Source organism: Acinetobacter sp. 16 (assembly GCF_033439925.1).
GTDB classification, from domain to species: domain Bacteria; phylum Pseudomonadota; class Gammaproteobacteria; order Pseudomonadales; family Moraxellaceae; genus Acinetobacter; species Acinetobacter junii.
In genome coordinates this window covers 863,858-979,200 of the sequence record NZ_CP137746.1, presented here as the reverse complement: position 1 = coordinate 979,200, position 115,343 = coordinate 863,858, and the positions used below count along the sequence as shown (strand labels likewise).

Below are 115,343 nucleotides of genomic sequence, written 5' to 3'. Positions count from 1 at the left end.
GCAATCATCTGATACATCAAACAGGCAAGACTCTCCTTGCCTGTTTTTTATTTTATGCAACAATAATTTCTGACATTTTGCTCGGCAAAATATTTCACTTTCTACCTGAATGGTTAAATGCACATGGCGATTCCACAACATACGATTGATCAGATTTTAGATCGAACCGACATTGTCGATTTGATTGGTCAACGTGTGAAGTTAAAAAAGACTGGGCGTACCTATTCTGGCTGTTGTCCCTTCCATCAAGAAAAGTCCCCCTCATTCCACGTTTACCGTGATAAACAGTACTATCACTGCTTCGGTTGTCAGGCAAATGGCAATGCTATTCGTTTTTTAATGGATATTGATGGTCGTAACTTTGTTGATGTAATGAAGGAACTATCTGATAAAACAGGTATCGATTTACCCAAGGATAACCAAGATAATAAAAAACTATCCTACAAACGTAGTTCTCAGACTATTACAAAAACAGCACCAACTGTAGCACAAGAGCCCCATACAACTCCGCCTACTGCTGTTGATGACTATACCGATGGGCACTTTGTAGATATGGATCGTTTCATAGATGATCCCTTTGCGCAGTTTGATCCGTCTTTCTCATTTGAAGAAAATGTACAAGAAGGCAATTTATATGACCTTCTTGAAAATGTTGCTCAATTTTATGAGCGTCAGCTACCTAATAGTCAAAAAGCTCAGAATTATTTTAAGCAGCGCGGCTTGTCACCACAAACCATTCAATTTTGGCGTTTAGGTTACGCGCCCGAAGACTGGCAGCATTTAGAAAAAGCTTTCCCTCAAGATATTGAAGGCTTAAAGCAACTTGGCTTAATTCGATCTAGTGATAGTGGACGTGATTTTGATTTGTTACGCGAACGTGTGATCTTCCCGATCCGTGATCACAAAGGACGTGTGGTCGGTTTTGGTGGTCGTGCATTAAATGATGAAATTAAACCCAAATACATCAACTCACCTGATTCAGAAGTTTTTCACAAGAACCAATTACTTTATGGTTTATATGAGGGCCGTAAACTTAAAGCCAATGATTGGTTGATGGTTGAAGGTTATATGGATGTCATCGCCTTGCAGCAATATGGCATTAATGGTGCTGTCGCCACTCTTGGAACAGCAAGTAATGCAGATCACTTAACCACATTATTTAAGCAAAATTCGCGAATCACAATCGCTTTCGATGGTGATACTGCAGGTCAAAAAGCAGCACGTCGTACATTAGAAATCGCATTACCACTTCTTAATGATGGGCGTGAATTAAAGTTTTTTGTATTACCCAATGAGCATGATCCTGACTCTTTGATTCGTCGAGAAGGTTTAGAAAACTTCCAAAGGCTATTGCAACAATCACCACTGTTGTCTGACTTCGTATTTGCCCATTTAACAGGGCAACATGATGTCAGCACACCTGAAGGTAAAAGTTTAGTCATGGGAGAACTACGAGAATTAACGGAGTTATTACCCAAACATGGTTCTTTCCGTTATTTGCTCACCCAATCTTTCCGTGAAAAACTTGGCTTGGGTAAACGCTTTACCCCACAAATTAGTCATGATGCTTCGCTTTCTTTTAATATCCAAACCAAAGATGAAGATTTTGCGATCGCTATTTTGATGCATCACCCCTATCTTTATATCCATTTTGAAGAATTACGTGCGGTGATTGATCAAACAGAATTGTTAGCCAAGATTTTAGCCGTACTAAATATCGTGTTTGATGATCTACCTGATGATCAAGAGTTAGCTACTTATTATGTACTCGGTGCATGTAGCAATTTTAGCCATGAGATTGCTGATATTATGCAACGCACCAATATTCAATCATTAACTCAGGCACCTGAAATTGCAGATAAATTAGCAAAGGAATATGCTCTAGGTTTACAGGAAAAATATTTAAGATTAAAACTTAAATCACCAATTACACTGATTGAATCACGCAACTTACGTCAGCAATTGAATGAATTAACTAAGCAAATTAGCTTACGCTTACTATCCTAATTTTTTATTGTTTTGGCTTGCGTTCATGCTCAAATACTTCATGAAGATGCTGCTGTAGCCATTCAAAATAATCAGGACTCTCAGCTTTAGCCGCCTCACGCAATAAAATGGAGGTCGGATGCATCAATTTTTGCGTCAAACGATGAGCAAACTCTTGCAGAACTTGCTCAGGCGGATGTCCATGTTGTAATGCATCCATGGCATGTTCTAATTCAATTTGACTCATTTCTTCGCTATGTTGGCGGTAGGCTTGTATCGTTCCGCCCGCCTCTTTAACTTTTTGCTGAGTAATCAATTGTGTCGCTAATTGATTTACCATCACTTCTGCTTCAACAGCAGCTTGACGACGCTGTGCAAGATTCTCATCTATCACACTTTGTAAATCATCTACGCCATATAAATAAACGTTATCTAGTGACTCAACTTTTGGATCAATATCACGTGGAACTGCTAAATCCACCATCAACATTTGTTGATAACGCCGTTTCTTCAATGCTGATTTAACATCTGCATATCCGATCACTTGATGCAAACTTCCTGTACAACTTGAAACTACATCTGCGCGATATAAATTTTGTGCTAACTCATTGAAAGGAATAATTTCAACATCGACTTGATGGGCAATTTCTTGAGCAAGAAGATCTACTCGTTCACGACTGCGATTACAAATTAACATTTTTGCCACGCCCATTTCAGCGAGGTGCTTGGCAACCAAAGTATTCATTTCACCCGCAGCAACAATCATTATCGTTATTTTTTCTGGGTGGCTAAATACTTGTGATGCTAGTTGCGCAACGGCATAACCCATTGATACGGCATGGCTACCGACTGATGTTTCTGAGCGTACACGCTTTGCTGCGTAGAAAGCATATTCAAAAACACTATTCAATTCTGGGGATACTGTTTCAGCATCTTTTGATAAGGCCAGAGCACTTTTTACCTGTCCTAAAATTTGTGGTTCGCCTAACATCAGCGAATCCAAACCACTGGCAACACGCATTAAATGTGTAACAGCTTGAGCGTTTTCGTAACGATAAACATGATGAGTTAATTGTTTTACATCAATATTATTCACTTGGGCGAGCCAGTTTAAGACGCTATCCGCGTCTTCTGTCATGGCATAAACTTCTGTGCGGTTGCATGTAGACACAACCACCATATCTTTCAATGAAGGATGTTGACGTTGCTCCTGCAATAGCGCAGCTAACCGCTCTGCATTGAAAGCGATTTGCTCACGTAATTCAACAGAAGCTGTTTGATGGTTGACACCCAATGCAAAGAAAGACATATCAGATCATCATTTCGCTAAATTTATGTTATTGTGCAACATCGGTGTCATAAAAAGCATTACTTTGGATCAATAAAAATTGCGTCAGCTATATCGCCGTAATAAGTTTAGCGGCAAGACGATTCGACGGTATTCTACCACAATCTTGTTGTTAGGTAGCATGAGCTCTTATGTCTCTGCACAAGCAATACACGATATGTATGCTGACAAAAGTTTTGAGAATGCACTACAACAGAGCATGATTGCTGAATTTTCCCTTGCTTATGATAATATTGCAACCGCATTACACAATTACACCGTTCTTGCCATTCGTAGTAACTCTACAACTATTAAGCAACGCGCATTAGATGTTGCTCTTGAATACAATGATCTACAAGCGGCATTAAATATTGCAACGCACTGGGTTGAACAAGAGCCTAAAGATGTTCCAGCATTATTTTACTTATCACATATTGCATTAAAAACGCATGAATATGAACTTGCGGCAAAAACCTTAGATAAAATTCTTAATATTGATCCTACTTCTGATCTAGAACAAATTTTGGCTGGAATTGCACCTGAGAATGCTCAAGATCGCGAAATCTTATTGAATGCTTTACGTGCCAGCACAGAAAAAGACAATCCTTCGATATTGGCTTTGATCGCAGGTCTAGAAGCGCAAGATGGTTTGTATGAGCAAGCGCTTAAGAATATTAACCGTGCATTGCGTAAACGGTCTAAGTCGACTAGTTTTATTTTAATGAAAGCCAACCTGCTGATGGCTTTACAAGATGACGAAGCAACCCAAAAATGGTTTGCTAAAGCTAGCCGCAAGAATAAAGAAAATCTCGATATTCGTTTAGCGGAAGCACGTTATTACATTCAGATCAATGATCAGCAAACAGCATTAGAAAAACTTGAAGATGTTATAAAAGATCATCCAAATGCTGAAGAAGCACTGTTCATTGCGGGCTTAACCAGTATTGATCTAAAGCAATATGAAAAAGCAGAACAGTACTTAGTCGATTTGCGTAATTCAAGCAAATATCAAAATGAAGCCTATTACTACTTAGCCATCAATGCTCAACGCAAACAGCATTATGAAACAGCAAAGGCATATTATCGATTAGTAGACGGCAGTTTATATATCGTGTCTAGACGCAATATGATTGCTATTTTTGAAAAACAAGAACAATTGAATGATGCACTACGCTTCTTAACCCAAGAGCGTGTGAATTATCCTCAACATGCAAGTTTCTTATATCAAGCGCAAGCTGATATTTTAAAGAAAATGAATAATAAAAAAGCGGCTTTAGCATTACTGGATGAAGCAATAAAGAATTTGCCAGATGATCCTGAACTCATTTATGCAGAAGTACTATTACTTGATCCTTTCACTGATCGAGATAAATTAGATAAGACTCTGAAACAATTATTGGCAATTGAGCCAAACAGCCCAACCTATCTTAATGCATACGCCTATACCCTTGCTTTACAAAATCGTCGCTTAAAAGAGGCACGAAAGTATGCGGAACTCGCACTAGAATTTGCACCAGAACAAGCTTCAATTTTAGATACACTAGGTTATATCGCATTTTTACAAAATGATTTTGATACCGCAGTCAAAGTCCTTGGGCAAGCGTATGAAATTAGTCAGAATGTAAATATTGGAATTCGATATGCCAAAGCATTGTATATGCAAGGTGCTCTCACTCAATTCAGTGATGTGTTACATCAATTAAAACAAAAACATGTAAATGCCCCACAATTACAACAACTTGATGGCTTAATCTTACCTGTCACAGTAAAAAAGAGTTAAATTCATGCGCTCATTGTCAAAACTATGCATTGCGATTTGTAGTTCAAGTGTTTTATTCCTTAGTGGTTGTCAAAGCTTAACTCAACCCCAAAAACCAATCGTGACACCGCAAGTTCAAGATGAAAATAATTTTAACTTACAAGGCAAAATTGGGGTTCGTACACCGCAGCAATCTGGCAGTGCATTCTTTACATGGGCACAGCAACAAGATGAATTTGATATTGAATTAACTGGAATCCTAGGTGTTGGAAAAACACACATTCAAGGTAAACCTGGTGAAGTCACACTAAATAGTGCAAAAACTGGACTTATTTCAGCGACCACACCTGAAGAATTACTTGAAAAAGCTACAGGATGGCAAGCACCAATTATGCACTTGACGTATTGGGTACAAGCCAAACCTGCGACTCAAAATGCGCAAATCATAAAAGATGAAAATAATAGATTGAAGCAACTCATTGAAGATGGTTGGACAGTTAATTTTAGTTATAACGACGCACAAATGCTGCCAAATAAATTATTACTTAAACAACCACTTGCGGAAGATAAAGAAAACCGTATTACAATGGTGATTCAAAATCGATAATTGATTAAATTAATCTATGATTAGAGTACCTTCACCTGCAAAATTAAATTTATTTCTGCATATTACTGGTCGTCGAGCGAACGGTTACCATGAATTACAGACGATTTTTCAATTAATTGACCTATATGATTGGATGACTTTTGAAAATTTGTCTGAAGAAATAATACAGATTGAAGGTATTGCTGAAGTTCAACTTGAACAAAATCTCATCTATCGTGCAGCACAATTATTACACCCACATGCAAAAAAACCGTGTGGACTAAAAATTTTGATAGAGAAAAATATTCCTATGGGTGCTGGTCTTGGTGGTGGATCATCCAATGCCGCAACCACACTGATTGTGCTCAATCAACTTTGGGAATGCGGCTTAAATGAAACACAGTTGGCTGAATATGGTGTGCAACTTGGTGCAGATGTTCCTGTCTTCATTTATGGTCGAAATTCATGGGCAGAAGGCATAGGTGAACATTTATCATTCATAGACTTAGATCAAAAACAATTCATTATTTTAAAACCTGATTGTTTTATCAGCACTCAATTGTTATTTTCACAAAAAACATTGACAAGAGACTCTAATATCACTAAATTTTGCGCCTATCAGTTAGAACCTTCTAGCTTTGGAAATAACTTCGAACCTCTGGCTCGACAGTTGTACCCTGAAGTTGAAGAAGCGATGCAATATTTAGATCAATTTGGTCTAGCAAAGCTTACAGGTACAGGTGCTTGTGTTTTTACTGAAGTAACCAGTGAAATGGATACAAAGAAGATTTTGCAAAACGCACCTTGTAAAGCTTACTTGGTCAACAGTTTAGCAGAATCACCTTTAAGACATTTCAAAGTTACACGTTAGGGGCGTCGCCAAGTGGTAAGGCAGCGGGTTTTGATCTCGCCATCCGTTGGTTCGAATCCAGCCGCCCCTGCCAATTTTCACCTGTAGATGTATGTAATAGGGGCGTCGCCAAGTGGTAAGGCAGCGGGTTTTGATCTCGCCATCCGTTGGTTCGAATCCAGCCGCCCCTGCCATTACATATCATCAAATTTAGGGGCGTCGCCAAGTGGTAAGGCAGCGGGTTTTGATCTCGCCATCCGTTGGTTCGAATCCAGCCGCCCCTGCCATATCTTTAGACAGACTTGTTTTATATTGATACCTGTTCAATCATATTGACATTATCATGCAAAACGATTAAAGTTCTGCCGCATTAGGGGCGTCGCCAAGTGGTAAGGCAGCGGGTTTTGATCTCGCCATCCGTTGGTTCGAATCCAGCCGCCCCTGCCATCCAAATTCATTATAAGCCAACCGCCAAGGGTGCTTCATGCCCAATCTTGTCGTTTTTAGTGGAAGTGCTCATCCACAGTTCGCCCAAAAAGTCGTAAGCCATTTACATATTCCACTCGGTGCTGCTTCTGTAAGCAAGTTTTCTGATGGTGAAATTTCAGTTGAAATTACTGAAAATGTTCGTGGTAAAGACGTTTTTATCGTTCAATCTACTTGCGCACCAACCAATGATAACCTTATGGAAATCTTGGTAATGGCAGATGCTTTGCGTCGTGCAAGTGCTGGTCGTATTACTGCAGTTATTCCATATTTTGGCTATGCTCGCCAAGATCGTCGTCCACGTTCAGCACGTGTACCGATTACGGCTAAAGTTGTAGCAGATATGTTGACAACTGTTGGGATCGACCGTGTGGTAATGATCGACTTACACGCAGACCAAATTCAAGGTTTCTTTGATATTCCTGTTGACAACATCTACGGAACGCCAGCGTTATTGGCAGACCTACGTCAACAACAACATGACAACCTTATGGTGGTTTCACCTGACGTTGGTGGTGTTGTTCGTGCACGTGCTGTTGCAAAACAATTAGGTGATATTGATTTAGCTATCATCGATAAACGTCGTCAAAAAGCAAATGAATCACAAGTGATGCATTTGATTGGTGACGTAAAAGATCGTGACTGTGTCATTGTTGATGACATGGTAGATACAGCAGGTACGCTTTGCAAAGCTGCCGATGCACTTAAACAATTTGGTGCTCGCCGTGTTATTGCTTATGCAACTCACCCTGTTTTATCTGGCAAAGCAATTGATAATCTTCGTAATTCTGTTATTGATGAACTTGTTGTTACCGACACGATTCCTCTTTCTGATGAAGCTTTGAACTTAGGTAAAATTCGCCAAGTATCTGTAGCTAGCATGGTTGCTGAAACAATTCGTCGTATTAACAACGAAGAATCTATTAGCGCTATGTTCGATAGTTATCTATAATAGCCCAGCTTTTTTCTTAAACCCTAGCTTAGCTAGGGTTTTTCTATCACTAAACTGGTCGCAAGTTTAGTTTCATAATCTCAATGAGGATATGCCCATGGCAAACTTCGTATTAAACGCTCAAGCACGTGAAGCTGCACTACAAGGGAAAGGTGCGAGCCGCCGCCTTCGTCATGCTTCACAAATTCCAGCAATCATCTACGGTGGTAGCGCTGAGCCTGTAACAATCACTTTAGAACTTCGTGAAATCGTTAAAGCTTTAGAAAGCAACGAATTCTTCGAAGAAGTGATCGAAATCAAGATCGGTGATAAAGTTGAAAACGTTAAAATCCAAGCGTTACAACGTCACCCAGCTAAAAACACTCCTATGCACGCTGACTTCAAACGCGCATAAGTGTTAAAGGCGTAAATTAGTGTCAAATATTTCGCTAATTGTTGGTTTGGGCAATCCTGGTAAGGAATATGCCCAAACCCGCCATAATGCAGGCTTTTGGTTCGTTGAACAACTTGCTGATCGTTATGGTATCTCTTTAAAAGCAGAACCAAAGTTTCATGGGTTCACTGGTCGTGGTCAAATTGAAGGTCATGACGTACGCTTACTCTTACCAACAACATTTATGAACCGTTCAGGTCAAAGTGTTGTGCCATTTGCCAAATTTTATCAAGTCACACCAGAAGCGATCTTAATCGCCCATGATGAACTGGATATGGATCCTGGCATAATTCGTTTAAAAACAGGTGGCGGACACGGTGGACATAATGGTCTTCGTGATATTGTTCCGCATATCGGCCCTAACTTCCATCGTTTACGTATCGGAATTGGACATCCTGGTTCCAAAGAACGTGTTTCTGGTCATGTGCTTGGCAAAGCTCCTAGCAGTGAACAAGATTTAATGGATGCAGCAATTGATCATGCGCTTTCAAAAGTGAAAATGCTTGTTGATGGACAAGTTTCACAAGCGATGAATCAAATTAATGCTTACAAACCCGCTTAAACTTAAACTGAATTGTTGAACAATCACGCTTGCCATATTGTGTTTTTAAGCGCAAAATGCGCATCAAACCGCCTACACCCTGCGGAAACGTGACAAGTCAACCATAAGATATTCATCTTAGGTCTTACTCAGGAGACGCTAGCCATGCTATCTCGTTTATTAAAATGTAAAATTCACCGTGCAGTTGTGACACATGCAGAACTTCATTACGAAGGTTCTTGTGCAATTGATGGTGTATTAATGGACTTAGCAGGGATTCGTGAATACGAAGAAATCCACGTATGGAACGTAACTAACGGTAAACGCTTTACAACTTACGCAATTCGCGGTGAAGATGATTCAGGCATTATCTCTGTGAACGGTGGTGCTGCTCATCAAGCTGATGTTGGTGATTTAGTCATTATTGCTACATTTGGTGATTTTACTGAAGTAGAAGCTGATCTTCATAAGCCACGCTTAGTATATGCAAATCCAGACAACACTGTAAATCATACAGCGAACTGCATTCCGGTACAGATTGCTTAATACAAAACACAAGATTCCCAAAAAAGCCAGTCATCATGTACTGGCTTTTTTTATGGGTATATTTTCTGATATGTCCAAATCAATACAAAAATGCGTCAAACTATTGATAGGTTTTACTGAACCTCACTTGCGAAATATTGTTCAGATTCATTAAATAAATAGACAATAAAGATAAATTGAATGAAAGCATATGGATATTATAAAAACGCTCAGCAAAGTAAAATTATTCCAAGAATTAGAACCTGAATCTTTAATAGATCTAGCTCAGTTCTGTTCTGTAAAGCATTTACAAACAGGTCATCAACTCTATGATTTAGATGATCTCCCTCTTCATGTTTATATTATTGCTCATGGACGAGTCAAATTAACAACAAGAACCAATTTATCTACTTACCTAGGTCGTCACGAAATCGTTGGTGAAATGGGTGTTATTTCCAACCAACCTCATCATGGTCGTATAATCGCAACTTGAGATACTTGTCTTATAGAGATTCCCCAACAGCAGTTTACTGCGTTTCTACAAAAACACCCTCAAGTTTTATTTACTGTATCTCAAATGATCATTGCCCGTTCTCAGCCTGAATTGCAGCATATTCACGCAATGAGCCATAGCAGGACACTTTCAATTATCCCAATCTCAATGCAAATTCCAGCAATTCATCTTGCAGAACAATTGACTGAACATTTAAAACGTTGGCCCAATGTAAGAGTCGTAACTGCAGCACATGTCGATGCCTTATTTGGAGAGGGATTTAGTCAAACAAAATTAGACTACAGTTCAGAAGATCTAAAGTTAAGACAATGGCTAGCTATTCTTGAAGAAAAGCATTGTTATGTATTATATGCTGCAGATCGACCTGATGATGAATGGGCAAAGCGCTGTCTGCACCAAGCAGACCGAATCTTAATTTTAGCGGAAGCAAATCAATCTCCGATTCACAGCCCCTTAGTTGATGTCTTAAATCAATATGATTGGCAAAATCCAATTGAACTGGTGTTGTTACGCTCTGAAGGTGATCCCTCACCTTACACTCTGCAATGGAAGAAACTATATTGCGCTCAAGCACATTATTTTATTCACCCGTGGTCCGAAACAGATATTCGTGCGATCGCAAGACAAATTACTAGTCAAGGCTTAGGGCTCGTTTTAGGCGGGGGGCGGTGCACGTGGCTTTGCTCATATTGGGATGATACGAGCATTAGAGCAACTGCATATCCCAATTGATATTGTTGGCGGAACCAGCATGGGAGCCTTCATTTCTGCTTTAGTCGCTTGTGGCTTCGATAGTGTAGAAATGAAACATATTGCATATGAAACATTTGTTGCTCGAAATTACCTCAATGACTACATCATGCCTAAAGTTTCATTGATTCGTGGGCAACGCTTTCATGCACGTTTGCAGGCTATTTTTGGGCATCGTCGAATTGAAGAATTGAAACAAACCTTCTACTGTATTTCTACCAATCTTTCTACAGGTGAAGCAGTTATTCATGATCAAGGTGAACTTGCGACTTGGGTAGGAACCAGCATGAGTGTTCCTGGCGTTGCTCCACCTGTGGCGTGGCATGAAAATTTATTATGCGATGGAGGTGTGATTAGGGTGTGTTGACACTTTTAGCTTAAAAAAATAGCGAAGTAGTAAAATCAAATCGCCAAACCCAATTTTACTATTCGCTATGCCTCGTACCATGCTGACAGATCAACACTGGCAAAAGTTGAAAACTATTTTGCGTAATTTATCTATTCATCACAACTCAAATTTACGTAATTTTATTGAAGCTATTCTCTATAGAATTAGAACAGGCTGTCCGTGGCGAGATATTCCTTCCTATTTCGGTCAATCAAACTCTATTTTCAAACGTTTTAATCGTTGGTCAAGCAGCGGTAAGTTGCTTAGATTATTCAAATTATTAGCATCATGCCCCGATATGGAGTGGATTTTTATTGATGGCTCTCACGTACGTGCTCATCAACATTCTGCCGGTATAGCGAATCAATCCATTTCTAAAAGTGTAGGAGGAAACTCCTCAAAAATACATTTGATTGTTGATTCACATGGCAATCCTATTGATTTCATGATTACCGATGGCACTACACATGACATCAAAGTTGCACCTGATTTAATAGCAACATTAGATTTAAAAGAGACAGAAGTGGTATGCGCAGATAAAGGCTATGATTCAGAACCACTGCGTGAGCAGATCAGAAAAACAGGAACAAAAGCGAATATACCAAAGAAAATAAATAGCCAATCGAACAATGATCATATGGACTGGTATTTATATAAAATCAGGCATTTAGTTGAAAATATGTTTTGTAGATTAAAACAACTTAGAGGGATAGCTACTCGATATGACAAGCTCAAAAGAAATTATCAAAGTGCTGTTGCCTTAGCCTGTATATTTTTATGGCTACCTTTATAGGTTTAATTATGAACAGTAAATGTCAACAGCCCCTAATAATTTACCTACTGATGTTATGCAAAATTTGGAACGTGGTGCGATTATTGCCAGTAACGTAAGTTCACATGATGACATTCGTGTTCCAGGCATTGGATTGAATGAACCTGATCAAAGCGCCTTATTGAACTGGAATAAAATTATTAAAGATAAATTATTAAGAGCTCCACGTCTTGCAGAAATCTTAATGCGTACAGCGACACTTGCTAGTGACACAATGATTCAAGCAGCAGCAATAGAGCGCGCTAATTTACATATACGCATGCCCATAGATGGGATTGGAATGTTTGACTGGCATCGGCTTGATGAATTGGTTGAACGTGGGTATGAGCATGCATTAGAAACCTTGGTTCCTATCCGAGATACGCTCCCCTCTGCCTGATTATCACTGCTCAGTGATCGAATTCAATCCAATACCATATTGATCTAATAAATGATCTAGATATTGATAGGTTTCTTCATCGAGCTGCTGCATGTAGCCATTCAAAATGCTCTGACATAGCTTTTGCTTTGCAATTGGCATACGGCGAATAATGTCAAAAGTGACATCCCATTGTGATCTTAATAAAGATGCATAAGCGATATGATGCAAGACCTCCTCATCAATCTGAGATATTGCCTCAGCCACAGCTTCTCTCGCTTCATCTTGCATAAACCTAACAACTACAAGTATATCAGTCCATAAATTACACTGATCTGCTGCGGCTACGATACTTTGAATAATTTCAACCTGTCTCAAGGCTGGTAAATTGGCTACAAAATTCTGTGCGTGATTCGACAAACAAGCGACCACAGGCAGCATATCTTCCCATAGCTCATCTTCCTGAGTAGCTTGAATGATCGCATTAATTACACCTTCTCCTTGCTGAACAGCCAAATCTCCCAGCTCTTGTTTCAAGCTATAACCAATATGCGTCATAAGTGCCAAGAGTTTTGGCCATATGAGGCGTTGAGAAGAATCACAAATAATTAATAAGGTTTTTTGTATCCGCTCTTTCGGCAAGACATGCACTAAATGATCAATACGTTCTCTTGATTCAATATAAAAGACGATTTCGAGTAAATCGCTCTCCTTTTCAATCATTTCGGCGATATCTCGAAAAACATCGTCCGCCAACATGCCAACAAAACGTCCCATCGTCACAAAATCACGTTGCTCAAGTAAAATACGAGCGATATCTTTTATTTGATGCGTCGTTAACAACATCAATAATTCTCTGGCTAAACGAGGGTCAAGATAAACTGCAATATCGGCAAGCATTTTGGGTGTTAAATGTTTAGCGATTTGATATAAATTTTCTGTAGAAAGATGCGATGCAATTTGAGCAACAATCAATGGCGATAAAAAGCGTTTTACGATAAATACGTTTAACCAACTTGGTAACCAATTTACCCATACAGCAAGAGAGCGAAATCTGTTTTTTTGTTGATCTTGTAATTGTTCTATTATTCCAAAGCGAAACTGACGTAGGCTCTCTGGAGCCAAAGGTTTTAAAAAATTGAGCTGTGTTTGTGAAACACCAAAAATATGCGCCAGCTTTATAATTTCAGCTTCAACAGCTAATCTTGTCATGACCAGCCCCTATTGTTGATAGTTTTTAAATAAAGGTCTTAGAAAAAAATGGAACTTTAAAGAGGCTTTGATTAATTTTTCTATTCTCTTGTTCGATCGTTTGTTTTAATTGCTGATTCAACCAAGCCAAATCTTGCTGCGAGACTAAACTAAAATCTTTTAAGCTCATCACAGGTCGGTGAAGTTGCTGAGCCAAGTTTTCCAACTCGATATTATTCTTAATATCCATTTTATTGATCTCCATTTTTATTGTTCTATGTTTGGAGTGTATGCGTAATTCAAAAAGAATACTAGCACTTAGAATTATTGAAAAATGTGAATGATTTCTTACTTAATCTTCTGGTTTAAATAGAACGGTTCATTCTATAAAAAACTATTTTCAGAATATAGAAAGTCGATATAATCAAATCACATCGCTTCAGGGCGGGGTGAAATTCCCCACCGGTGGTAAGTTAGGCTTTGCTCAAAGACCTAATCAGCCCACGAGCCTGTATATTTTTATATACAAGCAGATTTGGTGAAAAACCAAAGCCGACGGTATAGTCCGGATGAAAGAAGACGAAATCACCGAAACTCACTTTGGTTTGTTTTGGTGTCCGCTTATTTTGCATCAGTCCTGAAATGTTCAACCGTAACCCAATTACGCGAGCGTTTCATATGTCTAGTTTAATTCAACCTGAACTTTTCTTTTCAGCACTCTCACCAGCTGAACTTCGTATTCAACAAGCTTTAGATGATATCCGCCAAGGCAAACCTGTATTGGTCATGGACGATTTTGATCGGGAAAATGAAGCTGATCTTATTATTGCTGCTGAAACATTAACCGTCGAAACAATGGCACAAATGATTCGTGATGGTTCTGGTATTGTGTGTTTATGTTTGACTGAACAATTAGCTGACCATTTAGAGCTCCCACCTATGGTCATAGATAACTCTAGCCAATTCAAAACTGCGTTTACCGTCACGATTGAGGCAGCACAAGGCGTTACGACAGGTGTATCAGCAAAAGATCGTGTAACAACGGTTTTAGCTGCAACCAAAGATGGTGCTGTTGCAAGTGATCTTCATCGTCCAGGTCATGTATTCCCCTTACGTGCTCGTGATGGCGGTGTACTAACCCGTCGAGGTCATACCGAGGGGACAATTGATTTAGCTCGTTTGGCAGGCTTAAAACCTGCAGGTGTGCTATGTGAGCTAACCAACCCAGATGGTTCTATGGCATCAGGTATTCAAGTGTTAGCGTATGCGCAAACACATGGCTTGACAGTGATTAGCATAGAAGAACTCGTCCAATACCGTTTAAAGCATAATCTTTAATACAAAAAAGCCTCGATTCATCGAGGCTTTTTATTAGGATACTTTGCGCTGTTGATTTAATTGCTCGATACATTCAATCAGCTCATTAAACTGATTGATTTGCGTGATCGGCTGCGCTTGAGCCAGTTCTTCTGGTGTTCCATAGCCATAACTGACCGCAATGGTATCAATTCCATGAGCACGTGCACCAACAATATCATATTGACGATCACCGACCATTACACAGTGCTGTGCATTCAACTGTTCTTGCTCAAGAATATAAGCAATTAAATCTGCTTTGTTGGTACGTTCGCCAGTCAACTCACTACCATGTATTTCTGTGAAATATTGATCCAACTCGAAATGCACCAAAATTTGTTTCGCATAGACTGTTGGCTTAGCTGTTGCTAAAAATAATTGATAATCTTGTTGTTTTAGTTTGCAGAGTGTCTCAGCAACATTTGGATAGACTTGATTTTCAAATAATCCGATCACTGCAAAACGTTCACGATAGGCTGCAAGTGCTTGCTCAGCCAACTCAACACTTTGGGAGTTTAACAATCTCGCCAAGGAACCTTTTAATGGTGGTCCAATCGTCCAATCCAAATCTACTTCATCAGCTATTGGACAACCAAGTTTCTCTAGTGCAAAACGAATTGAACGATAAATACCTTCTTTGGGATCAGTTAAAGTCCCATCTAAATCAATTAAAATATTTCTGATCGTCATTCGTTCAATCTCTTAAAGCCTTACAACACAGTATCGAGAGTTTCTCAAAACTCCCCTATACTAGCCTAAATGAGAACATAAAAGGAAATTGCAGTGCGTCCAACCGTACTTTGTTTTTCAGGTTTAGACCCATCGGGTGGTGCAGGTCTACAAGCAGATATAGAAGCCATAGGACAAAGCGGTGCACATGCAGCAATTGCTTGTACGGCTTTGACAATACAGAACTCACAACAAGTATTTGGTTTTGAAGCAAGTTCAAAAGAATTGCTGTTAGCTCAAGCAAATGCTGTGGTTGGAGACTTACCTATCAAATGTGTAAAATCTGGCATGTTGGGCACTACCGATAATATTGCTGCATTAGCTGAATTTTTAAGAGCACATGATGATTATCAATATGTACTTGATCCTGTTTTAGTCGCAAACAGTGGTGGCTCTCTAGGTGATCAAGCAACATTAGTAAAGGCATTTGTTGAGCTAATTCCTCTCGCGACTGTGATTACCCCCAATACAGTTGAATTGAGAGCTTTAACTGGTGTGGATGATATTGAACTCGCTACTCAGAAATTATTTGAAATGGGTGCAAAAGCAGTTTTAGTTAAAGGTGGACATGAAGATACTCCTGATCATATTCGCAATGTACTTTATGCTGACGGCAAAATGATTGCTGAAAGCCATTGCCCTCGTTTAGACGGACAATATCATGGTTCTGGCTGTTCTTTGGCAAGCTTTATTGCAGGTCGTTTAGCTTTGGGAGATTCCCTTAAAATTGCAGTGCAACATGCTGAAACGTGGTTATTTGGTGTATTAAAACAAGCTGAGACACCTGTACCCAATGGGCAAAAGATTCCAAAGCGGTTTTAAGACTTAAATAATAATGAATAGAAATACATATATTTCTATTCATTTATTCAACATGATCTAACGACAATTCACACCATTATTCAAATCAAATACCTCACCACTTAAACAATTTGGAGCTGCTTGCGCCAGCCAAAAAACGGTATCTGCAATTTCTTGTGTTTGGCAAAACTGTTGATTCAAGGTGGCTTCTTTTAACCGCTTTTGTCTCTCAACAGGAATCTTTTGCATCATCTGTGTTTCAACAGGGCCGGGCGCAATACTAAAAGTTTGGATATTATGCTGGGCATGACTACGAGCTATACTACGCATCCCATTAATTAGCCCCGCTTTTGAGATACCATACCAAATATCAGGATGACCAATTTGTCCAGCAATAGATGCCATACTAATAATTCGTCCAGATTTTTGTTTTTTAAAAATATTCTCCGCCACATCAATACTCAACTGCATCGTATGAATCAGATTTACATACATAATCTTTTGTATTTCTTCCCACGTATATGAAGCTGCTGTAAGTGTATTCATATAGCCTGCATTATTAATCAGCACATCAAACTGCCCAATCTGCTGAATCACCTTCTCAATTTGATCATATTGCAACATATCCGCTTGCCAATGATGCAAATGAAGATGTGAATATTGTGGAGTATGTCGAGAAATATTATGCACCTCATAATTCTCATCTAGAAATTTTTGGGCAATCGCTTGCCCTATTCCTTGACTTGCTCCAGTAATCAATACTTTTTTCATGCCTAACCTATTATTCATCTAATTCAATAAAACGAGGCAATTGTTGAAAACGTGTTAACCAAGCCTGAACATATGGATATGGGTCTAATTCTATTTTTCCTTGATGCGCTAAAGCGATGTAAGGATAACAAGCAATATCTGCAATCGTGGCTGATTCACCAACCAACCAATTTCTTGTTTTCAAATGTTGATTTACAATTGCTAATGATACATGTGACATTGCAGTCGCATTTTCGATATCAATATTTGGTTTTTTAATCAGATGAAATGCTCGTGCTGCCGATAAAGTAGAAGCAATTCTTTGATTGGCAAAAAATAACCACTCTAAAACATGCGTCATTGCAATTGTTTCTTGAGGAAACCAAAGCTGATGAGCATCATATGTTCTAGCGAGATAGCACAAGATTGCTTGAGAATCATGGATATGCCTCCCCTGATCTTCTAGCACAGGGATCTGCCCTAAAGGATTCAGTTTTAAAAAATGCTCTGTCTTTTGCTCTTGGTCAGCTAAATTTATAGAGACTTTTTCGTAGTCTAAATTCAAAAATGAAAGTAATAATCTGATTTTGTAACAATTTCCTGAGATTACAGTATTATAAAGTTTCATTGTCATCTTCTTTTGTGGTTATATAACTTCAATGTACCGAACGATCGGTACAAAATCAAGTGGTATGAGTAGTTTTTATGGATAAACCGACTTTAATTCGATCTTTATTAAGTATTTTCAGAGAATATGGTTATGAAGGCGCTTCTTTATCCAAAATTTCTGAACGGACAGGTTTAGGTAAAGCCAGTTTGTATCATCACTTTCCAAATGGAAAACAACAAATGGCACAAGATGTTTTGAGCTATTTAGAACAATGGCGCGAAGATCATATTTTTATTCACCTACAAAGCAATGCATCACCTATTGAACGTTTAGAAGCTCTAACCTATTCATTAAAACAAGTTTATGAAAATGGCCATGTAGCGTGTATTTTGGCAGTTTTAACCTTAAGTGAAGCGCACCAAACCTTTTTGCCTCAAATTCAACCCGTATTTACAAGACTGATTGAAAGTATCTCTGTCGTTTTACAAGATGCGGGAATATCAGAAGAACAAGCTTTCGAGCGGGCACAAGATACTGTGATACGTATTCAAGGATCTTTAATCCTATCTAGAGCATTACAAAGTCCAAAACCCTTTTTACAATTAATGGATAAACTTCCTAAACAATTATTATCTTAAGATTATTTACCACCATTACTTGCATTTAAGCTTAAAGTTGTTTTGACATTTTTTAATTGATTATGTGGTTGTAAATTAACAACTTCAATCACATAAAGATCTTGAGATAAAGGAATCCAGCCAATACTTCTGTAACTTTTATTTTTACCATCATGTCCTGTTGAGCATAAAGACTGAAATTGCTGATTAAAAACAATTTCATGATTTTTTGATTTTCTTACAAGAACTTGTAAGGTTATTGGTTGACCTAATTCTTTTCTCTTCTCTACAGGAATGTTGTTATATTTTATAGTCCCATCACAATATTGGTTAAAAGTATTTCCAACAACAAGATCATCAACTCGCTTTTGTGCTGATTCAAATTCAAGAGTTAGGCTTAAGTGGTAAGACTTTGGTACATTTACCTTAAATTCAGTAGTTGCTAATGCGCCAGTATGAGTTAAATCAATCGGCAGATTTGAAAACAATGGAGGAAATACACAAAGACCTGTCATCCACATTGCCACACTTAAAACGGGCTTTTGACATAAAGCATAAGTAAATGAATTCATTTTTTAATGTTTTAGTAATTTCAATTTTATAGATTTTATCTTTTATTTTGAAATAAAAAAGGCGCAATACGCGCCTCCTCTGTCACATTACAATTTATTCAGGTATACGTAAAACTTGTCCGGGAAAAATATCATCCGCATTTTTGAGTAATGGTCTATTCGCTTCAAAAATTTTATTGTACTGGTTTGGATCACCATAATATTCTTTAGAAATCTTAGATAAATTATCACCTGATTTTACGGTATAGAATTTACTTTCTGGTTCAGGCACCTCAACCGTCATCTGATCATCGACCTGAGCAACGTGATCAATATTACCAACGGCAAGAACTATCTTTTCTTTATCTGCTTGGCTTTTGACTCGCCCTTTAATAATGGCTGTATCGGTATTTCCATTATAGGTTACTGATAAACCATCAACACCAAGACCTAAACTTTTAATCAAACCTAATAATTTATTGGCAATTTCTTGAGCTGAAGGCTCAACAGGTGTGGCTGGAGCAGGCTGAGGTTCTGCTGGTGCTGTATTTTTTTTACCAATGCCTTTAACAAAATCAAAAATACCCATTTTTTATTTCCTCTGTAATTATTGATTAAGCATAGTCAAAACAGACTTACAATTAGTTATACAGAAAAAATAAAGCATGCGAGTTTCAATTTAACGAGGTCTTGTAAATATATGTATATGCAGTAAAACTGATTTTAAGCTTTCACATTTATATATTTTTTAAATATAAAAAGCCACCTTACGGCGGCTTTCAATTCGTTCAAAACTTGAAGCAATTTAAGCATTTTCTCCCACAATATTGGTCATATAATCAATTGCAGATTGAACGGTAATAATTTTCTCAGCCTCTTCATAAGGAATTTGAGTACCAAATTCTCCCTCAAAAGCCATAATGAGCTCAACTACAGCCAATGAATCAGCGCCTAAATCATCTGTAAAGGATGCATTTGGTAAAACATCTTCTTCATTTACACGAAGTTGCTCAATAATGATCTCTTTAATACGGTTTGCTATATTCATAAAATTCCCTTTTGTTGTTATGGTTTAATAAATTATTTTAAATAGCATAAATTTTATACACTCAAATAAATTATTTTCATATTTATAGTTTATTTTTTCTTGTAAAAATATTTATATATCTATTTAAATCAAGAAGTTCCACATATAAAAAACTAACTTTCGATGACTTTTCAATCATGTAAATGATTAAACTTTATTAGTCACATAATCAACCAGTGATTGAAATGTATCTATTTTTTCCATATCTTCATCTTGTACTTCAAAACCAAATTCCGCCTCAATCGCCCTACTAAGATCTAAGGTGTCTTGACTATCAAAATGTAAATCTTCAACCAAACGAGTGCTGGGTCTCATCTCTACAAGACCAAACTTCTCCTTAATTACTGTCTTAAGGCGATCTTCTATTGTTTTTTCAGAATTCATAGAATTTTCCTTATATTTTAATTTTTAATATAACTGTATTACTCTCTGTAATTAATAAATTCATGAAACATCATCTTTCGATAAACTAAAAGTATGATGGAATTTACATATCGCCTCCTACATTCATCTCAATATAATTAATAGCATCACGCACTGTAAGAAGTTTCTCTGCATCTTCATCTGGAATTTCAATTCCAAATTCTTCTTCAAAAGCCATAATTAGTTCAACTACAGCCAATGAATCAGCGCCTAAATCATCTGTAAAGGATGCATTTGGTAAAACATCTTCTTCATTTACACGAAGTTGCTCAATAATGATCTCTTTAATACGGTTTGCTATATTCATAAAATTCCCTTTTGTTGTTATGGTTTAATAAATTATTTTAAATAGCATAAATTTTATACACTCAAATAAATTATTTTCATATTTATAGTTTATTTTTTTTGTAAGATATTTTTACATCTATTCATATGAAAAGTTGAACATATAAAAAAGCCACCGAAAAAGGTGGCTTTTAATCATGTGATATGATTAACCAAGTTTTTTGGTTACATAATCAATTGCAGATTGAACAGTCGTGATTTCATTAGAATCTTCGTCTGGAATGGTGATGTCAAAATCATTTTCAAAAGACATTACAAGTTCAACCAGATCCAAAGAGTCAGCACCTAAATCATCCATGAAAGATGCTTCATTCTTGATCTCTTCAGCACGCATACCTAATTGTTCAGCTACAGCTTGTTTGATGCGTTGTTCGATATCGCTCACAGGAATTCTCCTCATTGCTTGTGGCGTTTTGATTTGCCACTAGTTTAATTGAATATAAAAACTTTTAAAAGTTTATACATCGCCACTTAGGCCATGTATAGACCACCATTTACGTGTAAAACTGTACCAGTAATGTAACTAGCTTTATCGCTTGCAAGGAAACTCACTGCATGCGCAATATCTTGAGGCTCACCTAGACGATTTAAAGCTACTTGATCACTCATTTTTTTACGAACATCTTCGCTTAACTGATCAGTCATTTCAGTCGCGATGAATCCAGGTGCAACACTATTTACAGTAATCTGACGGCTGCCCATCTCTTTAGCTAAACTACGACTGAATGCTTCAATCCCTGCTTTTGCTGCTGAATAGTTGGCTTGGCCTGGATTTGCAAAATGTGCAACCACTGAACTAATGTTAATAATTCGACCAAAACGTGCTTTAGTCATACCTTTTAAAACACGCTTCGAGAGACGGTAAACAGCTTTGAGATGAATATTGAGAATATCGTCCCAATCATCTTCAGACATACGAAGTAACAAATTATCTTTCGTAATCCCAGCATTGTTCACTAGAACTAAGACAGAACCGTATTTTTGCTCGATATCTGTTACCAGTGCATCAATCGCTTCACCATTTCGAACGTCAAGTACAGCACCCGCACCGTTCTCAGCAAAGCTTTCTGTCAGTTTTTGCGCGCCTGATTCAGAAGTCGCGGTGCCAACTACAAAAAAACCGTCTTGAATGAGCTGCTGTGCAATTGCTGCGCCAATGCCTCGGCTAGCTCCTGTCACTAACGCAACTTTTCGTTGTTGTGTCATGCAATTTTTCCTTCTGCCACTAATACTGCGTTTAGGGCATCTTCCATACGTGCTTTGCTATCAATCGCAAATGCTTTATCTATGTTCGGTAATCGCTTCGCAAGATTACTCAGTACAGTCCCAGGTCCACATTCGACCACATACTGAATACCTTGATCTTGCAGATATTGCATGGTACGAGTCCATTGCACTGACTCATATAACTGAGCCGTTAATGCCTGACGCAATTGAGCAACATCTGTCGCAATTTCCGCGTTGACATTTTGTATTACAGGAAGGCGTGGTAGCTCAATGGCAGTTTGTTCCAAAGCTTCAGCAAACTGTTCTGCTGCTGGCTTCATTAATGAGCAATGTGAAGGCACAGATACTGGTAGCGCAATAGCTTTGCCTGATTGCTCCTTTGCAGCAGCGATAACCTGTTGGACTAAAGTCGCAGTTCCTGCAATCACAACTTGACCTTGCGCATTGTAATTGGCAGCTTCAACCGAACCCTCGCCATTTGCTGTCGCAGCTTGGCAAAGCTCAACCACTTTCTGATCATCAAGACCTAGAATTGCAGCCATAGCACCTGTTCCTTGAGGAACTGCATTTTGCATGAGTTTCCCACGCAAATTCACTAGTTTTACAGCATCTCCCAATGTCATCGCTTCCGCAGCAACTAAAGCACTGTATTCACCTAGAGAGTGTCCTGCCAAGTATTTTGGTACTACACCGCCTAACTCCAACCATACGCGCCATAACGCGATACTAGCGGTTAATAAAACAGGTTGTGTATTTTCAGTTTGATCTAAACCTTCTCCGCTTTGCGCGATATGCCATAAATCAAAACCTAGTGCATTTGATGCTTCATCAAAGGTTTCTTTGACCACACCAAACTGCTCAGCGAGTTCAGCCAGCATACCTACTTTTTGCGAGCCTTGACCTGGGAATACAAATGCGGTTTTTGTTGCTTGAGCTGCCTGCTCAAGTCGTTTAGTCGACATATAAAAATCCTTAAAATGGTCTATTGCCAGTTTCATCATTTCTCATGATTCTACATGAGAATAGCAGCAGACTTTTTCTCGATGCGGAAATTTAACATTGATTAAATCGTTTTATAATTGCGAAAAACAACAAAAAAGGGAGCTTTCGCTCCCATTTTTTCTATACTTTAAGCTAACGCTTAATGCATATGATTCAATTATTCAGCATCAGCTGCTTTAGCGAATAATTGACGACCACGGTAAATACCGTCTTTAGTCACGTGGTGACGACGATGAGTTTCACCAGTAGTTTGGTCTACAGATAATGCATTCTCGGTTAAAGCGTCATGTGAACGGCGCATGTCACGGCGAGAGCGACTTTTACGGTTTTGCTGAACGGCCATGATGGCTCCTTACAAAGATCGAAAAAATGGATCAGAACAAATTCAGTTGTCTTAACTCAACATGATAACACAAATTGTGTTATGAGTTAAGTTTGCCTTTCAAACTTGCCAAAACATCAAACGGATTATCCCGCTTTTCTTCGACAACGTCCTGAACGGCAGGTTGATGTTTATGCTCACAAACACCATGTTTGGGAGACAAAGGCATCAACAATAACAATTCATCTTCTAGCAATGCGAATAAATCAATCGAAGCAGGTGTATCAATACTCCCTTTTTTCGACGATTCACTTTCACCTAAAACGATGAAATCAGCATCCTCATCCAATCGCTCTATCAGTGACTCATCACCAATTAAAGCTAGATGAAATTCTGAGACTAATTCAATTTCAACAGATCCCAAACAACGTTGGCATTCCCTTGGAACTTTAGTATCAATATGTCCATCTAACCATACAATACGATGATAGGCATCCATTGATAGCTTACAGTCTATGTTGATCAATTGATCATCAATTGAACTAACAGCTTCTCGAGCAATACGAGCAAAGCGAGACAATGGCAGTGTTCCTGACCATGTATAGCCCTGTTCAGCCCATTTAAATGGCTCGATTTGGCTTGGAAAAGTATTTGCTGACATAATTAAGGCGGCAATTCTACAAATTCATCGGTACTCTGTCAAAGATTAAGATACAATTTTGCACTTCTTTAGACAGAACTCGTGGTAACACAGCAATGTATCTGTTGCAGCCGCAACTTGAAGTAACAACTTCATCACTTGTTAGCCCCCATTCAATCACTGCTCCTATGTTAACACCAGATCAAGTGCAACGCTCATCTTGGCAAACGTTAACAACAGAACCAGAACAGGTTGATTGGCTTATTTTACACTTTAATCACTGTTTTTCCCACCATAATGTCACATTAGTTAAAGGTGATTTTGAACCAGAATATTTCCCAGCGACAGATCAGCTACCTGCACGAATCCAATTTGCTCATGGTTTTTTTAATAGTGCCTTACATGAAATTAGTCATTGGACGATTTCAGGGGAACAACGTAGAAAGCTACCTGATCTAGGTTATTGGTATGCACCGGATGGTCGAAATGCGGAACAGCAAGCGCTTTTTGAACAAGTAGAAATCAAACCCCAAGCGATTGAATGGTTATTTGCAACTGCATTTGGTCGAAAGTTTCGTGTCTCTTTAGATAACTTAACTGGCGAAGGTGGTGATGGTGCTTTATTTAAAGACAATGTTTTTAATCAAGTAAAACGTTTTTTTTCAGGTGAGTCTAAATTACCTCGTGATGCTACACACTTCATTTATTACATCTGCTTGTGTACGCGTAATGGACGAGCATTACAACTTGATGAATTTAAACGTGAATCGCTTGATTGATTGACAAAATTATCACATCTGAGACTTGCATCCGCCCCTTAACACGTTTCATACTTAATTCAGCCATAAAGATCAGGGAGTTATAATAATGTTGCACTTACATATTCATCCTGAAAATCCACAGGCACGTTTAATCACTCAAGCTGTAGATCGTATACGTGCAGGTGATGTGGTTGTTTATCCAACTGATGCTGCTTATGCAATTGGTTGCCAAATTGGAAATAAAAATGCGATGGAGCGAATTGCACAGATTCGCGGTCTAGGTCCAAAACATCAATATGCGATTATGTGTTGTGATCTATCAGATATTGCAACCTATGCAAAAGTTGATAATGCAATGTATCGACTGCTTAAAAATAATACGCCTGCTGTAACTACCTTTATTTTGCCTGCAACCAGCGAAGTTCCAAAACGTTTGATGCATCCTAAGAAAAAAACCATTGGTTTGCGTATTCCTAGCAATCCTATCGCACAAGCGTTGCTAAAAGAGCTCGGCGAACCACTACTCACAAGCACCCTGATTCTTCCTGATCAAACAGAACCACTAGATGATCCTTATGATATTGAAAATCAACTCGGCAAACGCATAGATGTATTTATTGATGGTGGTTTCGGTACATTATCCACCACTAGTATCGTGGATTTATCTGGAGAAAACCCAGAGATCGTACGTCGTGGTGTTGGAGATGTGAGTGCTTTTGAATAATAAAGATATAGCAAATGCATCTATTTCAAATGTTAGTGAACATTTATGATTATGCTGATGACCAGACAATCTATGTCATTGAACCTTGGCTTTTAGAACATATCTATCACCCTTGAAGTCAAAGAACCCAAAGAAGGACTTATACAAATTAAACATGACAATAAGGTTTTGAATATTTTTTAGAAGTTAAGATTGTAAAAGACATATTTGAAGATTTAGAGAATCTAAACTTGTGTATTCGATCTCAATGTCAATCAATTATCGAATACGCAATTTATGATGCTTAATGTCTAAATTGAATCACATAAAATCTGATAGCCGCTTTTTCTGTACACCTTGCTCATCAAAATTTCCTGGACTTAACCATTGTTGATAAGCTAGCTTTAAATCTGACCACTCTTCATCAATAATTGAAAACCACGCCGTATTACGATTTCTTCCTTTCACAATTCGATCTTGTCTAAATAAACCTTCATATTGAAACCCGAAACGCAATGCGGCTGCTTTAGAAGGTTGATTACAATCATCACATTTCCACTCAATGCGTAGAAATCTTTGCTTAAAACATTGTTGTAATAATAGAAAAATAGTTTCAGTAGCAGCCCTCGATTTTTTCATTTTATGGGAGAAATAAACATTACCGATTTCTATAGCACCGTAGTCAAGTCTAGGATTAAGCAAAGCAATCCATCCACAGATTTCACCTTCAATTTCAATTAGAAAATGTGTTGAGCCTTTAAAATTAAATGTATTTTTTAAGGACTCCGTAAGTACAGTTAAATTTAATGGTGCGGCATACGGCAAATAGGTCCAACAACTTTCATCTGGCTCTGTTGCAACACAGTTCCAAATTTGGGAAAAAACTCGATTTGAAACTTCAGAATTGATATCAATTAAATTGACATAATTCCCCTCAATATTTCCACGCACTAGTTCACAAGGCTTAAAGTGCTCAACTGAAAAACTGGTGAGCTGTCCAAATTTGTTTTCTTGTGTTTCTTGATATCTGTACATAAAAAAATGCCAATTTTTTATAATGCGAAGACAATTTAACCATAAAATTCATCTATGGACTGCATACGATGCCATAAGCATAGAAAATACCCTGAGAAACTTAAGGTTTTTGTAAGTGAGCAATTTATTAAATTAGGTAATTCGATTAGAATAGATGAACTTGTTGTGACATGTGAATTTGCATGTGTCCGCACTTTCTCTTTCATGCTTTTGAAAATTCGCGTGGCTTATAACGGTAATGAATCAAATCCTTTCTTCTACATTGGAGACTTCTCCTTCCATTCGTGTGCTTGACGAATGGCAAGAAGCTATACCTGAAGATTTGTATATTCCCCCTGCTGCATTTGAAATTTTACTTGAGCAATTTGAGGGTCCTCTAGATTTCCTCATCTATTTAATCCAGAAAAATGGATTTGATCTTTTACAATTGGATATTTCCCCAATCGCTACCCAATATCTGTCTTATATGGATAGCATGAAATCGCTCAATATCGAACTCACCGCAGACTATATGGTGATGGCTGCATTACTCGCCGATTTGAAATCTCGTTTGTTACTTCCAAAACCTGTTGCTGTAGATCAATTTGAAAAAGATCCAAAACAAGAACTTATTGATCGACTTGAAACGTATTTAAGAATCAAACAAGCGGCTGAAAAATTAGGGCAAATGCCAATTTTTGAGCGAGATACTTTTAGTACAAACGTAAGCATAGGTCATATTGCCCCGATTTATGAAGGTTATGATGTAGATGCATTACGTGATGCTTTGTTTTGCGTATTCAATCGTCCTGAACCCGTTAAACATGTTGTTGCACAAGAACCTGTATTGTTAGAAGAGCGAATCGCCTTCATCGAAAGTCAACTTGCAACTGGTTTGAGCTTGAGTTTTATTGAGCTGTTAAATCCCAAACAAGGTCGTATGGGAATGGTTGTAACATTTATGGCTGTTCTAGAACTCACAAGACAACAAAAAATTAAAATTATTCATTCTGGTATCGAGGCTCCATTAACTATTCAAGGAGTATCAGCATGAGTTTAGAACAATTCGATTCGCATGAAGGCATGTCTCTTGAAGATATCCATCATGATGTTTTGTTGCAAATTGAGGCTATTTTATTTGCCAGTGACTCCCCAGTTTCACTAGCACGACTAAAAGAAGCATTTCAAAACCAATATAATAAGCAACAATTACGTACTTTTCTGCAACAGCTTGCAATGTTGCAGCATGGTCGATCTATTGAATTAATTGAAACTGCACAGGGCTTTCGTTTTCAAGTCCGTGCAAAATATCGAAATATTATCGCGCAAGTTTGGCCTGAACGTCCGACGAAACTTTCTCCTTCTTTACTCGAAACGGTTGCAGTGATTGCTTATCATCAACCTGTAACACGTGCTGATATCGAACAAATTCGTGGTGTTTCAAACAATAGCCAGAACTTGAGAACGCTTTTTGACTGGAACTGGATTAAAGAATCTGGTTTTAGAGATTTACCTGGAAGACCCGCGTTGTTAGTTACAACGCCTCAATTTTTAAATGCTTTTGGTTTAGCTTCGCTAGGTCAATTGCCTCCCCTACAGAACGCCAAGGAAGCATTCATGGCTCTCGATGCACATGCGCCGAAGTCTTGAGAAGGTGAACTGTTGAACATTATGTCTAAGGTTGTGCTGTCATGAGTGAAAAATTACAAAAGGTTCTGGCGAGAGTGGGGTTAGGCTCACGTCGTTATATGGAAGAAGTTATTGCTGCTGGTCGTGTCAGCATCAATGGTAAAATCGCCCAAGTAGGTGAGCGTATTGAACCGACTGATGAACTCCGTATCGATGGTCGTAAAGTACAATTCCAGATTGAAGACGAAATACGTCGTCGTGTATTGATTTACTACAAGCCTGAAGGTGAGATTTGCTCACGCAACGATCCTGAAAAACGCCCTACGGTATTTGATCACTTACCCCAAATCGCCAATGATCGTTGGGTAATGGTGGGTCGACTTGATATCAACAGTACTGGTTTATTGATTTTTACAAATGATGGCGAGCTTGCTAACCGCTTAATGCACCCTTCAAATGAAGTAGAACGTGAATATGCTGTTCGTGTTATGGGTGAAGTCACTCCGCAAATCCGTAACAATATGCTCAAGGGCGTTGAACTTGAAGATGGTCCTGCTAAGTTTGAATCTTTCTCTGAAATTGGTGGCGATGGGATTAACCGTTGGTATCAAGTTGTTGTGAAAGAAGGACGTAACCGTGAAGTACGTCGTATCTTTGAATCACAAGGTTTAAAAGTAAGTCGTCTACTCCGTACTCGTTACGGTACAGTGATTTTGCCACGTGAATTACGCACAGGTCGCTGGATGGAACTCGATAAAGCTGATATCGATAACTTAGCGAAATCAGTTGAATTAAAACCTCGTCAAGGTACAGGCTTATTCGGTATGGCAAAACGTCGTACTGAACGTATGAGTGAAAAACCAATGGCGGCGCGTCGTGGAGGTTATTTACGTCAACAACGTCGTGATGATGAACAACCAGAGCAACAACAACGCCCAAATGCCAATAATAACAGCAACAGTGGACGTAAAACTATTGGCCTGAATAAAGGTTTTAAAAAGTTCTAATTGCTCAGCAATGTAAATAAAAAAAACGCTCAAATTTGAGCGTTTTTTTATTGGACTTAGATATGAAAATCAAAAACTAGCTAGGCAATACCTTGTGGAATTGCTTTTAACAATTTTTGGGTATATTCATGTTGAGGATTCAAATAGAGCTCATCTGAATTTGCAATTTCAACCACTTCCCCATGATTCATGACCATTACTTGATCTGAAATATATTTCACCACAGATAAATCATGCGAAATAAAAATATAACTCAAACCAAACTCATCCTGTAAATCCTGAAGCAAGTTTAATACCTGAGCCTGTACAGACACATCAAGCGCTGAAACTGACTCATCACAGATCAAAATCTCAGGTTTTAAAGTTAAGCAACGTGCAATCGCAATCCGTTGACGCTGTCCTCCCGAAAACTCATGTGGATAACGATCATATGCTTCAACAGGTAGGCTAACACGCTCCAAAAGCTCTAATGCAATTTTTTTACGCTCTTGATCATTTTGACCAATCCCATGAATACGCATCGGTTCAAGTAAAATCTGCCCAATGGTAAAACGAGGATTTAATGATGCGTAAGGGTTTTGGAAAATGATCTGAATTTTACGTTGATAGAGGGCAAATTCCTTCTCTGACATTGCAAGAATATCTTTACCATCTATAAAGGCCTGACCACCAGTTGCTTCATGCAATCGCATAAGTAACAAACCAATTGTCGTTTTCCCAGATCCAGACTCACCCACCAAACCCAATGTTTTGCCCTTAGCCAGTTTAAAGGAAACACCTTTCACCGCCTGAAACTCATCACGTCCCCATAAACCTTTACGACTATAAAATGATTTTTTGAGATTTTGTACATCTAAGATAATCGGCTCGTCACCTGTTAAGCCACGACTACGTTCTTGCAGATTAAACGTTGACAGATTAATAGCTTCGATAAGCTGACCATTTTCTTGTTTCATAAAGTCACTGGTCACAGGTAAACGATATGGGCGTGAAGATAGTTGTGGACGACAATGCAACAATGCTCGCGTATAGACATCATTCGGTTGTTCTAAAACTTGTTGAGCATCTCCACTTTCACGAATTTCACCATGACGCATTACAATCACTTCATCGGCAATTTCACCGACCAATGCCAAATCATGGGTAATAAACAACATTGACATTTCACGACGCTGACGCAAAGACTCCAACAAATCAATAATTTGTTTTTGAATAGTGACATCCAGTGCAGTAGTCGGCTCATCCGCAATCAGTAGTTTCGGTTCACATGCGATCGCCATCGCAATCATCACACGTTGTTGTTGTCCACCAGATAATTGACTTGGATAAGCATCGATCTTAGTGTCGGGAGATGGAATACCGACTTCTTTCAATAATTCTAAAACACGTGCACGAGCTTGTTTACGCCCCATCCCCAAGTGAATACGCAAAACCTCTGCAATTTGATCACCGACGGTGAATACAGGATTTAATGATGACATTGGCTCTTGGAAAATCATCGCAATATCTTTTCCACAAATATTACGTAGCTCTGCAACAGATAGATTAAGTAAGTCTTTATCTTCAAAACGGATTTGGCTCTGTTCTGAAATTTGGCTTTGTCCTTTCGGCAACAATCCCATAACCGCCAATGAAGTGACTGATTTACCACTTCCCGACTCTCCAACTAAGGCAACTGTTTTATTCTTTGGGATACTAAACGAAATCCCTTTAACAGTTTTAATCCATTGTTTGCTCTCGGATTTAAAACTCACCTCAAGATTTTCAACTTTTAATAACGGTGATTCATTTATTGTTGTCATCTCATCTCACTCCGCTATTTCAGTTTTGGATCCAATGCATCACGTAATGCATCAGTAAACATAGAAAATGCTGTCACTAACACCGCCATCGCAATCGATGCGGCAGCCAATTGCCACCATTTCCCTAAAATCAATTCGGTTTGCGCCTCATTCAACATACTGCCCCATGACACAACACCGACAGGAACACCAAAGCCGAGGAAGCTTAAGATCACTTCTGACTTGATAAACGCTACCACTAGAATTGAAATCTGAACCAACGCGATATGACTCACGTTCGGAAAAATATGCACAAACATACGGCGGAAATGGCTGACTCCAATTGCTTTGGCAGCAAGTACATATTCACGAGATTTATGCTTCATATATTCAGCACGAATCAAACGGAACACTCCTGTCCAGCCTGTTAAACCTAGAATTAATACAATCGAAAGAATACCTTTCTGCTGCAAAACTGCTGCAACAGCCAAAACCAATAATAGATAAGGTATTGAAGTAAAGATGTTATAGAACCAATTGAGCACATCATCTACCCAACCACCAAAATATCCCGCGATTGCACCAAGAAATGTCCCAATTACAACAGCTAAAAGTGCTGATAGTAATCCTACAAGAATCGAAGTTTCTGCGCCTTTAATCGTTTTAAGGAGAACATCTTGCCCCCATTTATCTGCACCGAATGCCAAAGTTGATTTCAGCTCTTGCTTTTGATCAAGTAACTCGCCTCCAAGTTGCTGATTGATTGCTTGCATATCCGATGCCAATGGATCGGTTACACCGTAGTAATCAATGGCTGCATAGCCTGAGGTTTGTTGTGCTGTTTGAGTATTTAATTCACGTAAAATATCTTTTAAAGGATCGACTGGATTTTCAGGTAGAACTTCCACTTGCTTGGCGACTGGACTCAGAGGCGAATCTTCAGTATCAGCGCCCATAAAGGTTGGCGGCGCGTAACTGACTGCGACTTCTTTGTTCCAATCCGAGGCGATTACGCCTGTAACAGATAGTAGCAGCACAATGAAATAGGCGAATACGATGAATAAGGATGCCATAGCAATACGATCAGCTTTTAATCGTTGTACTGCCAAACGCCATAATCCTGAAGATGCGGTGTTAGTCTGAACTTGCGCTTTTCGTTTTGATAATACACTCAGCATAGTTCACCTACTTCAACTCTACACGCGGATCGATCAATTTATATATCAGATCAGCAATTAAGTTAAAAAACATGGTTGCAGCGGCAACGTATACCGTAATCGCTTTAATCACAGGAAAATCACTTCGTTCAACGGCAATAATGACTTCTCGACCGATCCCTGGAATACCAAAAAAGCGTTCGATCAAAAAGGCACCAATTAACAAAGCAGGTAAAGTTGCCATCACATCCGTCACAATCGGAATCGAAGCATTACGTAAAACATGCACGCCATAGACACGTCGTTCACTCACCCCTTTAGCGCGTGCCGTGCGCACATAGTCCTGATTCACCTCATCTAAAATAAAGCTACGATACAGTCTTAAAGTCGGGGCGATACTTACCACCAACATGATAAGAACAGGTAATAATGCATATTTGAATAGATTTTCACTGAAGCTATCACTCCAGCCTTGAACTGGAAACCAACCAAGTTGATAAGCAAAGAAGTATTGAAAAATAATGATATAAACTAAAATACTAATCGACATTCCAATCGTGCAAAGCATCATTACCATACGATCAGTCAAACTTCCTCGCACTGAGGCAACAGCCAACGCCAAAATGATCGAAATAACGGTTTGTAAAATCGTCAATGGAATCAAAATCGTCAATGATGGCCCTAAACGCGTGCTTATAATTTGCGAGACCGATTCACCTGTACTCCAACTCACACCATAATCGAAGCTTATAATTTGCTTGATAAAGATCCAAAGTTGAACGTAATAAGGCTGATCGACACCTAACTGTTGTCGGATATTTTCTATTTGCTCAGGATTCGACATTTTTCCTGCCAAGATATATGCAGGATCTCCCCCCACCCAATTGAATAAGAAAAAAATCAGCAGCACGACCCCGAGCATCGTTGGGATCATCTGCCATATACGGCGTATGATATATGCCAGCATAAAGATGCTCCCTTATTTCACTCGTTGACCTGTAATTTCATCAAAAAATGCTTTGTTGTTCGGTTTACGTCCGAGGAAATCTTCGACCAACTTTTCTGCTGGTTTTTGGCTACCTTGAGATAAAATTGTTTGTCGATAATGCTGACCAACTTTTGGATTATTTAAGTTATCGCCAAATGCCGACAACATATCCAAAGCCATAACCTCAGACCACATATATCCGTAATAACCTACTTGATAACCATTCATGATGTGATTGAACTGTCCAGGGAACTCAGTTGTTGGTACGTACCCAAGTGCTGTAGCATTTTCCATTTTCTTCCAAACATCCAATGGCTGTACCTTCAAAGCATCCGTTCCATGCAATGCCATATCATACTGGGCGTATAAAGTCTGACGTGCATAATGCAAACCACGACCGTAACTATGTACAGCAGCTAGCTTTTTAATTAATGCTTCATCAACTCGTGGGCAGGCAGGTTGGCAATAATCTGCAAGTTTAGAAAGTGTCTCTTTTCGTCTTGCCCATTCTTCATACATCTGAGAAGGTGCTTCTACAAAATCTCGCTCAACGGTAGTGCCCGTTTGTGATGAATATCGAGTGTTGGAAAGGATGCCATGTAAAGCATGTCCAAACTCATGTACAAAAGTTTCTAACTCATCACTGGTCAATCCTTGACGGTTAAAGTTAGTCACTAAAGCTGAAATAGGTTTACGATCAGTTAATGTACTTCGCCCATAAACACTCCACACAGCAGCATGACCATATTTCCCTTCACGTGGGAATTTGTCCATGTATAGTCCGCCCAGCAATTTTCCAGTTTTGGTATCCGTTACATCGTAATATTCAACTTCATCTTGCCAAGCAGGCACTTTTACAGGTTTAAACTCGATACCATATAAGTTAGATGAAATCGCAAATAACCAATCTTGTGCTGCTTGAGTTGGAAAATATTCACGCAGTTTTTCTTGATCTACTTGATATTTAGCTTTGCGTAACTTTTCACTCCAGTACGCTTCACTCCATCGTTCGATTTTGGCTTGCTCAAGTGGAATATTTAATGTTTGAGCTTTAAATGCTTGTAAGGTTTGTACTTCTTTTTGTTCTAAAGGCGAAACTGTTGCATGAATATCTGCCAGAAATGTATTCACTGCCTCAGGTGTTTTTGCCATGCGTTTTTGTAAAACCCATTCAGCATAACTTGATTTTCCAAACAGTTTTGCAAGTTCATATCTCAAATCGACAGCTTGTTTTAATAAATTCAGATTCTTTTCACCACCACGGCGTGTAAATGCGACTTGATAACGCTTTCGTGCTTCGTCATTTTCTGCAAGCTCCATAAATGGACGATATTCTGGATATTCAAATCCTAGTAAATAATTTCCTTTTTCATTTTTCTTTACAGCATCAATATAGCTTTGTGGTAAACCTTTTAACTCAGCAGCAGTAAATTCTAGCTTCTGCTTATTATCACGAACGTTCCGACTATATTCCTGCTCTATTTTAGTGAGTTGATCCAATATTTCTTTTAAACGCTGCTGTTTATCAACAGGGAGTTGTATCCCTTTTTCTTCAAAATCTTTCAAGATATCAGCTTGAAACTTTTGATCGATAGGATCAGTAGATTTAATTTTTTTAAATTGTTGATAAAGCTTTGAGTTTTGCAAAATTTCAGTTTGAAACTGACTAATTTTAACCTCACAATCTTCTGCAGCTTTACGAACTGCTTCATCAGGATCTACGTTGCTATACAAACCGATTGGACCGTAAAAATCCTCAAAAGAAGCAAGAATCGCATCCCATTTTGCCAATATTGGAGCGGCTGGCGTATCTTGAGCGAGTTGAAGAGCTTCTAAGGACGTAAGCTGTTTTTTAACATCGTTAATTTTGGCGTCACATAATGCTGGAATATCTTTTGACTGAAATAACGGTAAGGTTTGTCGAGTCAAGGTTTCTGCCGATGAAAATTGATTAACTCCCATCGTGAGTAGGCAAAAGGTGGTGAGTTTTAAATTGTAATGTTTCATTGTTACTCCAGTTCTTTAAATTTTATTTCTTCATATCAATATCGATGTACATCCACTCCGCAGGAAGTATTGGATGCTTTTTAAAACCAATCACTCGAGGCTGCGCCAGAATATTTCGGTAACGAGCACCGATCACTTGTACAGGCATATAAACCTCTAAAATACGTGACATTTTTCTGTATATGGCATCGCGCTCTGGACCTGGCACCATGTTTTGAGTTTGTTCATAAAGACGATCAAATTCAGGAATTTTGATACAACCATTGTTCGTTACATTGATATTTTTGCCATAAAACAACTGCATAAAATTATCGGCATCAGGATAATCTGCGATCCAAGCTGAAGCTTTGAACATGGTTTTACATTGCTTTTCCAACTTCAAGGCTTCTGAAAATGGGAGAGATTGTGTGGTCATCTGTATCTTGAGACCATCAAGGATTTTCTTCCAGAATTCAGCTTGTTGTTGACTACGTAAACTACTACCACTAACAGTCATCTCTATGACCAAAGGCTTACCATTTGGCAAGGTTCTCCAACCATTTGTACCAACTTTGTACTGATAACGATCTAATAATAGATTGGCTGCTTTGACTGAATAAGGAATACTTGATCTGTAATTTGGGTCATAACCAACAACACCTTCTGGGATTGGTGCTTGTAATTTTTTAGCATCACCTTTTTGCAAGATATTGATGTAGTTATCTGCAGAAAATGCCATCGCAATCGCACGGCGTAATGCTATTTTTTCTTTGCTTAATCCCCCAACAACAGGGTTTTGCATGTTCCAATAATGATAGTCAAGTGATGGATCAACGATGCGAGATAATTGCACACCTTTTTTCACCAATTCAGGTTTTAACTTACCATTTTGTAAAGCCTGTACAGTCAATTCACCATCAAGTTGAAATAAGTCAATCTCATCTTTACTGAATGACAACCAGCGAGATTGCCCTTCTTCCATCACTTGAATGTCAATCAGACCAATCTGAGGCATTTTTTTGCCTTGCATCGCTTTTACAATTTTCTGGTCTTCAGGGGAACTCGCTTTAAAGTTCCATACAAAACTACGAAAGTCAGGATTGGCTTTTAAAATAATTCTTGAACCTGGCGTCCAGCGAGACAGCATATACGGTCCTGTACCCACAGGATGACCCATCGCAAACCCAGCTTTGTTTCTATATTTTTCGATCACTTCTCTTGCCACAGCACCTGCTGGTTGATGTGCAAGTAACATTGGAAAGTTTTGATCTGGTCGAGTTAGACGGATAACCAATGTGTATCGGTCTGGCGTTTGTAATCCCACAATCGGTTGGTCGTAATTGAATTTGCCATTCTTTTGCGCTTGCTTCTGTAACGCATCCATTCCAACAATACGTCCATCCAGTAACCAACTGTTTGGTGAATGTAGATTCGGATCCAAGAGTCGTTTAAAGGTATACGCATAGTCAAAAGACGTGAGTTCACGTTTTTTTCCTTTAAAAGCAGGATCATTGGCAAAATAAATCCCTTTTTGCAAACGGATGGTATACGTCAAACCATCTGCACTAATCTCAGGTAATGCGACTGCCGTGCGAGGGACTAACTTTGCTGGTGAGGCTAAATAATCATATGTATATAAAGTCTCGAAAATCGAACCATTTACATGTGCAGAATACAAATCATGCACACCTGCAGGATCAAAACCAGTTTCAGCGACTGGAAAGACATAACGCAATACTTTATTTGGATCAGCTGGACTTTTAGCAAATGTCAAAGTGGCTGTAGAACTCGCTATAAGCCCAACACAAAGCGCCAAACTGTAGGATTTCAATGAAAGTTTATAATTTTGCTTCATCTTGAACTCAACACTTATTTTTGTCGTGGTGAAGCAATATCTAAATATTGCCAGTTACTGTTCATAATTGGATGGGCTTTAAAACCTTGAACGTGGGATTGGATCACCCAATTTCGAATACGGGTATCTTGTAAAATTAGAGGATTGTCAGCTTCAATTTGACGACTCATTTTTTCGTAATATGGCATGCGCTTTTCTGGAGGCTGTTGCATCGCTTGTTTATACAAACCATCATAGGCTGAAGAGCTATAGCACGACTGATTACCTCTGCCTACATTCGGTCCATATAATAGTTGCGTGAAATTTTCTCCTTCAGGATAGTCTGCATGCCAAGCTCCACCCCAAATCATATATTCACATTGCGTCGCTGCTTTTAAGTTATCCGCGAAGTTACTTACTCTGAAATCTGCGCGAATGCCGATCGCATCTAAATTCTTTTTCCACAACTCCGAATACATCACTGAGGATGAGCCACTTTCAGTATTTATTTTTAGAACAAGTGCTTTGCCATTTGGCAGATTTCGATAACCATCAGCACCTTTTTTATAACCAAAATGATCTAACAGTTTATTAGCCAAACTCGGGTTATAGCCAATACTACTTCGATATTTTGGATTGTGCCCATTTACCCCCGCGGGTACCAACATTTCAGCTTTAACAGCCTGTCCTTTTCTTAATATCCGAATATATTCATCAACATTAAATGACATCGCAATTGCGCGTCTTAATGCAATTTTGTCCAAATTGTTCCCACCTATGATTGGATCACGCATATTCAGCATGGTATAGGTGATCTCAGCCTCCTTGTTAGGATAAAGTCGAATCCCCTTTTGTCGCATCGCAGGCTTAAGTTGATTATTTTGGTCTAAAACTTTAGGAATGGAACTCGAGGTGAGCTTATCGAAATCGAGTTGTTTTGATTGAAAAGCCAGCCAACGTGACTGCTCTTCTTCAATAATACTGATATTTACTTTACCAATTTGAGGCATTTTTTTGCCTGTCATTTCTTTAACTAACTGGTTATCCCAAGCAGTTCCTGTCGATTTAAAATTCCAAACAAAACCTCGATAATCTGGGTTAGCTACTAGTTCTATTTTACTGCGGGGCACATACTTACTCAGCATGTAAGGTCCTGTACCTACGGGATGCATTCCCAATCGATCTTTATAATAATCAACTACTTCACGAGCAGTAGCACCAAACGTACTATAAGCTAGAATATAGGGGAAGTTATAATCAGGTTGAGTCAAGGTAAATTGAAGTGTGTATCGATCTAAGGCTTTTACCCCCTCAATCTTGGCATCATAATTGAAGCGACCTGTTTGTTTCGCTTGCTCAACTAAAGCATTTGCACCCACAATTTTCTGGTCGATAAATGCATATGAAGAAGAATGATTTTTAGGATCTAAAATACGTTTGACCGAATACACATAGTTTTCTGCAATTAACTCTCTACGCTGACCTTTAAATGCTGGATCAGCAGTAAAATAAATACCTGGTTTTATTTTAAATATATAAACTTTCCCATTTTCTTTGATCACGGGCATGCTTTGTGCCGTAGCTGGAACCAACTTGACAGGATTAGCTAGATAATCGTATTGCAGCAATCTCTCAAAAATAACATCGGCTACATTACCGCTATAAAAATTAAAAGTTTTGACCATATCAAAACCATCGTCAGGTGCTTCAAATGCGATTCGAAGCACCTTATCCGCTTGCGCTGGAGTTTTAGCGTTTCCCAAAGGAGCAAATACAATAACGGTTGAGAACAAAGCGACCGTAAAAAATTTAGACTTCAATTCAATGCTCACATTATCGTTTTTTAATAAATACTAGACTTTCGAATAGCATTCAACCACACATCGATCTCACCTGCCTGACTTAATCCAATGATCTTGTTCACAAAAATGAATGGTTTGTGATATTTTTACCAATCATAAAAATAATTCAGATGTAAAACCGACATCAAGACCCAAAATTACAGTGCTAATTTCATGCCACTTTTCAAACAAATTTAAAATAGAAAAATTAGACTCCCGTCTATTCACCCCTCCAATCAATATTTATTCATCCTAATTAAAAGTAACTTTATGCAAAATCTCATTTTTTCATAATATTCTTAACAATTAAAATAAGAGACTATAAATACATGTTTTAAAATATATAAAATTAAAATGCACCAAATAAATGCACATATAAATTAGCATGTTTCATTTTAATACCATGTATAAAACCTAGAAAACTGTAAAAAAATGCCAATAAAAAATATTTTTATAAATTCATAATTTTTTAATAAATAGTAAAAATATGAAAAGCTTATTCAATAAAACTAAAACGCTTTTACACAATTTACTCTAGATTAAACCTGATCCAAAAAATGTATTTGGCACATGTCTTGCTAAAACGCTCTTGTTCAGTCTTTAAGAGTGACAATCCACTAGGGGTTATAAATTTAATGAAAAAAACTAATTTCGTTCAATCAAATGCTATGCCAAAAGCGAGCAAAACCGTACTCAAACTCAGTACCCTGAGTCTCAGTATGTTGTGTTTAACAATGACCCATGCAGCTGAAAATGAGTCGACCACGGAGGATAAACCCGCCAAAGTCGTCAAAGTTGCCGTTACAGGATCATCGATTAAAGGCGTTGCTGCACAGAGTGCATCTCCGATCACGGTGATTAGAGCAGATGACCTTGTAAAGCAAGGTGTTACAACAGTCGAAGAAGCTTTAACCAAGGTTAGTGCCAATCAAGCAGGGTTTTCTACAGCTCAAAATGTAGGTGCAAGTAATACTGAGGGTTCTTCTGCGAATCTTCGAGCATTAGGTACGGATAAAACATTAATCTTATTAAATGGTCGACGTTTAGCATACAGTCCATTTAGCACCTCAACCACAAACCTAAATATTATTCCAATGGCAATGGTTGATCGTATTGAGATTTTACGTGATGGTGCTTCGGCAATTTATGGTGCGGATGCAATTGCTGGGGTAATCAACTTTATCACCAAGAAGTCTTTTGAAGGTTTAAATATTAGTGCTGGCTTTATTCAACCAGAACAAAGTGGTGGTGATAAACAAGACATTTCAATTTTCGGGGGTTATGGTGATCTTGATGAACAAGGCTTTAATCTTATGGGGGTTATTGACTATCGTCGTTCAAATGACATTATGGCGAAAGACCGTAAAATTAGCCGACGCGGTGGTTTAATACCGGAACTTGGTATTGATGGAACTTCTGCAAATGGTTTCCCAGCAAATTTTCGTGATCCCGTTACAGGAGCTCTTGGTAATCCTTATGGCGATCTAAACTGTAATAATGCACCTAATACTATCGCTGATGGTGGGCTCTGCTATCTCAACACACAAGCATTGATCGGAATTGTGCCCAAAACAGAAACAATATCTGCTTTAGGACGAGGTACGTTCAAATTAAATGATAATTTCAATGCCATCGCTGAATATGTTTACTCACGAAATGAAGTGACTACATCAATCGCACCTGATGTTTACAGCCGCTCCGTTACTCTTCCTTCTACAAGCCCATACTATCCTGGTAATGGCATAACTCCTGCTGTCGCTGGTTTAAGTGGTGAACCCCTAGAACTCTATTTAAGATCACAAGCTGGAAACCGTATATCGAATCCAGTGAATGAATCACATCGGGCGTTAATCTCTTTAGAGGGTGAAGCTTACGGTTGGGATATCAATACAGGTTTATCTTATGCACGTAGCGAAGCGACAGACGGTTTTGCTGGAGGGTATTTAAACAAAAGTAAACTCCAAGATGCTTTAAACAATGGAACCATTAATCCTTTTGGCCCTAGTGAAAATCAAGAGCTTTGGAAGTCTTTTGAAGTAAAAGGCGATACTAACACTGGTACGCTCACAGCCACCACATTTGACTTTACTATTAGTCGTCCAATTTACACGTTACCTGCTGGTGACGTAGGCTTTGCTTTGGGAGGTAGTTTTAGTAAACAGGACTGGAAAGCCAATGTGAACTCAGAAATTGTAAGCCAAGTTCCTGGTAGCGGTATTGATCCTAGTAAACCTGAAAGTAAAGGTAAGAGAGATATCACCGCAGCTTTTGCAGAGTTACATGTTCCAATTACCAAAACCTTAGAGGCACAACTCGCTGCTCGTTATGATGACTATAGTGATTTTGGTGATACATTTAATCCTAAAATCGCTTTCCGCTGGGAACCAATTAAACAATTAATGTTCCGTACCTCATACAGTACTGGTTTCCGAGCGCCAAGCTTATATGACATCAATGCCCCTCAAAGTAAAACTTATACGGGTGCTCGCTACGATGACCCTGTGCTATGTCCAAATGGTAAAGCTATATCACCAGAATACCAAACTGAATGTAATACCCAATTCTATCGTACACAAGGTGGTACAAAAGACTTACAACCTGAAGAATCAACCTCAATTACAGCAGGTTTTGTTGTAGAACCGATCAAAAATTTAGTGTTCTCTGCTGATTATTACAACATCAAAATTGATGGGCTAATTAACAGCATCGGTGAAGCAATGATTTTCGGTGATCCTGAAAAATATGCAGATCGCTTCATTCGAGGGGCTGATGGTCGATTGGAATATATCAACAGCGCACTAACAAATATGGGTGGAGTTAAAACTGAAGGTATTGATTTAGCGCTAAATTATCTTTCACCGATGACTTCTACTGGGCGTTTTGGCTTCGGCATTGATGGCACATATGTTATCAAATACGACCGTCAAGAAGAGAAAGGTGGTGCATGGGAAGGTTATGTTGGTAAATACGATGATCCAGCAATCTTACGTTGGAAACATGTTGCCAATCTTAACTGGAGCTACGAAAACTGGAAAATGGTCTTCGAGCAAGAGTTCTACCGTGGCTATAAAGATCAAAACCAAATTGGTGATGAGAAATATGATAATCACCGCGTAAGTGACTATACCCTGTACAACGTTTCAGGAACGTATAAAGGCTTTAAAAATCTAGAATTGACTGCTGGTATCAAAAATCTATTTGATGCTGAACCTTCTGCTTCGAATGTGCTCGATAACTTCCAATATGGTTATGACCCTCGCTATAGCGACGTAACGGGACGTGCATATTTCCTCAGAGGCACTTATAAATTCTAAAACTCTAACCACTGCAAGATGTTCCTTTTTGTCTTGTAGTGGTTCAACGTAATCCTGATGTCTATATAAGATAAAAATTGCTATCAAGATTTTCAATCTAGCCTAAATACTTTTATATAACTCAGCGATTACATTTTCAGGAGCAATTATGGGCATACCCTTTGCTGAAAGTGAAAATCAATCTGCCAAACGTCTCGTCGGACTTGGTCTAGTTTTATTTTTACATCTTGTGATCGCCTATATTTTAGTAACAAGTTTAACCACTGATTTTACTAAACCAGTCGAGAAGCCTGTAGAACTTCAGATTATTCAAGATATTGAACCGCCACCACCTCCTCCTCCACCCAAACCTGAGGAAAAACCACCTGAACTACCTAAAATGGTTGAGAAAGTGGCAAAAATGCCTGATCCGCCTAAGCAGGTGGAGAAAGTAACGCCTATTGCAAAACCAACACCTACACAACCAACCAAAACTTCAGTGGCAACACCTGCACCTGTCACAGCGGCTTCTCCAATTCCTAGCCCTGTTGCTGCTCCAGTTGCAGCTGCTGCTCCCCCAGCACCTGCAAAACCAGCTGGAATTTCACGAGGCGTTTCCGAAGGTGAAGCAGGTTGTAAAGAGCCTGGTTATCCACGTGAACAGGAAATGGCTGGTGAAGAAGGTACTGTGCGTATGCGTTTACTTGTGGATAGCTCGGGCAAAGTAATCGATGCAAAAGTCAAAAAATCGAGTGGTGTACGTGAGTTAGATAAAGCCGCGACCAAAGCTTATAGCTTATGTAGCTTCACACCAGCGATGAAAGACGGTGTACCTCAACAAGATTGGTATGAAATCGAATACACATTCAAGATTTCTTAATGAATATAGAAGTGAATTAAACAATTTTTGGAGAATTTAAAATGAATAAAACTGTAAAAAAAATCTCTCGATTTGCTGCGATTGGTCTTATCTCAACCAGCACCCTGCTTCCAATTAGTTCTGTTTGGGCTGAAGAAACCACGCAACCCACAGCTATAACTACGGTCGCGACTGATGCAACAACACAATCATCACCAACACCACCACCTCTTCCTGCGACTGAAGAAAAAGTGCATAACCCTTATGGCTTAGAAGCTTTATGGCGTGAGGGTGATCTCGTTGCAAAAACAACCTTATTCATCCTTGTTTTAATGTCAATTGGTACGTGGTACATCATCCTTTCAAAACTATTTCAACAAAGCAAAATCAAACGCCATGGTACTGAAGCTGAACGTAACTTTTGGGAAGCAGATACATTAAATAGCGCAAAAGAAAGCTTAGACCCTAGCAGCACGTATCGCTACATCGCTGAAAAAGGTATTCACTCAACCAAACATCATGATGGCACCTTATTAGAACGCATTGATTTCAACACATGGGTAACGATTTCGATTCAACGTGCTATTGATAAAGTACAAAGCCATTTAGGTAACGGCTTGGCATTCCTTGCAACAGTGGGTTCAACTGCACCTTTCGTTGGCTTATTTGGAACAGTTTGGGGAATTTATCACGCATTGACTGCGATCGGCATTTCAGGACAAGCATCTATTGATAAAGTTGCTGGGCCTGTGGGTGAAGCATTAATCATGACCGCAATTGGCTTAGCTGTCGCTGTACCTGCAGTACTTGGTTATAACTGGCTGACTCGTCGCAATAAAGCTGTCATGGACAATGTCCGTTCATTTGGCTCTGACTTACATGCAGTTTTACTCAGTGGCGAATTACGCAACAATCCTGTCAATCGTGATTCTAAATAAGGAATACGATTATGGGCATGATGATAAATTCAGATCAAAGTGATGATGATGTGATCGGCACCATCAACACCACTCCGCTTGTGGACATCATGCTGGTGCTTTTGATTATCTTTTTAATCACTGTTCCAGTGGTCACACATACAGTTCCTGTAAAGTTACCTGAAGAAAAGAACACACCTTACGCCACAACCCCTCAAAATATTCAACTTTCAGTCAACAAAACTGGCGATATTTTTTGGAATGAACAATACGTTGCAAATAAAGAAACTTTACTTGCGCGTTTACAAGTTGAGGCACAAAAGCGCCCGCAACCTGAAGTTCATATTCGTGGTGATCAATTGACACACTACGCTGCAATTGATCAGGTAATTAGCACCACCCAACAAGCGGGTATTGGCAAAATCGCATTTGTCACTACTCCACCTAGTTCACCTTAGTCAGACGATAAGGAGTTAGTCATGGGTATGAATGTCGGACCAAAAAGTGGCGAAGATGATGTGATGCTCGATGTCAACATGACACCTTTAATTGATGTCATGCTGGTGTTATTGATTATGTTCATCATCACAATTCCAATCCCAAACAATGCCATTAATATCAATTTACCTAATGGCGCACCACCGCCACCAACCGATCAGAAACCACCTGAAACCATCAACTTAAGAGTAGATGCACAAGGTCGTATTTTCTGGAACGATCAAGCTGTTGCTGATCGCCAAGCATTGAAGGTTTTGTTTGAATCTGTTGCGCAAAAAGCTGATCAGGATCAGATCAAGTTTAAACCTGATCCTCAAGCTGAATATAAAAATATTGCTATGGTGATGGCACTCGCTCAGCAAAGCAAAGTCACTAAAATAGGAATCGTGAGTAATAACTAAATAATAAAAACAAAAAATTAATCAGATAACTACAATTTTACTCCTGCGCTAACAAGTTCGCTTGTTAGCTTTTTTTATTTTATTTCATTAATCACAATTGGAATCAGTTTACTGCTCACCTTATAGCCTTGTGGTTTGTTATTACATGCATCTCCGGTTACTGTCGTTCGAATCACATAAGGCGAATACGGCATCACGTTTAAATAACCCGTATTATCTGATCCAGTACGACAATCTTCTGCATTAAGTTTTTCGTCATAGCGACCAGCATTAGAAGACTCTTGCACTTCAGTAATCAACTTGGCATTCCATTGGCTCAAATAAACTAAACTTTTAGTAGCTTCAACAGTTCCTTGCCCCGAACCAGCACTTTCGATTTCAACCAGTTCGATCGATTTACCTTTATACATCGTTGGATGAACTTTAAATGTATTCGATTGACCACCAAACTCTTTTAAAATTTTTGCTTGTTTGAGCTTTGGACGGGTCAGCACATAACCTGCCCAAAAGTTACGCCCTGCATTTTCAAAACTAACAGCAGACAAATAAGCTTCTTCGCCTGAAATTAATTTTAATTTTTCCGTATGATCAATCTGAATGGCTTGCTGAGGATTCGCATTTGAATCTTGTAAATTAGTAATCCAATTAATGATAGTTTTATCTGTTGGTACAGCAGCATAGGATGCTGAGACTGGAATCAAAAATCCAAATAAAATGGATAGAACTAATTTATTTTTCTTGTTCATTTTAAACCTTACTTTTTACAATCAAAAATCTCACATGAAATATGATACTCGGAAATGTCATCCACAACCTGCGTGAATTTTGCAATATATTGTTTCTGCGAAATAATAAAAACAAGAACAGAAAGAGAACAGGTTTTGTGGATGACAATGCCTTTGCCTACTTTGGGCGAAACCAAAGTAGGGCGAACTGCAAGTTTATCCCTAACTTTAGATTGAACTCGGCGAGACTCCGTTAAGAGCAACTATTTTGATTCTCATTAAAATTTAAGTTAATTAAACTTTTCCAAATCAATCCATTGAGCATCAGGAAAATGCTTTGCCAAATAAGCTTTTAAATAATCCGCTGTATCTTTAGAAATAAGTGGATCTTTCGATTCATCTTTTAAGTTATATACCAAAGCATGCAAATTCAAATCACGCTGCTTTAATGCCTCTAAACTCAATAAAGTATGATTGATACTGCCCAAACGTCCTGAAGTCACTAAAATCACAGGAAATTGATGTTGAGCAATATAATCAATGGTCAACAACTCTGTGGTTAAAGGCACCATCAATCCACCAGCACCTTCTAATAGCACCACATCAAAACGCTGAGCAAGCTCTTTAGTTGCAGCTTCGATCTTGGCAAAATCTAAATCACGCCCATCCAAACGCGTGGCTAAATGTGGCGAAGCTGGATAAGTAAAAATTTCAGGCATAGTCAATTTTTCATGATCTTCCTGAAACCAACCACTCCCCATAATTTCACGATGTTTTTCAATGTCTTCAGACACATCGACATTGCCAGTTTGTACCAACTTCTGGGTGATAACACGCTGCCCTTGTTCGGTCCAAAGTTTGGCAAGATAACCTGTGGCATAAGTTTTCCCAATTTCTGTATCAATACCACTGACAAAATAAATTGCTGCACTCATGCTTTTCTCCGCGCAATCACGTAAATCGGATGATAAGTTAGGCGAAAACCTTGCTCATCATGAAACTGTTGATAATCAGAATAAAACTGCTGTAAAGATTGCTTGGTCCAACGATGTGACTTTGCTGTTGCAGTCACCCCCGTCGCTTTTAGATGATGCAGCACTAATTTAGGATCATCAAAATATAGATTTTTTTGTTCTTCTTGTATAAACACAATCTCAAAGCCATTTTCTTCAAGTTTCTGTTTCAACACTTCACTAGAACAATAATTTAAACCTTGCCCAGTCAGCTTTTTGATTTCGATTAAATTGTTTTCACCAAATGTAGAGAAACCCAAATAGCCTTTCGTTTTTAAAGCATCATGAATTCGTTGTAATAACGCAGGTAGATCAGTCATCCATTGCAAAGCTGAACTCGAAATCACCGCATCCAATTCTGATGGTAATTCAAGCTGCTCAATATCTCCGATCAACCAAGCTATATTTTGAATCGTTGAAAAATGCTGATCTACATCCTCATAAAGATCATTTAAAAATAATTGATCAAACTGAAAATGAGTCTGAAATAAATGCGTTAAATTACCCGACCCACAACCGATCTCAAGTACAGAATCAAAAGTCTTTGGACAATATGATTTCAGATATTCAAATAACTGTGCACTGATCTGCTTTTGCACTACAGCATGCTCAACGTAACTTTGCCCTGCTTTGGCAAAACGTTGAGCGACTAAAGCTTTATCAACACTCACAAACATTCCACCAATTTTTCTAATTCAGCTTTTTGAACCATAGACGTTAATGAGATACGTAAACGTGAACTATTTTGCGGTACTGTTGGCGGTCGCACAGGCATGGCGTAAAAACCTTGTTGCTGAACATAACGTGCTTTTTCAATCGCTGCATTACTTTCGCCGACAATAATTGGAATAATATGGCTACTTGATGGACTTAAAAAACCTTTTGCAATCACCGCCTGCTGTAAAAAATGACTGATCTCAGCCAAGTGCTGACGCTGCTGCTGCATATTTAATACTTTATTAAAGATAAAATCAGACCATGCCATCGAGATTGGTGGTAATGCTGTGCTGAAAATCAAGGGACGCATTTTATTAATCAGATAATCACGGATGATAGGATCACAAATAATATAACCGCCAATTGAAGCAATCGCTTTGCCAAAAGTCCCAACAAGGAAATCAATCTGATGCAATACACCATATTGCTCAGCACAACCTAGTCCTTGCCCACCTCTCACACCTATGGCGTGAGCTTCATCAACATACAACATGGCTTTGGAAAAACGTTGCTTTAACTGCGCCAGTGCCGCTAAATCCGTTTCATCACCATCCATACTAAAAATACTTTCAGTCACCACAATAATGCGTTCAACTTGTTCATCTTGATGATACTTTTGCAATAACTGTTCCAAATGCTGCAAATCATTATGACGATAACGCACATATTGAGCATTCGATAGACGAATACCATCAATCATACTGGCATGAACCAATTTATCCGCCAAAATCACGGTTTTAGTATCAGCTAATGCAGGCAAAATACCGATATTCATGTGATAGCCACTATTGAAAAGTAAGGCAGCACGACCAAAAGCTTTGCTTAGGCTATTTTCAAATTGCTCGTACTCTGCAAAATTACCAGTCAATAAACGCGAAGAAGAAGAACTAAAGAGCGCTCGTTCAATTTTCAGCGTATCAAGAAATTCTTCTCTTAAATTTAAGTCAGCGGCCAAGCCTAAATAATCATTGGATGCCAGATTCAACATGGTTCGATCTTGAATGGTGATCCATTTTCCCTGCTGTTGATTTGCAGTAAATTGGCGGAAATTACCTTGCTGTTTGAACTGGTCAAGCTGCTCGGCATAATGATCAAGCAAGGACATTGGCATTTGCTCCTTGCATATTTTTTACCACTTCACTCATCTGTACTAATAAGTAATTTAGCTCATCATCGGTGATCACATACGGCGGCATCACGTAGACCAATTTTCCAAATGGTCGCACCCAAATACCATGTTCAACAAACTGCTGCTGTAAGCTTTTCATGTCAACACTAGAGGTTAATTCAACCACTCCAATCGCACCTAATACACGTACATCTGCTACATGATCAAGTTCTGCTAAATCACTTAATTGCTCAACAAGGATCTTTTCAATACGTTGAATATTGCTCTGCCAATCTTGTTCAACTAATAATTGAGTACTTCTTAGAGCAACAGCACAAGCTAAAGGATTTGCCATAAAAGTTGGACCATGCATGAACACGCCCGCTTCGCCACGACTAATGGTTTCAGCAACTTGTTTAGTCGTTAATGTTGCAGATAATGTCATATAGCCTCCAGTCAAACCTTTACCGATACACATGATATCTGGTTCAACTTGTGCATGCTCCCAAGCAAACATTTTGCCTGTACGCCCAAAACCTGTTGCGATCTCATCAAAGATCAACAACAAATTGTATTGCTGACATAATTCTTTGGCTTGGCGCAAATACTCAGGATGATAAAAACGCATCCCTCCCGCACCTTGCACAATTGGCTCAATAATGAGTGCAGCAATACTGTGATGATGCAGTTCGATCTGGTGTTTGAGCTCTTGAATATCTTGTGGATTCCACACACCATCAAAGCGACTTTGAGGCGCGGGTACAAAGATTCGATTCGGTAAACTTGAGCCAAAAATCTGATGCATTCCCGTAACAGGATCACACACAGACATCGCATTCCAAGTATCACCATGATAGCCAGAACGTGTAGTAATAAAATTGGTTTTCTCAGGTTGATTCAACGCAGCCCAATATTGCACTGCCATTTTTAAAGCCACTTCAACTGAAACTGAACCTGAGTCAGCATAGAAAATTTTATCTAAACTCGGAGGCGTAATTTTTAATAAGAGTTTACCCAATTCAATTGCAGGTTCATGCGTCAAACCACCAAACATGATATGCGCCATGTTTTGCAATTGATCAGTAATGGCTTTATTGAGTTCAGGGTGGTTATAACCGTGAATCGCACACCACCATGACGACATGCCATCAACCAGAGTTCGACCATCCTCTAGTTCGATGGTTGCACTATAAGCACGTTTCACTTTAAAAGTTGGCAGTGGATTTAACATCGAGGTATATGGATGCCATATATGTTCTAAATCAAATAAATCGGTCATCCATACTTCCTCATTGGTTAGATAAATATTGCTTTTAGGGGAGAGCTGCCTTGTGCTCATTTATTCTGGTATTAGCCTTCGGCTGGACCTACTTTTCTTTCGGGAAAAGTAGGCAAAACCATTTGTCATCCACAAAACCTGTTCACTTCTGGTGTCCATCCAAGAGTATCAACTCATCCATATTCATCACTTTTACTATCACCACGCAGGTTGTGGATGACGCTATCGAGTATCAATTTGTGGGAAAACTCTTATAAAAGAATTTGCAAACATCTTAAACTTGTCAAAATCTAAAATATATTGCGAGAACTTTCATTTCAAGCAAGATTGAACGTTGAGTAAATAAAATCTTCAATTACTTGCATAGTCTGCTCCACCATAAAACATGGAAAACCATGAGAAGCATCATCAATAGAAACAACAGATAGATTTTTTGCAGCTAAATTCTGGATATTTTGAACAACTTGGTAAGGAACCAAAGCATCATGCTCAGCAAATACATGCAACTGTCTGCCTTGATAATTTTCATACAAACCAACCAAATTTAATTGCCCCAACAACTGCAACCCATCCCTAAGCAATGCAATAGCTTGTGGACGAATCAATTTCTGCATAGCTACGAAATCTTTCTTTGCAGAACTTGCACCCTGACACACCAATAAACCAAACCGTTTTAGCGTGGTAATGGCATCCTGTTCGAATGACTGTTTAAACTGAATAAAAGTTTCAACTGGCATGGCTGTCGTCCAATTAGTTTGAGCAACAAAACATGGATTCGATGCTAGAGTGATTAACAGCTTCTGTTCATCATATTGCAGTTGAATTTGGTTGACTAATAGTGTTGCCAGTTGCCCCCCCAACGACCATCCCACAATGACATCAAATTTCACTGCAAGTTGGACATGCTGTTGCAAAACTTCATTATCGAGAGCATTAAAAATATTCATCCGCTCAACGAGATACCCCTTTTGTTCTAAAGCATCATGTAAAGGTTTTAATAATTCGGCACCACCACCCCAGCCAGTGATGAGTAAAATCTTTTGCTTCACCTTATGACCCAGATATGCAAACTTTAAAAATTATAACCTGTTTTTCTAATCATAATTTTCCAAATCAACCAATAATGTCGCAGGAATTATCCGTTCCCAATTTTGTTTGAACTGCTTATGAACTTTATCAATTTCAAAAGAACTATTTCGTGCAACTTGCTGAGCATGACCAATGTCATGCGACCGTATATATGCAATTAAATAATTATTCCCATCCAATTCTAAATGAAACCAAGATTCTATTGTTACACCCTCGGGTTGTAAGGTCTGAATAGCTTCATCTTTTCGTTGTTCAATTTCTATTTTCCAAGCATCGACATTTGCCAGCGTGTCTTGCTTTAATTTAATTAACACTGCACCTACGTCCATTCTATTTTCCTTTTACCTTATTTAAATTCAACGATATAAAACAATCAAAAGCCCTGAAAAGAATTTACTCACGCATCAAATTTTTAAATTTGCTAAATTAAGTATCTATCACACTTTGAGATCAAAATGATGAATACGATAAAGTCCAAAGTTCTTATCGTTTGTAGCACACTTATGTTGCTCGGATCAGCGAGTTCAAGCTTTGCTCAAACCTCTATTTTCTCTAAACAAAATACCGCTCAAAAAGAATGGGTTGGACAGTCTGCACCAGATTTCAAACTGCAAGATCAAAGTGGGAAATGGCATACGTTAAGCCAATACAAAGGCAAATGGATTGTGCTTTATTTTTATCCAAAAGACGATACAGCTGGTTGTACCCAAGAAGCCAATCAATTTAAATCGCTCTATCCTCAGTTTTTAAAATCTAATGCTGTGGTACTCGGTGTGAGCTTGGACGATGTCGCGTCACATCAGAAATTCTCAAAAAAACTCGGACTTCCTTTCCCAATTTTGGCTGATGATAAAGGCGACCTTGCTGGAAAATTTGGCATTGTTCGAAATCTAGGTATTACCAAAATTGCTAAGCGAGAGAGTTTTTTAATTAATCCTCAAGGTGCCGTCATGTATCATTATACGAGTGTGAATACACAGACACATGCCGATCAAGTGTTGAAGGATTTAAAAAACTTACAGAAAAAATAGAATAGCAAATCAAAAAACTCAGCATATGCTGAGTTTTTTTAATTCACAAATCTTAGATTTGCGATTGAATATAATTCTGTAAACCAATCAATTCGATCAAACGTAGTTGCTTTTCTAACCAATAAGTATGATCTTCTTCTGTGTCAGAAAGCTGCTGACGCAACATATCACGGCTAATAAAATCGCCTTTTTCTTCGCAGAGTTTAATTCCTGTCGCCAATTTTTCACGTACATGATATTCAAGTGCTAAATCGGCTTTTAAACAACTTACCACATCAGTACCCACATTAATGTCTTCACGGTTCATGTTTGGTTGTGCACCTAAAAACAGAACACGGCGAATAATGGCATCTGCATGTGAGGCTTCTTCTTGCATTTCATGATCAATGCGTTCATAAATTTTGCTCAAGCCCCAATCTTCATACATTCTTGAATGAATTAAATATTGATCACGAGCAGCCAACTCACCGCCAATGAGCATATTTAAATAGTCGATGACTTCTGGATTGCCACGCATAATACTTACTCCTTTCGAATACAAGTATTATGAGCAACTTATAAGACATTTGCAAAAAATTAATTGTGTAAGTTTATGATTTTTATAAAATTAAAATGAGAAACATACGCATTTACAGTTCTAATTCGCATAATTTGTTTAGATAAAATAAGCTCTTGCGGATTTATTGCCCCATTCGAAGCGGTAAAGTTACATCATTTTGTATTATTTGATTTTTGTAACGATTAACAATACTTCTTATTTGAAAGCGGAATTGATCAAAAAAACATTAAAAATGACTGGTCAGCTGTTGTTTGTTTGAGCAAAATTCGTTAAACAACTTCAATCACAAAAATCATTAGGAAAAAAAATGGATAAAAGTAAAGCAATTCTAGTCACGGGTGCGACGGGTTATATTGCAGGCTGGATTATAGAACGCTTACTCAATCAAGGTTATAAAATTCACGCAACCGTTCGAGACCCCTCAAAAAAAGATAAGATTCAACATCTCTATGACCTCGCTGAAAAATCATCAGGTGAAATTCATTTTTTTAAAGCAGACTTACTTGAAGCACATTCATTTGATGAAGCTATGAAAGGCTGTGAGGTTGTCATTCACACTGCGTCCCCTTTCGTAGTGACCAATTACAAAGATGCCGTTAAAGACATTATTGAACCTGCTGTGAAAGGGACTGAGAATGTACTAGACAGTGTAAACCGCACTGATTCAGTAAAACGAGTTGTTGTGACCTCAAGTATTGCATCAACCTACGGTGATGCAATTGAGATTCAAAATACTGCTCATAATGAATTTGATGAGAGCCACTGGAATAATAGCAGCAGTGAAACTCACCAACCATATCCATATTCAAAAGTGGCTGCCGAACGTAAAGCATGGGAAATGGCGGAACAACAGGATCGCTGGAGCCTTGTTTGTATCAATCCTGCTCTTGTTATGGGTCCATCACTCACTGATGCGAGTCAATCAGGCAGTATTGAAGTATTACAACAGTTTGGTAATGGCACAACCTTATTTGGTGTCCCACCAATGTGGAATGGAATCGTGGATGTCCGTGATGTTGCCGATGCCCATGTCGCTGCGGCATTAAATCCACAAGCACATGGTCGTTATATCATTTGTGGTGGCACATTAAGCTTGCTAGAGATGGGCAAAGCACTTACACAAAAATTTGGTTATAAATATCCTTTTCCACACTTTACTGTACCTAAAGCAGCATTCTCATTGGTCGCACCAATATTTGGGCACTCTCGTCAATTCGTAAAACTCAATATGGGATATCCAATTTATTTTAATGCTCAACGTAGCGTAAATGAATTGGGTATCGAATATAGAGACATTCGAGAAAGTGTTTGCGAACATTTCCAACAATTACTTGATGATGGCATTGTAAAAAAACGTGCATGATAATAAAAGCCTATTCAACTACATTCAGTTCAATAGGCTTGTTTCCATTTTTTTAGAACTAATCATCAAAATAATCACTATAAATTTCACATAGTCCATCATCAAATCCCCAGCCAATGCCATCTGTATCGTGACAAATCTTTGCTGCTCTTTGTTGAAATTGACTTTCCACATTGAGCTGCTTCATCCATTTCATTGCCTGAGCAAACATTGACTCCATACTATTATAAAATGGCTCATTAATATCGCCATACATGTTGGTAAATTTTACTCCAGTTTCAACATAATAGATTGCAAGATCAACTAGATGTATATTTAATCCATTAAGCTTTTTAAAGTCCATAACCGCTTTTCGTGCAACAGATAACCTTGCATCACCAAATCCATGTTTGGGCAAAAATTCATCCCGAATTATTTTTTTATATTTAGAAAGTACGTCATTTGCCCCCTCTGTACTTATCTGTGAATCATAAAAATCTCTAACCACTGAAAACTGTTGATATAGTTTAACAATCTCTTGAAGCAATTGTTTTTCAGGTTTTGTGACAAGATGGGCTTTCAATGCTTTAATACTCATTCAACCCCTCCGTACTGCGCCAAGAAATCCAAAAACTCTTGCTCGTTCATTACACGAATGTCTAACTTTTGTGCCTTATCAAGTTTGCTGCCTGCTTTCTCACCAGCAACGACACATTTGGTTTTACTTGAAACACTACCACTCACACGCGCACCTAAAGCTTGAAGCCGCTGGGTTGCTTCATCACGCCCCATACTTTCCAATGTGCCAGTCACAACCCAACTTTCACCATTCAAAGGCTGGCGAGTTGGTGCAGTTGGTGCATCCCAATGAATCCCTGCAGCAAGTAAACGCTCCAAGACCTCTAAGTTATGCTCGGCTTGGAAAAAATCCACAATCCATTCTGCCGTAATATCACCTACATCAGGTGTTTTCTTCAAAGCATCAATATCTGCAGCTTTCAAAGCATCGAAGGTCTGGAAAGTATTGGCGAGCATACGTGCCGTAGTTTCACCTACACCACGAATACCTAAAGCATAAATGAAGCGTGCCAATGTGGTTTTCTTACTTGCATCAATTGCATCAATAAGGTTTTGAACTGACTTTTCACCCATTTTTTCAATGCTGAGTAATTTTTCTCGATGTTCATGTAAGTGATAGATATCGGCTACATCTCTGAGTAGATCTAGATGTAATAATGACTCTACCCAACGATCACCTAAGCCCTCAATATCCATAGCCTTGCGTGAAACAAAGTGACGAATCGCCTCAATACGCTGTGCTGCACAATATAAACCACCAGAACAACGAGCTAAGGCCTCACCTTCTGGCATGACGACAGGAGAATCACATACTGGACAATTCGTTGGTAAATAAACAAGCTCAGCATCGGCAGGTCTAAATTCAGCCCATACCTTTTCAACTTTTGGAATCACATCACCCGTGCGATACACGCTGACGGTATCGCCAACACGTACATCTAAACGATGAATTTCACCAATATTATGTAAAGTTACATTCGAGACAGTCACACCGCCAACAAAGACAGGAGCTAAACGAGCAACAGGTGTTAGCGTGCCAGTACGCCCAACTTGCCAGTCAATATTTTCAACCTTGGTCAAAGCCGCTTGCGCTGGGAATTTATAGGCTGTCGCCCAACGTGGCTCTCGACTTAAAAAGCCCAGTTGTTGCTGCTGTTTAAGGTCATCGACTTTGACCACCATCCCATCAATTTCAACTTTGAGATTCGGACGTTCAAGCTGAATTTGCTCATAGCGTTGTTGAACTTCTTCAATAGACTCACAAAGATATTGACGCTCTGCGATCTCAAAGCCAAATTTGGTCAACCAGTGCAAACTGTCATGCATTGTCGTTAAGCCATGATGAGGCTCGCATTGAGCAATACCATAAGCATAAAAAGCCAATGGACGCGATGCTGCGATATTGGGGTCAAGCTGTCTTAAACTCCCCGCAGCAGCATTTCGTGGATTAGCAAAGGTCTTTTCACCTTTAGCCTCCTGATCTGCATTGAGTTTTTCAAAACCTGATTTTGGCATCAATACTTCTCCACGCACCTCTAAGAGTTGTGGAATAGCTTGGTGCTGAGAAGATAAAATCTTAGGTAAATTACGGATGGTTTTGACATTTTGAGTAATGTCCTCGCCTGTTTCTCCATCACCACGAGTTACGCCTCGAACCAACACACCATTTTCATACCAAAGCGAAATCGCTAAACCATCGAGTTTAAGTTCAACCTCGTATTGAACCTTTTGATTCGGTAGGCGCTCATCAATACGACGTGCAAAGGCAAATAAATCATCCTGATTGAAAACATTACCTAATGACAGCATCGGCACCACATGAGTCACACTTTCAAATTTTGATAATGCTTGTCCACCGACTTTATTCGTGGGTGTATCAGCTTGCATAAACTCTGGATACTGTTGTTCTAATGCTTTAAGTTGATGAAATAAATGGTCATATTCACTGTCGGTGATCGTAGGTTGATCCATCACGTAGTAAGCATGATTATGTTTAGCGATCAATTGAATCAATTGACGCATTTGCTCAATAACTGAGTTTTGTTCCATTTAAATTTCACCATATAAAAGGGCGGAAAACCGCCCTATGTCTTTCATTGCATTTATTACAAAAATTTGATTTTAAACAGTTGTTTGACTTGGTCGATAGTCAATCACATGATGACGCCAATGCTCTTTCAACTGCGGAGAAAACTCGAGGTTATTCTCATCATAAACTTTACCATCAATTTCACGTGCTATTAATCCTGCAATACTGGTCATCATATCGTAGCCAGTAACCGCTTTGCTGTTTGGTAAAGCAAGGAAGAAAGCCAAGCCCTGTACTTGTTCACCTGATAATGTCTCCAAGTCAAAACCTGCTGGACCATTATCTGTAATGCGCAATACTGAAAACATCAAAGCACTTGGTTCATCAGTATTTTCATAGCGATGGAAACATGACATTTCGCCAAAACGCAAACCGTATTTAAGTAATACTTTTAATGCTTTGTCACCAGAAAGTGCACGGCGCGGGTTTGGATAGACATTTAAGGCAATAATTTCTTCAGCAGTTGCTAACGCACTTTCATCATCGTAACGTTGTTGCTCATGCAAATGGACATCTAAAATATTACTTTCACCATCAAACTCAGCAATCTCAACAGTCTCAATACTTGGGTTTAACGTGAGTTCAGGCTCAACTTTCACTTCATCAAGTTTATCGGAAGGATTTACTTGATCCTCTAAAGCCTCCCCCTCTGTCTGAGTTGGAGTGGAAAGTTCAGCTTCAGTTGCTACAGATGTTTTAACTTCAACTGATTCAGCAATCTCTTGAACTTTTTCAGGTTCAGATGCTTTTTCAACTACAGTGACTGGTTGAGAAGCAATAACGGGAGCAGCTTCGATTGGATTGGTTTTAAAACTAGGCTCAACACGTTCAACAGCTAGCTCAGGAGTTTCCACCTTCAGAATCTGATCTCTCACATGACGTGGAATCACAGGCTGATTACTTTCAGGATTAATGTGCAAATCTGCTTCTAGTGAAGGCTCAACTGGTTTTGGTTTTCTTAAAATCATTATCAAACCAACGAGCATAATCACAACGGCAATAACAATGCCTATTATTGTATTCATTTCCATATTAGGACTCCGCAACTAACCCGTATTCTTTTGCCTGTTCTAAATCGACAGTCACTAATTTTGATGTACCTGGCTCTGGCATGGTCACTCCCAATAAATCAGTTGCCATTGTCATCGCCAATTTATTATGTGTAATGTAAATGAATTGTACCTGTTCAGAAAGCTCTTTTACCAAATTACAATACCGTTGTACATTCGCATCATCCAATGGCGCATCTACTTCATCTAGAACGCAGAAAGGCGCTGGATTCAATCTAAAGATCGCAAACACCAAAGCTAAAGCAGTGAGTGCTTTTTCTCCACCTGACAGCAATGCGAGCGAGCTATTACGTTTGCCTGGTGGACGAGCCATTAATTTGACACCTGACTGCCAGTCATCCTCAAGACTCAAAGTAGCTTCACCACCGTTAAAAACTTTAGGGAACAATACTTGTAGCTCTTGGTTGACCTGATCAAAAGTGGTCATAAATAGCTTTCGTGTTTCTTGATCAATGCTTTTCATTGCATCTTTTAGTTGGTCAACAGTATTTTGCAAATCTTGCATCTGATGGCTAAGCTCATCAAAACGCTGTGACACCTCTTCGTATTCTTGAGAAGCTGCTAAATTAACTGCGCCAATTTTCTCAAACTGTTGTTGTGCTTTTTCCAGTTTTTGCTGATGCTCTTTAATTTCAATCGACAGATCAGATACAGGTTCGGAATTAAGTTCTTTGAGTTGTTCTAAATAATGTTCACGATCTGACTTAGCTGCCTGCCATGCCAAGCGTTTTTGTTCCAACTGTTCACGCACCAGTTCATCTTTTTGTTGGGCTTGATGGCGTTGCTCTGTCAGTTGTTGCTGCTTTTCTTGTACTTGATTCAATTCAAGCTGCCATTCATTCCAATTTTTTTGCAATTTTTCAGTTTGCTGGAACTGTTCTTGGAATTGTGATTCGAGGTTTGGTAACTCGAGTTGAATTGGATCAACAAATTTCTTTGCCTGTTCTATTTGCTCAATAATTTGTCGATATTGTGTCTTTAAAAAAGAAATATCTTTTTCCAACAACTCAATCTGTTGATTGGCTTGTGAAGTCTGCTGGCGTAATACTTCACGTTGTTGTTGTTGTTGAGTCAACTGTTGTTGTTGCTCATCTAACTGCTCATTTAAACTTTCAACCTGAAACTGCAAAGTTTTATAGTTCGGTAAAACCGCTTCTAATTTAATTGCGAGAGCATGCAGATCAATTTCTAGATCATCTCTCTGCATCGCATCTTCTTCAAGCTGCAAATCCAATTGTTTTAGTTGATCTGCCAATTGCTGTTGCTGCAATACAAAAGCCTGTGCAGTACTTTGTAATTTAGCAATTTGCACATCGAGTTGTTGTAATTCTTTTTGCTTTTGTTTTTGGCTTTGTTGCTGTTGCTGTAAATGTTGTTGCTGTTGCTGCAAAGTTTGTTGTTGAACAGAAAATTGGTTTTCTAACTCAAGTAATTGTGGCTGCATTTCTGCAAGTTGTTGTTCGATTTCCTCTAAACGCACTTGATGGCTTAGCATGCCCTGTGCACTTTGGCTATCTTCATCATAGTGCAGAGCGATCACCCAATCAGCCCCGACATGATAACCATCAAGCGTCAAAATTGATTGTGCATGAATAAGATCAGACTGATAACTCAATGCTATTGTTAAATCATCTGCAACGGCAACATTTGCCCAGAGCGAAGATTGTGGAGCTTCAATAAAATCATTTAAACGACGCAGTTGTTGTATTTGAATCTTTTGCTGCGTGGATGATTTTAACTGACGTGCCACATCTTCTTGGAATGTTTGTCCACTTTCGATCAACTGTGCTTGTAACCATTTAGCTAAAAATTTCTCAATGATCACAGCATGAGATTTGCCTTGAGTTGTTAAGCGCAAGCTTTGCATCAATCGAACAGCATTTTGATTTTGTTTTGGACTCTGCTTCGCCAGCAATTGATTCAAATTTTTCTGTTCAGCCAATAGAACTTGAATTTCTGTTTTTAAACTCTGTAGATTGGTTTTATCTTGCTGTTGTTGATCCTGCAAAATCTTTGTATTTTGTTGAAATTGCTCTATTTCGGTTTCTAAAATAATGATTTCTTGTTGTAATTGCTGCTGTAATTGTTCTAGTTGCGCTTGCTCATCATCCTGAACCTGAGCACGAATCTGATTACTTTGGTTCTGCAAAGTCTGCTTTTGTTGTTCGATTCGTTGCACATTTTTAGCAAGCTGTTCAATTTGTGCCGCCATTTGCAACTTTTTTTGTTGCTGCTGATCAACTTGGGTTTTAATTTGATCAAATTGTTGTTGTGCTTGTTTTTGTTGGGCCTGAAGATCACTAAAGTGATGTTGGGTCGATTGTGTTTGCTGCTCCAATTCGACTAAGGCTTCACTCTGCTCATCATATTGTGCAGTTAAAGTTTCTACCTGAAGTTCAGAAAGCTGTAGTCGTTCTTTAGTTTGAAGTTTTTGTTGTTCAAGCTGAATCAAACTACTACTATTTTGTTGGAATAAGTTTTGCTTTTGCTCCAAAGTCATTTTCAATTCAGCCAGTTTTTTCTCGGCCTGTTGCCATTCATGCTGCAAAGGTGACGATTGCTGAATCAAACGTTGAAATAAAGCACTTGTCACTTCTAAATCATGCTCAATTGTATGCGACTCTGACCGAACTAATTTAAAGCGTTCGCCAAGCTCGTTCATTTCAACAGTATATTCTTGTTGTAACTTCTGACTTTGATTCGCTTGGAAAGACAGTATTTCGATTTTTAAAGTACGAATCTGAGTTTCTAAAGTTTTATATTGGATGGCGGCTTCGGACTGGCGTTTTAGCGTTCTCAGCTGTGATTTTAATTCAGCCGCTATATCTTCCAAACGCGCTAAGTTTTGCTCAGTATGTTCTAAATGCTGCAAAGTCTCACGACGACGTGCTTGATAGCGAGATACACCAGCAGCTTCTTCAATAAACACTCGCATTTCTTCAGGTTTAGCATCAACCAAACGATTGATCATACCCTGTTCAATGACTGCATAAGAACGTGGTCCTAGACCCGTTCCTAAAAAAATATCGGTAATATCACGACGGCGGCATCGTGTGCCATTCAAGAAGTATTCTGATTTTCCTTCACGTGTGACCTGACGACGAACAGCAAGCTCATTATATGCATTGTATGCGCCGCCTAATTTTCCATATGTATTATCGAAACGAAGCTCTACACTGGCAACACCGACAGGTTTACGCTTAGATGTCCCTGTAAAAATAACATCCTGCATACTACCGCCACGCAACTGACGTGCATTCGATTCGCCCATAACCCAACGGATCGCATCAATCACATTCGATTTTCCGCAACCGTTCGGCCCAACTACCGCAGTGCGGTTCGCCTTAAAATGTAAAGTGGTACTATCGGCAAAAGATTTAAAGCCTGAAAGTTTTAAACTGCTTAAACGCATACTGCCCTAACTAACGGCGTGAGCGTCTCGCCCAAGCCAATTCAATCTGTTTCATTCGTGTTAGAGATTCCAACACAAGGTTGCTCAAGTGTCGACAAAAATCTTCCATAAATAAAGCAGCTTGTTGTGATTTTCGGATCAAAATTGCATCAATCACTAACTTAAACAAGGTAAATGATTCTTGTAGTTCTCGACGCGATGTATTTAAGGTTAAAAAATAGCTACGACGTAGTGATGGCAACAATTCCTTATAAAATTGCATCATGTAAGGATTAGCCACCATCTCATGTTGTTCTGCTAGATATTTAAAAATAGCATCATAGAATTTCTCTATATCACCAGCACGAACAAACTCGACAAGTTGATCCAATAACTCTTGTAGTTGCTCAGCTTCATTTACTCGCCAAGTTTCACTAATACGCTGCACAATATGCCCAAGAACCATCACATTGGTATCAAACAAAGCTTTGACTTGCTGAGCAGACATTTCAGAAACAATCGCCCCACGACGTGGAAAAATCTCGATCAAATATGTACGCTCTAGTAATAACAATGCTTCACGGACAGAGCCACGACTGACATCTAATTCTTTAGCAATGCGCAATTCTTGAATGCGTTCACCCTCGACAAGCTCACCACTAATTATTTGTTCACTAATATATTTTGCAATCTGTTCAGAAAGACTATCCGCCTCTTCGAGATTCATGAGCCCCTCGCTATCTTTGTTATACGCATTTTCCAATGCTGTTTGCGCTTTTTTGTTTTAACTGATCTGACCTTATAAATTCTATATCATTGTCTGACAATTTCATTGCTTTTTAAGCCAATCACTACTTTTAGACACTATTTCACCTTTAAATTTGACTTAATAATCTATTTTTATAATTTAAAGATCAATTATTTAGATACTCTACTCAGCATCAACCGAATATCTGAAACATTTTTTCTAATTGATTTTTTATTGATATTATTCTCATAAATTTTATTTATGCAAAATATGTCTCATTTAAAATTCTAGCATCCTAGTTCGTTTATCCAATGAAAAAGTAATTACAAGCAAACAACCTTATTGTTCATAACTTAATTTCCAAACGAAGATCACCATCTTTAGACTAAAAAGTCCTTTCTTTTCAGTCGTTGCACGTCAACAACATGACGTGCACTTTTAGAACAAAACAGCCTATTAAATCAACTTAATAGTAATGATTGCATTAAATTAAGAACTAAATTAAACCTTTGTAAATAAAGTAGCTTCCAACAAAAACCAATAATCCTGCAAAACACTTCTTCAGCATCGCTGCTGATAGTCGATGTGCTACCCTAGCACCAACTTTGGCAGTAATAAAACTCATCACACTGATCCCCAGAAAAGCATATACATGTACATAGCCAATCGTATTGGGAACATCAATCTGTTCTTTTGCACCAAACCACATAAATCCAATCGCACCTGCTAAAGCGATTGGTAAACCACAGGCTGCAGATGTTGCTACAGCTTGTTGCATCACTACACCATGTCGATTGAAATAAGGAACCGTTAAACTCCCGCCCCCAATACCAAAAATCGCGGATGCGATACCAATTCCGCCCCCTGCTGCAAATTGTAGAGGTGCTGAAGGTAAATGCTTATTAGGATCAATCTGTGCATGCGCTCCTCTAAACATTTTATAAGCCATCCACACTGCAAAAATGCCAATCACTAACTGTAAATGTTGTCCTGACATGAGATCAGCAATTCCCGCCCCAAAAAAAGAGCCTAATATCAATCCTGGAGCTAGATTCTTAAATACCGACCATAGCACTGCGCCTTTTTTATGATGCGCCATGACTGAGCTGATTGAGGTAACAACTATGGTTGCAAGTGATGTACCTACAGCTATGTGCATAATGACATTAGGATCATAATTCAGCTGAGTGAATACAATAAATAAAATTGGAACAATTATTAATCCACCACCAACACCAAACAATCCTGCGGTGAATCCAGCAATTGCACCAATGAGCAAATATATGATTAACTCCATGAATACATGACCACTCTACTTGTAAAAAATGATGGATGATTTCGCAACACGCCAGTTACAGCAACTCTTAAATGCAAAGAATCAATATCCAGAAGTGGTGTTATTCAAAACCACAACGACATCTACTAATGATGATATGCGTGAGCTTGCTCAAAAAGGCATGACAACAGGTCTTGTGTGTAGCGCGCAACAAACCAAAGGACGTGGTCAACACCAACGTGAATGGGTTTCCCCTGATGGGAATGTTTATTTAAGCACACTGATTCAAACCAATACAGCACTTGATGGGCGACTTGCACTTGAAGTTGCATTGAATATTTTACAGATCCCATGCTTACGTAACTTATCATTAAACGTCAAATGGCCAAATGATTTATACAGTTCACAAGGGAAATGGGGTGGGATCTTAGTTGAACCACTTTCTGCAAATCAAGCGATTGTCGGTGTAGGTATTAATATTAACACCCCTAATGTGGAAGATGCAGATCAATCCATTACATCACTACATCATTTAGGACTACAGCAACTTGAACGATTTCAGCTTATTGCTGAATTATATGTTGCGATTCAACAAGCAGCTCAATGGTTCGAACATGGTAGCTATAATCTAGCTGAACGATTTAATCATCATGCGATTTGGATCAATGAATTTGTAGAATTTGAACATGCACTAGGTAAAACCTATGGTCAGTTCCAAGGGATTTCGAATGATGGTGCCGTTATAATCAAATCAGATCAAACACAACAGTTCTATCAAGGTCGTTTACGTCTTGCATCTAACTAAGGGATCACAATGCGATGAAAAGTTTATGGCTTGATATTGGTAATACTCGTTTAAAATATTGGATTACACAGCAAGATCAAATTATTGAGCATGCTGCTGAATTACATCTCCAATCGCCTGCCGACTTGTTGTTAGGACTTATTCAACATTTTCGTTATCAGAACATTACTCACGTTGGGGTATCTTCTGTTCTTGACAGTGAAAATAATCATCGTATTAAAACAATCCTAGATATTTTAGAAATACCCGTCATTTTTGCCAAAGTACATACTGAATATGCTGGATTACGATGTGGCTACGATGTTCCAAGTCAGTTAGGAATAGACCGATGGTTGCAAGTATTAGCAACCGCTAAACCGAATGAGAGTTATTGTGTGATTGGATGTGGAACGGCTTTAACTATTGATCTTATTGATGGTTTCCAACATCTAGGTGGATATATTTTACCTAATCTGTACTTACAGCGTGACTCCCTGATTCAAAACACTAAGGGTATCAAAATTCCAGATTCTGCCTTTGATAATCTAGATCCAGGACATAACACCGTTGATGCTGTTCATCATGGCATTCTCTTGGGCTTGATTAGCACGATTCATCAAATCATGCAGCAATCGCCAAGAAAGCTCGTACTCACAGGTGGTGATGCCAATTTGTTTGAAAAATTTTTAAAGCATTATCAACCACAAATCGAATCGGATTTACTTTTAAAAGGCTTAAAACATTATGTTCAGGTCAACTCTGCTGCTACTAATGTTTGAATTACCTTAAATAAATGTTCAAATTCACGATAGCCATCATCCTCACAAAAATGTCCTGCTTGGCTTACTTCAATCAATTGTGCATTAATATAATGTGCAAATTTGAATGTGTATGGCACAGGCACGACAGGATCATTACTTGAAAAAACACGATACGTCGAAGGATATTCGTTCGAAGGTATTTGCTATCGAAACGATTTTCTTGAATAAATTGATTCCATTCTGGATGTTGCGGAATTGTTTCGTTAAAACCTGCTAAAAATAATGCTGCCTTAATAGATGTCCCTTTGAGCTTATCAGCCAGATATCTCGCTGCCGCTAGACAAGATAATCCATGTGCAACCAAGATACTTTGTTGATTAATAGTATTTAATTGAGCCTCTAAGCAAGTTTGCCAAACCTCCGCATCAGGATGACTTGAATCAGCCAGAACAACTCTTTCAGCAGCGATACCAATGCTTTTTAGTTGTTGCTCTAACCAGGTATACCAATGCTGTTCTGGATTTGCATTTTCACAATGCAAAATAAAAACCTTATTTTTCATATCTTGTGACATAGTTTACATTTATCAATAAAATCATATATTTAATTTTTATTATCTAATTTTTACTAAACGTTTAGTGTTTAATTTTGTACTATTTTTATACACTAACTTTTTTATACACCAACCATCAGTTAATAAAAAAGGCGCTAATGCGCCTTCTAATGAAAGTATGGGCTTTTATTTATTATTTTTTGGTATCGTTGTTACCAAATAATGGCCCCATACCGCCACCACCACCGAATTGTTTCTGCATATTGCCCAATGATTTCAACATTTTGCTCATGCCTGATGGATTCGCAAATTTCTTCATCATCTTCGCCATTTGTGCTTGTTGCTTGATCAATTTATTTACTTCAGCAACATCCATACCACAACCAGCAGCAATACGTTTTTTACGGCTTGGATTAATTAAATCAGGATTACGACGTTCTTTAATCGTCATCGACTGAATAATCGCTTCCATACGCTTAACTTGCTTTTCAGGATTAGCTTTTTCAATTGCATCCTGAATGCCCGCATTACTCATACCGGGCAACTTGTCCAAGAAGCCCATCATGCCGCCCATTTTACTCATTTGCTCAAATTGCATCAGCATATCTTCAAAGTTGAAGGTACCGCCTTTTTGCAATTTTTTCGCCATTTTTTCGGCTTTTTCTTTGTCGATCTTACGTTCAACTTCTTCGACTAAAGAAAGGACATCACCCATGCCCAAGATACGTTGTGCAACACGATCTGGGTGGAATGGCTCAAGCGCATCTAGTTTCTCACCAATACCCAAGAACTTGATCGGCTTACCCGTGATGGCACGAACAGAAAGTGCAGCACCACCGCGTGCATCACCATCAGTTTTAGTAAGAATCACACCAGTTAAAGCCAAAGCATCATTAAAAGCTTTTGCTGTATTGGCAGCATCTTGACCTGTCATCGCGTCAACGACGAACAAAGTCTCGGTCGGCTTCACAGCAGCATGTAATTCTTTGATCTCATCCATCATGTCTTCATCAACATGTAGACGACCTGCCGTATCGACAATCAAAACGTCAGCAAATTGAATTTTTGCTTGCTCAATCGCACGATTGACAATATCAATTGGTTTTTCTGACGCTTGTGATGGAATAAAACCAACACCGACTTCATTTGATACTGTTTCTAACTGCTTAATCGCTGCTGGTCGATACACGTCGGCAGAAACAGTCATTACTTTTTTCTTTTGGCGCTCTTTGAGGAAACGCGCTAATTTTGCAGCCGTCGTGGTTTTACCAGCACCTTGCAAACCAGCAAGAAGGACCACAACCGGTGGTTTTGCGCTTAAATCAAGAGTCTCATTTGCCTCACCCATCATTTTGGTGAGTTCATCATAGACAATTTTTACAAATGCCTGACCTGGAGAAAGCTGAGTCATTACTTCTTGACCAAGTGCTTCTTCCTTCACCTTCGCGATAAATTCACGAGTTACAGGTAACGCCACATCGGCTTCAAGAAGTGCCATACGTACTTCACGTAAGGTATCTTTAATATTGTCTTCGGTCAGCTGCCCTGAGCCAGTAACATTTCTTAAACTCTGTGTGAGTCGTTCTGTTAAGGTATCAAACATTGCGAAATCCGCTTAAAATGGCTAGTTGCAAAAAAATCTTTCTTAAAATAGAAAATTTATGCATAAGATGCTATAGGATACTGTAGTTCGAAGCGAATTTATATCTTATATGGTGAATATTATTCATCCCCCTAAAAAAGGTTTGACATGATCAGTCTCCCCTTGGTTTACACAATTTTGGCACTTGTCTCATATACCAGTTCATTCTGGTATCTGTTTATCCATTTAATGTCAAAACGTACTCCAAATCTTTGGTGTTATGGTCTTATTGTTGTATTAGGATTGATACTTCATGGTCTTGTCCTGTCACAGGATATGATCACACCGTTAGGGGTAAATTATGATGTATTTAATCTCATTTCCTTTACCTCTGGACTGATGTTAAGCCTAAGTTTAATTTTAAGTCTGATTCGCCCAATATTACCTCTAAATTTAATCGGCATTCCTGTTGCTGCGATTGGACTAATCCTAGGGTTTTCTTTGAGCCAATCCAATCAAACCATTGAACATCATGGAGTCGGTTTAGATACCCATATTATTTTGTCTTTGTCCGCTTATGCGGTTCTGTTAATGGCAACCATTCAAGCAGTTCTATTATGGTTTCAAGACAGAGAACTCAAGAAAAAACAAAAAAAACGTATTTGGGTCAACCTGCTCCCTCCTTTTCAAGTGATGGAATCCTTACTTTTTGATTTAATTATTACTGGGTTTGGTTTACTCACCGCTGCACTAATCTTTGGTTTCTTTACCATTGATAATTTCTTTGCTCAACACCTCGCTCACAAAACTGCATTTAGTATTATTTCTTGGTTTTTATATGGAGCTTTACTAATCGGACATTACAAATTTGGTTGGCGTGGACGTAAAGCGATTCGATTTACAATTACAGGATTCGTATTACTAGCAATCGGATTTATTGGCAGTAAATTTGTTTTAGAAATGATACTAGGGCGTTAATTTAACTGTCCCAATAAAAACTAGACAGCTTCTATTAAAATGCGTATAAACCAGTTTTTGTTTAACTAGGTAATGCATTGTGAAACTCGCACTCGCCCCTATGGAAGGTCTAACAGATCCAATTATGCGTGATGTCCTCACTCATGTTGGTCGTTTTGATTGGTGTGTGACTGAGTTTATCCGTATTACTGACAGCATTTTGCCTGACCATATTTATTACAGTTTTTGTCCTGAACTAAAAACTGATGGTAAAACAGCTGCTGGAACACCAGTACATGTTCAATTTTTAGGAAATAATCCTGAAATGCTCGCAGCCAATGCTGCTAAAGTCGTTGAACTCGGTGCTCCTGCAATTGATCTAAATTTTGGATGTCCAGCTAAAACAGTCAATCGCCATCGCGGCGGTTCAGTTTTATTAGATGAACCTGAAACGGTACATCTCTTAGTCAAAGCTGTTCGTGATGCTGTACCTAAACATATTCCAGTTTCAGCAAAAATGCGACTCGGCTATTTAGATGAAAACCATACACTCGATAATGCACATGCTATTGAAGATGCCGGTGCTAGTTGGCTCACAGTTCATGCTCGAACAAAAGCCGATGGCTATACACCTCCTGCCTATTGGGAAAAAATCCAGCCGATTACTGAAGCATTGAAAATCAATGTAATTGCCAATGGTGAAATCTGGAATAATGCTGATGCCAAAGCATGTTTAGAACAATCAAATTGCCAAGATTTGATGATAGGACGTGGCGCTGTTACAACTCCAGATTTGACACTCTGTATCCGTGAGAATAGCAACCAAGCGATTTTAACATGGCAAGATTTGGTCGTATTACAACAACGTTTTTTAAGCGGACAATTCAAAACTGAAATTGGAATGATCGGTCGTTATAAACAATGGTTAGGTATGATGACCAAAGCCTATCCAGAGGCCCAAGAGCTTTGGGATCAGGTAAAAAAACTAAAACAATTGGATGAAATTTTAAAAAATTTAACTCGCTAATTATGCAGATCAAGTTGCTGCTGGGCTTTCTTTTCCCACCATTCTAGCATATCTTCATTTTTAACCTGACGGTAAATATCCTCAACTGAAACAGTTAAATCAATTGAATGAAAGGTAATATCATCGCCTAAATAATAAACCGACTGTTGCCAATAGTTATTTTCATCGCGTGACCAGAACTCGATTTCGACAAAATCTTGTTCAATCAGCACATATTCTTTTAAACTGGCAATTTGAAAATACGCCAAGCGCTTAACGGTTTTGTCATGTTGTCGGGTCGATTTAGACAACACTTCTACAATAATACTGGGTTGTTCAATGTAGTAGTCTGCATCGACCTGACTACAGTCCACCATGACATCTGGATAAAAATATTTGCGATCTATTTTTACTTTCATATCCGATGCGTAAGGTTGGCAGGGTTTTCCCAATAAATGATTATAGAAGACATTGGAAACCGTCATCACAATTTGATTGTGGTACTTATGCGCCCCGACCATGGCGTAGACTTCACCCTCAATATATTCATGGCGAATGTCTGACAGCAGCTCTCCGTCCAAATACGCTTGCTCACTCATCAAATTATATTTTTTGGCAAGTACCATAGCCTTTTCCTATAAAATGGATACGCTTAGCTAGCACGTATAGCATTTTTTCAGTATAAAAAAAAGCGACCGCAGTCGCTTGGAAAACTTGTTGTACACACTTACATACCACTGACACGCATTTTTAAGTTGGTTGCCGAAATACCGACTGCACCAATATTACCTAAAGAACCGTTATTTAAACCATTAAAAACGTTGGCATTTGCAGCATCAGCATCTCCTAACAAAACATTATTTAAGTTCAAATTTAGTTTATCTGAAGTGCCTGTATTACCAAATACCACAGCGCCAGGAATACTACCTGCGCCAGCTTCAATACCTGCATAGAAGCCATTCAAAGAGAAGCCATTGTCATCTGTACTCGTCATTTGCAAATCAAACTTAGCGCCAGTTGCACCAGACACTAAATTGAATGAACAACCATCCGCTTGGGTGTCCGATGGCGCACAAATAGAGTCAATTGCGCCACCAAACATCACCATGTGCCCTTGCGGAGAAGCACCTAATTGCAAATTCATCGTCGGTTTATTATTACTGACAAATTTAATGTCTATATTATTGCTCACACGTAATAATTCTTTAATGTTCGGAGACTTGAGTGTCGTACCAGTACTAAAAATTGATTGCTGCGTGTACGTTGAACCCACTAAGGAGGAAATGGCATGGTTTTCAGTATTTGCATCATAACGGTCTGGTGCTAAATAAACTGAAAATGGGCGAATACGCATACCGTTTACCCCATTGCCTAAAGACAATGCGATATTGGCAAATGCCCCGCCATTAGCTGCCCCTGCGTCGGAGTCAATGCTCATGTTTAACAGCTGAGCTGGATTATGCACAATGCTGCCATCGGCATTGAAAGTTTGCACAAAGTCGACACCAATGGTTGGCGATGCCGCACCTTGGCTAGCCGCCATGACTAAGGCCGCTTTAGATGTTAAGGCTACGGTAGAACCCAAAGCGGTTGTTGTAAAACCATCTGTGTCAATAATCGCAGCTTGGTTAAAATTAACCTTGGCAAGATTAACGCCGACTGAAATACCGTCTTGCCCTGTCGTTGCTGAAAGGCTTTGATCGTCAAGTGGTTGCATTGCCATCGCCATAGGGGAGAGCAATAAAAGCGATAAACATCCTAGTTTTTTGTTTTTTAGCATTGCCCTAATCCATAGACAAATGTTTAAAATATGAGCTGTAATGTAGCATAGTTCCAATGAATGGCAATGTAAAAAAGACAAACGGTTGTGATGTACGCATGAAAAAACGGGCTTTTTGTGTAAAAATTATTTTACTACCACAGTTAAAACTACGGCAGTGCCGACTACTCAACGATGCTACACGCACTTAAGCAACGATAATTGTGTAATAACGCGCTTTCCCTTTAAATATTCCCATGTTTGGGAAGACTTAAAAATAGTCGCAATTTTTCATAAAAACCTTCACAAAAAAAAGCAGCCGAAGCTGCTTTCTCATACCGCAACGCTTAGCAAAACTTTAAAGTACCGTAGCAGTTTGAAATTACCTTTTGGTTTGCCAACTGAACGTTCTGCAAGTTTACCTGAATAGGTGCGGCACCAGGGACAGCACCACCTACTGCATTAGGATTTGTATATTTCTCCAAATCAATATCTAATGGCTTACTGATTACGGCACCAAACAATGCACCAGCAGCCTCACTACCCAATACAACGGGATTATCTTGCAACCATACACTTGCCGCTTTTGCCACTTGTGGTAATGCCGCACTAATATCCACTGCTTCGGTCGACCGTAACTCCCCCAACTGCACAGGGTCAGCAAAAGACATCCACCAGCCCGATTGTGCAACATCACTCCTCGTCATATTATTCAACTCATTTATGCCTGCATCAAAAGGGGAGATATAGTTGCCTGGCCAAATTATCTGTTGTCTTTGTAACGCCAAATATCCGCCTGTACCATTGAGTGGAATATTATGGATCATGCTAAGTGACTGTATAAAATTAACACTTAAATTCAAGTTCTGTACTCTAGATCCTTCACCCACAGCAAATTTAGAATCATTCACCAGACCTAAAATAGCAGAATCCATTTTAACGAATAACTGATTCTTAGCGCCAATATTGGTAAATCCACCTGCGCCATTCGCCACTACACCTAGGGGAATTTCAGCCAATTTTAAAGAGATCCCTTGAATCGCCGCACCCGTTTTCCGCTTACCATTCACTTGGAAATCAGGCGTAGTGAATGCAACATTGCTTAGCGCAGGTACAGTAATCCCGAAAGTATCCACACTGGTTGGGTCACTGGTAATAATGCGCTTATGCGTCCCAATGAAGTTAACTTCCAAATTATTTTTTCCATTACCTTGTACATCACCACCCAAAATCTGATCTTGCGTCTTACCAAACAATGTTTGTTTGGTATCAACTGAACCACTAGTACCCGCTATTCGCATAAAACCACTTAAACTTTGAATTCCGTCATTACTGGCATAACTAAGGTTATCGGTTCCGGCCGTCAATAACCCATAAATCTTTTCGGCACTGGAGCGAAACCCAATCACCTCACGTGTTGAAGCGGTATCAGGGTTTTTAATTGCAAACTCAACAAATGGATTCACCAGTTTGGCACTGGTTGCGGGTCTCCCACCTGTCGAGCTATAAATAGGAGCGCCTGTAGTGCTATCATAACTATTGGGTAGTCCAGAGATTGCAAGATTATTGATTTCAACATCACACCCACCTGCACCATTAACCCCACCACAACCAAGTTGTAGTTTTTTAATATTGGCATTGAGCTCTATTTCGGCTTCCATACCCAGTTTATAAAACCCGACGTTGCCTACTGATGCACCGGCAATGGTTTTCCCAGTCATTAAGTTTGCTGAGTCGTTGGGCGCGGTATAGGCCAAATTAAATAAGGCTTGCCCAGTTTCTGCGGACAGTTCCTGATCGTTCAACACTTCCAGTCCATTGGCTGCTGTGCTTACTGCGCCCACGGTTGCATTGATGACGCTCAGCATAGCAATTGCTAAATAATTCATTCCTTTCACTTATTTATCTCCTATGCCGGCTTAGTGCGGGGTAATATTAAACTGACTGGTAATACGGCCACCCGTAAATACCATTTCACCTAAGCGCTGTGCTGGACCGACAGTACCACTGCCTGTAGATGGGTATAGGTTTAAACTTTTAATACGCAACACGTCTGTGTTGGTTTTATTTGGGTTAATGTTGAACTGAGTGTTAAAGTTCACGCTATCTTTATGAATTTTAATGTCATTATTAAAGGCTATGCGACCTGACATATCATCTAAACCAATAATTGAACCATCTACTGCATCTACAATTTGCACAGCACCATTGGTTAAATTCATATTACCCAAAAACTGTATATAGTTATCGGCTAAAGTATTACCACCGGGGATCATACTCATATCTACACTACCCGCCATGCGTAACCGCAAACCAAATAATACATCTTTAACGCTCAAAAAACCATCAATCGGTGCATAACCTTTGCCATGTGTTTTGTATTGCGAACCCGGTAAATATCCCACCGCCACCTCGCCTGCGGCTGCAAGCATAAACTGTGGAATATCTATATTGATGTTGCCGTTTTCCATACCAATACTGCCGCGACCTGTTAGCAGCATGTCGATATTACGAATACCCATGTAGTAGTTAATTGGATCGCCATTTACTGAGTCTTCAACACGTAAGCCATTTGCCCCAAGTGCTGAACCATATTTTTTACCATCAATAAGCATGATTGAAGTGGTTTTGCTGCCATCTGCACTTACACCTTGTGTAGACATTGCCAATGCAAAACCAAGACGCTGTGAGTCGGTCACAGCAGCAGCAGTACCAGCACCAGCAGCAGTACCATACGGTTTACCGCTAAACTTGGTGCCGTAAATTGCCAAATTGGTGTTTAAATTATAAAACGGCAAGCCTAAGCCCCATGTTCCCTGATTGGCTGAATCTGGTCTATCCGCCCCAACCACATCTGGACTGGCAATAAATGACGTTGCACGTGAAAGTGCCTGAAACTCTGTACCACGCGCAGCAATAATCACCGAGTTTGGATTTGTTGCACTCGCATGAATTTGCTGCGAATAATCACTTGATTGGGTCAATTTACCCGTTAGAAACGGCGCAGCATCGAGCACTGTATTTTGTTGCAATAACATACGCTTGGTGTTGGCAAGGTTTACGTACACATTGCCCGAGTCAAAATAAGCCAATTCAGTATTGAGCGCACCACCGCCATTTTGTTTGCGTACCAACAGTGGGGTAAAGTTACTAAATGACAATGCATAGGCATTGTTACCACCGTGCCCAAGCTCTAAGGTTGTAGGTGTTTGACCTGACGGTACAGTATTGGCATTACTAAATTTGGCTTGCACACGCATAGCAAGCCCTGTACTGCCCATAATATTTGCCGTGCCAGCAACATCAGATGCTGAATACGCCTTGCCTAAAATTGCATCGCCCGCAGCCCCTCGACCGTCGGTACCACGAATACTAATTTCGCCACTTGGCAAATAGCCCGAAGCACCAACGCGAATCATGCCTTTGGGTTGGTTCGTTGCGCTTGGGGTAATATCAAAATCACTTGCACCACTACGGGTGACAATATCAATATTTAAACCCGGCTTAGAGTTTGCTGCGGTTAAACCACCAGAACAGTCGGTGTTCAGTTCACAAACTCGGTCTAAGGTACCATAACCATCTGTACCGGTTTTAATAATTAAACCTGCAGTAGGGTCTACATACATATAACCCTGACCTTTAAAGTTAAAGTTAAAGTCTTTAAAAATCAGTTGGTTTTGCAGCCCTGCACGTTGCAATTGGGTTAAAAATATGTTGACACGTTTCAGTGAAATTTCCGCACTAGACAAACTGGTTGGGCTAAACAAACCATCTCTGGTAATAAAATGTAGTACCGCATTTTCAGTAGACTGAACGGTTAAACCACCTATACTATCGCCGCAGTTATCGCCTGCGCCATCGCACAACGCAAATGAGTCTGCACTGACCGTGCCATAACGCGACTCAATACTAAAGTCGAGCCCCGCCTTGCCTGTGCCGGTGTGTGAACCTGCGTTTATTTTATAGGTGGTACCCAAGTTAGAGCCGGTAATGGCAATATTATTGGCGTAAGCACGCACTGCCGTGTCGTCAGCGCCAACACCTGTTTTATCTTCCCAGTAAAGCTTATCAATATTCAGACTGTCATACTGGGTGTCTAGCATTAAACCATCTTGGGCATTTACCGCACGCAGGGCGCTTTCATCCATCGCCTGCAAGGCATGTGCCGACATATTGACCGCACACAGGCTCATTGCCAACACGGTTAAACGTAGGGTTGGCGGTGCTTTCTTATTGTTGTGCTGCATATATTCCTCCATGAACCTTATTGAATTAGCAACGCTTCATCGAGGTATCGCAGCTAAATACTTTTAGCGTACCTTGCAATGCCAAGTTGCCATTCATGCTGAGCCCTGTAAAACCAGTTTCACGTCCTTGGTCAAATTTATTTGTGGTATTGGTGTACACACCATTTGCATAGGCTGTCGCACCCGCACCACCACTGCCCATTGCTAAATAACCCGGCACATTACCCGCACCTTCGTTAGCAACGGTATCGGTTTCTATCGACACCGCATTAAAACCAAAGTTGCGTATGCGGATTGGGTGTGCTGCATCAAAGGTCAGTTGTAACGCCGCTTTAATTTGCTCGGCATTACTATCATCGCTATACAAAAGGTCTGCGCCGTCTATTTGCATATTTTGTATATGAATGGTGCCTTGCATACCCTTAAACACCACCCATTGTTTTTTACCCAAATCTGCCGCAGTACCCGCACTACCATCTGGTTTACGAATAGTACCAGTGGCATCTATATACGAACCGTTGTCATAGCGGTTGTTTGCCGCCATTGCAAAGCGACAAAAGCGCAAGTCGGAACAGGCAGTGCTATCAAACACAAACAAGTCCCTGCTACGGTCGCTTGGGAAACTTGGGTTGGGGGTACGCACCTGATTCAGACTGAGCAACCAGTCTATGGTTGCAGCAGAGGCTTGACCATCTACTGCTTGTAAGTCTACATTTTTCATAGGCTCAAGTTCTGCATGCGCCACAGCAAACACACTTGCCAACAATGCAGCACAAAGAATTATTTTTTTCATGTTGTGCTCCTTATAGACCTTTGGTGGTGATTTTCATGTGGTTGATGAGTAAGCCGTCAATAGCGACTGAACCAAAGTTATTTAGTGGCGACATGGTAAAAGAGTTGGTTGGGTTACTTTGAATGTTATCCAAAGGTTGACCAACCACTGCCAATGACTTGGCAGTAGCTGGCGACCAATTAGGTCCGGCCTGCGTCCAACTTAAATTTTCAGTTTTAACATTACGCCCCCCTGAATCACGCAAATCGGCACTGGCATTTAAGTTATACCGAATACCATTCGTTCCAGTAGTATCATCATAAGTATTTCCTGCATTCCAACCTGTGCCTATATCGGCATTCCCCCCTGTACGATACTCCCAGTCCAAATGCGAACCTTTTACAGTTTGCACAGGCCCTACATTCGTGGTCGAAGTACCAGTACACACTCCTAAAGTAGAGCTAGAACATTGTGTACTGCGTATCCAGTTTAAACCATTGGCATCCACAGCAACCGATGCCGTGATCGTCGTACCATAGGCATCCGTACCATAACCCAGTTGAAGCGTACGTGCACATGTATTATAACCAGCTCCGCCAGATGGATTACAGTTTCTCGTACCTAGATAAGGATCAAACGTTCTCGAATAACAATTGATTTGCAATGCATTATTCCCACAAAAATCCCTGTCAACATCATACACTTCATAGGTATCGGTCCAGTTGTAGTTTCGTTCTCGCGTTCTACGTTGTTGATCCTGATACTGAGTATAACCACGATAAGATGCACTGCCAGAATTGTTCCCCAACGGTCCAAAAGACACCCCCACCGCGCCGTTGTCTTTACGCGCACTTAGACTATTGGTTGCAGAGTCGTATAAGGTTGAACCAATGGTAATACTACTATGGGTGGCGTTGTTACCTTGATACTCTGTTGTACTATTGGTACCACATTGGTAAATATTACAAGTTGAACCGGTATAGCCACCATTGGTTGCTACATTCGAGTTATCATAATTGGTATAGATTTTTTTATAAATACTTTCTTTATTGGGTATGCGTGCCAGTTCAATGACTAGGTTTTTGCCATCTGGCGCCACACCAAAGGTCAACGGCTGATACAACGAACCCAGCACTAGGTTGATGTTCGGATTATAGAGATACAAACCTTCGGTGCTATCGAACGTCGGGGCAGCCCCACCATTAATCGCAGGTGTGCCCAATAGCGCCGTATTTGTTGTTTCTTTGGTGCTGAGTCGCATTACACTCGACACAGCTGGTGCAGTCCATGTCCAGTTACCAATCACATCTGTCACATTTCTTGAACGAAATCGATACTCACAAACCTCTACCTGGAAGCCTAAATCACACCCCCCACCTGTAGTCACAGCTCCATAACCTTGATTATCTGTCAACGCATAAGTCGTATCACCACCACCAGTGTATGCGCCTACCACCACACCATTTGTGCGCGCAGTCGTACCACCGTAGTAACGTGTTGCTGCCGTGTATGTCGCTGCTAGGTTTTGTGCATCACCACTGTTCAACCGAATCACACCCGCCACACCCAAGGTATGGTTGTAGCTCGTGCTTAATCCAAAGTTGGTTGGAATAGGGCTAGCAGCGTCTTTTAAATTTTGAGCGTTATAAGTACCGCCATTCACAGCGCCACCCAAAGTTTGGAAGAACTTAAGGTTGGTACCATTTATACCCAAACCATCCCAAATGACCTGCGCACGCATACGATTGGCACGCCCTGCGCCACCTAAGTCAAATTGAGTCCCTGTTGCAGTTAGGTTTTCCATCACCTTCGGGTCACGGACAAAAGCGTCTGCCCACAAACCCAGCTTTAAGTTATAAGCAGATTGCAATGCTGGACTTAAATTTGCAATCCCCTGATTACCATTAAGAAAGTCACTATCAGTATCTTTATGGTACAAAGGTGTTTCTAAGGTTAAATAACTGACTGCGCCATTGCCGGTATCTTTCGGTGAAGTTGCCGAAAAGTTTGGAACATTGTTTTCTGTAGTAACTTTCAACAGCCAAGGGTTTTCTGCACTACCCCATGAGGTAATTGGGTTGTTTGGATTAAATCGTGTTCCATAATCGGTGGCATCACGCGCTGCGCCATAGGCACGCTTGGACTGAGAAATACCCAAACCATATAAATACAAATCTGCCTTACCCGCACCGGCAGCTTGTGCTTCTGGCGTTAAAGGCCCAACAGGTATGGCGCGAATATAACCCGTGTCTTGCGTGCGGTCGCCTGGTGCTGCCGCCCATGTTGCTGGGTCGTCATTTGCACCCTGCAACACCATGCTAAAGTTTTCAGGTAATAAGGCAATCCCCTCACCTGTGGCTTGGCTCAATGCAGAGTCGTCTAACTGCTCAAGACTTTCAAAAGCAAAAACTGACTGGCTTAAACATAAACCAACCATAGTTGCTAAAACAGTTCTTTGAAATGATACCGTATGAAGTATAGTCATCTTGACCTTCCTGTTACACGATGCTCCGCATCAGCGTTATTTTTTTCAATCCTTTCGAGCGATTTATCTAAAAAGATGTGCTTCCAAGCATCGCTTAAAGTTTAGGCAAATTTCGCCCACTTAAATTCATTTTTCATTATGCCGAATAAATACTCAAATGCAAAGAAAACTGGCAATTGGCTACATTTTTTCCGATGAATGAGGTGAGTGACACCTCAGTCATCGATATTTTTACTTGTGCATATTGCCGGTGATTTTTCTGATACTTTTTTCAAATTAAGTTGTTTTATCATTCGGTTTAAAACCAATGCTTATTTTTGTAATAAAGCACGCTTTTTTAAGCCTTCGGCAAGGTGACTCCAGTTTGCCCTTGATACTTTCCGCCACGGTCTTTGTAAGAGGTTTCGCAGACTTCATCACTTTCAAAAAACAGCATTTGCGCCACGCCTTCACCCGCATAAATACGTGCCGGCAAGTTGGTAGTGTTAGAAAATTCGAGCGTGACGTGTCCTTCCCACTCTGGTTCAAGCGGTGTTACATTTACGATGATACCGCAACGTGCATAGGTCGATTTACCTAAGCAAATGGTCAACACATTGCGTGGAATACGAAAATATTCGACTGTGCGTGCCAAGGCAAATGAGTTGGGTGGAATAATGCACACATCCGATTCAATATCAATAAAGCTTTTATCGTCAAAGTTTTTAGGATCAACAATCGCTGAATGAACGTTGGTAAATACTTTGAATTCACGTGCGCATCGAACATCATAGCCATAGCTCGACACCCCATAAGAAATCAACTTTTCGCCATTTTCACCATAACGAACTTGATTCTCTGCATAAGGTTCAATCATGCCGTGTTTTTCGCTCATTTCACGAATCCAACGATCAGATTTTATTGCCATGACTTTTTTCCAAAATCTAAATTAATGATTGGCAGGTACTTTAACGTAAATCATCATTAATGAAAATAAGACTGCTATCCTGATAGGCAGAATAGCAGAGATACTTTATAAATTGATTAATGCAGAATAGCTGATCGGGATTGAAAAACTAATAAGCACAACAGATGCTGTACGTTGTAATTTTGATTGTGAAAGCCATTTAACCTTATTGGTCGCCAACATGTCTCCGACAGAAATCCAAAACAGAGCAATCGGCAGAATCAAACCAACAAAAGCACTCATATGCGCTAAGTAGATATCTTGGCTCTTCCATGCAACTGCTGGAAAAATAGCAGAAGCAAACAACAACGCTTTAGGATTTAAAAGCGTAGCAAACAATAATTCACGTGGGCGAATAGTTGGTTGATTTAATGCCACTTGTTGATTCGCTGTACGCCAAAGCTTAATCGCCAAATACAAAATATAGCCAGCGCTCATTAATTTTAAAAAGGTGGGAAGTAATGGTAAAGCTGTTGATACTTTGCCAATCAACATACCCCAAGCTGTTATAGCAACGATATAACCCAATGCTTCAGCTGGAATAAGTAAAAGTGATTTGCGTACACCAACCTGTACACCAGATGATGCCAATAATGTGTTGGTTGGGCCAGGAGTAAATAATATGGTTATAACTAAACCAATGAAAAACCATGAAATCATTGAATGACCTCACTAAAGGATTCTCTGAGATTAATTCAATTACAATTTTATAGCAAAAAAATAACTGTAAGCACTTATAACGTTAATTTCACTACAATTATTTAACTATTTATTTTATTTCATCTTTATAAATTTCAAGTAGCTCACTACTGAACAGTCACCTAGATATCTATGTATATTTAAAGTACGATTACCGTGAATTTTTGAATAACATCTTACTGATTAGATTAAGATTTAGCATGAAATTTAAGCTAAGCCTAAGCAAAAAGTGGTATTTTATAATCAGTTGATCACACTATTTTCATTCTTCTACTCGCCAATATTTTATGCCTAAGCAATTTTTTCATAAGTGGCTTCCTTCATCAGAGAAAGTTGCTCAACTCAAGTTTATGCGCATTTTTGGGCAAAGTACCTTAAATCCTTTACTTTGGTATGTGAATCGTCACTCTATTGCCAAAGCGATGTTTATTGGTACCTTTTGGGGCATATTACCTGTACCTTTCCATAGTTTATTTATTATTCTGACAATCCTATGGTTTGAGGTTAATTTGCCAATTGGGCTGTGTATGGCATGGCTGACCAATCCTCTCACTGTAGTTCCTATACTTTATTTAGGCTTTTGGTTTGGTACTAAGATTTATCATGTCAATATGATTGATCAAGAGATGTTATTGGGTGTGCTACATCAAATCATCAATTGGTTAAAAAACTTTGGACATGGACATATCGACTTGAGTCTGGCAAAAATCTTAATTTCAGGTTTAGTCATAGAAGCCATTCTGTTTGCTTTATTGTTTTATTGTGCAACTCACCTCTTATGGCGCTGGTTTGTTATAAAAAGTTGGAAAAATAGAATTCAAAATAATCAAGAAGAAATCATGTAGCTGATTTCTTCTAGGTCTTTAGTTTTTATCCAATTGTTTTTTCATGTATTGTTCAACCACATCAAGCACATAGTCCTGACATGCCTCACCCGTAGCAGGATTATATGCACCATTATTGGTGATATTATTAGATAAAATTCTTATACCTAAAAATGGAACATTAAACTGTTGTGCAATCTGTGCGACGGAAGCTGCCTCCATCTCCTCTACAGAAGTTTGATAATTAGTATGGAAAAACTGGATTCGATCCAGCTCATTATTCCAAACATCTGCTGAACCAATCGTTCCCTCAACCACATTCCCTTTGCTATAAGAAGTTTTTGCTTTATGTGCAGCGATCAGTAACTGTTGATCACCTTCAAATTTGCGTATCGCAATCGGTTCAGGGTCAGACTCATCTTCTGGTAACACATCAAATGCCTCAGTCCATGCCAATGAATTTGAACCACTCCCTATCGGTAATCTTGGTGTTCTAAACGCTCCAATATTTGTCGTGTATTTACCTAATACAATATCAAACACGTTTAAAGCAGGATCATGCCCGCCTGATGTACCTTGGTTAATAATTGCAATGGGTTGATATCGCTCAATTGCAAGTGCTGTAGCTGCGGCAGAATTACTCATGCCCATACGTGTTTTGGACACGATCACTGGATAACCTTTATAAGTTCCTTTCCAAAACTTCCATCCACCCACTGTTTCAACACTGACGTTATCTAATTTTGATGCCATACGTTCAGATTCGACAGGTAAAGCACCTTGGATCACGATGGGTTGTAATTTAGTTTCTAATTGCTCTGTCTCTTTTGGAGAATCATCACCATTACAAGCACTCAGTAAAAATGCACTACACAATCCCAGAATACTTACAGCTCTTTTGACGGACTTCATATCATCACTCGAAAATAAAATAGTGATGAAGCAACTCTCATGCCATATTTTACCAAACGATATATTTAAAACATTAAACAAAGAAAAGCCCAACGAAATGTTGGGCCGAACTTAAAAATAACCATCGGTTAGAAAATGCGCTTGTCATCTCTCTGACGTTTTGGAAGTTTTTCCAGCTGTTTTAAGACACTTTCCGCAATATTGATATAGCTTTCAGAAGCGACATCTTGTGCGATGACACTTGGTTTACCATTATCGGCATTCTCTCGGATTTTTGCATCTAAAGGTAAACGACCTAGTAAAGGTATGTCATATTGTTCAGAAAGCTGATCACCACCACCCGTACCAAATATTTGCTCTTCATGTCCACAGTTAGAACAAACATGTGTTGACATATTCTCAATCACACCGAGTACAGGAATATTCACTTTATTAAATAATTCAATCCCTTTTACAGCATCCATTAAGGCTACATTTTGCGGTGTAGTAACAATTACCGCACCAGTCACTGGGATACGCTGTGCAAGCGTTAATTGAATATCGCCAGTACCTGGTGGCATGTCGATAACCAATACATCCAAATCTGGCCACAGAGTTTGATTAAATAACTGCATCAATGCGCCAGTGGCTTTAGGGCCACGCCATGCTACAGGAGTGTTATGCGCACCAATCAAATGACCGATTGAAATCACGGCCATACCATAAGCATCTAAAGGAACAAAATGTTCATTTTCAATCTGAGGTGTGTGACCAGCATTGCCCAACATAGTTGGAATACTCGGACCATAGATATCTGCATCCAACACCCCAACTTTTAAACCGAGTTTTTGCAATGCGAGCGCAAGATTCACAGTTGTGGTTGATTTACCTACACCACCTTTACCCGATGAAACCAAGATTACGTTTTGAATACGTGGATGTGGAGCAACATCTCGTTGTTGTGGCGCAGCTTTCTCAATCGGAGGATTATTTGGGTCTGCTTCAGCTTTCGGAGATGCATCCATTACTGGAGGAAGGTTGGTGTTTTGTGCTTTTGGCTTAGATGAACAACTATGTCCCGCCTCGCCATGGGCAGCATGTTTCTGCTGAATAATATGCAGATTGAGTTCTTGGATACCACACTTTTCTAAGGCATCTGCAAGTTCATCATGGATTTGTTGTAAATGATCTTTTTCTTCAGGAAATGTATTGATCGTGAGCTGTAGGATGCGACCTTGAACATTGACTTGGCTGATACGATCTTTCAAGGCATTTTCAGAGTTTGGAAGAATATAATTTTGAAGGACTGTTTGGATTTCATCTTCCTTCACTTCTTGCGCAGGCGAAAAAACGGATTTTAAGGAAGAAAGCCACGACATTTTGTACTCCAAAAACTGATCATACTCACTGAATGTGGTTAGTTTAGCAGTATTGAAGATTCGACGCTCATATCAAAGACCGTAATTGCTCAATTTTATGTCGCAATTTATCTTTGTCTATCAGCGTCGATTGTTAAAGCTTTATCGTGATTAACCTTTGAATTTATTGATCGTATCAGTGGCAGCTTTCTTTAAATCATCTAACTTGCTGCTAGCTTGAGCTTTCAGATCATCAAATTTTGCAGCTGCCTCCTCTTTTAACTCAACTGCTTTGGCTTTTGCATCTTCTAATTTATGCGTTGCCTCTTCTTTTAAGTGATCTAATTTCTCTTTGGCAGCATGTTGAGTATCCGCCAGTTTTTCTTTTAACTCATCTGCTTTAGCTGATAATGCAGCTTTACTTTCACCGTATTGATCGCTTGCATTGGTCTTTAAATCATCTAAAGCTTGCTCGCCTTTTTGCTTCAACTCATTGGCTTTATCTTTAGCTTGCTGTAAATCAGCTTTAGTTTGATCAATATCTTTCGCTGCGAAGTTTTTTACATCCTCTACAGTTTCCTGACCTTTTTGTTTGATGTCACTTCCAAGCTCGCTGACTTTATCTTTAGCCTGCTGAAAGTCTGCTTTGGTTTGCTCTAAATCTTTTGCTGCGAACTGTTTTAACTGATCAATTTTGTCATTACTCATGTCTTCTTCCTCTTGTTATTTCGTAAAAGCTGTCGTTGATTTCAATTACAGTTATACAAGATTCTGCCTACAGTTATCGTGTTTGCTGCAAATTGAAACAAATGGGATACAGGATGATTCAAATTTATTGCTGATTAATAACCATTTGAATTTTCATATATAAAAATCATATAAATGCATAACACAACTAAATTACTTGATACGATCAGACTGCTGAATCTCATACAATACATGCCAACTTAATGGATGATCTTTAGCTAGAGCAGGATGTTGAAATTCTACTAATTTCCTCATCCCTAAGCTTTGCATAAGCGCTTGTGATCGCAGATTTTCTAAAGTGGTAAAAGACACAACAGTTTCAAGCTGCAAATGATTAAAAGCAAAATCTAAGGCTGCATTTGCTGCTTCTTTTGCATAACCTTTGCCCCAAAATGGTTGATCTAAGCGCCAGCCAATTTCAACACAAGGCGAAAATGAAAACTGTGTGGGTTGATCATGTAATCCTACCAAGCCTATCAATTGTTGAGTCTGTTTTAATTCTACTGCCCAAAAGCCCCAACCCTGTTTTTCAATAATTGCCTTTAATTTATCTATATATACATCGCTTTCAGCGCGCGTTAAAACTTTTGGAAAATACCGCATAACCTCTGGATTAGCACTCATCTCTGCAAAAGGTAAATAATCCGTGTCTCGCCATTGGCGTAAAATCAGTCTTGGTGTTTCGATCATTTTTAGAACCATTAAATTTGTATTAAAAACTATTCACAATATAGAGAATTAGATCAGATATACTTTTGCGCTATCGTGAAATTAACCTAACTTATAAAGCTTTATATATGAATGAAAATGAACTTCTAGAAATTCAAAATGAACTGCAAGCTCAACAAAAGCGCCTGAACTATATTCTTTCGAGTAAAAGAAGAATCCAAAGTATGATTGATTCTTTTGAAGGTGATTTAGCAGAACAATTACTTCCTGTCATTCATAATGAAAGCAACGATTATGCTGGAATCGCAACAAGTTTGGCACTTTCAATTTGTTGGAAATTTTCAAAAGTTGAATTTCCAAAGACCGTTCATTGGTGCAGTGAATTAAGTATCAGCGATCTACAAGTTAAAGATGAATTTACCGCTGTAATTAAAGCCCAAGCTTGGTTGGGAACTTTAGGAAGTGATGAGCTTTGGCAAACGCCACTCTTTGCCGAAATTACAGTTGATCCAAAAACCAATAGTTTAAAAAGCTATCACATCCATTTCTTATCTAAAGGGAAAATCATCTCTTTAAGAAAGAACTCTAAGCAAAGTGTTACCGTTAAGCAGATGCAGAGTATGTAATCCTTTGGGATACATACTTTTTTAATCAAAATAAGATCATGTTCTTCTTTTGATTTACTTTATTCATCACAAAATAACAACTGTTCGCCCCCATACAACTCAAAGCCAAAATCGGCAGCATCATGAAATACATCACAACACCAATTTTTAAAGTTGAAAAATCAATGTGGTTCACTTGATCTTCGAAGAGGATCATTAAGACCAGTAAAGCCCAAGCAATTAAGATCACAAAACTTATTTTTAAAAACTGGTATAAATCAAAAATCTGAGTGGGCAATTTCAATACTGCAAAAACAATCAGATAAAAGATCAAAGCCAAAACGATGAGTATTGGGGTCAAATACATCATAACTTCCATGCCATCACTGACTACATGAAGCAGATGATTCTGTCGATAATTTAAGAACAAACAAAATGGAATCACAAAACTAAAAACAGAAACTAAACTGGCTGAGACTGATGAAAAAACTAATGACCAAGACCTCATTTTTATTTTCCTCTCTTTGATATTGTGATTATTCTCGATCAAACAGATGTACTTTGATTGAAGCCAAAGTGAAGCTTGTATGAAGTTTCAAAATAAGATTCCCTTCAGGCTAAAAAGATTTCACCGATTCCCTTGTGCAAGTCGCTCTTAAGTCATGTAAAATCATCCACCTTGTAAATACGAATGAGAGAACAATATCCGTGCGTAAAATTTTAGTCACCAATGCCCTTCCTTATGCCAATGGTCCTATCCATATGGGTCACTTACTCGGTTATATCCAAGCAGATATTTGGGTTCGTGCGATGCGTGCAATGGGTCATGACGTGACTTACGTATGTGCGGATGATGCTCATGGCACAGCGATCATGTTACGTGCTGAAGCGAATGGCATTAGCCCTGAAGCGCAAATTGCCAATGTTCAGAAAGAACACATTCGTGATTTTGATGGTTTTGGTGTGCATTTCGATCATTATGATTCAACTCATAGCGATGCAAACAAAGCACGTGCATCTGAGATTTATATTAAAAACCGTGAAGCAGGCAATATCGCTGTTCGCCCTGTCACACAATTATTTGATCCTGAAAAAGGCATGTTCTTGTCTGATCGTTTCATTAAAGGCACGTGCCCGAAATGTAAAGCGGAAGATCAATACGGCGACTCATGTGAAGTCTGCGGTACAACCTATAACGCGACCGAGTTATTAAACCCACGCTCAACATTGAGTGGTGCAACGCCAGTTGAGAAATCATCAGATCACTATTTCTTTAAACTACCGAATTTCTCAGAATACTTACAGAAATGGACACGTGATCAAGGTCGTTTACCATTGTCTATTGCCAACAAGCTAGATGAATGGTTTGAATCGGGTTTATCAGATTGGGATATTTCGCGTGATGCGCCTTATTTCGGTTTTGAAATTCCAGATGCTCCAAACAAATATTTCTATGTTTGGGTAGACGCTCCGATTGGTTATATGTCGAGTTTTGAAAACTACATCAAAGCTAAACGTCCTGATCTAAGCTTTGATGACTTTTGGAAAAAAGACAGCGACAAAGAAGTCTATCACTTTATCGGTAAAGACATCGTTTACTTCCATGCACTGTTTTGGCCTGCAATGCTTGAAGGTGCGAACTACCGCACGCCATCTGGTTTATTCGTAAATGGTTTCTTGACAGTGAATGGTCAGAAGATGTCAAAATCTCGCGGTACATTCATTAAAGCTGAAACTTATTTACAGCACTTGAACCCAGAATATTTACGTTATTACTTTGCTTCTAAGCTTTCTGACAAAGTTGAAGATTCGGATTTGAATTTGGATGACTTCGTACAGAAAGTGAATTCTGACCTTGTAGGTAAAGTGGTAAATATTGCCAGCCGTTGTGCAAAATTCATTAACAGCAATTTCAATAATACGCTTTCAAACACATGCGCTGAACCTGAATTGGTTCAAAGCTTTATTGATGCGGGCGATTCAATTGCTCAAGCCTATGAAGCACGTGAATTCTCTGCTGCTATTCGTGAAATCATGGCTCTTGCTGACAAAGCGAATCAATATATTGATGAGAAAAAACCGTGGGCGCTTGCGAAGCAAGAAGGTCAAGAACAACAAGTTCATGATGTTTGCTCAGTTGGTATCAACTTATTCCGTCAGCTTGCAATTTACTTGGCTCCAGTGCTTCCAACACTTGCGGCTCAAGTTCAGTCTTTCTTACAACTTGAAAGCTTTGACTTTGCATCACGTCAGCAAATCCTCGTTGCACACGAAATTGCTCAATTCCAACCGCTTATGCAGCGTGTTGATCCTAAAGCAGTTGCAGCCATGGTTGATGCATCTAAAGACTCTTTAGCTGCTGCGGCAGAAGCACCAAAAGTGGAAAAGAAAAAAGAAAAGAAAGCTGAGAAGAAGCCTGAGCCTAAAGTGGGTGAAGCTGAAATTATTGGTATTGAAGACTTTATGAAAGTTGACCTACGTGTAGCTGAAGTTTTAGAAGCTTCAACTGTCGAGGGTTCTGATAAATTACTTCAACTCACTTTAAATGTTGGTGAAGCTGAACCACGCAATGTGTTTAGTGGTATTCGTGAGTTTTATCAGCCCGAAGACTTAAAAGGCAAATTGGTGGTGATGGTCGCTAACCTTGCACCTCGTAAAATGCGTTTTGGTATTTCTAACGGTATGGTACTTGCAGCGGGTAATGGTGAAGGGGTTTGGGTGATCTCACCTGAATCTGGAGCTAAAGCTGGCGATAAAGTATCTTAAGAATTTAAATGTTAGATAAGAAAAAGCCTCTACTGATGTAGGGGCTTTTTTATACCATTTATATAATTTATTTTCTTGTTTTAAAAAAATATATCGATAAAATAAAAGCGCTTTTTATTTTTTATAACTATCCGGGGTATGCATGAAAAAATTACTAGTTTCAGTTCTAGCGATGTCAACAATTGCATTTACAGGCTGTTCAGTTCGTATGGCAGACATGACTGTAGCTTCTACGAAGAACTATAACTTGAACTCAAACCAATTTGTGAAGGGTGAGCGTGTCACAGGTGAAGATAAGGTTCCGGTAGTTTTATTCCCATTAGGTATTCCTAACTTCAAAACAGCGGTAGATCGTGCAATTGAAAAAGATCGTTGTGCTGTGGCTTTATCTGATGTTGTTATTACTCAATTGAATCAAGCATTTATTGTGGGGCAGATTGGTTACCGTGTTGAAGGTACTCAAGTAATTGACCGTTCACAGCCAGAATGTAAAAAATAATTTTTAGTTGTAAAAAAGCTTCTACGTTGTAGGGGCTTTTTTGTTTTTGGGATTTCCCTCACCCCGCCCCTTCCCCATGGGGAGAATCCATTATTAAATCAATATTGGAATGTTACCTTACGAAGTTGAATTTCTTATATGTCAAAAGTAAGGTAAATATAGCTAAATTCTAAAAACACTAGCACATGGAAACATCTGTAAAACCTAATTTCCTATGGTTTTAGGTGTGATAATAAATTAAGTATAGGACTTACGCACTATTATTTATAGATTCTCTGTGGTAGCAGATGATTTTTATCGAGAATAAAGTCATCAATGAAGTTTTTGATCATTGGTCTAAATAATTTCTTCTGCCAACGATATATATTTTCAAAGATCCGCTCAAACTGGTTCTTTTGTATCTCAACGTAGGCCATCAAGGCTGAAAAAATATGATTCAAAATCAGTTTAGATCGTCTTACTTGAAACTTTTCAATATGACAAACCTGTTTAATCACCCGGTGATATTGCTCTATTTTCCAATGACTTGAATGTAATTCATGAAAACCCTCAAAGGACAATAAATCATCTTCATCTTGATGCACAATATAAAACCTCTGCTGTTCTTTTAACTGAGTCTTAAATAATTGTACAAAGCCAAAATCTTTGAGCCAGACTACTTGACCCTGATGGAAATCTGGCAATAAACGCAGTTGAAACCATTGTCCTTTTTCTGGGGAAACCTTACGGTTACAGTCGATACCAAACATAAATCGAATACCATATTTTCTTATGGTTTTTAAATTTCCAGTCGATGAATACCAACTATCACCTGTAATAAATTGAATCTTTGCACCCCAACTGAGTACTTCACTTAACATATCCATAAAGTAATCATTCTTGGTTTTACTTTCAGATTTGTCATAAATTCGGAAATTAATTGGAATATTTTGACCATTTTGATCTGTCGCATACAAGGTAATGAGATTAATACCCTTGACGGATCGGTGGTGTTTGCTTGACCAAAAATAACTAACTAAGTCCATATGTTGACTATATGGTTTATCTAAAACAGTATCATCAATACTGACTATAAGTTTGTTATTATCAATATGTTGAATTGATTCTTGATATAGGTCGTGAGGTGTGTAATCTTCACGCTCTAGAAAGCGATTTACACTATCATGCGAGATATTATAAGTCTCGGCAAGTTGTGTGCAGCTAATAGAGTTCGGTTCTGTCATGAGAAAGCCCATATAAATGGGTAGAGTACAAGTTGCTGTAGAAGCATGTTTAATTCGTCTGATCACAGATACTTTATAAAGTATTTTAGTACTTTTTTGAATCCGTCAATGCGTAAGTCCTAAAGTATTCAACTATAGTATATAACCTTCATCCCAACCTTTTCCCTGAGCCATATGTGGCGCAAGAAAAAGAGCTTTCAAAAAATTTTAAAATTTATATTTAAGTATGATAAAAAATACCCATCCCTTTAAAACTTATAAGAACCCCATGAAAACATTTACCCCCCTATTCCTCGTATTCGCTCTAAGCACCACAGCCCATACCATCCAAGCTGCTGAATCCACCATCTCCCTACAAAAGCAAGTCGCTGGTTACTATCAATATCAAGCAGGTGATGTACAAATCACAGCCCTGCTCGATGGTACAAACTTTATGTCACCAAGCTTGTTTAAAGATATTTCTCAACAACAAGTCCAAGAAATTTTGAAGAAATACTATGCAGATCAAGAGAAAGGCGTACAAACCTCAGTCAATGCCTTCCTCGTTAATACAGGAAAATCTCTAGTATTAGTGGATAGCGGTGCAGCTAGTTGTTTTGGTGCTCATTTAGGTTCAGTTTTAACCAACCTAAAAGCATCAGGCTATCAACCTGAACAAGTCGATACCATTCTACTCACACATCTACATCCCGATCATGTCTGTGGAATCAGTAAAGATGGTATTGCCAATTTCCCTAATGCGACAGTCTATGTATCTGATGATGAAGCAAGATATTGGTTAGATCCGAAACAAGCAGCAAAATTACCAAAAGAAAAACAAGCCAATTACTCAGGTACGGTTGAGAAAATTAAACAAGCGATTGCGCCTTACCAAACCAAGCAACGCTTTAAAACGTATAAACTCGGAGATGACATTCAAGGTTTTAAAGTCATTAACACGGCGGGACATACACCAGGGCATTTTAGCTATGAGCTAAAAACCAAAGATGAAAACGTGGTGTTTATTGGAGATATCGTACATTCACATACTGTGCAATTTGATAAGCCTGAAACGGCAATTGAATACGATATAGACCCGAAAAAAGCCGTTGAAACGCGTTTAAAGCAATTCGCTGATTTTGCTAAAAACGGACAAACCATTGCCGCTCCACATTTACCGTTCCCCGGCATTGGACACATTTATTCAGCCGATGGAAAAAGCTATCAATGGATTCCAACTCATTTCAAAGATTAAATGTTTTTATTTAGAATTAGCCCATAAAAAAGCGACCTTCTTGGTCGCTTCTTTTATCACTTCATTCCAAAGATCAACTTCAATCCAAGCAAGGTCATGACACCACCTGCGATACGATCAAAAACAGCTTTAGATTTTAAATAAACTTTACGTGGTCCTTCTGCTGACAATGCAACAGCCACTAGCGAATACCAACCTGCATCAATAAAGAAACACAAAATTGGCAACACCACATAGAAATAAGTTGGAATTTCTTTAGGTAATAAAGCAGTAAAAATACTGGCAAGCACGATTGCAATTTTAGGATTACTCAACTGCGTGATAAGACCTAAACGAAAAGCTTGTGCATAGCTCATGTTATGAACTGCACCCTCCGTTGATGCCATTGGTTCTTTAGCATGTTTAATAATTTTATAAGCAAGCCAAAGTAAATACAGACCACCAAAGATTTTTAAAGCCAAATATGCTGAAGGCACTGCAAGTAAGATTGCCTGTAATCCCATCACAGCTAGAAAACCAAACAAAGCGGCACCCGTACCTGTACCAAGCGCAGTAAATAAACCATGTTTACGTGAAATCGCAATCGAGTTTTTTGCAACATAAATAAATGTCGGACCAGGGCTAATCGCACCTAACATCAATGCCAATGTAATCGAGCCTAAAATCAATATTGATTCCAAGATAAACCTCAAAATTAGAATAATTTTCTAGCAAATATTTTATGCGAAAAAGACTCATACAAGATACTATTTTTTACAAACCACAATGTATGGATAAAATCTTATAATTCAATAAATTAATTAAAAACAATAATAAAAATCAAATAACTTCTATAAAAAACTATCAGAATTACTGAGCTAAGATGAGCTATTAAATAAAAAACCAATCATCTACGTTTCTTATTTAACCAGATAAAATATTAAATATTTACTCCACTATTTCACTATTTTGAATTATAAAACTCACCTTATAGATTCATTTAGCATTGTTAATTAGCCAAAACCGATCAGGCTCGCTGCCACATTGATTGCAACCGCCAAAATCACGGTATTAAAAATAAAAGCTAAAACACAATGAAAAATATTCAGATGTCTAAGCTGTGAGTTAGTAATAGAAACATCTGCGGTTTGTGCAGAAGTGCCAATGATATAGCTGAAATAGACAAAATCGAGATAATCAGGTTGATCTGTTTTTGGAAAATCCAATCCCTCATCGACTTGACGGCTTTTCGCAAGATAATAGTCATGTGCATAATGGATAGCGAACAAGGTATGCAGTAATAGCCACGATGAGAAAATAGTTCCTATCGTTAGCAAGATCAGAATCGTTTTAATGATTGCTTGATCTTTGGGAACATGACTGAGTTGCACAGCAATCGAAATAAAACAAACAACAATTGCGATTAAAGCAACCGTAAGTATCATCCACTTCCCTTCATCTTGTTGCTTTGCTCGTTCTAAGATGTGTTCTGGATCTAAACGCCACATCATCTTTAGGATCATAAACAGATATAGCCAGATGGCAGTATTCCAGCCAATTTGTAGCCGTGTCGCCCAATGCCATGAGCTGAATGTTTGCAGCACAAAAAAGATAACGAAGCCCAAAGCAAAAGTTGCGGATAAGTATGGACGATGTTTTAAACCACGAAAAAATCGATGCATGAAGGCTTGCATATAAAACCTACCTTAAAATTTTCAAAATCAAATTGTTTTATTTTTTAATACGATAAGTTTGTTGCTACACAAACCAATTTACCTCTATTACTCAATATAAACAAATCAGATATCGATCGTTTATTTAAATCGGACAAATTTGTCCGCTAAATAACTCTTATCCAATTTATACTTAGCAAGTTCAATAATGAATAAACGTGTTCAACAAGCTGCTCATAACCGCGAAGAATTGCTTCATGCAGCAGAAGAGGTATTTCGGGCTCAAGGTGTACATGTGCCATTACAAGCGATTATTGATCATGCAGGCGTAGGACGAGCAACCTTTTATCGTAATTTCTCAGATCGCAAAGCACTCATGTTTGCCCTACTTGATCAAGCGATGATGCGCTTAGAACAGAGAGCATCAGCTCTACTCGAATATAATGATGGTTTTATTCGTTTGATTGAAGGACATATTGAACAACTCCCTCATCTGATCGTACTGATTGATTACTGGCGTATCATTGATCGCCAAGACCCAATCATGCTAAACATTTATGAGCGACGAGATAAAGCATTACAACCTTTAATTGATAAAGCCATAGCACATCAATTATGTCGCCCTGATCTGACCCCGCAAGACTTTGGCATGATTACGGCGATCTTAGGCTCTTCTTTTCAAGGGCATCTTGCTTCTGATCAAGTGCGACTGGCAAAACGTGCAATAGAATTATTATTAAACGGCATCAAAATTTAGTTCGAGGAATAATATGGATAACAGCCCTCGCTATCTTGAAACCCCACCAGATTGGTCAGCCGATGAACGCCCTACGCTACCCGGCTCTCCTACGGCTATCGCACATGCAAAGCCAAAACGTTTTGCATATTTCTTTATTGGGCTATTTATTTGTATTGCTGCCAGTTTAAGTAATGGTTTTATTGTCGCTAATTTACCAATTTTCCAAGGTGAGTATGGTCTCACACCATCACAAGCAGCTTGGTTACCTGCTGCTTATGTGATGGCAAATGTCAGTTCAAATTTGATCTTATTTAAAGCTCGGCAACAATATGGTTTAAGACTATTTTCAGAAATTGGATTATTAGTATTCATCGGTGTGTTGGTCTTACACATCTTTGTCAAAACCTATGAAATGGCTTTATTTGTCCGTTTTATTGCAGGTTTAGCCGCTGCTCCACTTAGCTCATTGGGTATGTATTACACCATGCAAGCTTTTGGTAAAGCAGATATGGCTAAAGGGATTTATTTGGCTTTCGGCTTTCAGCAACTCGGTTTGCCTTTGGCTTGGATTATCTCGCCGTTTTTACTAAGCGCCAATCAATGGGATGTGATTTATACCTTTGAACTGGGTTTGGCAATTTGTTGTTTTGCAATGGTGGTAGCTTTAAAACTGCCTCGAAGTATGCGTCTCGCGGTTTTTGAGAAACAAGACTTCTTTACCTTTGCACTGCTCGCTCCAGGTTTCGCCTGCCTGTGTATCGTGTTAACACAAGGGCCTATTCACTGGTGGTTTGATAGCCCTTGGTTAGCCTATACCTTGATCGTCGGTTTTTGTTTAATTGTGTTCGGTTTGACTTATGAACATTATCGTCGCAATCCACTGATCATGACACGTTGGTTGGCGACAGGCGATCTTTTGAGTTTCATCGTCAGTGCCTTTGCGCTCAGACTATTAATGTCTGAACAAAGCTACGCTGCGGTCAATTTTCTAAAAACTGTTGGTATGGGTCCTGATCAATTTGTTCCGCTTTATGTGGTTATTTTCTGTGGAACGATTGCAGGTTCGGTATTTAGTGCGCTGACATTTCATCGTGATCGCTTAATTTTAAATTTATTTCTGGCTGAAGTTTTAATTCTGATCGCATGTGCTTTGGATTATCACCTGACCAGTGATGTACGACCTGCCAATTTTTATCGAAGCCAGTTCTTGGTGAGTTTTGCAGGGGGCGTATTTATTGGTCCACTGCTATTGATGGGTTTTATGCGTACCTTACAACGTGGTCCTCAATATGTCGTGACTTTCATTGTACTGTTCTCAGCCACACAAAACTTTGGTGGTTTAGTCGGTTCATCATTTTTCAATACCTATCAGCAACGCCACACTTATGATTATAAAGTTGAGATTAGTAGCAATCTTGATCCTACCGATCCTCTCGTCGCACAGCGTTTGCAAAGTTATCAACACAGTTCAATGCTCACAACGAATGACCCTGTTTTACAAAACAATCAAGCCCTACAGAATTTAAATAAGGTGGTGACTCGTGAAGCTCAGGTTCGTGCCTACAACGATGTGATTGCCTTAAATGGCATCTTTGCCGTTATTTTGCTGCTTTGGGGCTTATTTAAATATGCTCGGAATAAGTACAAAACCTGTAGAAGCTTGCAAACAGTAAATTAACTTTTATTGTATTTGATTGAGAAAAAATTATGTCTGAACAAGAGAAACCAGAAAGCTCCAAGATCGAAAACGCTAAGCAGAATAATCATGCTCAGTCTGACAAAGCAGTTGAGTCCGTGCCTAAAATGCCACCACCACCGCCACCTACAACCAGTTAATTGATTAAAACTAAACGCTCAACCTTATGGTGGATGCTTTTAGTATTAATCGTGGGGATTACCATTATTTTATGGGCGTGGCGAATTGGTCCATTTCATACGGCGATTGAACAAACTGACAACAGCTATGTGAAAGGCAAAACCACCATTCTTTCCTCACAGATTAATGGTTATATCAAAGATGTATTGGTCAAGGACTTTGATCAGGTCAAACAAGGTCAAGTCTTGATGCATATTGATGCAACCACCTATGATCAAAAAGTCACGCAGGCTGTCTCAGGTGTAGAACAAGCAGAAAATAGTCTAGCCAATCAAACTCAAGCCATCGCCCAACGCCAAGCTGATGTGGTTGCAGCACAAGCCAAACTTGATCAAGTCAAAGCGCAATACGACTTATCCATCGCACAACTTAAACGCTATCAACAACTTGGAGATAGCGGTGCAGCATCAAAATCTGAACAAGACAAAGCTGCTGCAGATGCACAAAATAATCTAGCTTTGCTCAAACAAGCGCAGGCGAATATCCTCGTTGCACAAGAAGCATTAAAAACGGCAGAAGTCGCTCAAGTTGGACTAAAAGCACAAGTGAATAGCGCACAAGCGCAATTGGATCAAGCCAATACCACAAAGGATTACAGCACGATTGTTGCGCCACTAGATGGTCAACTCGGTGAGGTCAATCCACGAGTAGGTCAATACGTGGCGGCAGGAACACAATTATTGTATTTAATCCCGAAACAAACATGGGTGATTGCGAACTTTAAAGAAACGCAAATTGCCAATATGAAAATTGGGCAAAAAGCGTATTTTACTGTGGATGCCATGAATCATCAGAAATTCACAGGACATGTAGAGCAAATTTCCCCTGCGGCTGGTTCCGAATTTAGCGTACTAAAACCTGATAATGCCACAGATAACTTTACTAAAGTGGTGCAACGGATTGCAGTGCGTATTGCGATAGATCCAAACCAAAAAGGCATCGAAAATTTACGTCCTGGTATGTCCGTGATTAGCTCTGTAGATACCGACTCTTAATGCAGCACTGACATTCTCAATCAAATACATTTACAATGTGATCAAATCCAATTTTTGTTTATTCCAATGTTTGATCACATTGCTTTTCCAACTCCTTATCAAACATTAGACCTTCCCTTTCCTGTGCAATTGACGGTGAAACGTCTTGATCTCATTCACCCTCAGATTTCAGGGAATAAATTTTTTAAACTGAAATACAATCTATTCGAAGCCAAGCAACAAAATTTAAATCAAGTACTGACCTTTGGCGGGGCCTACTCCAACCACATCGCTGCAACAGCTTATGCAGCACATTATTTTGGTTTTCAAAGTATTGGCATTATTCGTGGTGAGGAGTTAGCTAAACAAGCGTTCAATCCAACCCTGCAAACCGCACAAGATTTTGGTATGCAACTGCATTTTGTCAGTCGAGCTGAATACCGACTTCGCCATGAACTTGAGTATTTACAACAATTAAAACAGCGTTATCCAAATACTTGGATTATTCCAGAAGGCGGGACTAATCAACTTGCGATACAAGGCACGAAAGAAATTCTGTCTGCTGATGATCGAGAAAATTATGATGTGATTTGTTGTGCTGTCGGTACAGGTGGCACGATTGCAGGGATCATCAAAAGTAGTTCAGATCAGCAACATATTTTAGGCTTTTCGGCACTTAAAGGTGATTTTCTCAAGCACGATATTCAACAATGGACCAATAAAACCAACTGGTCTTTAACAGATGAATATTGTTGTGGTGGTTATGCCAAAACCAATTCTGAACTGCTGCAATTTATGCAGCAATTCGAACAACAATATGCTGTTCCACTAGAGCAAATCTATACAGCTAAGATGATGATGGGATTATTTGATTTAATTCAACAAGGGCACTTCCCTGTGAATACGAGAATCTTAGCGATTCATACAGGTGGGCTACAAGGACGCATGAAATAAAAGTCACCCTGAAGTGACTTTTGATCTACTGATTCTAACGGCTTAAAACCATCCATCACCGATTGGTTTATTGTCCATAAACACCACAAGACCTTTTACGATGCGATAAATAAACCAAATCGACACCGCAAACAAGATTGGAATGCCGATGAGGACAAATGACAGTACGAAACCAATCACAGCACCAATGAGCGTGAACCAAAAGGTTTTGATTTGCCATTCAAAATGGCTCGCCAACCACGTACCTTGTACTTCATTACGTTTCATATAGTTCATGATGACAGCTGCAATACTGGTCAAACCCACAAAAATACTGGCTGCATATAAACCATAGGCAATAAAGTATATTGTCTTGGTTAATCTTGGTTGTTCGGCTGAATATCGTTTAAAAATGTTTTATCGTTCATTATTTTTAGCCCTCTATAGAATTCAACTTTATAGCATGCCTTGATTTTAAAGGCATATTTTTTAATCAAACAATCGACGTACTCAAAAGGCTTTAAATCTTCTATAATTGCCCGCTTTTCGTATTCTATCGAGTAATGCTCATGGTTCATCAAGTTGATGTGGTTGTTTTAGGTGCAGGTGCATCGGGCTTGATGTTAGCTGCTGAAGCAGGCAAACGTGGACGTTCAGTCGTTGTACTCGAAAAAGCCAATAAAGTTGGTAAAAAAATTCTGATGTCTGGTGGCGGTAAATGTAACTTCACCAATTTAGAGGTGGAGCCTTCCAACTATCTTTCAGAAAATCCTCATTTTGTGATTTCTGCCTTAACAAGATATACCAATTGGGATTTTATTGGTTTGGTCTGTGAATATGGCATTGAATACGAAGAACGTAAACATGGTCAGCTCTTCACGCTGAAAGGCTCTAAAGAAAATCTTGAATTGTTACTTTCAGAATGTAGCAAATCAAAGCACGTTGAAATTCAAACACACTGCGAAGTTGAACAGGTAAAAAATAAAGCAGATTCAGGTTTTATTATTGAAACCAATCAAGGCACTTATCACTGTGAGTCGTTAGTAGTTGCCACTGGTGGTTTATCGATTCCAACATTAGGCGGTTCAGGTTTTGGCTATGAACTGGCAAAGCAGTTCGGACATCATGTATTGCCAACCCGTGCTGGTCTTGTTCCCTTTACTTTTTCAGATCAGTTTAAAGAGGTAACCACTCGCTTAAGTGGTAATGCATTAGATGCAACCTTGATCAACGATCGTCATCAATTTACTGAAGCACTTTTATTTACCCATCGCGGTTTAAGTGGTCCAAGCTCCTTGCAACTATCCAATTATTGGCATGTTGGAGAAAGTTTTAAAATAGACTTTTTCCCAAGCCAAGATTTATTGGATTTTTTCAAAGCCAAGAAAAAATCACAACCTAAAGTTCTACTCAGAACTTTACTGAATGAGTTCACTGCAAAAAGTATCGTTATTGAGTTACAGCAACTCATTTGGGCGGATCACAGTGAAACTGCGATTGGCAATATCAGTGATGCTCAACTGGAGCACATTGCAACACAACTACATGCTTATGCTGTAAAACCTTCAGGAACTGAGGGATATCGAACTGCAGAAGTGACTCTCGGTGGCGTTGATACCAGCGAGGTATCCTCCAAAACCATGGAAAGTAAAAAACAAAAAGGCTTGTACTTTATTGGAGAGGTTCTCGATGTAACAGGTCATCTTGGGGGATATAACTTCCAATGGGCGTGGTCATCAGCACAAGCCGCTGCTCAATTCGTCTAGAAAATTCAAATTGAGCAGATCATTTGATGAACTAAGAGTGATGCTCAGGAGAATTCGCTGCTTCAACAGAAGAGGATTGCGAGCTATTTGATGTTGATTTTTCTTTGCTCGTGCCAGACTTTGCGATCACGAATTTATATGCACTTGCCAAAAATCCTACAGTGATTCCAGCAATAATAATCGGTGCAAATACGCGGTTAGGCTTCTTCATTTAATTCTCCTATAGACTTTTTATTTATTGAAAAAACAAAACGACCACCCTGTTAAGAGTGGTCGAATTGATCAAAAAAATCAAAGATTATTTTTTCTATTCATCTGAATATGGAGATGAAGGAGGAGTTGGATTGCTATTTGTACTAATTGTAGGTTGATTTTGATGAATTGGATTTGGTTGCTTAGCTTCGGTTTTTGCTTTATCCAATAAATCTGTCAATAAACGTTCAGCTGGTTGACGACCGCCTAAACCAAATGCCAATGCAAAAGCAACTGCAACAGAACCCAACGTCAAACCAAATGCCAAGTTAACGATCGAATCGGCAATACCCATTGCTTTTAGACCCATCGCAATAACTAAGCCCATGATCAAAATGCGAACTAGATTACCTAACCAACGTGAGCTGTTGTATTCACCACGTTGCACGACATTCGCAACCACATTTGCAAGCCAAAAACCGATTACCAAGATCACAGCACCGAGTAAAATGTCTGCACCGAATTGGATAAACATGGCAATCAAGCCACTCACCTGTTCTAAACCTAAGCGATTCGCTGCTTCAGAAACAGCAAATAACATAGTAAAGAACACGATCAAATAGCCAACAATATCAGAAACACGTGTTTGTCCAAGAAAACGTTGTACATCCAGTTTCATCGGAACTTCGTCAACACCAGCACCTGATATTAATTCAGCGACCAAACGTCCAACAAATCTCGATACCACATAAGCCACGATTAAAATCAATCCAGCCGCGATAATTTGTGGAATTGCATGCATAATTTCATTCAACATCGCTGTTGCTGGTTGTGAAATTGCTTCAACACCCAATGCTTCAAATGCCACAATTAATGCTGTGATGATAATAATTGCAAATACAAATGAACCTAAGAATTTAGAAACACTTGAATTTTTAAATAATCCGATCTTTTCTGCTTGAGCCTGTAAACCTAAGCTATTGGTTAAGCCCTCAACAATACCACGAACGATTTTCGCTAAAATGTAACCAACAAAAATGATTACGCCTGTAATGAATAGATTCGGTAAGAATGCAATTGCTTCATTCACCATATTCTGTACAGGAACAAGTAGCCCAGTTAAACCGAGAATAGATAAAACAATCGGCAAGAATAATAATAGAACTAACCAATAAAAGATCTCAGCAATATTACTGCTCAGTGAACTAACACCAACTTCACTACTTAACTTATCGTCTAACTGAGTTTTGGATAATACATTGGTCAAGCCTACACGTACCAAACGTGCAACAACCCAACCAATAAATCCGACGGCAACAGCAGCTAACAGATTTGGAATATAAACCAGTACACGACCAACCATATTGCTAAATGGATCGCTTACACCACTAATATTTAAGACATTTAATGCACCAACAACGGCCAAAATCATCACAAACCAAAATACAAGTTTGGAGATGAGACTTTCTATATTGGGCGCTCTACCAGTCGCCGATGACAATTTATGATTGGTATCAAATTTTTGTAATAACTTTTTCACGCCTGCTGCAATCACTAGGGCAATAATCCAACCCACCAGTAGAATAACAATTGCGGCTAATATTGGCTGAAATTGATCCCAATAATACATTGCATCAAATCTCCCTCTTTGGGATGGATCACTAAAAATTTCATTCATGTCATGTTATCCTTTTATCTGTTTTTTAAGTCAAATACAGCTACCCAAACTCATTCTGTTAAGAGAACATCACGAATGGATATCTAGACCATAATTTTTGTTTAATTCTCAATCAACGAACAGCATCACTAATACAACAAAAATTACGCATAATTTTGCAAAAAAAGCCCATTAGTTCACACCAATGAGCTCGTTAAATCGATTAGGTTTGGTCTAAGATAGATTGCTTACGCATTTAAAAGGACCGAATGCAACTGTGACATGATCACTTGTGCAGTAGGTTTATTCGAATGGTCTGCAACCATAAAAATTAATAATGCTAGCAAGAACAGCCCTACGATAATGAGCATATAGACTGGTAATTTCCTTTTCCTTGCTATTTCTTCTTTACTGGCCACATGAGGCTGTGGCTTACTAAAATCATGCATCATAGTTTGCCCTCATCCTTTTATTGCTTAGACCTTTATATTAGCAATGGACTGTGTTGCATTGTGTGACAAAGCTTCGCACTATCGTTGTTTTATTTGCATAACTCTACTTTTTATTATTTGCATTCTTGTATAAAATATAGGCGGTTTAGAAAATGATAAAAATAAGCTATAATCCTCTGTCACGTTTCTGTTCTGTTTTTAATTACTGTATGTCCTATAGCCAACAAAGTGTTTCTCTAGATTTAGACACTGATGTCACACATCAATGTTTTTTACATCACACACGCGATGAACATTTGATTGGTATTATCGAGTTCAATAAACCAAGCTATATTTTAAAGTGGGGTGATCTAGAATATTTCCGTCGACGTACTGAAGAATTCTCGGTTATGCCCTTACCTGATTGCATTAATGCAATGATTATCGATATTCGGAATGTACAACCATTCCTCGACAATGAAGTTCCGATTTTACCTTGGCGCTTACTTGAAGAAGATTGCCCAGTTCGACTGGTTGTTCCCCATGATCGCTTAGAGCACTACACTGGACTTTTTGAGCCCACATGGCTGAATACAGATGTTGATACCGCAATTCAAGAAATCCGCGAATTTATGGATATGTTTGTTCACTAATAACATATCCATGCATACCTATTACCAATAGTTCTCTACAGCAATATTTCCCTCACCACGACGATTCATCGTCAGTCCACGTTGTTTTAATGCATCCTTAGTATCTTCTACCATTTGTGGATTACCACATAACATCACATGGCTAGTAGCAGGATTGAGTGATAGGCCAACCACTTTTTCTAGCTCACCATTTTCAATCAAAACAGGTAAACGATCATGTAGGGTTGCATTTGGATCACGGGTAATTATAGGTACAAATTTGAACCCTGTATGCCCTTCACCAAAGCTCTCAGCAATCTCTTGTATACGATCTACATAAGCCAGTTCAGCTGTAGATCTCACACTATATATAAGATGAATATGCTGATATTTCGTCCACGTTTCAAAATCTTGGAGCATAGATAAAAAAGGAGCCAATCCAGTACCCGTGGCTAATAACCATAAATCATGAGCTAAAGGCAATTGATAGCGGGCTAAAGTTAAATACCCATACGCAGTTTTGTCGAGATATAACTCATCACCGATTTCAAGATGTTGAAGGTTTGAAGTAAACGCACCATCAGGTACAACGATAGAAAAGAATTCCAGATTTTCATCAAAAGGTGAAGAAACGACTGAATATGCACGAACCACCAATTCACCATTTACCATCAACCCAATACGAGCAAATTGACCTGCTGTAAATTTAAAATGGGCGGGTCTCGTCATCGTGAAACTAAAAAGATTGTGAGCCCAACGATGTACAGATAAAACCTTTTCTACGGTAAATTTTTCAATTGACATGATTTGAACGTGGCACGAAACAGTATGCTCATGTTAGCATGATCGAATATTTGATGGATACTCAAAACATTAAGGCTATATAACATGCGAATGACCTTACGCCAATTGGCTGTTTTTGTGGCGGTCGCTCAGGAAGGAACCGTAACCAAAGCCAGTGATGCTGTTAGACTTACTCAAAGTGCAGCAAGTATGGCTTTAGCTGATTTAGAAGATGGTCTTGGTGCGCCATTGTTCGATCGACTCGGCAAGCGTTTACAGCTTAATGATTTGGGACGCTTTTTATTGCCACAAGCATTAGAAATATTAGGTCGCTGTGAATCTTTTGAGCAAGCAGCCAAAGGTGAATTACAAAGTATTGACCTTAGATTGGGAGCAACGCTCACAATCAGCGACTACTTGATGCCTGATTTAATGGCTGATTTCTTACAAAAACACCCACAAGCACACTTACAATTACAAGTGGGTAATACTCGTCAAATGATTGAAGCAGTCAACCAATTTCAGTTAGATTTAGCTTTAATTGAAGGTTCTTGTCATTTGCCACAATTACAGTGTATTCACTGGCGTGATGATGAATTAGCCGTTTGCTGTGCACCTTCACATCCTCTTGCTCAAATTCAACGTGCACTAAGCCCTGCTGACTTTCTAAATGTTGAATGGATTTTACGTGAAGAAGGCTCTGGTACACGTGAAGTTTTTGACAATGCAATTTTACAAGATGTTCCTGATGCGAATATTCGTTTGACCTTAGGTCATAACGAAGCAATTTTAAAAATTGTAGCGGGTGGGCTTGGGATGTCCTGTGTATCAAGATTGGCGATTGAGCCTTTAGCTGAAAAAGGTCAATTGGTCATCCTTGACACACCGTTCTGGCAACTGACAAGACCACTTTATATGCTGGTACACCGCCAAAAATATCAGGGGCCAGGATTAAAAGCCTTTCTACAATTTTGTGAAGATCAGATTTAAATCTGATCTTTTTAATTTACCATCTCGAATCATTCTCACACGGTTCACCATCATTATCACCATCCATTTTGGTATTAGGACAATTGCGCACAAAGAACTCTGCTTCTTCACGTGATCTCATTTGTGAACAATGTTGGCGTCCATCACATTTAAATTGAGTCTGGTTCGCTGTCGATTGTTGTGATCGGTTATTCATGACAGGAACAGATGTCGAGGCTTGCAGAGCGTTTTCTGTCTTTTGAGATAATTTAATTTCTGGCAGCTCACCCAAAGCATCTCGTTGCTGTTGCACAATTTTCTTCTGCTCTGCAATCAGCTGTGCTGTTTTTAATTCTTTTGATTCTGCATACGACTGATATTTTTTAAAAACTAATGCTCCTAAAATTGCAATCACAATCAAGCCAATAATCATAAAAGTCATACCTTTATGATTTGCATGTTTTTGCTGTGAGACCGATTTATTTTGAGTAGATGGGTTGTTGGCATAGTTTGGATAATCAATATATGCTTGTTTTTGATCTAAGCGCACAATATTTGCAGCTTTAAACTTTCCATTATTATCTTCAACGATCAAAAATTTTAGTTTTTCACCAATTTTAGGTTCACCAGATGCTTTTGGAAAATCTTTGATATGGAAGAAAACATCAGTTTGATGACCATCTACCTTAATAAAGCCAAAACCTCTTTCTGTATCGTATTTTTTTATTTTTCCTTCAACAAACATTTTGCACTCAATTTTTCATGTTTTGGTTATTCTAATAAAAAAGAGACCCTAAAGCCACTACTGTCCCATAGTTTGCTCTAAATAAAAAAAACTGAGTCTAAATAGTTAAAATATGAGTGCAAACAAACACTTTAACTATAAAGGACTCAGGTTTTGTCACATCAGAATACCGTATTTCATCAATTACTCAAACCCATTCTAAGACAAGATTTTGAACGTCTGGCTAAACTGCACCACTCTGGGCAAAAATTAAGATCAGCCACCCGCTGGGATCAGTTTGTTGCCATATTGATGTCCCAACTTTCTTGTCGGCAAAGCTTAAGAGACATTCAATCCAATCTCGAATCCCAGCAGGAAAAGCTCTATCATCTTGGCGCGAAGAGAATTGCGCGAAGCACCTTAGCAAGACTCAACGAAGAACAGCCCGCCAGCCTGTATCAGCAATTGTTCACACAGCTGCTTCAGCGCTGTGAAAACTCTAAAACTGCACATAAATTTAGATTCAAAAATCCGCTGTATTCACTAGATGCCAGTCATATTGATCTTTCACTGTCATTGTGCGCATGGGCAAAAGTGCATGAATCCAAAGCCAGTATTAAACTCAGTGTTGGCTTAAATCACAGCAATACCATTCCTGAATTTGTAGCGCTTGGGGATGGTATTGAAAATGATATGGTGCAAGGCAGAGCATTTAAATTTCCTGCTGGCAGCATTATCGTCTTTGATAAAGGATATGTTGATTATCAATGGTTTGCTCAGTTGACACTTCAGAACGTCAGCTTTGTAACCCGGCTACGCCCAAAGACAGTTTATCAAGTTAAATCAAGCCGCAGCGTATTAGAGACTAAAGGGATTATTGCGGATGAATGTATTGAATTGAGCAGTGCGCATGCCAAGAAAAGAGGCGCACCTGAATTATTAAGACGTATAGAGTTTTATGATACAGATAAGAAAAGAACATTCGAATTTCTGAGCAACAACTTTCATCTGGCAGCATCCACCATTGCTGCAATTTATAAAGACCGCTGGAAGATTGAGTTATTCTTTAAAGCCATCAAGCAGAATTTAAAACTGAAGTCATTTCTAGGTCGAAGCCGCAATGCGATACAAACGCAAATATGGATTGCATTAATTGCCTATTTGCTGGTGAACTTCGCTAAACACATGGCACAAGAAGGATGGAGTGTTCAGCGTTTACTGAGAATTATTCAGGTCAATTTATTTGAAAGGAAACTTTTAAGGTCACTCTTTGTGCCTGATAAAAAATGGCGAAAACAAGAAGAACCTCAATTGAGGTTCTTCTTTTGATATTTGTGGGACAGCAGTGACCCTAAAGCCTCTTTTCTCATGATATTTCAATAAAAGATTACTGTAATGATCAACGTCTTAAGTTTGATAACAATTCATTAGTAATCGACTTATTGTGATCCATGATTTTGTTTTTCTTAGTTTTAGCGGGATTAGGATCTACTCGTTCAATTTGTACTGCTTTAAATTTTCCATTATTTTCTAGGGCTACAAATTTTACTTTTTCATTTCGTTTCGGCTCACCTTCCGATGCAGGAAAATCTGAAATATGAAAAAAGATATCGCCTTCAGTAGTTGCAATAAAACCAAACCCTTTGTCTGGATTATATTGTTTAACTTTTCCCTGATAAAATTCTTTCTTCATGACATTCACCTAATTTTGCAAGTACTGTATTTCAGTATATAAAAAAAGAGACTTTAAATCCTCCCCTGAAAACAGTACGGTTGGATTAAGTCTCTGTTTTAAGCATATTTTCAAAAATTAATCTTTTTGAACACTACCAAAAATCTTATCACCCGCATCACCAAGACCTGGAACGATATAGCCATCCTCATTCAAACCTTGGTCAATTGATGCCGTATAGATACGTACGTCAGGGTGCGCAGCTTCTACTTTTGCAACACCTTCAGGTGCCGCAACCAAAACCATAACACGGATATCTTTACAACCACTTGCTTTAAGCACATCAATTGCCGCAATAAGTGAATTACCCGTTGCCAGCATTGGATCAATAATCATTGCTAAGCGATTCGCAACATCAGGTACTAATTTTTTATAGTAAGTACGAACCTCTAAAGTCGCCTCATCACGCTCTAAACCCAATACACTCACTTTGGCACTTGGGATCAAGCTCAGTACGCCTTCAAGCATACCAATTCCAGCACGCAAGATAGGAACAATCGTGATTTTTTTCCCTGCAATACGTTGAGTTGTTACTTTCCCTGCCCACCCATCAATTTCGTGATCCACAACAGATAAGTCCTTCGTTGCTTCATACGTCAATAGCATCGTAACTTCTTGCGCTAATTCACGAAAGTTCTTGGTACTAATGTCAGAGCGACGAAGTAAACCAAGTTTATGGCGAATAAGCGGATGACGAATTTCTTGAATCGACACGAGTAAGTGCCTAGCTAATATAAATATTCGCTTATTATAAAGTGTTTTTTTACTATTCAATAAAAAAGCCCCCAGTTTTGGAGGCTTTTTTGTACAAATCAGATTATCGGATGATTACTGTTGCTGAGATAACATGAAATGTAATGGAGAAAGAATCTCTGATTTCAATGCTAAATTGATCATTGGATCTGGATAGATACCTAAGAACAATACCAACAATGCAGCACCTAGTACCATGATCCCACCAACTTTAGTTCCCCAATGCGCATCAGCATCAATACGAGGAGTATCTGGTGAAGTCATGTACATTACAACCATAACACGCAAATAGTAGTACAAACCGATACCACTACCCACAACAATCATTGCAGCTAAGAACCAGTGTTGAGTTGTTACTGCTGCCATAACCACAAGGAACTTACCAATAAAGCCCGCTGTTAATGGGATACCAGCTAGCGATAACATCATCACGGTTAATGTTGCAGTCAAAATCGGACGACGCCAGAACAAACCACGGTAGTCAGCAAGACTTTGTGCTTCATCCACGTTGTTATAAGGGCTCGACATTAATGTAACTGCACCAAACGCACCGATTGTTGTAAGTACATAAGTAATCACATAAACCGTCACGCTACCAAGGCTCGCATAAGTCATGCTAATTAAAGCAATTAACAAATAACCAAAGTGAGCAATCGATGAATAACCAAGAATACGTTTCAAGTTTACTTGACGTACTGCAAGTAAGTTACCTACTAAAATTGACAATACAGCAATAATTGTAAGCACTGTTACCAGTGATTCAACTAGGATTGCACCTGATGCCAATAAGTAACGTACAAACAAACCGATCGTTGCTACTTTCGCAGCTGTCGCCAAGAATGTTGCCATCGGTGCTGGAGCACCTGCATACACATCTGGTGTCCATTTGTGGAATGGAGCAAGTGACAGTTTAAACGCAACAGCAAAGATGATTAAGCCTAAGCCCAATAACACCATTGGTTGTTTGATTGCAGTGAATAACGCTTGTACAGAATCATAGAATGATAATGAACCCGTATAAGCATAAATATACGCCATACCCATTAACAACATTGCAGATGCCGTCGCTGAAAGTACAAGATATTTAATCCCTGCTTCCAAAGATTGGCTGCGCTGATGGGTATATGCCAACATACCATATACTGGAATTGACATTAATTCTAAGCTGATAAAGAACGAAGCATAATGAGAGCTAGCAACCATCAACATCGCACCTGCTACTGAACACAGTAGCAAGATGTACAACTCTTCGCGATTGTCTTTATATGTCTCAATATAAGCATGTGACAAAGTACAACATGCCAAAGCTGCGATCAAAATCATGAATTGATAGAGCATGGTAAATGGATCAACCATAAACATGCCCATCACGTTTACAGGTGCATAGTGACCTGTATACGCAGTGTATGCGATAAAAATTGCAGCGAGGTTAAGCCCCACAACTGAAGTTGTTGCGATTAAATTATGATTACGTTTAATCGAAATCAATAACATCACAACAATTGCAGTTAACGCCACAATCATCACAGGGACGAGCGGCATAAGTTCAGAAAAAGAAAGTGTGAAGTTCATGGTTTATTGCATCTCCACATGCTCAAGTTGAGTTGCTGTCTGCTGAACAGTTTCAACAACTTCTTGTACTGGCATATAACTATTTACTAACCATTGCATGCTTGAATGCGATACATCCAAGAATGTTTGTGGGTAAATACCTAACCAAACCAAACCGATCACACAGATCATCAAGATAGTAACTTCACGTGCTGATAAATCTTTTAATGGGCTTGTATAGTGCTGCTGTTGCTCTGGATTTGGTGTACCAAACAATGCTTTATGAATCAAAATCAAACCATAAAGACCAGCAAACACCAAGCTTACTGCCGCAATAATCGTGAATACAGGATAAGCTTTGAATGAACCCATCAAGATCAGGAATTCACCAATAAAGTTACCTAAACCTGGTACACCCACAAGCGCAGCAACAAAGAACATTAAGAAAAATGGAAGGTACTGCAGCTGACCGCGTAAACCACCCATTAAGCGTAAGTCACGTGTATGTAAACGCTCATAAACCTGACCAGACATGATAAATAATGCAGCAGATGACAAGCCATGTGCCAACATCATGATCATAAGTCCCTGGAATGTCAGGATATTACCTGCGTAAATAGCAAGTAAGATGAAACCCATGTGCGAAATAGACGTATAGGCAAGCAAACGTTTCATATCTGTTTGCTGGTACGCTAAGAATGCGCCGTAGAAAATACCAATCAAACCAAGAATGATCGCAATATCAGCAAATTGTGCTGATGCTGCTGGGAAGAATGGGATAACGAAACGAAGTAAACCATAGGCTGCTGTTTTAATCAGAATACCAGCTAAGTCCACAGAACCCGCAGTTGGTGCTTGTGCATGCGCATCAGGTAACCAACCATGTAATGGGAACACAGGTAATTTCACAGCAAAACCGATGAAGAAACATAGCATAAATGCATAAGCAACTTCAGGCGGTAAGTGGTTCGCCACAGCCAATAAATAGTTGTAATCGAAGCCAATCATACCTGTCATCATGTATCCATAAACCACAAGGCCTAAGATACCGATCAACATGATCAAACCAGCAATTTGCGTGTATAAGAAGAACTTGGTTGCAGCATAAACACGTGAACGACCATTCGAGCCTTTATGACCCCATAACGCAATCAAGAAGTAGATTGGTACGAGCATCATCTCCCAGAAGAAGAAGAACAAGAATAAGTCAATCGCTAAGAATACACCGATAACACCACCTAAACTCCACAGGAGGTTTAAGTGGAAGAAACCAACATTCTTTTGGATCTCACCCCATGAACAGCCAACCGCAAGTACACCAAGTAATGCAGTCAGTAATACCATGAGTAAAGATAAACCATCCACTGCCAAGTGAATGCTAATGCCTAACGTCTGAATCCAAGGTAAATGGAACTCAGCCGCCCAAGTTGGGACTTTACCACCCAGCTCGTAACTAAATGTACCACTTTGCCAAAGCGCAATGCCTAAACCAAAGGTAATAAGCATACCAATTAAGGCAATCCAACGCGGTAATTGTTGGTCGAATTTATCAACCAACCAACAAATAAAACCAGCAATGAAAGGAACTAAAATCAGTGCGGGTAAAATTAAATTGTTTTCCATTTTATTTCCCCACAACCTGAATCACGATCAAGATCATCAATAGCACCACTACACCGAGTGACATGCTTGATGCGTATTCACGTAATGAACCTGTTTGACGCGAGCTAGTAAAGGTATTACCACCTTTCACAATCGCAGGTAGTACTAGCCATAAACCATCAACTGGATCACGACCTAAGATTTTCGCAATCAATAAATAAGGTTTGACGAATACGATGTCATACAAAGCATCAAAACCAAATGCGGTACGGCAAATATGTGCTAAACCAGCGCCCAATGATGTTTGAGCAAATGATTTAACAGCACCATATGCAAAGGCAAATAGGAAGATACCTACTGCTAAACCAGCAAGTGCAATACCACTCGCCAAATGTTCTGCATGTACAACAGCTTCATGTAAAGCTTCAGGGATAACAAAACTTGGAATGCTTGCAGCAGTCAATAAATTTGCAACTGGTGCTTGCAAGAAGTAACCAATTCCTGTGGATAACACAGCAAGAATCGCAAGTGGTGCCCAATATGTCACACCATGAATTGCATGCGCATGTGTTTTTTCTTCACCGAAGAATACGACCCAAATTAGACGGAACGTATAAATAGAAGTTAAGAACGCGCCCGCTACACCAACCCAATACAATGTGTTGTAAAGTGGAATATTTGCAATTGTAGACTGTGCATATACTGCACCTAAGATGGCATCTTTAGAGAAGAAACCAACAGTTACGATTGGAAGTGCAGCCAATGCGCCACCACCGATGACGAAACACCAAAATACGAATGGAATCTTTTTACGTAATCCACCCATTTTGAAAATGTTTTGTTCGTGATGACATGCAAGAATTACGGCACCCGAAGAAAGGAACAATAATGCTTTGAAGAATGCATGAGCCAACATGTGGAACAAACCAGCTTGGTAAGCTTCAGCACCTACAGCCATAAACATATAACCTAACTGACTCATAGTTGAGTAAGCCAAGATACGTTTGATGTCGGTTTGAACTAGCGCTGCAAAACCAGCTACAAGCAATGTCACAGCACCTGTAATCGAGATGAACTGCATCACTTCTGGTGCCATTTCCATCACGGAGAACATACGGCAGCATAGGTACACACCTGCTGTAACCATTGTCGCAGCATGGATCAATGCAGATACTGGTGTCGGACCTGCCATCGCATCAGCTAACCATGTTTGTAATGGAATTTGCGCTGATTTACCTGCTGCACCCAAGAACAACATTAATGCTGTCCAAATTGACAATGATGAGCTTTGCGTCATTACAGTCGCTGCATTTTCAACGATGTACTGAGTATTCAAAGTACCAAATTGTTGATAAAGCAAGAACAATGCGATGAGTAAGAATACGTCACCGACACGTGTTACTGTAAATGCTTTGATTGCTGCCCAACCATTTGCAGGATTAGAGTAATAGAAACCAATCAGTAAGTAAGAGCACAGCCCCACGCCTTCCCAACCTAAGAACAATAACGCTAAGTTATCACCAAGTACCAACAACAACATGCTAGCAACGAATAGGTTGAAATAAGAGAAGAAACGCGCGTAATCCTCTTCACCACGCATGTACCATGATGCAAAGATATGAATCAGAAAACCTACACCCGTGATCATGCCCATCATTAATAATGACAAGCCATCAAGATGTAAGCTAATACCTGGCTCAAAACCGCCAACACTGAACCAAGTCCATAAATGTTGAACGAAAACGGTTTGACCACTGCTCGTAAAAGCAAGACCAGCAATTAAAGCAAATAGAGCAGATAAACCAACTGAACCAACACCAATAATGGCAGCTACATTTTCAGAGAGTTTATTGCGCCCTGCCGCTAAAAGGATAAAACCAATGAGCGGGAATAAAACGGTTAAATATAATGTACTCATCCGCGCATCTCACTAGCAGCATCAACATCCAAGTGATGGAAGCGATGATAAAACTGAAGGACGATCGCAAGACCGATACACGCTTCGGCAGCAGCAAGTGTCAAAATTAAAATAAACATCACTTGACCATCTGGCTGAGACCAAACGCTACCTGCTAGGACAAATGCTAATGCAGCAGCATTCATCATGATTTCAAGGCTCATTAGCATAAATAATAGGTTGCGACGCACCATTACACCGTAAAAACCCAGTGCAAAAAGGATGGTTGCGACAATCAAACCATGTTCTAAAGGGATGTGTCCCATTATTCTTTATCCTCTTCTGCACTTGGTTCACGTTTGCCTAAGTGATATGCAGCAACTAGGGCTGCAAGCAACAACATCGCGGCAACTTCTACCAATAATAGATAGTGAGTAAATAACGCTTGACCTACGGCTTTAGGACCTACGATTTCTAAGCCCATTGGTGCAGAAATCGTGGTGTATTCACCGTTTAACATCCAAACAAGTGTCAAACCTAAGATAAAACTCAACATTGCAGGATATGCCCATGCATCTGAGGTTAACCATTTACTTTCTTGTTCAACTGTTTCTTGACCTAGGTTGAGCATCATCACAACGAAGACAAACAAAACCATGATCGCGCCTGCATAGACAATGATTTCAAGTGCAGCCGCAAACGGTGCACCCACAATCATGAAAATACCAGCAACAGCGAGCAATGAAACAATCAAGCTTAATAACGCATGTACAGGGTTCGTGTTAGTTACAACACGAACTGTCGAAACAATGGCCACAAGTGCCATCAAATAAAATGGCCACATCATGGTAATAAGCTCCGTACATCAACTGGTGCACTTTCTTTTTGTGCTTGGCCTTTGTCTTTACCTGTTACAGCCATACCTGTTACACGGTAGAAGTTATAATCAGGATATTTACCAGGACCTGAGATGAGTAAGTTTTCTTTCTCATAAACCAAATCTTGACGAACGTATTCAGCAAGCTCGAAATCAGGCGTCATTTGAATAGCAGTTGTAGGACATGCTTCTTCACACATACCGCAGAAAATGCAACGTGAGAAGTTAATACGGAAAAATTCTGGATACCAACGCCCATCTTCTTTTTCCGCTTTTTGCAATGAAATACAGCCTACTGGACAAGCAACCGCACAAAGGTTACATGCTACGCAACGCTCTTCACCATCAGGATCACGCGTCAAGATAATACGACCACGAAAGCGTGGAGGTACAATTTGTTCAGCTGGTACTTCTGGATATAAAATCGTGTCACGTTTACGTGTGGCATGGCTAAATACCATCCACAACGAACGTACAATCGATCCAAATCCAGCTAGAATTTTATACATTTTGTACTCCCTGCTGTTCTAGGCCTGATTCATCAGAATCACAGCACCAGTCACTAACAAGTTGACCAACGCCAATGGCAAACAAACTTTCCAACCAAAATTCATGACTTGGTCATAACGTGGACGCATTAAAGAGCCACGCGCCAAGACAAACATCATCACAAAGAATGCTGTTTTAATTACGAACCAGAAAACTGGTGGAACAAATGGAATTTCTAAGTTAAATGGAGCTAACCATCCACCGAAGAATAAAGTGACTATCAAAGCTGAGATTAATACCACGTTGACATACTCTGCAACGAAGAACATCCCCCACTTCATACCACCATATTCAACATGGTAACCTTCAGCTAACTCTTGTTCAGCTTCTGGTTGGTCAAATGGATGACGGTGAGTCACTGCTACACCTGCGACCACGAAGATCAAGAAACCAATGAATTGTGGAATGATGAACCACATATCACGTTGTGCTTCAACAATCTCACGAAGGTTAAATGATCCCGCAATTGCAACCACACCCATTAATGAGATACCCAAGAACACTTCATAAGAAATGGTTTGAGCAGCAGAACGAAGACCACCAAGCAATGAGTATTTGTTGTTAGATGCCCAACCACCAAATAACACTGCATAAACTGCGATACCCGCCATTGCCATAAAGAACAACAGACCGATGCTCATATCAGCAACGCCCAAATATGGACTTACTGGGATAACCATAAATGAAAGTACCGCAGTTGCCATTGCAACTGCTGGTGCTAGACGGAAAGTCAATTTATCAGCAAACTTTGGTGTCCAGTCTTCCTTAAACATGATCTTAAGCATGTCAGCTACGATCTGGAACATACCTCCAGGACCGACACGGTTAGGACCATAACGATCTTGCCACAATGCCAAGAGACGACGTTCGATAAATGACATCAATGCAGCGATAAGAACCACAACCAACAAGATCACGATCGCTTGAATCACTGAATAAGCGATTGGCCAGTTCTCAGCCCAAAGTGGCGTTTGACGTATAATTTCTTGATTCATGAATTACACTCCTACCGCCACAGACACAGGCTCAGCCAATGAAACTGTTGGTGCTAAACCAATTGGATAACCAATATAGCCTGTTGGTAAATATTCAATCACTTGTACAGGTAAGCTAATGCTTGTTTCGCCTGCTTGTACTGTAATACGTTGACCGTCTTGAACATTTAAACGTGTTGCATCTTGTTCACCAACAGCAAACATCGCTTCAGGAATACGAGATTCCATTGCAGGTGTTTTAATCGTAAATTCACCAGAACCAAAGATATGGTGCATTGGTACAAGACGGAAACTTTCAGGGTTCACTACAACAGCAGTTGGTGCCACATAGCTACGTGCAGGACGTTTAGCTAAACGATCAAATAGACGCACACCTGAATCACCGCCTTTTAAGTGACCGCCCACTTCATCTTGGTATTTATTCCAAGCTTGTGGTGAGTTCCAACCTGCAGACCATGCGAAAGGTACTAGCGAAGAAGCTGTCTGATTACCGACATAACCTTCCATCGAGAACGTTAATGCTGAATCTAGATCAGTTGGCTGTTTAGGTTCATGAACAGATAATGGCGCACGCATTGCTGTACGACCAGAATAACGACGTGGTTCACGCGCAATCTTCAAGCCATGGATACGATATCCTGCATCAGGTGCAACATCTTGAATGGCTTCAAGCACAGGAACATTCTTCACGATGTCATCAATCACATCATCAAGCAGTGTCCAATCTACAGCTTTGCCTTTGAGACCAGTCTCAACGGCATGTAACCAACGCCAAGATTCTTTGATTGCATATTCAGGCTTGTAATAGCTTGGGTCATACACTTGATAGAAACGTTGCGCACGACCTTCTTGGCTCACAACAGTACCATCACCCTCTGCAAAACTTGCAGCAGAAAGAACGATATCTGCTAGTTTCAGAGTTTCTGTTTCACTATGATCCAATACAATTACAGCCTCAGCTTTCTCAAGTGCAGCTTTGACTTGTGCAACTGGTAAACGACGAGTTAAGTCATTTTCAACCACAACAACAGCATCATACTCTTGAGCAAATGCCTGTTCTAAGCTTAAACCACCGAATAATGCTAGACCCATTGAGTTCACTTCAGGAACCGTCAAAGATAAACCAGCATTTTCACCAAGATTCTGTGCAACTTGTGCAGCAGCTTCCATAATCGCTGAGTCTTGCAAGCTTGTACCAGAGATAATCAATGGTTTTTTCGCCGCTTTTAAAGTGTCAGCAATCGTTTGTGCAAATGCTTTTGCATCATCGTCAAGACCAGATACTGTTTCACCTTTTACAGCAGCAGCGACAGCAAAACCTAAACGCGCAATATCGTTTGGAGAAGCAACAACTTCACCTGTTGCAACATCCGCTAAACGCGTTTGTGTTGCAGCAAGAATATAAATCGGTGATTTTGCTTCTTGGCCAATACGTTGCACAGGCTCTGCTAACCAGTCAGGAGTACGCGTTTTCGCAGCCATTTCTTTCGCTTTATTTTTCGCAGCTTGGCGAACTGATAAAGCCATACGTGGTGCTGTTTGCGTTAAGTCTTCACCCAAGATTAGAACTGCATCATAGCTCTCAATTTCACGCATGTTCGGGTTATAAATACCCTGTGTTTGCATGATTGAAGCAGCTAACTCAACCAAGTTCTGCTCTTTTTGAGACATACCTGTTGAATAGTTGGCTTGACCAACAAGTTGGCGAAGTGCGTAGTTTGATTCCAAGCTTGCACGAGGAGAACCGATACCTAGAACTTTCTTACCTTTAAGCTGTGCAATGACTTGATCAAGTGCTTGATCCACACTCACAGTTGCAACAGTTTCACCGTTACGGAATTGAGGTTGGCGTGGACGATCTTCACGATTGACATAACCCGTACCGAAACGACCTTTATCGCAAAGGAAGTATTGGTTTACTGAACCATTAAAACGGTTTTCTACACGACGGATTTCACCATAACGCTCACCTGGAGAGATGTTACAGCCCGAAGAACAGCCATGACATACGCTCGGAGCATACTGCATATCCCATTTACGGTTATAACGTGCAGAGTGCGTTTTATCGG

At 39.2% G+C, this 115,343-nt stretch carries 110 protein-coding genes, 4 tRNA genes, 5 pseudogenes and 1 riboswitch (1 of these 120 cut by a window edge); of the genes and pseudogenes, 48 read left to right on the top strand and 71 right to left on the bottom strand.

What is annotated here, in order from left to right:
* Window positions 1-123: 123 nt before the first annotated feature.
* A complete protein-coding gene (locus R2H34_RS04800; RefSeq protein ID WP_125297621.1) occupies window positions 124-2,007 on the top strand; it encodes a DNA primase in 1,884 nt (627 codons plus the stop codon).
* A gap of 4 nt (window positions 2,008-2,011) precedes the next feature.
* Here R2H34_RS04800 and hemA read toward each other — a convergent pair whose 3' ends face one another.
* Window positions 2,012-3,295: a glutamyl-tRNA reductase gene (gene hemA / locus R2H34_RS04795; protein ID WP_318342461.1), complete on the bottom strand. Its 1,284-nt coding sequence runs from the start codon at window positions 3,293-3,295 to the stop codon at window positions 2,012-2,014.
* Between the two features lie 79 nt (window positions 3,296-3,374).
* On the opposite strand from hemA, the gene R2H34_RS04790 reads away from it, so the two are divergent.
* From R2H34_RS04790 to R2H34_RS04725, 14 genes and pseudogenes are all read left to right on the top strand, one after another.
* Entirely contained in the window at window positions 3,375-5,093 is a 1,719-nt protein-coding gene (locus R2H34_RS04790) for a tetratricopeptide repeat protein (protein WP_151835461.1), read from the top strand.
* A 4-nt stretch (window positions 5,094-5,097) separates the two neighbouring features.
* Entirely contained in the window at window positions 5,098-5,679 is a 582-nt protein-coding gene (gene lolB / locus R2H34_RS04785; RefSeq protein WP_087540688.1) for a lipoprotein insertase outer membrane protein LolB, read from the top strand.
* 16 nt (window positions 5,680-5,695) lie between these two features.
* On the top strand, window positions 5,696-6,529 hold the full coding sequence (gene ispE / locus R2H34_RS04780; RefSeq protein WP_318342460.1) for a 4-(cytidine 5'-diphospho)-2-C-methyl-D-erythritol kinase: 834 nt from the start codon (window positions 5,696-5,698) through the stop codon (window positions 6,527-6,529).
* A tRNA-Gln gene (locus R2H34_RS04775) sits at window positions 6,528-6,602 on the top strand. The genes ispE and R2H34_RS04775 overlap by 2 nt, the downstream gene beginning before the upstream one ends.
* Window positions 6,603-6,627: 25 nt before the next feature.
* Window positions 6,628-6,702, top strand: a tRNA-Gln gene (locus R2H34_RS04770).
* A gap of 18 nt (window positions 6,703-6,720) precedes the next feature.
* A tRNA-Gln gene (locus R2H34_RS04765) sits at window positions 6,721-6,795 on the top strand.
* An 85-nt stretch (window positions 6,796-6,880) separates the two neighbouring features.
* Window positions 6,881-6,955 (top strand) — tRNA-Gln (locus R2H34_RS04760).
* A 37-nt stretch (window positions 6,956-6,992) separates the two neighbouring features.
* Window positions 6,993-7,946, top strand: coding sequence for a ribose-phosphate pyrophosphokinase (locus tag R2H34_RS04755; RefSeq protein WP_004913997.1), 954 nt, complete (start codon window positions 6,993-6,995; stop codon window positions 7,944-7,946).
* A 97-nt stretch (window positions 7,947-8,043) separates the two neighbouring features.
* A complete protein-coding gene (gene rplY / locus R2H34_RS04750; RefSeq protein ID WP_004913998.1) occupies window positions 8,044-8,340 on the top strand; it encodes a 50S ribosomal protein L25 in 297 nt (98 codons plus the stop codon).
* A gap of 19 nt (window positions 8,341-8,359) precedes the next feature.
* A complete protein-coding gene (pth, locus tag R2H34_RS04745; RefSeq protein ID WP_004913999.1) occupies window positions 8,360-8,941 on the top strand; it encodes an aminoacyl-tRNA hydrolase in 582 nt (193 codons plus the stop codon).
* 144 nt (window positions 8,942-9,085) lie between these two features.
* Window positions 9,086-9,466, top strand: a complete 381-nt coding sequence (gene panD, locus R2H34_RS04740) for an aspartate 1-decarboxylase (protein WP_004914001.1) — start codon at window positions 9,086-9,088, stop codon at window positions 9,464-9,466.
* Window positions 9,467-9,656: 190 nt separating this feature from the next.
* Window positions 9,657-11,064, top strand: a pseudogene (locus R2H34_RS04735) (patatin-like phospholipase family protein); the annotation flags it as partial.
* Window positions 11,065-11,143: 79 nt separating this feature from the next.
* The gene (locus R2H34_RS04730; RefSeq protein ID WP_108565317.1) at window positions 11,144-11,890 is read left to right on the top strand and encodes an IS5 family transposase; all 747 of its coding nucleotides are present in this window, start codon (window positions 11,144-11,146) and stop codon (window positions 11,888-11,890) included.
* 34 nt (window positions 11,891-11,924) lie between these two features.
* Window positions 11,925-12,308 (top strand): annotated as a pseudogene (locus tag R2H34_RS04725) (cyclic nucleotide-binding protein); the annotation flags it as partial.
* Between the two features lie 3 nt (window positions 12,309-12,311).
* Here R2H34_RS04725 and R2H34_RS04720 read toward each other — a convergent pair.
* Window positions 12,312-13,499 (bottom strand): hypothetical protein, encoded by a 1,188-nt coding sequence (locus tag R2H34_RS04720; protein ID WP_042891435.1) that lies wholly within the window; start codon window positions 13,497-13,499, stop codon window positions 12,312-12,314.
* Between the two features lie 25 nt (window positions 13,500-13,524).
* Window positions 13,525-13,728 (bottom strand): hypothetical protein, encoded by a 204-nt coding sequence (locus R2H34_RS04715; protein ID WP_039908255.1) that lies wholly within the window; start codon window positions 13,726-13,728, stop codon window positions 13,525-13,527.
* Window positions 13,729-13,910: 182 nt separating this feature from the next.
* Window positions 13,911-14,063, top strand: a riboswitch (FMN riboswitch).
* A 93-nt stretch (window positions 14,064-14,156) separates the two neighbouring features.
* Between R2H34_RS04715 and ribB the strand changes: the two genes are divergently transcribed.
* Window positions 14,157-14,816: a 3,4-dihydroxy-2-butanone-4-phosphate synthase gene (gene ribB, locus R2H34_RS04710; RefSeq protein ID WP_004914014.1), complete on the top strand. Its 660-nt coding sequence runs from the start codon at window positions 14,157-14,159 to the stop codon at window positions 14,814-14,816.
* A 33-nt stretch (window positions 14,817-14,849) separates the two neighbouring features.
* On the opposite strand, the gene R2H34_RS04705 is transcribed toward ribB, so the two are convergent.
* Window positions 14,850-15,524, bottom strand: a complete 675-nt coding sequence (locus R2H34_RS04705; RefSeq protein WP_042891433.1) for an HAD-IA family hydrolase — start codon at window positions 15,522-15,524, stop codon at window positions 14,850-14,852.
* 93 nt (window positions 15,525-15,617) lie between these two features.
* Between R2H34_RS04705 and R2H34_RS04700 the strand changes: the two genes are divergently transcribed.
* Window positions 15,618-16,385 carry a hydroxymethylpyrimidine/phosphomethylpyrimidine kinase gene (locus R2H34_RS04700; RefSeq protein ID WP_282896857.1) on the top strand — a complete coding sequence of 256 codons (768 nt, stop codon included), beginning with the start codon at window positions 15,618-15,620 and terminating at the stop codon, window positions 16,383-16,385.
* Between the two features lie 57 nt (window positions 16,386-16,442).
* Here the strand turns inward: R2H34_RS04700 and R2H34_RS04695 are convergent, their stop codons facing one another.
* On the bottom strand, window positions 16,443-17,135 hold the full coding sequence (locus R2H34_RS04695) for an SDR family oxidoreductase (RefSeq protein ID WP_279680387.1): 693 nt from the start codon (window positions 17,133-17,135) through the stop codon (window positions 16,443-16,445).
* Window positions 17,136-17,145: 10 nt separating this feature from the next.
* Window positions 17,146-17,742: a glutathione S-transferase family protein gene (locus tag R2H34_RS04690; RefSeq protein ID WP_279680386.1), complete on the bottom strand. Its 597-nt coding sequence runs from the start codon at window positions 17,740-17,742 to the stop codon at window positions 17,146-17,148.
* Window positions 17,743-17,819: 77 nt separating this feature from the next.
* On the opposite strand from R2H34_RS04690, the gene R2H34_RS04685 reads away from it, so the two are divergent.
* Window positions 17,820-18,362 carry a TetR/AcrR family transcriptional regulator gene (locus R2H34_RS04685; RefSeq protein ID WP_004682858.1) on the top strand — a complete coding sequence of 181 codons (543 nt, stop codon included), beginning with the start codon at window positions 17,820-17,822 and terminating at the stop codon, window positions 18,360-18,362.
* Between the two features lie 2 nt (window positions 18,363-18,364).
* Here the strand turns inward: R2H34_RS04685 and R2H34_RS04680 are convergent, their stop codons facing one another.
* The 10 genes from R2H34_RS04680 to R2H34_RS04635 all read right to left on the bottom strand — a co-directional run bounded on the left by R2H34_RS04680 (window position 18,365) and on the right by R2H34_RS04635 (window position 23,959).
* Window positions 18,365-18,913, bottom strand: a complete 549-nt coding sequence (locus tag R2H34_RS04680) for a DUF5625 family protein (RefSeq protein WP_151790220.1) — start codon at window positions 18,911-18,913, stop codon at window positions 18,365-18,367.
* A 94-nt stretch (window positions 18,914-19,007) separates the two neighbouring features.
* The gene (gene lysM / locus R2H34_RS04675; protein ID WP_087536770.1) at window positions 19,008-19,481 is read right to left on the bottom strand and encodes a peptidoglycan-binding protein LysM; all 474 of its coding nucleotides are present in this window, start codon (window positions 19,479-19,481) and stop codon (window positions 19,008-19,010) included.
* Window positions 19,482-19,697: 216 nt separating this feature from the next.
* On the bottom strand, window positions 19,698-19,940 hold the full coding sequence (acpP, locus tag R2H34_RS04670; RefSeq protein ID WP_004682864.1) for an acyl carrier protein: 243 nt from the start codon (window positions 19,938-19,940) through the stop codon (window positions 19,698-19,700).
* 186 nt (window positions 19,941-20,126) lie between these two features.
* Complete coding sequence (locus R2H34_RS04665) at window positions 20,127-20,363, bottom strand: acyl carrier protein (protein ID WP_280094686.1); 237 nt, start codon at window positions 20,361-20,363, stop codon at window positions 20,127-20,129.
* A 103-nt stretch (window positions 20,364-20,466) separates the two neighbouring features.
* A complete protein-coding gene (locus tag R2H34_RS04660; protein WP_318342459.1) occupies window positions 20,467-20,709 on the bottom strand; it encodes an acyl carrier protein in 243 nt (80 codons plus the stop codon).
* Window positions 20,710-20,895: 186 nt separating this feature from the next.
* Entirely contained in the window at window positions 20,896-21,132 is a 237-nt protein-coding gene (gene acpP / locus R2H34_RS04655) for an acyl carrier protein (RefSeq protein ID WP_004655272.1), read from the bottom strand.
* An 86-nt stretch (window positions 21,133-21,218) separates the two neighbouring features.
* Window positions 21,219-21,953, bottom strand: coding sequence for a 3-oxoacyl-ACP reductase FabG (gene fabG, locus R2H34_RS04650; RefSeq protein ID WP_004682865.1), 735 nt, complete (start codon window positions 21,951-21,953; stop codon window positions 21,219-21,221).
* Window positions 21,950-22,936 (bottom strand): ACP S-malonyltransferase, encoded by a 987-nt coding sequence (gene fabD, locus R2H34_RS04645; protein ID WP_005403101.1) that lies wholly within the window; start codon window positions 22,934-22,936, stop codon window positions 21,950-21,952. Before fabD ends, fabG begins: the two co-directional genes overlap by 4 nt.
* 197 nt (window positions 22,937-23,133) lie before the next feature.
* Window positions 23,134-23,319: a 50S ribosomal protein L32 gene (gene rpmF / locus R2H34_RS04640; protein ID WP_004638135.1), complete on the bottom strand. Its 186-nt coding sequence runs from the start codon at window positions 23,317-23,319 to the stop codon at window positions 23,134-23,136.
* Window positions 23,320-23,398: 79 nt separating this feature from the next.
* A complete protein-coding gene (locus R2H34_RS04635; RefSeq protein ID WP_005403102.1) occupies window positions 23,399-23,959 on the bottom strand; it encodes a YceD family protein in 561 nt (186 codons plus the stop codon).
* Window positions 23,960-24,054: 95 nt separating this feature from the next.
* Between R2H34_RS04635 and R2H34_RS04630 the strand changes: the two genes are divergently transcribed.
* Together R2H34_RS04630 and R2H34_RS04625 are read left to right on the top strand one after the other, a co-directional pair.
* Window positions 24,055-24,717 carry an elongation factor P hydroxylase gene (locus R2H34_RS04630; protein WP_005403103.1) on the top strand — a complete coding sequence of 221 codons (663 nt, stop codon included), beginning with the start codon at window positions 24,055-24,057 and terminating at the stop codon, window positions 24,715-24,717.
* 88 nt (window positions 24,718-24,805) lie between these two features.
* Window positions 24,806-25,423, top strand: a complete 618-nt coding sequence (locus R2H34_RS04625; protein WP_004914027.1) for an L-threonylcarbamoyladenylate synthase — start codon at window positions 24,806-24,808, stop codon at window positions 25,421-25,423.
* A 300-nt stretch (window positions 25,424-25,723) separates the two neighbouring features.
* Here R2H34_RS04625 and R2H34_RS04620 read toward each other — a convergent pair whose 3' ends face one another.
* Window positions 25,724-26,437 (bottom strand): GNAT family N-acetyltransferase, encoded by a 714-nt coding sequence (locus R2H34_RS04620; protein ID WP_151825983.1) that lies wholly within the window; start codon window positions 26,435-26,437, stop codon window positions 25,724-25,726.
* Between the two features lie 238 nt (window positions 26,438-26,675).
* On the opposite strand from R2H34_RS04620, the gene R2H34_RS04615 reads away from it, so the two are divergent.
* Genes R2H34_RS04615 through rluB form a run of 3 tightly spaced genes read left to right on the top strand, consistent with a single transcriptional unit; the run spans window position 26,676 to window position 29,052 of the window.
* Window positions 26,676-27,470: a segregation and condensation protein A gene (locus R2H34_RS04615; protein ID WP_039047455.1), complete on the top strand. Its 795-nt coding sequence runs from the start codon at window positions 26,676-26,678 to the stop codon at window positions 27,468-27,470.
* Window positions 27,467-28,066, top strand: a complete 600-nt coding sequence (gene scpB / locus R2H34_RS04610; RefSeq protein WP_004952612.1) for an SMC-Scp complex subunit ScpB — start codon at window positions 27,467-27,469, stop codon at window positions 28,064-28,066. Before R2H34_RS04615 ends, scpB begins: the two co-directional genes overlap by 4 nt.
* Before the next feature lie 41 nt (window positions 28,067-28,107).
* Window positions 28,108-29,052, top strand: a complete 945-nt coding sequence (rluB, locus tag R2H34_RS04605; protein ID WP_042891428.1) for a 23S rRNA pseudouridine(2605) synthase RluB — start codon at window positions 28,108-28,110, stop codon at window positions 29,050-29,052.
* A gap of 80 nt (window positions 29,053-29,132) precedes the next feature.
* Here rluB and R2H34_RS04600 read toward each other — a convergent pair whose 3' ends face one another.
* The 6 genes from R2H34_RS04600 to R2H34_RS04575 are packed head-to-tail and all read right to left on the bottom strand — an operon-like array spanning window position 29,133 to window position 38,618.
* Window positions 29,133-30,854 (bottom strand): ABC transporter ATP-binding protein, encoded by a 1,722-nt coding sequence (locus R2H34_RS04600; protein ID WP_042891426.1) that lies wholly within the window; start codon window positions 30,852-30,854, stop codon window positions 29,133-29,135.
* Window positions 30,855-30,868: 14 nt separating this feature from the next.
* Complete coding sequence (locus R2H34_RS04595) at window positions 30,869-32,011, bottom strand: ABC transporter permease (RefSeq protein WP_042891424.1); 1,143 nt, start codon at window positions 32,009-32,011, stop codon at window positions 30,869-30,871.
* 7 nt (window positions 32,012-32,018) lie between these two features.
* A complete protein-coding gene (locus tag R2H34_RS04590; RefSeq protein WP_042891421.1) occupies window positions 32,019-32,957 on the bottom strand; it encodes an ABC transporter permease in 939 nt (312 codons plus the stop codon).
* Between the two features lie 12 nt (window positions 32,958-32,969).
* Complete coding sequence (locus tag R2H34_RS04585) at window positions 32,970-34,985, bottom strand: M3 family metallopeptidase (RefSeq protein WP_042891418.1); 2,016 nt, start codon at window positions 34,983-34,985, stop codon at window positions 32,970-32,972.
* Between the two features lie 22 nt (window positions 34,986-35,007).
* The gene (locus R2H34_RS04580; RefSeq protein WP_005403109.1) at window positions 35,008-36,819 is read right to left on the bottom strand and encodes an ABC transporter substrate-binding protein; all 1,812 of its coding nucleotides are present in this window, start codon (window positions 36,817-36,819) and stop codon (window positions 35,008-35,010) included.
* 14 nt (window positions 36,820-36,833) lie between these two features.
* Window positions 36,834-38,618: an ABC transporter substrate-binding protein gene (locus R2H34_RS04575; protein ID WP_318342458.1), complete on the bottom strand. Its 1,785-nt coding sequence runs from the start codon at window positions 38,616-38,618 to the stop codon at window positions 36,834-36,836.
* Between the two features lie 656 nt (window positions 38,619-39,274).
* Between R2H34_RS04575 and R2H34_RS04570 the strand changes: the two genes are divergently transcribed.
* From R2H34_RS04570 to R2H34_RS04550, 5 genes are all read left to right on the top strand, one after another.
* Complete coding sequence (locus tag R2H34_RS04570; RefSeq protein ID WP_042891414.1) at window positions 39,275-41,953, top strand: TonB-dependent receptor; 2,679 nt, start codon at window positions 39,275-39,277, stop codon at window positions 41,951-41,953.
* A gap of 148 nt (window positions 41,954-42,101) precedes the next feature.
* Entirely contained in the window at window positions 42,102-42,812 is a 711-nt protein-coding gene (locus R2H34_RS04565) for an energy transducer TonB (RefSeq protein ID WP_042891413.1), read from the top strand.
* A gap of 41 nt (window positions 42,813-42,853) precedes the next feature.
* Window positions 42,854-43,729, top strand: coding sequence for a MotA/TolQ/ExbB proton channel family protein (locus tag R2H34_RS04560; protein ID WP_039047449.1), 876 nt, complete (start codon window positions 42,854-42,856; stop codon window positions 43,727-43,729).
* Between the two features lie 11 nt (window positions 43,730-43,740).
* Complete coding sequence (locus R2H34_RS04555) at window positions 43,741-44,166, top strand: ExbD/TolR family protein (RefSeq protein ID WP_004914066.1); 426 nt, start codon at window positions 43,741-43,743, stop codon at window positions 44,164-44,166.
* Window positions 44,167-44,187: 21 nt separating this feature from the next.
* Complete coding sequence (locus R2H34_RS04550; protein ID WP_005403115.1) at window positions 44,188-44,607, top strand: ExbD/TolR family protein; 420 nt, start codon at window positions 44,188-44,190, stop codon at window positions 44,605-44,607.
* A 74-nt stretch (window positions 44,608-44,681) separates the two neighbouring features.
* Here the strand turns inward: R2H34_RS04550 and R2H34_RS04545 are convergent, their stop codons facing one another.
* From R2H34_RS04545 to R2H34_RS04515, 7 genes are all read right to left on the bottom strand, one after another.
* Window positions 44,682-45,353 (bottom strand): hypothetical protein, encoded by a 672-nt coding sequence (locus R2H34_RS04545; RefSeq protein ID WP_042891412.1) that lies wholly within the window; start codon window positions 45,351-45,353, stop codon window positions 44,682-44,684.
* Window positions 45,354-45,622: 269 nt separating this feature from the next.
* Window positions 45,623-46,267, bottom strand: a complete 645-nt coding sequence (gene bioD / locus R2H34_RS04540; protein ID WP_042891410.1) for a dethiobiotin synthase — start codon at window positions 46,265-46,267, stop codon at window positions 45,623-45,625.
* Complete coding sequence (bioC, locus tag R2H34_RS04535) at window positions 46,264-47,022, bottom strand: malonyl-ACP O-methyltransferase BioC (RefSeq protein WP_039047446.1); 759 nt, start codon at window positions 47,020-47,022, stop codon at window positions 46,264-46,266. The genes bioD and bioC overlap by 4 nt, the downstream gene beginning before the upstream one ends.
* Complete coding sequence (locus tag R2H34_RS04530) at window positions 47,013-48,167, bottom strand: 8-amino-7-oxononanoate synthase (RefSeq protein ID WP_042891409.1); 1,155 nt, start codon at window positions 48,165-48,167, stop codon at window positions 47,013-47,015. Before R2H34_RS04530 ends, bioC begins: the two co-directional genes overlap by 10 nt.
* The gene (gene bioA, locus R2H34_RS04525; RefSeq protein ID WP_042891408.1) at window positions 48,154-49,449 is read right to left on the bottom strand and encodes an adenosylmethionine--8-amino-7-oxononanoate transaminase; all 1,296 of its coding nucleotides are present in this window, start codon (window positions 49,447-49,449) and stop codon (window positions 48,154-48,156) included. The genes R2H34_RS04530 and bioA overlap by 14 nt, the downstream gene beginning before the upstream one ends.
* Window positions 49,450-49,766: 317 nt before the next feature.
* On the bottom strand, window positions 49,767-50,510 hold the full coding sequence (locus R2H34_RS04520; protein ID WP_087539842.1) for a hydrolase: 744 nt from the start codon (window positions 50,508-50,510) through the stop codon (window positions 49,767-49,769).
* Window positions 50,511-50,543: 33 nt separating this feature from the next.
* Window positions 50,544-50,867 (bottom strand): DUF6176 family protein, encoded by a 324-nt coding sequence (locus R2H34_RS04515; RefSeq protein WP_087539841.1) that lies wholly within the window; start codon window positions 50,865-50,867, stop codon window positions 50,544-50,546.
* A 126-nt stretch (window positions 50,868-50,993) separates the two neighbouring features.
* Between R2H34_RS04515 and R2H34_RS04510 the strand changes: the two genes are divergently transcribed.
* A complete protein-coding gene (locus R2H34_RS04510; RefSeq protein ID WP_004952578.1) occupies window positions 50,994-51,569 on the top strand; it encodes a peroxiredoxin in 576 nt (191 codons plus the stop codon).
* Window positions 51,570-51,621: 52 nt separating this feature from the next.
* Here R2H34_RS04510 and bfr read toward each other — a convergent pair whose 3' ends face one another.
* The gene (gene bfr, locus R2H34_RS04505) at window positions 51,622-52,086 is read right to left on the bottom strand and encodes a heteropolymeric bacterioferritin subunit Ftn (RefSeq protein ID WP_004952576.1); all 465 of its coding nucleotides are present in this window, start codon (window positions 52,084-52,086) and stop codon (window positions 51,622-51,624) included.
* A gap of 349 nt (window positions 52,087-52,435) precedes the next feature.
* Here bfr and R2H34_RS04500 point away from each other — a divergent pair, with 349 nt between their 5' ends.
* Window positions 52,436-53,491 (top strand): SDR family oxidoreductase, encoded by a 1,056-nt coding sequence (locus R2H34_RS04500; RefSeq protein WP_087539839.1) that lies wholly within the window; start codon window positions 52,436-52,438, stop codon window positions 53,489-53,491.
* A 58-nt stretch (window positions 53,492-53,549) separates the two neighbouring features.
* Here R2H34_RS04500 and R2H34_RS04495 read toward each other — a convergent pair whose 3' ends face one another.
* The 6 genes from R2H34_RS04495 to R2H34_RS04470 all read right to left on the bottom strand — a co-directional run bounded on the left by R2H34_RS04495 (window position 53,550) and on the right by R2H34_RS04470 (window position 62,644).
* The gene (locus R2H34_RS04495) at window positions 53,550-54,068 is read right to left on the bottom strand and encodes a DUF6155 family protein (protein ID WP_005403124.1); all 519 of its coding nucleotides are present in this window, start codon (window positions 54,066-54,068) and stop codon (window positions 53,550-53,552) included.
* Window positions 54,065-56,098, bottom strand: a complete 2,034-nt coding sequence (gene ligA / locus R2H34_RS04490) for an NAD-dependent DNA ligase LigA (RefSeq protein ID WP_087539837.1) — start codon at window positions 56,096-56,098, stop codon at window positions 54,065-54,067. The genes R2H34_RS04495 and ligA overlap by 4 nt, the downstream gene beginning before the upstream one ends.
* Window positions 56,099-56,170: 72 nt before the next feature.
* On the bottom strand, window positions 56,171-57,169 hold the full coding sequence (locus tag R2H34_RS04485; RefSeq protein WP_087539836.1) for a cell division protein ZipA C-terminal FtsZ-binding domain-containing protein: 999 nt from the start codon (window positions 57,167-57,169) through the stop codon (window positions 56,171-56,173).
* A 1-nt stretch (window position 57,170) separates the two neighbouring features.
* On the bottom strand, window positions 57,171-60,620 hold the full coding sequence (smc, locus tag R2H34_RS04480; protein ID WP_042891401.1) for a chromosome segregation protein SMC: 3,450 nt from the start codon (window positions 60,618-60,620) through the stop codon (window positions 57,171-57,173).
* Between the two features lie 10 nt (window positions 60,621-60,630).
* On the bottom strand, window positions 60,631-61,326 hold the full coding sequence (locus R2H34_RS04475) for a GntR family transcriptional regulator (RefSeq protein ID WP_004914133.1): 696 nt from the start codon (window positions 61,324-61,326) through the stop codon (window positions 60,631-60,633).
* Window positions 61,327-61,843: 517 nt separating this feature from the next.
* A complete protein-coding gene (locus tag R2H34_RS04470; protein WP_042891400.1) occupies window positions 61,844-62,644 on the bottom strand; it encodes a sulfite exporter TauE/SafE family protein in 801 nt (266 codons plus the stop codon).
* Between the two features lie 31 nt (window positions 62,645-62,675).
* Between R2H34_RS04470 and R2H34_RS04465 the strand changes: the two genes are divergently transcribed.
* Window positions 62,676-63,428, top strand: coding sequence for a biotin--[acetyl-CoA-carboxylase] ligase (locus R2H34_RS04465; RefSeq protein WP_171065676.1), 753 nt, complete (start codon window positions 62,676-62,678; stop codon window positions 63,426-63,428).
* Window positions 63,429-63,442: 14 nt separating this feature from the next.
* Window positions 63,443-64,186, top strand: coding sequence for a pantothenate kinase (locus R2H34_RS04460; protein ID WP_004960213.1), 744 nt, complete (start codon window positions 63,443-63,445; stop codon window positions 64,184-64,186).
* Here the strand turns inward: R2H34_RS04460 and R2H34_RS04455 are convergent.
* A pseudogene (locus R2H34_RS04455) lies at window positions 64,156-64,742 on the bottom strand (RBBP9/YdeN family alpha/beta hydrolase). The gene R2H34_RS04460 and the pseudogene R2H34_RS04455 sit on opposite strands and share 31 nt — an antisense overlap.
* A gap of 172 nt (window positions 64,743-64,914) precedes the next feature.
* A complete protein-coding gene (gene ffh / locus R2H34_RS04450) occupies window positions 64,915-66,324 on the bottom strand; it encodes a signal recognition particle protein (protein WP_004914148.1) in 1,410 nt (469 codons plus the stop codon).
* Between the two features lie 147 nt (window positions 66,325-66,471).
* On the opposite strand from ffh, the gene R2H34_RS04445 reads away from it, so the two are divergent.
* Together R2H34_RS04445 and R2H34_RS04440 are read left to right on the top strand one after the other, a co-directional pair.
* Complete coding sequence (locus R2H34_RS04445) at window positions 66,472-67,281, top strand: inner membrane protein YpjD (RefSeq protein ID WP_005403133.1); 810 nt, start codon at window positions 66,472-66,474, stop codon at window positions 67,279-67,281.
* A 79-nt stretch (window positions 67,282-67,360) separates the two neighbouring features.
* Window positions 67,361-68,287 (top strand): tRNA dihydrouridine synthase, encoded by a 927-nt coding sequence (locus tag R2H34_RS04440; RefSeq protein ID WP_080747894.1) that lies wholly within the window; start codon window positions 67,361-67,363, stop codon window positions 68,285-68,287.
* Here the strand turns inward: R2H34_RS04440 and R2H34_RS04435 are convergent.
* The 8 genes from R2H34_RS04435 to R2H34_RS04400 all read right to left on the bottom strand — a co-directional run bounded on the left by R2H34_RS04435 (window position 68,284) and on the right by R2H34_RS04400 (window position 79,135).
* Complete coding sequence (locus R2H34_RS04435) at window positions 68,284-68,892, bottom strand: Uma2 family endonuclease (protein ID WP_042891395.1); 609 nt, start codon at window positions 68,890-68,892, stop codon at window positions 68,284-68,286. The two genes, R2H34_RS04440 and R2H34_RS04435, sit on opposite strands and share 4 nt — an antisense overlap.
* A 101-nt stretch (window positions 68,893-68,993) precedes the next feature.
* Window positions 68,994-70,046 (bottom strand): DUF6160 family protein, encoded by a 1,053-nt coding sequence (locus R2H34_RS04430; protein WP_087539834.1) that lies wholly within the window; start codon window positions 70,044-70,046, stop codon window positions 68,994-68,996.
* 326 nt (window positions 70,047-70,372) lie between these two features.
* Window positions 70,373-71,914 carry a hypothetical protein gene (locus tag R2H34_RS04425; RefSeq protein ID WP_212771816.1) on the bottom strand — a complete coding sequence of 514 codons (1,542 nt, stop codon included), beginning with the start codon at window positions 71,912-71,914 and terminating at the stop codon, window positions 70,373-70,375.
* A gap of 30 nt (window positions 71,915-71,944) precedes the next feature.
* Complete coding sequence (locus R2H34_RS04420; protein WP_042891394.1) at window positions 71,945-74,272, bottom strand: DUF6160 family protein; 2,328 nt, start codon at window positions 74,270-74,272, stop codon at window positions 71,945-71,947.
* A 25-nt stretch (window positions 74,273-74,297) separates the two neighbouring features.
* The gene (locus R2H34_RS04415; protein WP_042891392.1) at window positions 74,298-75,065 is read right to left on the bottom strand and encodes a hypothetical protein; all 768 of its coding nucleotides are present in this window, start codon (window positions 75,063-75,065) and stop codon (window positions 74,298-74,300) included.
* Window positions 75,066-75,075: 10 nt separating this feature from the next.
* Window positions 75,076-77,529, bottom strand: a complete 2,454-nt coding sequence (locus R2H34_RS04410) for a hypothetical protein (protein ID WP_052417818.1) — start codon at window positions 77,527-77,529, stop codon at window positions 75,076-75,078.
* Window positions 77,530-77,866: 337 nt separating this feature from the next.
* Window positions 77,867-78,436, bottom strand: a complete 570-nt coding sequence (gene dcd, locus R2H34_RS04405; RefSeq protein ID WP_042891391.1) for a dCTP deaminase — start codon at window positions 78,434-78,436, stop codon at window positions 77,867-77,869.
* 105 nt (window positions 78,437-78,541) lie between these two features.
* On the bottom strand, window positions 78,542-79,135 hold the full coding sequence (locus tag R2H34_RS04400) for a LysE family translocator (RefSeq protein WP_042891390.1): 594 nt from the start codon (window positions 79,133-79,135) through the stop codon (window positions 78,542-78,544).
* A 326-nt stretch (window positions 79,136-79,461) separates the two neighbouring features.
* Between R2H34_RS04400 and R2H34_RS04395 the strand changes: the two genes are divergently transcribed.
* Window positions 79,462-80,019 carry a DUF2062 domain-containing protein gene (locus tag R2H34_RS04395; protein WP_042891389.1) on the top strand — a complete coding sequence of 186 codons (558 nt, stop codon included), beginning with the start codon at window positions 79,462-79,464 and terminating at the stop codon, window positions 80,017-80,019.
* An 18-nt stretch (window positions 80,020-80,037) separates the two neighbouring features.
* Here the strand turns inward: R2H34_RS04395 and R2H34_RS04390 are convergent, their stop codons facing one another.
* From R2H34_RS04390 to R2H34_RS04375, 4 genes are all read right to left on the bottom strand, one after another.
* The gene (locus R2H34_RS04390; RefSeq protein ID WP_042891388.1) at window positions 80,038-80,910 is read right to left on the bottom strand and encodes a 5'-methylthioadenosine/S-adenosylhomocysteine nucleosidase; all 873 of its coding nucleotides are present in this window, start codon (window positions 80,908-80,910) and stop codon (window positions 80,038-80,040) included.
* A 128-nt stretch (window positions 80,911-81,038) separates the two neighbouring features.
* Window positions 81,039-82,268, bottom strand: coding sequence for an iron-sulfur cluster carrier protein ApbC (gene apbC / locus R2H34_RS04385; RefSeq protein ID WP_087539832.1), 1,230 nt, complete (start codon window positions 82,266-82,268; stop codon window positions 81,039-81,041).
* A 150-nt stretch (window positions 82,269-82,418) separates the two neighbouring features.
* Entirely contained in the window at window positions 82,419-82,955 is a 537-nt protein-coding gene (locus tag R2H34_RS04380; RefSeq protein WP_087539831.1) for a hypothetical protein, read from the bottom strand.
* Window positions 82,956-83,147: 192 nt separating this feature from the next.
* Window positions 83,148-83,684, bottom strand: coding sequence for a GNAT family N-acetyltransferase (locus R2H34_RS04375; protein ID WP_087539829.1), 537 nt, complete (start codon window positions 83,682-83,684; stop codon window positions 83,148-83,150).
* 107 nt (window positions 83,685-83,791) lie between these two features.
* Between R2H34_RS04375 and R2H34_RS04370 the strand changes: the two genes are divergently transcribed.
* Entirely contained in the window at window positions 83,792-84,289 is a 498-nt protein-coding gene (locus R2H34_RS04370) for a hypothetical protein (RefSeq protein WP_034602660.1), read from the top strand.
* Between the two features lie 25 nt (window positions 84,290-84,314).
* Here the strand turns inward: R2H34_RS04370 and R2H34_RS04365 are convergent, their stop codons facing one another.
* Complete coding sequence (locus R2H34_RS04365) at window positions 84,315-84,776, bottom strand: hypothetical protein (RefSeq protein ID WP_042891381.1); 462 nt, start codon at window positions 84,774-84,776, stop codon at window positions 84,315-84,317.
* Between the two features lie 200 nt (window positions 84,777-84,976).
* Here R2H34_RS04365 and metG point away from each other — a divergent pair, with 200 nt between their 5' ends.
* On the top strand, window positions 84,977-87,034 hold the full coding sequence (gene metG, locus R2H34_RS04360) for a methionine--tRNA ligase (RefSeq protein WP_042891380.1): 2,058 nt from the start codon (window positions 84,977-84,979) through the stop codon (window positions 87,032-87,034).
* A gap of 142 nt (window positions 87,035-87,176) precedes the next feature.
* The gene (locus tag R2H34_RS04355; protein ID WP_004960269.1) at window positions 87,177-87,533 is read left to right on the top strand and encodes a hypothetical protein; all 357 of its coding nucleotides are present in this window, start codon (window positions 87,177-87,179) and stop codon (window positions 87,531-87,533) included.
* A gap of 260 nt (window positions 87,534-87,793) precedes the next feature.
* Here the strand turns inward: R2H34_RS04355 and R2H34_RS04350 are convergent, their stop codons facing one another.
* Complete coding sequence (locus R2H34_RS04350) at window positions 87,794-88,822, bottom strand: transposase (RefSeq protein ID WP_318342457.1); 1,029 nt, start codon at window positions 88,820-88,822, stop codon at window positions 87,794-87,796.
* A gap of 202 nt (window positions 88,823-89,024) precedes the next feature.
* On the opposite strand from R2H34_RS04350, the gene R2H34_RS04345 reads away from it, so the two are divergent.
* Window positions 89,025-89,990 carry an MBL fold metallo-hydrolase gene (locus R2H34_RS04345; RefSeq protein WP_042893326.1) on the top strand — a complete coding sequence of 322 codons (966 nt, stop codon included), beginning with the start codon at window positions 89,025-89,027 and terminating at the stop codon, window positions 89,988-89,990.
* Window positions 89,991-90,046: 56 nt separating this feature from the next.
* On the opposite strand, the gene R2H34_RS04340 is transcribed toward R2H34_RS04345, so the two are convergent.
* Window positions 90,047-90,670, bottom strand: a complete 624-nt coding sequence (locus R2H34_RS04340; protein WP_004960271.1) for a LysE family translocator — start codon at window positions 90,668-90,670, stop codon at window positions 90,047-90,049.
* A gap of 312 nt (window positions 90,671-90,982) precedes the next feature.
* The gene (locus R2H34_RS04335; protein WP_042893324.1) at window positions 90,983-91,663 is read right to left on the bottom strand and encodes a DUF1345 domain-containing protein; all 681 of its coding nucleotides are present in this window, start codon (window positions 91,661-91,663) and stop codon (window positions 90,983-90,985) included.
* A 187-nt stretch (window positions 91,664-91,850) separates the two neighbouring features.
* Here R2H34_RS04335 and R2H34_RS04330 point away from each other — a divergent pair, with 187 nt between their 5' ends.
* The 5 genes and pseudogenes from R2H34_RS04330 (at window position 91,851) to R2H34_RS04310 (ending at window position 96,185) form a co-directional block, all read left to right on the top strand.
* On the top strand, window positions 91,851-92,399 hold the full coding sequence (locus R2H34_RS04330; protein ID WP_039047420.1) for a TetR/AcrR family transcriptional regulator: 549 nt from the start codon (window positions 91,851-91,853) through the stop codon (window positions 92,397-92,399).
* Between the two features lie 13 nt (window positions 92,400-92,412).
* Window positions 92,413-94,059 (top strand): MFS transporter, encoded by a 1,647-nt coding sequence (locus R2H34_RS04325; RefSeq protein WP_042893321.1) that lies wholly within the window; start codon window positions 92,413-92,415, stop codon window positions 94,057-94,059.
* Between the two features lie 29 nt (window positions 94,060-94,088).
* Window positions 94,089-94,217: a hypothetical protein gene (locus R2H34_RS04320; RefSeq protein ID WP_268811266.1), complete on the top strand. Its 129-nt coding sequence runs from the start codon at window positions 94,089-94,091 to the stop codon at window positions 94,215-94,217.
* Window positions 94,218-95,252 (top strand): annotated as a pseudogene (locus R2H34_RS04315) (HlyD family secretion protein); the annotation flags it as partial.
* Window positions 95,253-95,318: 66 nt separating this feature from the next.
* On the top strand, window positions 95,319-96,185 hold the full coding sequence (locus tag R2H34_RS04310; RefSeq protein WP_005403154.1) for a 1-aminocyclopropane-1-carboxylate deaminase/D-cysteine desulfhydrase: 867 nt from the start codon (window positions 95,319-95,321) through the stop codon (window positions 96,183-96,185).
* A gap of 42 nt (window positions 96,186-96,227) precedes the next feature.
* On the opposite strand, the pseudogene R2H34_RS04305 reads toward R2H34_RS04310, so the two are convergent.
* Window positions 96,228-96,592, bottom strand: a pseudogene (locus tag R2H34_RS04305) (DUF4870 family protein).
* A 141-nt stretch (window positions 96,593-96,733) separates the two neighbouring features.
* On the opposite strand from R2H34_RS04305, the gene R2H34_RS04300 reads away from it, so the two are divergent.
* Complete coding sequence (locus tag R2H34_RS04300; protein ID WP_318342456.1) at window positions 96,734-97,930, top strand: NAD(P)/FAD-dependent oxidoreductase; 1,197 nt, start codon at window positions 96,734-96,736, stop codon at window positions 97,928-97,930.
* A gap of 31 nt (window positions 97,931-97,961) precedes the next feature.
* Here R2H34_RS04300 and R2H34_RS04295 read toward each other — a convergent pair whose 3' ends face one another.
* The 3 genes from R2H34_RS04295 to R2H34_RS04285 form a co-directional block, all read right to left on the bottom strand.
* Entirely contained in the window at window positions 97,962-98,141 is a 180-nt protein-coding gene (locus R2H34_RS04295; protein WP_004914255.1) for a hypothetical protein, read from the bottom strand.
* A gap of 96 nt (window positions 98,142-98,237) precedes the next feature.
* Window positions 98,238-99,800, bottom strand: coding sequence for a mechanosensitive ion channel (locus R2H34_RS04290; RefSeq protein ID WP_005403157.1), 1,563 nt, complete (start codon window positions 99,798-99,800; stop codon window positions 98,238-98,240).
* A gap of 227 nt (window positions 99,801-100,027) precedes the next feature.
* Window positions 100,028-100,228, bottom strand: a complete 201-nt coding sequence (locus tag R2H34_RS04285) for a hypothetical protein (protein WP_026057418.1) — start codon at window positions 100,226-100,228, stop codon at window positions 100,028-100,030.
* Window positions 100,229-100,440: 212 nt separating this feature from the next.
* Here R2H34_RS04285 and R2H34_RS04280 point away from each other — a divergent pair, with 212 nt between their 5' ends.
* On the top strand, window positions 100,441-100,863 hold the full coding sequence (locus R2H34_RS04280; RefSeq protein ID WP_005403158.1) for a hypothetical protein: 423 nt from the start codon (window positions 100,441-100,443) through the stop codon (window positions 100,861-100,863).
* 21 nt (window positions 100,864-100,884) lie between these two features.
* Here the strand turns inward: R2H34_RS04280 and R2H34_RS04275 are convergent, their stop codons facing one another.
* Window positions 100,885-101,646, bottom strand: a complete 762-nt coding sequence (locus R2H34_RS04275; protein ID WP_004914265.1) for a ferredoxin--NADP reductase — start codon at window positions 101,644-101,646, stop codon at window positions 100,885-100,887.
* 84 nt (window positions 101,647-101,730) lie between these two features.
* Between R2H34_RS04275 and gigC the strand changes: the two genes are divergently transcribed.
* The gene (gene gigC, locus R2H34_RS04270) at window positions 101,731-102,615 is read left to right on the top strand and encodes a LysR family transcriptional regulator GigC (RefSeq protein WP_004914268.1); all 885 of its coding nucleotides are present in this window, start codon (window positions 101,731-101,733) and stop codon (window positions 102,613-102,615) included.
* Window positions 102,616-102,631: 16 nt separating this feature from the next.
* On the opposite strand, the gene R2H34_RS04265 is transcribed toward gigC, so the two are convergent.
* Complete coding sequence (locus R2H34_RS04265) at window positions 102,632-103,339, bottom strand: cold shock domain-containing protein (RefSeq protein ID WP_005403159.1); 708 nt, start codon at window positions 103,337-103,339, stop codon at window positions 102,632-102,634.
* A gap of 153 nt (window positions 103,340-103,492) precedes the next feature.
* Between R2H34_RS04265 and R2H34_RS04260 the strand changes: the two genes are divergently transcribed.
* Entirely contained in the window at window positions 103,493-104,647 is a 1,155-nt protein-coding gene (locus R2H34_RS04260; protein ID WP_108565312.1) for an IS4 family transposase, read from the top strand.
* A 70-nt stretch (window positions 104,648-104,717) separates the two neighbouring features.
* Here the strand turns inward: R2H34_RS04260 and R2H34_RS04255 are convergent, their stop codons facing one another.
* The 10 genes from R2H34_RS04255 to nuoG form a co-directional block, all read right to left on the bottom strand.
* On the bottom strand, window positions 104,718-105,011 hold the full coding sequence (locus R2H34_RS04255; protein ID WP_005403160.1) for a cold shock domain-containing protein: 294 nt from the start codon (window positions 105,009-105,011) through the stop codon (window positions 104,718-104,720).
* A 117-nt stretch (window positions 105,012-105,128) separates the two neighbouring features.
* Window positions 105,129-105,764, bottom strand: coding sequence for a uracil phosphoribosyltransferase (gene upp, locus R2H34_RS04250; protein WP_005403161.1), 636 nt, complete (start codon window positions 105,762-105,764; stop codon window positions 105,129-105,131).
* A gap of 114 nt (window positions 105,765-105,878) precedes the next feature.
* Window positions 105,879-107,375 carry an NADH-quinone oxidoreductase subunit NuoN gene (nuoN, locus tag R2H34_RS04245; protein WP_004914279.1) on the bottom strand — a complete coding sequence of 499 codons (1,497 nt, stop codon included), beginning with the start codon at window positions 107,373-107,375 and terminating at the stop codon, window positions 105,879-105,881.
* Window positions 107,376-107,378: 3 nt separating this feature from the next.
* On the bottom strand, window positions 107,379-108,977 hold the full coding sequence (gene nuoM / locus R2H34_RS04240) for an NADH-quinone oxidoreductase subunit M (protein WP_004952461.1): 1,599 nt from the start codon (window positions 108,975-108,977) through the stop codon (window positions 107,379-107,381).
* Between the two features lies 1 nt (window position 108,978).
* Window positions 108,979-110,874, bottom strand: a complete 1,896-nt coding sequence (gene nuoL / locus R2H34_RS04235; RefSeq protein ID WP_005403162.1) for an NADH-quinone oxidoreductase subunit L — start codon at window positions 110,872-110,874, stop codon at window positions 108,979-108,981.
* Entirely contained in the window at window positions 110,871-111,179 is a 309-nt protein-coding gene (gene nuoK, locus R2H34_RS04230) for an NADH-quinone oxidoreductase subunit NuoK (protein WP_004914285.1), read from the bottom strand. The genes nuoL and nuoK overlap by 4 nt, the downstream gene beginning before the upstream one ends.
* Entirely contained in the window at window positions 111,179-111,697 is a 519-nt protein-coding gene (gene nuoJ / locus R2H34_RS04225) for an NADH-quinone oxidoreductase subunit J (protein WP_171053817.1), read from the bottom strand. Before nuoJ ends, nuoK begins: the two co-directional genes overlap by 1 nt.
* A complete protein-coding gene (gene nuoI, locus R2H34_RS04220) occupies window positions 111,697-112,239 on the bottom strand; it encodes an NADH-quinone oxidoreductase subunit NuoI (RefSeq protein ID WP_004914290.1) in 543 nt (180 codons plus the stop codon). Before nuoI ends, nuoJ begins: the two co-directional genes overlap by 1 nt.
* 18 nt (window positions 112,240-112,257) lie before the next feature.
* Window positions 112,258-113,274, bottom strand: coding sequence for an NADH-quinone oxidoreductase subunit NuoH (gene nuoH / locus R2H34_RS04215; protein ID WP_004914292.1), 1,017 nt, complete (start codon window positions 113,272-113,274; stop codon window positions 112,258-112,260).
* Between the two features lie 3 nt (window positions 113,275-113,277).
* Window positions 113,278-115,343, bottom strand: partial view of an NADH-quinone oxidoreductase subunit NuoG gene (nuoG, locus tag R2H34_RS04210; RefSeq protein WP_004952451.1) — the 3' portion only. It continues 619 nt past the right edge of the window; only the last 2,066 of its 2,685 coding nucleotides appear in the window; the start codon falls outside the window, past its right edge; its stop codon occupies window positions 113,278-113,280.

Coding starts and splice junctions, on each gene's coding strand:
- fabG (WP_004682865.1), bottom strand. CDS start 21,953: ATGACACAACAACGAAAAGTTGCGTTAGTGACAGGAGCTAGCCGAGGC.
- R2H34_RS04435 (WP_042891395.1), bottom strand. CDS start 68,892: ATGGTACTTGCCAAAAAATATAATTTGATGAGTGAGCAAGCGTATTTG.
- R2H34_RS04565 (WP_042891413.1), top strand. CDS start 42,102: ATGGGCATACCCTTTGCTGAAAGTGAAAATCAATCTGCCAAACGTCTC.
- R2H34_RS04635 (WP_005403102.1), bottom strand. CDS start 23,959: ATGTCAGCAAATACTTTTCCAAGCCAAATCGAGCCATTTAAATGGGCT.
- R2H34_RS04545 (WP_042891412.1), bottom strand. CDS start 45,353: ATGAACAAGAAAAATAAATTAGTTCTATCCATTTTATTTGGATTTTTG.
- R2H34_RS04680 (WP_151790220.1), bottom strand. CDS start 18,913: ATGAATTCATTTACTTATGCTTTATGTCAAAAGCCCGTTTTAAGTGTG.
- R2H34_RS04330 (WP_039047420.1), top strand. CDS start 91,851: ATGAATAAACGTGTTCAACAAGCTGCTCATAACCGCGAAGAATTGCTT.
- ffh (WP_004914148.1), bottom strand. CDS start 66,324: ATGTTTGATACCTTAACAGAACGACTCACACAGAGTTTAAGAAATGTT.
- R2H34_RS04510 (WP_004952578.1), top strand. CDS start 50,994: ATGATGAATACGATAAAGTCCAAAGTTCTTATCGTTTGTAGCACACTT.
- rplY (WP_004913998.1), top strand. CDS start 8,044: ATGGCAAACTTCGTATTAAACGCTCAAGCACGTGAAGCTGCACTACAA.
- R2H34_RS04625 (WP_004914027.1), top strand. CDS start 24,806: ATGTTGCACTTACATATTCATCCTGAAAATCCACAGGCACGTTTAATC.
- R2H34_RS04280 (WP_005403158.1), top strand. CDS start 100,441: ATGTCCTATAGCCAACAAAGTGTTTCTCTAGATTTAGACACTGATGTC.
- R2H34_RS04695 (WP_279680387.1), bottom strand. CDS start 17,135: ATGAAAAAAGTATTGATTACTGGAGCAAGTCAAGGAATAGGGCAAGCG.
- R2H34_RS04705 (WP_042891433.1), bottom strand. CDS start 15,524: ATGACGATCAGAAATATTTTAATTGATTTAGATGGGACTTTAACTGAT.
- ribB (WP_004914014.1), top strand. CDS start 14,157: ATGTCTAGTTTAATTCAACCTGAACTTTTCTTTTCAGCACTCTCACCA.
- R2H34_RS04345 (WP_042893326.1), top strand. CDS start 89,025: ATGAAAACATTTACCCCCCTATTCCTCGTATTCGCTCTAAGCACCACA.
- R2H34_RS04365 (WP_042891381.1), bottom strand. CDS start 84,776: ATGAGGTCTTGGTCATTAGTTTTTTCATCAGTCTCAGCCAGTTTAGTT.
- R2H34_RS04660 (WP_318342459.1), bottom strand. CDS start 20,709: ATGAATATAGCAAACCGTATTAAAGAGATCATTATTGAGCAACTTCGT.
- nuoH (WP_004914292.1), bottom strand. CDS start 113,274: ATGAATCAAGAAATTATACGTCAAACGCCACTTTGGGCTGAGAACTGG.
- R2H34_RS04590 (WP_042891421.1), bottom strand. CDS start 32,957: ATGCTGGCATATATCATACGCCGTATATGGCAGATGATCCCAACGATG.
- R2H34_RS04555 (WP_004914066.1), top strand. CDS start 43,741: ATGGGCATGATGATAAATTCAGATCAAAGTGATGATGATGTGATCGGC.
- R2H34_RS04275 (WP_004914265.1), bottom strand. CDS start 101,646: ATGTCAATTGAAAAATTTACCGTAGAAAAGGTTTTATCTGTACATCGT.
- R2H34_RS04465 (WP_171065676.1), top strand. CDS start 62,676: ATGGATGATTTCGCAACACGCCAGTTACAGCAACTCTTAAATGCAAAG.
- R2H34_RS04290 (WP_005403157.1), bottom strand. CDS start 99,800: ATGAATGAAATTTTTAGTGATCCATCCCAAAGAGGGAGATTTGATGCA.
- R2H34_RS04685 (WP_004682858.1), top strand. CDS start 17,820: ATGGATAAACCGACTTTAATTCGATCTTTATTAAGTATTTTCAGAGAA.
- panD (WP_004914001.1), top strand. CDS start 9,086: ATGCTATCTCGTTTATTAAAATGTAAAATTCACCGTGCAGTTGTGACA.
- R2H34_RS04460 (WP_004960213.1), top strand. CDS start 63,443: ATGAAAAGTTTATGGCTTGATATTGGTAATACTCGTTTAAAATATTGG.
- R2H34_RS04430 (WP_087539834.1), bottom strand. CDS start 70,046: ATGCTAAAAAACAAAAAACTAGGATGTTTATCGCTTTTATTGCTCTCC.
- R2H34_RS04325 (WP_042893321.1), top strand. CDS start 92,413: ATGGATAACAGCCCTCGCTATCTTGAAACCCCACCAGATTGGTCAGCC.
- R2H34_RS04560 (WP_039047449.1), top strand. CDS start 42,854: ATGAATAAAACTGTAAAAAAAATCTCTCGATTTGCTGCGATTGGTCTT.
- ligA (WP_087539837.1), bottom strand. CDS start 56,098: ATGGAACAAAACTCAGTTATTGAGCAAATGCGTCAATTGATTCAATTG.
- rpmF (WP_004638135.1), bottom strand. CDS start 23,319: ATGGCCGTTCAGCAAAACCGTAAAAGTCGCTCTCGCCGTGACATGCGC.
- apbC (WP_087539832.1), bottom strand. CDS start 82,268: ATGTCGTGGCTTTCTTCCTTAAAATCCGTTTTTTCGCCTGCGCAAGAA.
- R2H34_RS04550 (WP_005403115.1), top strand. CDS start 44,188: ATGGGTATGAATGTCGGACCAAAAAGTGGCGAAGATGATGTGATGCTC.
- nuoJ (WP_171053817.1), bottom strand. CDS start 111,697: ATGTGGCCATTTTATTTGATGGCACTTGTGGCCATTGTTTCGACAGTT.
- R2H34_RS04585 (WP_042891418.1), bottom strand. CDS start 34,985: ATGAAACATTACAATTTAAAACTCACCACCTTTTGCCTACTCACGATG.
- R2H34_RS04630 (WP_005403103.1), top strand. CDS start 24,055: ATGTATCTGTTGCAGCCGCAACTTGAAGTAACAACTTCATCACTTGTT.
- R2H34_RS04690 (WP_279680386.1), bottom strand. CDS start 17,742: ATGAAACTTTATAATACTGTAATCTCAGGAAATTGTTACAAAATCAGA.
- R2H34_RS04495 (WP_005403124.1), bottom strand. CDS start 54,068: ATGAGTATTAAAGCATTGAAAGCCCATCTTGTCACAAAACCTGAAAAA.
- nuoM (WP_004952461.1), bottom strand. CDS start 108,977: ATGGAAAACAATTTAATTTTACCCGCACTGATTTTAGTTCCTTTCATT.
- R2H34_RS04445 (WP_005403133.1), top strand. CDS start 66,472: ATGATCAGTCTCCCCTTGGTTTACACAATTTTGGCACTTGTCTCATAT.
- bioC (WP_039047446.1), bottom strand. CDS start 47,022: ATGTTTGTGAGTGTTGATAAAGCTTTAGTCGCTCAACGTTTTGCCAAA.
- hemA (WP_318342461.1), bottom strand. CDS start 3,295: ATGTCTTTCTTTGCATTGGGTGTCAACCATCAAACAGCTTCTGTTGAA.
- R2H34_RS04470 (WP_042891400.1), bottom strand. CDS start 62,644: ATGGAGTTAATCATATATTTGCTCATTGGTGCAATTGCTGGATTCACC.
- R2H34_RS04755 (WP_004913997.1), top strand. CDS start 6,993: ATGCCCAATCTTGTCGTTTTTAGTGGAAGTGCTCATCCACAGTTCGCC.
- bfr (WP_004952576.1), bottom strand. CDS start 52,086: ATGCGTGGCAATCCAGAAGTCATCGACTATTTAAATATGCTCATTGGC.
- R2H34_RS04335 (WP_042893324.1), bottom strand. CDS start 91,663: ATGCAAGCCTTCATGCATCGATTTTTTCGTGGTTTAAAACATCGTCCA.
- R2H34_RS04515 (WP_087539841.1), bottom strand. CDS start 50,867: ATGGACGTAGGTGCAGTGTTAATTAAATTAAAGCAAGACACGCTGGCA.
- R2H34_RS04580 (WP_005403109.1), bottom strand. CDS start 36,819: ATGAAGCAAAATTATAAACTTTCATTGAAATCCTACAGTTTGGCGCTT.
- nuoN (WP_004914279.1), bottom strand. CDS start 107,375: ATGAACTTCACACTTTCTTTTTCTGAACTTATGCCGCTCGTCCCTGTG.
- smc (WP_042891401.1), bottom strand. CDS start 60,620: ATGCGTTTAAGCAGTTTAAAACTTTCAGGCTTTAAATCTTTTGCCGAT.
- R2H34_RS04800 (WP_125297621.1), top strand. CDS start 124: ATGGCGATTCCACAACATACGATTGATCAGATTTTAGATCGAACCGAC.
- R2H34_RS04295 (WP_004914255.1), bottom strand. CDS start 98,141: ATGAAGAAGCCTAACCGCGTATTTGCACCGATTATTATTGCTGGAATC.
- R2H34_RS04310 (WP_005403154.1), top strand. CDS start 95,319: ATGTTTGATCACATTGCTTTTCCAACTCCTTATCAAACATTAGACCTT.
- R2H34_RS04370 (WP_034602660.1), top strand. CDS start 83,792: ATGAATGAAAATGAACTTCTAGAAATTCAAAATGAACTGCAAGCTCAA.
- R2H34_RS04415 (WP_042891392.1), bottom strand. CDS start 75,065: ATGAAAAAAATAATTCTTTGTGCTGCATTGTTGGCAAGTGTGTTTGCT.
- R2H34_RS04730 (WP_108565317.1), top strand. CDS start 11,144: ATGCCTCGTACCATGCTGACAGATCAACACTGGCAAAAGTTGAAAACT.
- R2H34_RS04375 (WP_087539829.1), bottom strand. CDS start 83,684: ATGATCGAAACACCAAGACTGATTTTACGCCAATGGCGAGACACGGAT.
- scpB (WP_004952612.1), top strand. CDS start 27,467: ATGAGTTTAGAACAATTCGATTCGCATGAAGGCATGTCTCTTGAAGAT.
- R2H34_RS04595 (WP_042891424.1), bottom strand. CDS start 32,011: ATGCTGAGTGTATTATCAAAACGAAAAGCGCAAGTTCAGACTAACACC.
- dcd (WP_042891391.1), bottom strand. CDS start 78,436: ATGGCAATAAAATCTGATCGTTGGATTCGTGAAATGAGCGAAAAACAC.
- R2H34_RS04665 (WP_280094686.1), bottom strand. CDS start 20,363: ATGAATTCTGAAAAAACAATAGAAGATCGCCTTAAGACAGTAATTAAG.
- R2H34_RS04620 (WP_151825983.1), bottom strand. CDS start 26,437: ATGTACAGATATCAAGAAACACAAGAAAACAAATTTGGACAGCTCACC.
- R2H34_RS04355 (WP_004960269.1), top strand. CDS start 87,177: ATGAAAAAATTACTAGTTTCAGTTCTAGCGATGTCAACAATTGCATTT.
- R2H34_RS04400 (WP_042891390.1), bottom strand. CDS start 79,135: ATGATTTCATGGTTTTTCATTGGTTTAGTTATAACCATATTATTTACT.
- R2H34_RS04570 (WP_042891414.1), top strand. CDS start 39,275: ATGAAAAAAACTAATTTCGTTCAATCAAATGCTATGCCAAAAGCGAGC.
- R2H34_RS04390 (WP_042891388.1), bottom strand. CDS start 80,910: ATGAAGTCCGTCAAAAGAGCTGTAAGTATTCTGGGATTGTGTAGTGCA.
- R2H34_RS04500 (WP_087539839.1), top strand. CDS start 52,436: ATGGATAAAAGTAAAGCAATTCTAGTCACGGGTGCGACGGGTTATATT.
- R2H34_RS04720 (WP_042891435.1), bottom strand. CDS start 13,499: ATGACAAGATTAGCTGTTGAAGCTGAAATTATAAAGCTGGCGCATATT.
- R2H34_RS04530 (WP_042891409.1), bottom strand. CDS start 48,167: ATGTCCTTGCTTGATCATTATGCCGAGCAGCTTGACCAGTTCAAACAG.
- nuoK (WP_004914285.1), bottom strand. CDS start 111,179: ATGGGACACATCCCTTTAGAACATGGTTTGATTGTCGCAACCATCCTT.
- bioD (WP_042891410.1), bottom strand. CDS start 46,267: ATGAGTGCAGCAATTTATTTTGTCAGTGGTATTGATACAGAAATTGGG.
- R2H34_RS04410 (WP_052417818.1), bottom strand. CDS start 77,529: ATGACTATACTTCATACGGTATCATTTCAAAGAACTGTTTTAGCAACT.
- R2H34_RS04425 (WP_212771816.1), bottom strand. CDS start 71,914: ATGAATTATTTAGCAATTGCTATGCTGAGCGTCATCAATGCAACCGTG.
- fabD (WP_005403101.1), bottom strand. CDS start 22,936: ATGTCGACTAAACGACTTGAGCAGGCAGCTCAAGCAACAAAAACCGCA.
- R2H34_RS04320 (WP_268811266.1), top strand. CDS start 94,089: ATGTCTGAACAAGAGAAACCAGAAAGCTCCAAGATCGAAAACGCTAAG.
- R2H34_RS04475 (WP_004914133.1), bottom strand. CDS start 61,326: ATGAATCTCGAAGAGGCGGATAGTCTTTCTGAACAGATTGCAAAATAT.
- R2H34_RS04600 (WP_042891426.1), bottom strand. CDS start 30,854: ATGACAACAATAAATGAATCACCGTTATTAAAAGTTGAAAATCTTGAG.
- R2H34_RS04420 (WP_042891394.1), bottom strand. CDS start 74,272: ATGCAGCACAACAATAAGAAAGCACCGCCAACCCTACGTTTAACCGTG.
- nuoL (WP_005403162.1), bottom strand. CDS start 110,874: ATGAGTACATTATATTTAACCGTTTTATTCCCGCTCATTGGTTTTATC.
- acpP (WP_004682864.1), bottom strand. CDS start 19,940: ATGAATATAGCAAACCGTATTAAAGAGATCATTATTGAGCAACTTCGT.
- R2H34_RS04615 (WP_039047455.1), top strand. CDS start 26,676: ATGAATCAAATCCTTTCTTCTACATTGGAGACTTCTCCTTCCATTCGT.
- R2H34_RS04395 (WP_042891389.1), top strand. CDS start 79,462: ATGCCTAAGCAATTTTTTCATAAGTGGCTTCCTTCATCAGAGAAAGTT.
- lysM (WP_087536770.1), bottom strand. CDS start 19,481: ATGGGTATTTTTGATTTTGTTAAAGGCATTGGTAAAAAAAATACAGCA.
- R2H34_RS04715 (WP_039908255.1), bottom strand. CDS start 13,728: ATGGATATTAAGAATAATATCGAGTTGGAAAACTTGGCTCAGCAACTT.
- R2H34_RS04485 (WP_087539836.1), bottom strand. CDS start 57,169: ATGGAAATGAATACAATAATAGGCATTGTTATTGCCGTTGTGATTATG.
- nuoI (WP_004914290.1), bottom strand. CDS start 112,239: ATGTATAAAATTCTAGCTGGATTTGGATCGATTGTACGTTCGTTGTGG.
- R2H34_RS04285 (WP_026057418.1), bottom strand. CDS start 100,228: ATGCATGATTTTAGTAAGCCACAGCCTCATGTGGCCAGTAAAGAAGAA.
- R2H34_RS04380 (WP_087539831.1), bottom strand. CDS start 82,955: ATGAGTAATGACAAAATTGATCAGTTAAAACAGTTCGCAGCAAAAGAT.
- R2H34_RS04255 (WP_005403160.1), bottom strand. CDS start 105,011: ATGAAGAAAGAATTTTATCAGGGAAAAGTTAAACAATATAATCCAGAC.
- lolB (WP_087540688.1), top strand. CDS start 5,098: ATGCGCTCATTGTCAAAACTATGCATTGCGATTTGTAGTTCAAGTGTT.
- R2H34_RS04300 (WP_318342456.1), top strand. CDS start 96,734: ATGGTTCATCAAGTTGATGTGGTTGTTTTAGGTGCAGGTGCATCGGGC.
- R2H34_RS04265 (WP_005403159.1), bottom strand. CDS start 103,339: ATGTTTGTTGAAGGAAAAATAAAAAAATACGATACAGAAAGAGGTTTT.
- rluB (WP_042891428.1), top strand. CDS start 28,108: ATGAGTGAAAAATTACAAAAGGTTCTGGCGAGAGTGGGGTTAGGCTCA.
- ispE (WP_318342460.1), top strand. CDS start 5,696: ATGATTAGAGTACCTTCACCTGCAAAATTAAATTTATTTCTGCATATT.
- gigC (WP_004914268.1), top strand. CDS start 101,731: ATGCGAATGACCTTACGCCAATTGGCTGTTTTTGTGGCGGTCGCTCAG.
- bioA (WP_042891408.1), bottom strand. CDS start 49,449: ATGACCGATTTATTTGATTTAGAACATATATGGCATCCATATACCTCG.